Source organism: Streptomyces sp. NPDC040589 (assembly GCF_055594445.1).
Map to the genome: position 1 here is coordinate 1 of NZ_JBVIWP010000012.1, position 115,343 is coordinate 115,343.

A 115,343-nucleotide genomic window follows, 5' to 3' on the forward strand; every position below is an offset into this window, starting at 1 on the left:
CCACGGTCAGCTCCCCCTCGACGTACAGCGCCGCCAGGCTACAGAGGCCGCCGGAGGCGCCGCACTCGACGAGCGCCCTCACATGCCAAGGGTTCCGTGATCCAAACGAAACTGCCTAGCCGTCACCGGCCCCCCCTCGGCCACACCACCCGGTTCACCTACGACACGCGCGGCAGCCGCGACAGCAGCGCTTGCCCTGCCCATGGCTGCGACTCGGACCGCGGGCGACACGACGCTGTCCGGCGGGGCAACACGCTGCACGAGCGAGACCTTCGAGGCATCCAGCACGTGACCCCAGCAGCACAAACGCCAGGTCCGAGATTGTCGTGGCCCCCTGGCAGTCGCCCAATCTCGACGACCTCACTCGGGATTTGCTCCGCTTGATTCATGTTTGGTCCCGAGTCAGCGGACCAACCGCGCAGTGAACCGTCCGCCCTCAAAACCGCGCCCCTGCTTCGTTCAGGTGCTGGAGTCGCGATTCGATCCAGCCCGGACGTCGCAAGAGCTCGAACGTGTCTACGGCTACGACCGTTTGCTCCGGCGGATCGCCTGTTGGCCGAGTCTCCTGGAATTCCTCGAAGACAGTGAAGCCCTCCTGTTCCAGCGAGCGCAGGACTCCCTTGACACGGGAAGACGCGGATTTTCCCGTCCAGGACTCAAGCGGGTGAGTGATCACGACAGCTACGTCCTCATGCTTCTTCTCCGTCAGGACGGGGAGACCGTCGATGACGCGCAGCTTCCAGTGCGAGAAGCTGTCCGCGAACTGCTGAGCGCGGTTGAGCGCGTACTGGTCATCTGCGGCAAGGTCGAAACCGGTGCCGGTGAGCAGGTCCGACAGTTGCACGGCCAAGCGCCAGTCCAGGAGCGGGTGGTAGGAACTGTTGCCGTAATCGCGCATGCAGTCGTAGCAGGACGAGTCGCAGGGGCCCGCGAGACGTCCACCGGAATCGTGGGTGCGGAGATCGGCGGCAGTCAGGGCAGCGAAGTCCAGTAGGTCGGAGGGGTTTTGGCCCAGCCAGGTGGCGTATCCGGCGCCGTTCTCCAGCGTGTCGGCAAGAAAGACCTCTGCCTCGACGGAGTCCTCGGCTGAGGACCGTTTGGGGTACAAACCCGCGCTGAGTTCCCGTCCGTCGATGTCGAGCAGCCGGGAGGCAGCCTGGCGCAGCAGGGTCGCGAGCGAGAGCCAGGCTGCTCGCGCGGCCATCCGCCGGGGATCGAGGGCCAGACCGGCGGGCTGCTCCTGGAGCCCGACGAGCAGGACATCGGTGAGTTTGGCGGAGGCCATCGCGAGAGTGCGCTCGTCGGTGGCCGTCGGCCGTGCGGGGAGCTTCAGGTCACGGGCCCGGTCGGCGTCGGACAGTAGATTGAGGTCGAGCAAGCCGTCGTGGCCCCTGACACGGGCAAGGCGGAATCCGTCGCCACCACCGGTGTTGACCAGGACGACCTTGCCCACTCCACTACGCATGGCCGCTTGGGCGGCCGAACTGGAAGCCAGCTTGGACGCGCTGTCGAGCGTGAGACGAGCCATGCCGGCCCGTGGGGTGAACTCGAACGTACCGTCGTAGTCCTGCGCCGAGTAGCTGGTGCGGAAGCCCAGCGGTTGGCAGGCGTCGACCGCCCGGTAGCCGCCTGAATCGATCCGGCTGCCGCACACCTCGCACGCGTCGCCGGGCTCATCGAGAGTGAGGGACAGGCAGTCGGAGCACACCGCGATCAACAGCCGGACACGGTCCGCGCGATGGTCGGGCTTCCAGTCCTGACCGACCCGGTCGTAGGCGATGAGCCCCACGGCGGTGTGCAGGGCCTTGTCCTTGACGATCTCCCCACCCGGTGCCCATTCGGAGATGGCAATGTCGATGTCCCGGTCGATCGCGTCATTGACCGGGAACTGCTTGGGCCGGGGCGGTTTCTGATGCAGATTGCGGACCCGGGTCGGGAAACCGAACATGGGGAGGATTCCACTCTCGGCCAATGCCCTGCTCAACGCCATGGAGCCCGGGGAATACCCGGCGACGGCGTCGATCCTCTCGAAGAGTTCGTCCGCTGCCCAGCTGGTGAACTCCGCCGCATGCAGTGAGGGCTTCGCGGCACCCTGGAGCAGCACAGATGCGGCTCTGGCGATCTCGTCCCGCTGGGAGGTCAGCCACTCCTGGATACCGATGCGTACCAGCGGCCAGTTGCTGACGGTTCCGAACGGGCCGTGAACCTCACGCCCGGCGTCCCACTCGGGAGTCGATGCGACGGAGCGGAAGGCATCGCTCAGGACCGAGGATGCGAGGCACCGTCGGAGGATCTCGGGACGTCCCAGATCGACGTAAGGGCTGGGGGAAGGATCGCCGGTGATGCGTTCGGGGTGTTGGAAGTAGTGGTCGTCGTGGGTCCTGGTTCCGCGGCACAGGGTCAGTGCGATGGACAGGTGGTCGAGGCGGCGTCCGGCGCGGCCCACCCGTTGTTGGTAGTTGAACCGCTGGGGCGGCATGTTGGCCATCACCACTGCTCGAAGGGCCCCAACGTCCACCCCGGCTTCCATGGTCGTGGTGACGCTCAGCACGTCCACCGAGTCGACCTGCGCGATCTCCTGTTCGCTGAGGAACACGCCTTGAAACAGTGCCTGCCTGGCTTGGGCGTCGTCGGTGTCGGTCTGGCCGGTCAGTTCTTCGCAGTGCAGCCTGAACGGTTCGCCCGCCTCGCGGGCGAGGAAGGCGTAGTAGTCGGTCTCGACGCTACTCGGAAGGAAGGGAATCGGGCTGCCCAGCGGATGGTGACAGAAGGCGCACAATCCTGCGGACTCGTGGAAATGACGGCGGGTACAGCGTTCACACACCCACTGCTGGGCCGGTGCGGAGGCGAGCCGAATCCGGTCGCTGGACAGTCGGAACTCTCCGGCGCCGAGCCCGAGAGCGCGAACGACCTCGTCGCGCAGCCCGTCGTGGGAGACGCCGTGGTGTTCGGCGACCTTCTTGAGGTAGCGCTTCGCGGCCCCGTGGATGTCCGATGGAGCTTCTTTGCGCTGTTCCTGGAATTGCTTGCGCAGGCCCAAGAGCCTGACTGTGGACAATACAGTTTGGCGGAAGGCGTCAGGCCCCAGCAGGTTGCTGCCACCGGTGAGTTCGAAGTCGCCGTAGCCGATACCGAGGGATTCGAGATCGCGGCCACCGCCCGCGAAGACGGCGAGTTGTACCTGGGCTCTGACCTCCGTGCCGATTGCCCGCCTCAGCGTCACGAGGTCGTCGGAGAGCGCGATGTCGGGACGTGGTGAGGGGTCCGCTCCGGGCTGCACGTCCGTCCAGTCGTACAGCCTGGTCCACGACCGGTCTTCGTCCGAGCGGGTGAGTGACGGTGCGGAGCCTCCAGGGGGAACACCCAGGGCAACCGCTCGCTGTGATACCCGGTTCGCCAGCTCGACCAGCGTCGGCCCCTTGGCCTGTGCCCGCCACGCATCGATCCGATCGTGGTCGGCGACGCTTGCAGTGCCTGACACGACCGCATTGAGGGAGGGGCCGAGTCCCGCGCCGACTATCTCGATCAACGCCTGTTGTGCCTCTGGAGAGTTGACCTCGCCGCAGAGTAGTGCCATGGCAAGTGCGACGGCGTCCTGCGGGTTGTCGATCAGAGAGATCAGGAGCTGCCGCACAAGGTCCTGGTGATGCGAGCGTTCCAGGCCAGCCGAGATGCGGGCCGCGTCCTGCCTGCTGTCAGAGAACACGACGAAGTTGGAGGCGAGCAGGCGGTGGAGGGCATCTCCAAGCACCTGGTTGGATTTCTCGAAACCCGTACCCATCGTACGGATCGGAGAGCGGCAACGGGCGGGATCCTCGTAGGGGCGGGCCCCGATGAACATCTCCCGGTTCTCCCGGCAGCAGGGGCACACGGTCGGCAGTGCAGGGATCCGCGTGAGGGCATCCGGGATATTGGTTTTGGTGACCAGTAGATAGCCGTTGCTCTTCTGTACGTCGTCGCAGACTTGGACCCGCCCGCTGCCGGGCTCCAGCCGGGCGGGGCGGAAGACGAACTCGTACCAGGGGCGCGTGCCTTTGTCGGTCTTGCGGCCTCCGGTGTGCTTGTGCGACTCGGTCATGATGTCAGAGCGGGGGGTGCGCGTCGGGAGGAAGACGCTGTAGATGGCAGCCGTGCGGCTCACCTGTGCTTTGTCCGGAAGCATTTCCAGGTCCGTGGCGGTGGAGACCAAGTACCGTTCCGGCCCATCCTCGGCGACGGGTGAGTTGAAGCCGCCCAAATATGCCTCGCCGCAGGTATCGCAGTAGAGCAGTTCGAGAACCCTGGCCCCGCAGTCACAGCTGTAGCGCGGGCGGGTGTAGATCCGTCCGATGAGGCGCTCGGACGGACTCCGGCCCGCGGCGCGAGTGACTTCTGAGCAGTCCCGGTCACTACAGGCCCACATTCCAGTCACGTTGCGGAAGAACAAGTGCAGACGGAGACGAGATCCCCGGTCCTGTTCCCCATCGAGAAGGGCGACGAGCCGGTCTACGGCTTCATGGGCCTGCTCCGGAAACAGCCCGGGGAAGAGGTTGGCGGCCACCTCGGAGAGGGCCTTCGCCCTCGGGGCTCCGCTCACACCGTCCGTGTCGCCTGCAGTGTCCGAGGCGAAGGCGTGCTGGAGCGCCGCGTGCAGATCCTGCTGCGGAGGCAGCGTCGGCTCAGGGCCAGAGAGCTGGGGCGCGTACGGTGCGAGGTCGGAGGGTCCGGGCGTCTCGACTCGGTCGCCGGACAGTACGGAGAACCGGGACCAGCGGCGGCCGAAGAAGTCCGAGAGGAACTGCCGGTCTCTCTCGACGTCGGGGTCGATGGAAGCGGACGTCGCGATGACGGACAGCTGGTCCGAATCCGTCGACAGACCGATCCGGTCGAGCAGTTTGCGGAGCAGATAGGCGACTTCCGTCCCCTGGGTTCCCCGATAGGTGTGTAGTTCGTCGACGACGAGGCTGAACACGTGGCGGGGCGACTGCTGCAGCCAGTCACGTGTCCGGTCGAAGATCGGATCCTCGTCGCCTCGCATGAGCATGATGTTGAGCATGCTGTAGTTGGTGATGAGAAGGTCGGGCGGGGAAACCTGCATGTCCCACCGCGATCGCATCTCAGCTCCGAAGGGGCGTTGCAGGAAATAGCGTGCCTCGGAGTCGCGCAGTACGCCTGTAGATATCCGCTGTTCCAGGGCCGTGTAGCGCGCCTCCATGGCGGCCATGACCTCCCGCAGTTCCTTGCCCTTGGAGGAGGTGCGCTTGCGGGCCGAGTCCAGCGGACCCGGTACAGGCGTACGGCCGGTGTAGCGGCCGAAGTGGAACCGATTGCCTTTGCGTTGGGAGGCCAGCCAGTCCCGCACGGGTTCGGCGTCCAGCGTACGACGCAGCCTCATGAGCTGGTCCTCGACGAGGGCGTTGGTCGGGTAGAGGAAGAGACCACGGACGGCAGCCGCACGCCCACCGGCCGGGCGCTGGGGTGTCCAACTGCCCGACTCCCGCCACCACGGCGTCCCGTCCGCGTTCGCCGGTGCCTCGGGCCAGTGGTACGACTCGTCGACGAGACGAGCAACCACGGGGATAAGGAAGGACTCGGTCTTTCCGGAGCCGGTACCGGACGTGACGACGACGTCCCTTCCCTGCCTGCTGTGCTCCAGTGCCCGAGCCTGGTGCGTGTACAGATTGGGGATCCCCGCGAGCAGTCCCGCGTCGAGTGCGTCGGAGAGTTCGGGAATCTCCAATCGGGAGCACAGCGCCGACAGACTCTCATCAGCCAGCCGGTATTGCGGAAGCAACTCAAGGTAGGGTTCCTGGAACAGGACGCCGGGTGTTTTGAGGTGGGCGCGCAATTCATCCGAGATAGAGGCATCGCGGAGCGAGTACGCGGTGTCGTAGTAACGCTGGAAGTAGTCAGCGAGCTGGTGGTGTACTGCTCGTGGTGACAGACCTGGCATGGGGATCCTTGGCTCCGTGGCTTTCAGGGGGACGGGACGTACTGGAGCTGCTGGTACAGGGAATCGGCCAGGAGATGAGCGAAGCGCGGCGAGATGTTCGCGTACCTCACGTGGTGGGATCCGTGGCTCGTACCGGGAAGCGCACTGAGCTGCGGCAACAGTCCGGTACGCAGCACGGCGGCGCGGGCGTGGAGCAGCGGGAGCTGCATCGTGGCAGGCGCGTACAGGGCCTGGTGGACGCGGTCATAGCGCAGCACCCAACGCTCGGCTCGTGCCAACTCCGCGTAGACCACGGCTCGTTTGTCCGCCTCGAAGCCTCTGCGTCGCAGCCAGTAGACGTAGCGGTAGGTGCGGTACCGCTGGTATCGGTAGGCGCCATGTAGAGGTATGCCGAAACCGTCGCAGCCGTCCAGGCCGGCGTCGGTGTCGTCGACGTCGGTCCACTGAGGGGAGCCGCCGTCGGACATGCGCTGTGCGCTGAGGCCGGCGGGGCCGTGGTATTCGATGCCTCTTTCACGGATCATGTCCTGAAGTTTCGGCAACCGCAGCGCAAGTTGCTCCGCTGCGCGCTGCTCGAAGCGGATCTTGAGCGCGTCGCAGAACCGGCGGGTATCGGCTTCATCCACGACCGCGATCAGCTGGACGGACGGCCCGCCGCGCTGTGCGACGGGAAGATGCGGCACGACGGAATCGGCCAGTGCCGCTATGGCGGGGTCCTTGTCCTCCAACAGGCTGTCCAGCCTGTCCTGGAGCCACAGGGGGCGTTCGCCGACCAATAGGGCGTATCCGCCGGAGGCAGCGAGCGTGGTGAGCACGGGCGGTGTGGTGCTCCACCTCTCGCCCGTCCAGTCCACCTCGACGTGCCCGAGAACCGAGAGATTGTACAGGGCGATGCCCCATGGGGGTGCGCCCTGTCGCAGCCCGTGGCGGTCGGCAAGCCAGCTGTACGTTTCCTGGAAGGCAGCCAGTGAGCCGCTTCCGCGTTCGGAGCACCACATCAGGAGGTCGTCAAACACAATCTCGCTCCCGTCAGGTAGTCGGACCAGGCATCCACGGCTGTCGCTGGTACGGATAGCTCATGGGGGAGATTGATGATGAGCCGACGGAAGTCGGGGACCAACAACGTTCGGTACGTTCCGTACGCCGGATTGCCATCGCCGGTTAGCGGGGGGAGAACGGGGAGCGGAACGACCCTTCCGCTCCCGGATATCGGCAGTCGGACCAGCCAGCGAGCAGTGAACGGCAGTAAACGAAGCAGCGGTTCGAGGTCCGCCGTGTAGGCAGGCAGGCCCAGTTCCTGAAGCCACAGCGGTCGTTCCGGGAGCAGTTCAGCGCAGAGGTCCGGCGTTCCCAGAGCGAAAATCCTCCCGGTGACCCTCATCTGCGTCAACGGGGCCAGCTCGCCGCGCAGGTCCGTGCCGATCGCGGCGCCGCTGATGTCGGACGGGGCCAGGAACTCATCCGCCACTCGGGGCAGGGGAATCGCACGTAATGTCGGGTCTCGCGGGGCGGGCGCGAGTGAAACGACTCCGCCCCGGGACTTGAGTGTGAGCGTTGGCGCGGTTGGGACTTCACGGTACCGAGGGGCGAGGGTGAAGCTGAGAGTGCGCCCGCCGACAACGACGCTGTACGTGCCTGGAGTTCGCACGACGTCGGCCAGTCGTGCGGTGTACAGGTCGTCGTGTTCCCGCATCGTGAGGGGTATGCCGTTCACCGAGCATTCGGGAGGCTGCTCGTCGGGTTGAGCGGGTACCACCAGGTCGGGGGCGTATTCCGCGAGGTAGACCGGCTTGTGACTGTCCAGGCGCAGGCCGCCGGACAGGCTGGCGAGCTGTTGGTGGCGGGGCACGAGCATTCCCAGATGGGCCGGGGCCTTCGCCGATCCGGTCGGCTTGTAGCGAGAGATCAGTGTCCACCCCGTCGGGGTGTCGACCCTGCGTGGGCGTAGCAGCCCGGTGCCGCCGCACGCCTCCATGACGTCGGCGGCGTCCTTCGCGTACTTGGTCCTCACGAGCACCCGGTGGGCGAGGCCGGCCGCTGCCGTGCCCACGGACGTCCAGGCGCCGAGCAGATCCTCGGACTGGAGGACGTAACAGTCCCTGGCAGGCAGCAGGAGCCGGACCGGGCCCGCCTCGACCTCCAAGGCTTCGCCCGGGGGCGGGACGTGGATAGAGGAGTCCGGTAGCGCGACCCATCCCACGCCTTGGGGGAGTGGCACCTCGGTGTCGCCGATCCGAAGGGAGCCATGACGAAATCCGGACGGGACGTGGACCGCGAGTCTGTACGGGAGTCCGCCGTCCTCGCTGGTCAGCGACAGCGGGAGACATGGACGGCCGGTGGCGTCCCGGGCCATGCCGTCGAAAGTACGCAACTCCTGGGCGAGCACGGCGCCGAGCACGGGCCGCAGTACGGAGCTGGCCAGCGCACGTTGAATGCGCGTGCTGGGCCGGTGCAGTCGCGCCCATTCGCCAAAGCGCGCCAGGAGTTCGTCCTCAGTCAGATCGTCCTCGCGGCGGGCGCCGATCGAGGAGAGGAACAACGCGACCTGCGCGCGATCGGTACCGAGCAGCACCGCTTGTGACAAGGCCCAGCCGATGTACGTCTGTGTCGGGTGGCGGGCGGCCGTCGGCTGTCCACGCCGTCCTTGCTCCCGCTCCCTCAGCCACCAGGCCAAATGGTCATCCCAGAGCACGGGCATCGCAATGTCGTACCCGTCGGGCATTCCCTGCCCGTGCTGCATGCCTAACAGTTGACGCAAGGGACCGTAGTAGGAACCACGGCCGGCATTGCGCCTAGCGCCTCTCGCCATGCGGGAGGCTGCCAGCACCATGGCGGCAAGTACCGCGACGAACGGCGGATCACCCAAGGCGCCCGTGCGGCGCCATTCCCGGGCCCGTCGCAGGACTGGCCCGAAGGGGTCCCGTCCATATATCTGTGTCCGTACGGCCTCTTCGAACGAGGCGGGTCCCCCCGGTCCGCCGAGTTCCCGGAGCATGCTGTCATCCACCGACAGGTATACGGGCACGTCAGGTTCCGCGCCGCTGAAGAAGTGCTCGACAATCGCGTGGTTCCAGCCCTCGTAACGCACAGTCCACCCCCAGGTTTTTCTATTGAAAACGATAGGGGGTGGGTATGACAATCCGCGCAACTCGAACATGAGATCGAATTTACTCAATGCAGCGTAAGTTGGGCGCACGACTTGACATGCCTCACTCGTTTACGATGAGCTCCTGTCCCAACACCTTCGATACGCTGCGGAGTTCACCGTGCCTCCCTCTCCGAGTCACGACCACCGCCCAGTGCTGGGACAGGTTCTGTCCCTCTTCAGTGGCGCGGGCGGCTTGGACATCGGATTGGAGCGGGCGGGCCTCAACACCGTCGGCTGCCTGGAGATCGAGGCCGAGGCCCGGTCGGTACTCCGCGCCAATCGCCCAGGCTGGGGGGTGTTCGACGATGGAGACGTCAACGCGGCGGGGGCGTGGCTCACTCCGGACGTCCTTGGGTTGGACACGGGTGAACTCTCCCTGGTCGCAGGCGGTCCGCCCTGCCAGCCCTTCTCCAAGGCCGCTCAATGGGCACCGACTGCCCGGGGCGGGATGCGCGACGACCGAGCTCAGGGCGTGCACGGGATGCTCCAGGTGATCGATGTGTTCCTGCCCCGCGCGGTGCTCATCGAGAACGTCGAGGGGTTCCTCAACGGCCAGGACAGCGCGGCCGAGGTGATAGCCAAAGGTCTCAATAAGATCAACAGAGTCCACGGAACGCGCTACCGGATCGAGGCACGGGTCGTTGACGCGGCGGATTACGGGGTGCCGCAACGCCGCCGCCGAGCGATCGCCATCGCTTATCGCGACGGCCAGACCGTCGGCGTCCCCGACGCGACCCACACCGACCGGCCGCTGCGGACCTGGGATGCCCTCTGGGATCTCGAAGCCGAGGACAAGCCCGCTGTCACTGGGCGGTGGGCCGGACTCCTCCCGTCCATCCCAGAAGGCGGCAATTACCAGCACCTGACAGCAAGAGGCGAGGGTGAGGAACTCTTCGGCTGGCGGACGAGATACTGGTCATTCCTGCTGAAGCTCGCGAAGGATCAGCCTTCCTGGACTCTCCCAGCGTCCCCCGGACCGAGCACGGGGCCGTTTCACTGGGACAATCGCCCGCTCTCCGTACGTGAGCAGATGCGGTTGCAGAGTTTCCCCGATGACTGGATCATTGACCAGCCATACCGTGCTGCACGCAGGATGGTAGGGAATGCCACCCCACCGCTGCTCGCCGAAGTCCTGGGGCGCACTATCGTGCGTGACCTGAAACTGGGTGACGCGACCGTTCGAGAAGCGCTTCTCGCGTCGCCGCCGACCCTGCTCCGTGACCGTCAACAAGACGTGCCACCGGCCACCGCACCCGCCTGCGTTCCAGCGATCTACCATCAGCAGATCGGGGAGAGGGAAGCTCATCCAGGCGAGGGGCGAGGACCTGCGCCGCGAGTACGCGTCGTTTCGTAACAGCCGGGAGACCCATCCCTGAGAGGTCGTTCTCTTTCCGAACCTGGCGTGTGATTTCCGCTGGTCAGGCATGAGATGGCGGCTGGCGCGGAAGTCTTGGTCCGTTACTGACCGAGACTTCGTGGGGGTGGCGGATGCCGTCGATGCGGGCGGTGTTGGAAGCGCGGCAGAAGACCGCGGCAGTGCGAGTGGAGGAACTGGAAGCCGAGCGGGTGCGGGTGCGGGCGGCTCTGGCTGAGGCGGAAGAGGTGCTCGGGCGCCGAGTGATCGGCCTGGAGCAATATCTGGAGGCGCTGGCCGAGGAGGAGGCGCCCGTTGCGGCCGCCGTGTCGCAGAGGAAGCCGGTGGGTCCGCGGCGGGCGGTGCCTCACCGGGACGACGCGGCCGGGGCTGAGGTGTTGTCAGTGGACTACCAGGCGCTGATGGCCGCTGCTGCGGAGGCAGGAGGGGACGGGTTGGGTGCCCGGCGGGCGGCGGTGGTGCTGGGCTGGGACAGTGCCTCCGCCTCCCGTGTCGAGGGAGCGCGGGCCCGGCTGAAACGGCTGGTGGAGAGGGGCTGGCTGGTCGAGGAGAAGCCGGGCAGGTTCATGCCGCCCGCACCGGAGCAGGACGCTGCTGGTGCTGGGCGGCCAGGCGGCGGCTCATGAGCATGGTCATCGACCACAGGATGACGGTCTCGCTTGTGTCGGTGCGTCGTTCGTAGTCACGGGCCAGGCGCCGGCTGCGCAGGAGCCAGGCGAAGGATCTTTCGACGGCCCAACGGCGGGGCAGGACCTGAAAACCGCTGGCCTGGTCGCTGCGGCGGACGATGTCGAGGACGATTCCGAGATGCTGGGTGGTCCAGTCGGTGAGGTGGCCGGTGTAACCGCCGTCGGCCCAGACGCGCGCCAGCCGCCGGAAGTGATTCTTCGCTGCAGGTAGCAGGACGCGGGCAGCATCCCGGTCCGTCGTGGAAGCCGGCGTGACCAGCACGGTCAGCAGGAGCCCTAGCGAGTCGGTCAGCAAGTGCCGCTTGCGCCCGTTGATCCTCTTCCCTGCGTCGAACCCCCGCGAGTGGTGAGCAACAGTGGCGTCCGCCTTCACCGACTGCGAGTCCACGACCGCCGCACTCGGCTCCTGGTCACGGCCCTCAGCGTCACGGACGGCCCCGCGCAGTCGACCGTGCAGCTCGGTCACCAGCCCCGCGTCCCGCCAGCGGGCGAAGAAGGCATACACACGCGGCCACGGCGGGAAGTCGCGGGGCATCGCCCGCCATTTGATGCCGTTGTCGACGAGGTAGCGCACGGCGTCGATCATCTGCCGGTGGCAGTAGCCCTCCGGACGGCCGCCCCGGCCCGCAAGCCAGCCCGGAACCGGAAGCAGATCCCGCACCAGAGCCCACTCGGCATCGCTCATGTCCGAGCCATACCGGGTCCGGCGATCCGGCTGGTCAGCCGCGTTCCCGAACCTGTGGGCGAGACAGTCACACCCAGGAGTGGCCGGACTGGACCCGGCAACCACGACCACGCGACACTTCGACAACAGGGCCTCTTGCTTCTCGCTGGACTCGACAACCGCGAGCTACCAAGAGGCCCTTCCTTCATGCCCCTATGTCGCCCAACTCACCCGATTCAGCACGCTGTTCGAAGCAGACCGAGCACACGAACGGATAGAGAACGGCCAGTTACGCCCACGTCACCCCCGGCATGCGCAAGCGCCTCATGGTCGGGCTGACCGAGCAGTGGGAGGCAACGCTCAACGCCCGGCTGGCCCTATGCTCGACGTCGCCAGTGCGCGTGCTCAATGACCTCCTGCGCGCACACGCTGTCTCCCTCCGGTAGTTCCACGGTGCCCCGCAACGGTGTCGCGCGGCACTGCAGTCATGAGGAAGTGGCTGTGGCTGCGTGACGACCAAAACCACGGGGAACCAGCTGGGTCGGCCGTACTCCGGGGCGGTGCCGCCCCCGGAGATCGCGGAGGCCTAGCATTGCGGAACCCAATGGCAGTCTGGCGCCATATGAGATGGCTCTGATCGGTCCAATGTCGTTTTCAAGCTGGAACGGGGGCGCCGTCGGGTGTGCGGTCCGGGCTGGTCGGACACGTGCACTCGATTTTCCGTCGGGTACGTTGGGAAGCAAGGAGCCCCCTCCGCGTGAGATGTGGAGGGGGCTCTGGTATTGCTGATGGATCAGATGGCGGCCGGGGCCTTCTTGTACCAGTCCGTGATCACTTTGGTCAGGTGCACAACGTTCTGCTGACGCATGATCGGGGCGGAGGCGTTCGGCTCGAAGTCCTCGTTCGCGGTCGTAGTACGCCAGATGCTGTCCTCGGTGACAGGGGCGGTCATGTGCCGATCGAGCCGCTTGAAGAACTCCTGGATGTCACCGTCTTCGGCGCCGTCCTCCCGCAGGTTGCGGTAGACGCCGCCCAGGACGCGGAGCATGCCCACCGAGCCCAGGAGCGAGGACTCGCGCAGCCTCATGGCCTTGGTGGGGGGCGCCGGCGGCTCGTTCTTCTTCTTCTCGGAGAGCGAAGGGTCGTAGTTGTCCACGTCCTCCTCGGTGATCTCCGCGAGCGCGGTGAAAGCGATGGAGATGACATCCAAGAAGCTGCGGACGCTCTCGATGACCTCGTTGTCGGTCAGCGACTCGACCTTCTTGCTGACGCGGCCACCGGGACCGGCGATGACGGACCGCGTGATGTCGGCGACGTGCTTCGCGCCCATCAGGTTGCGGTTGGTCAGGGTCATCCGGTCCCGCTCGATGTCAACCTTGCCCAGGAAGAGGGGGTGGGTGACGATGTCGCTGAGCGTGCGGTTGGCGATGCGTGAGGTGTCGAAGCGGGCCCGGACGGCACCGGAGATGCCCTTGGCGTTGTCCGCGACGTCGACAAACATCTGCTGGCCCATGACACCGTCGCGCTCCACGTAGATGTCGATGCCGACGAACTCGTCCTTGAGTCGCTGCATTCGGCCGATCAGGGCTTCGCGGTCCTGCTCCAGCCTTGCCTTCTTAGCCTCGTTGGCGCGATGGATCTCCCGGTCGATGCGGGAGACCTCGTCCGTGATGCGCTTCTTTTCCAGGTGGACCCCGAGGATGCGGTGCTGGCCGTCGATCGTGATCAGGCGCCCGATGCCGCCGATGGACCACGGGACGGTGAGGTAGCCGACCGAACCGTCTTCGCTGATCGGCTCGAAGCGGCAGCCGCCGGTGTCGCGGATGAGGAGGGCCGGAGCCACCCAGCCGGGGTTGTCGGCGAGGTACTGGCCGAAGCCCTTGGCGTGGTTGATGTCCACCTTGCGGTTGTCCGGGTCCGGCTTGGCCGGGTCGGGGATGGTGAGGATGACCGAGAGGTCGGCGAGCGGGATGCGCGTCGTGTAGACGATCCGACCGCCCTGGCTGGTGCGGATCGCCAGATAGGTGGACTCCTCGCGCACGAGAGATAGGCGCGACGAGTCGACAGTGATACTCAAGGATAACTTCCTTCACAGGCGGGCGACTTGCTACACAACGCACTCAAGCACGGAAGGTGGCCATGCATCTAACTAATCATCAAATTTGCCTTCTAATCAGTGGTTTAGGGCACAAGGCGCGTACTCATCTGCTAATTGCAGACGCGAGGGCGCCCGGGGTGCCTGCATCCTGCGCGTCGGCCTCCGGCGTCATGACCTAATCAGGGGCACGCTGCGGTGCTCACTGGCAAGGTCTGTCCCTTGGCGGGGGGCGAGGAGTCGTCCTGGTCGTGATGGGGCGCGCGAGCACCGTCCTGCATAGGCCCCATTCCGTGGACTCGGTCGTGAGCGGTCCCATCGGACTCAATGAGGTAAACGCCGTCGCGCTGGGAAGGCAAGGCCCACTTGGCCGAGGTCCTGCTCGGCCGCCTGCGGGGAGAAGGCCCCCGAACTCGGAGGCCGGGGCGTCGGGGGCCGCCCGACACCGGCCGGCACGTGGGTGGAGCGCGCCGAACGCGGCGAGGGGGACAAGTAGAAGCGGCGGGGTGATCACGCGGCCGCTGGACGGGCTGATCCTGCCGTGAGGGGGCATTCGGGCGGCTTATCAGGCAAGGCCGCCGAGCTTTGCCCATGCACCGTCGTCGGTCGGCACGCCCCACCGATGCGAGATCCGCACGCCCATCGAGGCGGCATGGGGCTACGCGTCCTTGTCAGCCGCAGGGACTGCAGTTTGGACCCGGGGATGGTGGCAGGAGAGGAAGGCCCCTGCAGGGCCGTTCGTGTCAGCAGCCGCTTCGCGCTGTAGCACACCGCAGTCGCGCGGGTGATCGACAGCCTCCGCATGATGACCCGGTGCTGCCTGTGAGGATGTCTTGGGAGCCGGATTCCGAATCCGGCTCCCAATCGGCTCCCAAGGAAGCCGGGAAACCACTCAGGGGCCCGACCCGCTAAGCGGATCAGGCCCCTGACCTGGTACTTCACTGTCGGGGTGGCGGGATTTGAACCCACGACCTCTTCGTCCCGAACGAAGCGCGCTGCCAAGCTGCGCTACACCCCGATGTCGCTGCTGTCGCGGCGACGACGTTTACTTTAGCCCACCGGTGGCTAGAGACGAAATCCGGTTTTCCAGGGGTGCCGGAGGGGGTTCGGGCGGGCGTGGTCGAGGGCTACGAGGAGGACCGCCAGGGCGTAGAAGGAGAGGCCGAGGAGGAGGGCGTTGCCGAGGACCTTCTTGTAGCCGTCCTGGTCGACGTCCAGGAAGGGGTAGAGGTAGCGGCCGGACGAGCCCGGGAGGAGCAGTTCGCCTCGGAGGAGGGAGAAGGCCAGGTAGGCCAGGGGGTAGAGGAGCCAGGTGCTGGCCTGGCGCAGGTGCAGGCGGCCGGGGGGCGTGAGCAGGAGCCAGTCCAGTACGGCCGCGATCGGGGTCACCGTGTGGAGGGTGTAGTGGGTGAGGGCCTGCCAGCCGGCCGGGTGGGCCGCTTCGCCCGTGAGGGAGAAGGGGCTGGCCTCGTTCGCCAGGAGCAGGTGGTACGCGAGGGCCGCGACGACGACGTAGAGGGTCGTCGCGCCCAGCACGGCTCCCGGCAGGGGGCGGCCGGCCGTCCAGGCGCGGCGGGCCGAGAGGGCCATGACCAGCGCCAGCAGGATGTTGCTCTGGATCGCGAAGTACCCCAGGGTCCGGGACGGGTCGCCGAGGAGCAGTTCCAGCGTGACGCCGACGGCCGCGGCGAAGGCGACCAGCAGGCGGAAGGCCGCGGCCGCGGGGCGGCGGACCGGGGTGACGACGGCCGTGGCCGGGACGGGGGAGGGCTTCAGCGCGGGCCTGCCCGGTATCGCGGGCAGGTCCGGGATGTCCCTGGGTATCGGGGCTGTCATGCCCCCACGCTGACAGAAGCGGACATAGGGGGCGATGCGGGCGGGGCTGTGTGGGTTAGTTACCCGTTACCTCGCCGATCCGACCGCCAGCCCCCGCCGCTCCCGCCGCTCCCGCCGCTCCCATTACTCCCGCCGCTCCCGTTACTCCCTGCCCACCAGCGTCAGCAGTGTCGCCTCCGGCGGGCACGCGAACCGTACCGGCGTGTAGCGGCTCGTACCGCAGCCCGCCGACACGTGCAGATACGACGTACGGTCCTCCACCGTGTGCGTCGACAGGCCCTTCACCCGGTCCGTGTCCAGGTCGCAGTTGGTGACCAGGGCGCCGTAGAAGGGGATGCACAGCTGGCCGCCGTGGGTGTGGCCGGCCAGGATCAGGGGGTAGTCGTCGGCCGTGAAGGCGTCCAGGGTGCGCAGGTAGGGAGCGTGGACGACGCCCATCGAGAAGTCGGCGGCGTCGGACGGGCCGCCGGCCACCTGCGCGTAGCGGTCCCGCTTGATGTGCGGGTCGTCCAGGCCCGTCAGCTCCAGCGAGACGCCCTCGATCTTGAGCGTGCCGCGTGTGTTGGTCAGGTTGAGCCAGCCCGCGGCGTCGAAACCGTCCCGCAGGTCCTCCCACGGGTTGTGCACCACACCCACGGCCGGGGCATTGCCGTTGAGGCCGTGGCGGCCCTGGGCCCTCTCCAGCAGGTAGCGGGCGGGGTTGCGCAGCGTGGGCCCGTAGTAGTCGTTGGAGCCGAAGACGTACGCGCCCGGGAACTCCATCAGAGGGCCGAGCGAATCCAGGACCTCCGGGACGCCCTCCGGGTCGGAGAGGTTGTCGCCCGTGTTGATCACGAAGTCGGGGCGCAGGCCCGCCAGGGACCGCAGCCAGCGCTGCTTCTTGTGCTGGCCGCCGACCATGTGGATGTCGGAGACCTGCAGCACACGCAGAGGGCGCATTCCTGAGGGCAGGACCGGGACGGTGACCCGGCGGAGGCGGAAGGAGCGGGCTTCGAAGCCCGCGGCGTACAACAGACCGGCGGCACCAGCCGCCGCGATTCCCAGGGGGACTCCGTATCGCGCGCGCATACGACCATCGTCTCAGACCCCGGACGTCGACCCTGCCCGGGCGGTGCCCGAAATCCCCTCGCGGCACCGGCGCTTCGATCCACCGCCCCGCCACCGCCCTGTCACCACCCCGCCACCGCCCCGCAAAACAGGGGGCGCCTTTCCTTCCGCACCTGCGACAATCAGCCCCATGACCACGCTCAAGTCGAAGCTGCAGGATGACCTCAACGTTGCGATCAAGGAGCGCGACGAGCTCCGCTCCTCGACGCTCCGGCTGACGCTCGCCGCGATCACCAAGGAGGAGGTCGCGGGCAAGGAGAAGCGCGCGCTCTCCGACGACGAGGTGCAGAAGGTGATCACCCGTGAGGCCAAGAAGCGCCGCGAGGCCGCCGAGGCCTTCGCCCAGGGCGGTCGTGCCGAGAGCGCCGAGCGGGAGAAGGCGGAGGGCGAGGTGCTCGCCGAGTACCTGCCCAAGCAGCTGTCCGACGACGAGCTCCAGCAGATCGTGGCCCAGGCCGTCGAGGAGGCCAAGGCCGCCGGTGCCGAGGGGCCGCGGGCCATGGGCGCGGTCATGAAGATCGTGAACCCGAAGGTGGCCGGGCAGGCCGAGGGCGGCCGCGTCGCCGCCGTGGTGAAGAAGCTGCTCGCCGGCTGACCGGATCACCTCACAGGGGTGGCCCTCTACGTCCCGTCCAGGACGTAGAGGGCCACCCCTGTTCGCTCACACCGTCGGCTCAGCCGAACCGCCCGCCGTTTCCGTTGCCGCCCCCGTTGTCCTGACCCCGGAAGAAGCCCTCGGGGAGGGAGAACGAAGGCGTCGGAATGGGCTCGCCGCCCCCGCCGCCGTTGTTGTTGCCGCCGACCAGGCCGCCGATGAAGCCGCCGTTGCCGTTGCCGTCGTCGCGGTCGTCGTCGTCACGGTCCTCGTCGCCGCGGCCCTTGTTCCGGCCGTCGGGGATGTGGATGTCGTTGAACTGCTCGACGGGCTTGCCCTCCAGCGCGCCGGACATCATGTCGCGCCAGATCGGACCGGGGACCTCACCACCGAAGACCTTGCCGTACGGCCGGCCGCCGATGGTGATGTTGGACATCTTCCGCTTGTGCGTGGGGTCGCCGACCCACACCGCGCCGGCCATGTTCGGGGTGTAGCCCACGAACCAGGCCGCGTAGCGCTCGTCCGTCGTACCGGTCTTGCCCGCGCTGGGACGGCTGCCGAGGCCGGCCTTCGAACCCGTGCCGTCCTCGACGACGCCCTTCAGCAGCGCGTTGATCGTGTCGGCGGTCTTCTCCGACATCGCACGCGAGCAGGTCGACTTCGGGACCGGGAGCGACTTGGTCGTGTCGCCGACCCGCTGGCTGACCGACTCGATGGCGATCGGCGTGCAGTACATGCCGCGCGAGGCGAAGGTCGCGTACCCGTTCGCCATGGTCAGCGGGGACATCTCCTGGGTGCCGAGGGCGATGGACGGCGCCTGGTCCATCTTGCGGCCGTCGGCCCGCTCGACACCCATCTTCTTCGCCATCGTCGTCACCGGGCAGATGCCGATGTCGCTGATCATCTGGACGTAGTAGGTGTTGACCGACTTGGCGGTCGCTTCCTTCATGTCGTACGGCCCGACCTCGGAGCTGTTCTCGTTCTCCAGCTTGGCGGGATCGGTGCGGCTGTTCCGCCAGGTCTTGCCGTCGCAGGCGGAGACCGGGCTCGGGTAGGGCATCTGGTACGGCGCCGAGTACACCTTGTTCGCCGGCATGCCGTCCTCGATGGCCGCGGCGGCCACGATCGGCTTGAACGTCGAACCGGGCTGGTAGCCCATGCCGCCGCCCATGTCGTCGTTGACGGACAGGTTGAGGGTCGTCTCGCCCTCCTTGATGTCGACGCCGTACGGACGCGACTGCCCCATGGCGAGGATCTTGCCGGTGCCGGGCTGGACGATGCTGGCGGCGGTGGCCACCTCGTCGCTCTTGTAGACGTGGTCCTTGATGGACCGCTGTGCCGATTCCTGGGCCGCCGCGTCCATGGTGGTGCGGATGGTGAGGCCGCCCTGGTTCCAGACCTTCGCCCTGGCCTCCTTGGTCTTGCCGAAGACCTTGTCGTTCAGGAAGACCTCGCGCACGTAGTCACAGAAGAAGCCCGCGCCCTTGACCGCCGTGATGCAGCCGTTCCTGGGCTTGCTGACCTTGAGGCCGAGCGGTGCCTTCATCGCCTCGGAGGCCTGCGCCCGGGAGATGTCGCCGACGGCGGCCATGCGCTGGAGCACGATGTTGCGGCGCTTGGTGGCCTCCGCCTCGTCGTTGACCGGGTCGTACCGGCTGGGCGACTGGACGATGCCGGCGAGGAGGGCCGACTCCTGGACGTTGAGTTCCTTGGCGGACTTGGAGAAGTAGCGCTGGGCCGCGGCCTCGATGCCGTAGGCCTGCTGGCCGAAGAACGTGATGTTCAGGTAGTTCTCGAGGATCTTCTTCTTCCCGAGCTCTTCCTCGACCTGGATCGCGTACTTCAGCTCGCGGATCTTGCGGCCGATGGTCTGCTGGGTGGCCTGCGCGACCTTCGTCGGGTCGTCGCCCGCCTCCTCGACGAAGACGTTCTTCACGTACTGCTGCGTCAGGGTCGAGGCACCCTGGGAGACCTCACCGCTGCGCGCGTTCTTGTTGAGGGCGCGCAGGACGCCCTTCAGGTCGACCGCGCCGTGCTGGTAGAAGCGCGAGTCCTCGATCGCGACGATCGCCTTCTGCATGTACGGCGAGACGTCCTTGAGCGCGACCACCGTGCGGTCGCGCGAATAGACCGTGGCGATCTGGCCGCCGTCGGCGTCGAGGATCGTGGTGCGCTGACTCAGCGGTGGCGTCTTCATGTTGGCGGGGAGCTCGTCGAAGCTCTCGACCGAGCCCTTCGCCGCGAGCCCCAGCGCGCCCACCGCGGGCAGCGCGATACCGGCAAGCACGGCTCCCGCAAGGACACTGACACCGAGGAACTTGGCGGCCTGCTGCGCAGGAGACAGACCACCGCCCGAGCTCTTCTTTGGCATGAGGGCAGCCTACGTTCTCATTCGCCGGACAGGCGTATATGCCTTGGCCTAAGCTGCTCTCAACTGTCACAGCAGTGAGGCCACGTATCAATACGTCCGGCGACCCCGAATCGTTCCGGGTGTTCCCCAACTTTTTTGGTGGGGTCGTGTCCGAATCCGCCTTGTGTGTCATACGGCGTCCGTTGTGACGCAGCTGAACTGTCCTGGTTTGCCGGGAAAGTTACGTATGTCGCCAGCTCACTCCCCCGGGTGATCTGCCGCTTACCCATAGTCCGTTCGGGCCATTCAAGATTGGGCCCGAAGGGGGTGTTGCGCTGTGCCCACCTTCCGTAACGTCCTCAACTGGCGGCGGTGAATATGCCGCTGCCGCCGTGGGGGAGCCTCGATTCGGGAGAGGACGGCGCCGGTATGGGCTGGGTAGTCGACTGGAGTGCGCAGGCGGCCTGCCGCACTACCGATCCGGATGAACTGTTCGTTCAAGGAGCAGCGCAGAACAGGGCCAAGGCGGTGTGCACCGGATGTCCGGTGCGTACGGAGTGCCTGGCCGACGCGCTCGACAACCGCGTCGAGTTCGGCGTGTGGGGAGGCATGACGGAGCGGGAGCGCCGCGCACTGCTGCGCAGGCGGCCCACGGTGACGTCCTGGCGCCGGCTGCTGGAGACGGCGCGCAGCGAGTACGAGCGCGGCACGGGTGTCGTGTCCCTCGACGACGACGAGATCTACGAGAACTACGCCGCGGTGAGCTGAGGAGTTCCCTCCGGGGACGCTACGGGGGATCCTCGGCGCTGACGCTGATGTCCTGTCGGGGGCCCGTACGGGCCCTCAGGCATCACGGCCGGGCGACTCCGGCTCGGCCACGTCGGGAAGCTCGCGCTCGTTCGCCGCGAGCCGGTCGCCGATGTCGCGCAGTCCTGCGAGGTCGTGCACATCGCCGGGCAGCGCGGCCACTTCCGTCACGGCCACCTCGGGGTGGAGCGCGGCGAAGCGGTCACGCGTGCGCTGCTCACGGGAGAGCAGCTGCATGCGCTCGGCGTGCAGCCTCAGCAGGCCTGCCGTGAGCTGGTCGACGGACCGCTCGGCGTCTTCCGCGTTCTCGGCGTCATCCGCGTCCTCGGTGGGGGAGCCACCCTCGGGAGCCGATGTCGATGCCGGATCTGGGGTCTGAGCTGGGGTCTGAGCTGGAGGTTCGGACGTGGGAGAGGCTGAACTGCCGTATGTGTCGGGGGAGTTACGAAGTCCAGCTTTCCCGCCCTCCTGATCCACAATGCGGGGCTCTTCAAGATTTTCCGCGGCGGCGAGCGCCCGCTCGGCCGACAGCCGGTCGGCCCCGCTGCCGTGGACCCGGTTGAGCACAAGCCCGGCGAGCGGCATGTCCTCCGCGGCCAGGCGCTCCACGAAGTACGCGGCCTCGCGCAGCGCGTCCCGCTCCGGGGCCGCCACCACGAGGAACGCCGTCCCGGGCGCCTGGAGCAGCTTGTACGTAGCGTCCGCGCGCGTACGGAAGCCCCCGAACGTCGTGTCCATCGCGGACACGAACGTCTGGACGTCCTTGAGGAGCTGACCGCCGAGCAGCTTGCCGAGGGTGCCGGTCATCATCGACATCCCGACGTTCAGGAACTTCATCCCCGCGCGCCCGCCCAGCTTCGCCGGCGCCGTCAGCAGCCGGATCAGCCGCCCGTCCAGGAACGACCCGAGCCGCTTGGGCGCGTCCAGGAAGTCCAGGGCCGAGCGGGACGGCGGGGTGTCGACGATGATCAGGTCCCACTCGTCCCGGGCCCGCAGCTGCCCGAGCTTCTCCATCGCCATGTACTCCTGCGTGCCCGCGAAGCCCGCCGAGAGCGACTGGTAGAAGGGGTTGCCAAGGATCGCGGCCGCACGCTCGGCGTCCGCGTGCACCTCGACGATCTCGTCGAAGGTGCGCTTCATGTCGAGCATCATCGCGTGCAGCTCGCCGCCCGCGGAGTCGTCGATGCCCTTGACCCGGCGCGGGGTGTTGTCGAGGGAGTCGATGCCCATGGACTGGGCGAGCCGGCGGGCCGGGTCGATGGTGAGGACGACCACCTTGCGGCCCCGCTCGGCCGCGCGCAGGCCCAGGGCCGCCGCGGTCGTGGTCTTGCCGACCCCGCCCGAACCGCAGCACACCACGATCCGGGTCTTCGGATCCGCCAGCAGCGGATCGACGTCGAGCAGGCGTACGGGGGACAGAGGGGGGCGGGCCGGGTCGTGCGTGTGGGCCGGGTCCGGACGACTCATGACATCCCCTGCTTCCGACTCATGACCAGTTTCATGACGCCTTGTTCCACGACGGCCTTCATGAACATGCCCCGTCCGGCGGCGGCCCCGCTCATGACACGCCCTGCCCGCGCAGCTCGCGGGCCAGCGCGTACAGCCCCGCCAGGTCCATGCCCTCGGCGAACAGCGGCAGTTCGTGCAGCGGGAGGCCCAGCTCGGCCAGCACCGCGCGCTGCTCGTGCTCCAGCGCGTACCGCTCGGCGTACTCCTCGGCCTGGGTGAGCAGCGGGTCCACCAGCCGCTCGGCGCGCCCGCCGCGCCGTGCCCCGCCGAGCCCGGCGGCCGACAGCGACCGCGCGACCGTGGAACGCGTGGCCGTCCGGACGAGTTCCAGATCGGTCTCGTCCAACACCTCCGGCCGCACCATGTTCACGATGATCCGCCCCACCGGCAGCCGCGCCGACCGCAGCTCGGCGATGCCGTCCACGGTCTCCTGGACGGGCATCTCCTCCAGCAGCGTCACCAGGTGCACCGCCGTCTCCGGCGACTTCAGCACCCGCATCACGGCCTGTGCCTGATTGTGTATCGGGCCGATCTTGGCGAGGCCGGCGACCTCGTCGTTGACGTTGAGGAAACGCGTGATGCGCCCGGTGGGCGGCGCGTCCATGACGACGTAGTCGTAGGTGAAGCGCCCGCTGCGCTCCTTGCGCCGCACCGCCTCGCACGCCTTGCCGGTGAGGAGTACGTCCCTCAGGCCCGGCGCGATGGTGGTGGCGAAGTCGATCGCGCCGAGCTTCTTCAGTGCCCGTCCGGCGCTGCCCAGCTTGTAGAACATCTGGAGGTAGTCCAGAAGGGCCAGTTCGGGGTCGATGGCCAGCGCGTACACCTCCCCGCCCCCGGGAGCGACGGCGATCTTCCGCTCCTCATAAGGCAGCGCTTCCGTTTCGAAGAGCTGCGCGATGCCCTGGCGGCCTTCGACCTCGACGAGAAGCGTCCGCTTCCCCTCCGTGGCCAAGGCCAGCGCTAGGGCTGCGGCCACCGTGGTCTTGCCGGTACCGCCCTTGCCGCTGACGACCTGGAGCCTGCTCACGTATTCGAGCCTAACCAGTCCGCGCCCGGGCTACTCCGGAGGCTGTGGACAACCGCCTCCGTGGTCGGCCGCTGCCCCCTGTCCGTCAGGGGCTAGAGTCGGCCGCATGACCAAGTGGGAATACTCAACCGTGCCGCTGCTCGTCCACGCCACGAAGCAGATTCTGGACACCTGGGGCGAGGACGGCTGGGAGCTCGTCCAGGTCGTGCCCGGGCCGAACAACCCCGAGCAGCTTGTGGCCTACCTGAAGCGGGAGAAGCAGTAATGGGTGCCGTCGAGGCGAAGCTGGCAGAGCTGGGTCTGACCCTGCCCGACGTCGTCCCGCCGCTGGCCGCGTACCAGCCGGCCGTGCAGACCGGCCCGTACGTCTACACCGCCGGGCAGCTCCCGATGGTGGACGGCAAGCTTCCGGTCACCGGCAAGGTCGGCGCCGAGGTCACCCCGGAGGAGGCCAAGGAGCTGGCGCGTACGTGCGCGCTGAACGCCCTGGCCGCCGTCAAGTCCGTCGCCGGTGACCTGGACCGCATCGCGCGCGTGGTGAAGGTCGTCGGCTTCGTGGCCTCGGCCTCGGACTTCACGGGCCAGCCCGCGGTGCTGAACGGCGCGAGCGAGCTGCTCGGCGCGGTCCTCGGCGACAAGGGCGTGCACGCGCGCAGCGCGGTGGGCGTGGCGGTGCTGCCGCTGGACGCCCCGGTGGAGGTCGAGATCCAGGTGGAGCTGGCGTAGCTTCCCCGCGAGGGGAAACCGCCCCCTCAGGGGCCACTCGAACATCCGCCCGTCAACGGATAGCCTCGCGACCATGGCGAACGGTCAGTGGTACCCCCCGGAATGGCCGGACCGCATCCGCGCCCTGGCGGACGGCACGCTCACACCGGTCACCCCGAAGCGTGCGGCCACCGTCATGCTCCTGAAGGACACCGGCACCGGTCCCGCTGTCCACATGCTGCGCAGACGCGCCTCCATGGCCTTCGCCGGAGGCGCGTACGCGTATCCGGGCGGCGGCGTCGACCCCCGGGACGACGACCACCAGGTCCGCTGGGCGGGCCCCACGCGCGCGTGGTGGGCGGACCGGCTCGGCGTCGACGAGACCGCGGCCCAGGCGATCGTCTGCGCGGCCGTACGGGAGACGTACGAGGAGGCGGGCGTCCTGCTCGCCGGACCGGCGCCCGACTCGGTCGTCGGTGACACCACCGGGGCCGACTGGGAGGCGGACCGTGCCGCCCTGGTCGCCCGGGACCTGTCCTTCGCACAGTTCCTGGACCGCCGCGGCCTGGTCCTGCGCTCCGACCTGCTCGGCGCCTGGACCCGCTGGATCACCCCCGAGTTCGAGGCCCGCCGCTACGACACCTGGTTCTTCGTGGCCGCCCTCCCCGAGGGACAGCGCACCCGCAACGCCTCCACCGAGGCGGACCGTACGGTGTGGATCGCCCCGGGCGAGGCGGCGGCCGGCTACGACAAGGGCGAGCTGCTGATGATGCCGCCGACCATCGCGACCCTGCGCCAGCTGACGCCGTACGACACGGCCGCCCGGGCGCTCGCGGACGCCCCGGGGCGTGACCTCACGCCTGTGCTGGCCACCGCCCGCCTCGTGGACGGCGAGATCGTGCTCGCCTGGCCGGGCCACGACGAGTTCACCAAGCACATCCCGACCCGCCCGACCTTCCCGACCGGTGGAGCCAGCGCATGACGGACGCAGCAGCCCTTCCCGGCCAGCCTCGGGGCGGTGTCCTCACGGGCCCCGCCACCGCGCGGGCCGTCAACGTCCTGGCCCCCAACCCGTCGGCGATGACCCTGGACGGCACGAACACCTGGATCCTCTCCGAGCCCGGCTCGGACCTGGCCGTGGTGGTCGACCCGGGCCCGCTCGACGACGGACACCTGCGCCATGTCGTCGCCACGGCCGAGCAGGCCGGCAAGCGCGTCGCCCTGACGCTGCTGACCCATGGCCACCCCGACCACGCCGAGGGCGCCGGGCGGTTCGCCGAACTGACCGGCACGCGCGTGCGTGCGCTCGATCCGGCCCTCCGGCTGGGGGACGAGGGACTGGCCGCCGGGGACGTGGTCACCGTCGGCGGCCTCGAACTGAAGGTCGTACCGACCCCCGGCCACACCGCCGACTCCCTCTCCTTTCACCTCCCGGCGGACCAGGCCGTCCTGACCGGCGACACGATCCTCGGCCGCGGTACGACGGTCGTGGCCCACCCCGACGGCCGCCTGGGCGACTACCTGGACTCCCTGCGGCGCCTCAGGTCCCTCACGGTCGACGACGGCGTCCACACGGTGCTGCCGGGCCACGGACCGGTCCTGGAGGACGCCCAGGGCGCCGTCGAGTACTACCTCGCCCACCGGGCCAAGCGCCTCGCGCAGGTGGAAACGGCCGTCGAGGACGGCTATCGCACCCCCACCGAGGTCGTCGCCCACGTCTACGCGGACGTGGACCGCTCCCTGTGGCCGGCGGCGGAACTGTCGGTGCGGGCGCAGTTGGACTACCTGGAGGAGCACGGGCTCATCTGACCGCTGACGTGTCTTGGTACGACGTCGGGCCCTGTCTCGCGAGGAGACAGGGCCCGATGACGTACGGCACGCGCGTGTGCGCGTCAGCGCGAGCGCTTGGCGAGGCGTTCCACGTCGAGCAGGATCACCGCGCGGGCCTCCAGGCGCAGCCAGCCGCGCTGGGCGAAGTCCGCCAGCGCCTTGTTGACCGTCTCGCGGGACGCGCCGACCAGCTGGGCCAGCTCCTCCTGCGTGAGGTCGTGGACGACGTGGATGCCCTCCTCGGACTGCACGCCGAACCGGCGGGACAGGTCCAGCAGGGCGCGGGCGACCCGGCCCGGGACGTCCGAGAAGACGAGGTCGGACATCGCGTCGTTGGTCTTGCGCAGCCGGCGGGCGACAGCGCGCAGCAGCGCCGTGGCCACCTCGGGGCGGGCGTTCAGCCAGGGCTGGAGGTCGCCGTGGCCGAGACCGAGGAGCTTGACCTCGGTCAGCGCGGAGGCCGTCGCGGTACGCGGGCCCGGGTCGAAGAGCGACAGCTCGCCGATGAGCTCGCCGGGGCCGACCACGGCCAGCATGTTCTCGCGGCCGTCCGGGGACGTGCGGTGGAGCTTGACCTTGCCCTCCGTGACCACATACAGGCGGTCGCCGGGGTCCCCCTCGTGGAACAGCGAGTCGCCGCGCGCGAGGGTCACCTCACTCATGGAGGCGCGGAGCTCCGTGGCCTGCTCGTCATCGAGCGCCGCGAAGAGCGGGTTGCGCCGCAGAACGTCGTCCACGAGTTCTCTCCTTGTCGACCTGCTCAGGGGACCTGGATCCCCCTTGTATCAAGGCACCGTGGTGCCCGTTTTGCCGGACGGTCCAAACAGTGTGATCTGTCACAAGGATGCCGCACAGGTGTCCCGGGGTACGCGGCAGGGGTCCAATTGGACGCCGATCTTCAGGGCCCGGGGCGGATGTCGGTGCCACGCCTTAGGCTGGCCGGGTGTCCAAATCGCCGGTGAGAGCACAGGCCGAGGGGGCTGCGCGGGTGGTTGTACGTCGCGATTCCGCTGTGGGCGAACAGAGCCCTGATGGCGGTAGGAAAACGGCGAAAGCGACAGAGGGGGCGGCGTCTTCAGGCAAGGCGGCGCCGGCCAAGAGCGCTGCCGCCAAGAAGGCCGCCGCCACGAAGGCCCCTGCCGAGAAGGCCGCCGCCAAGAAGGCCGGGGCCGCAAGCACGAAGGCGTCTGCGGACAAGGCGTCTGCGAAGAAGGCGGCATCCGTGAAGAAGGCGCCTGCCGCCAAGAAGGTCACCGTCGCGCCCAAGAAGGCCACAGCCCGGATCAAGGGCACCGCCCCCGCGAAGGCCGTCGTCCACCCGCCGGGTGACGAGTCGCGCACCGCGCTGGTCCGCAGAGCCCGCCGTATCAACCGCGAGCTCGCCGAGGTCTACCCGTACGCCCACCCCGAGCTGGACTTCGACAACTCCTTCCAACTGGTCGTCGCCACGGTCCTGTCCGCCCAGACCACCGACCTGCGCGTCAACCAGACGACACCCGCCCTCTTCGCCAAGTACCCCACCCCCGAGGACCTGGCCGCCGCCAACCCGGAGGAGGTGGAGGAGATCCTCCGCCCGTGCGGCTTCTTCCGGGCCAAGACGAAGTCGGTCATAGGGCTCTCCAAGGCCCTGGTGGAGGACTTCGGCGGCGAGGTCCCGGGCCGGCTGGAGGACCTGGTCAAGCTGCCCGGCGTCGGCCGCAAGACCGCGTTCGTCGTGCTCGGCAACGCCTTCGGACGGCCCGGCATCACCGTGGACACGCACTTCCAGCGTCTGGTGCGCCGCTGGCAGTGGACCGGCGAGACCGACCCGGACAAGATCGAGGCCGCCATCGGCGCGCTCTTCCCGAAGAGCGACTGGACGGACCTCTCGCACCACGTGATCTGGCATGGCCGCCGTATCTGCCACGCCCGCAAGCCCGCCTGCGGTGCCTGCCCGATCGCCCCGCTCTGCCCGGCGTTCGGCGAGGGCGAGACGGACCCGGAGAAGGCGAAGAAGCTGCTCAAGTACGAGAAGGGCGGCTTCCCCGGTCAGCGTCTGCGGCCCCCGCAGGCGTATCTGGACGCGGGCGGCAAGCCGGCGCCGCCGCTGGGGGCCGGATGAGCTGCCCGGTCGGCGGACCGAGCTGCCCCAACGGGGGAGCGCGGCCGTTCGCGGAACGATCTCGGACCCGCCGCGCGTTGGAAGCGGCAGGACGACGGGGGTGGCGATGACGCGCGCGAGCGACACACAGGACGGGCCTTTGACGCCGAGCAAGGAGGGCCTGCCCGCCTGGCTGGACCCGGTGGTGCACGCCGTGGAGACGGTCAGGCCGCAGCAGCTCAGCCGCTTCCTGCCGCCGGAGGACGGCGCCGGGCGCCAGTCCGCCGTGCTGATCCTGTTCGGGGAGGGCGAGCGCGGCCCCGAGCTGCTGCTCATGGAGCGCGCGAGCTCCCTGCGCTCGCATGCCGGCCAGCCCTCGTTCCCCGGCGGCGCCCTCGACCCCGAGGACGGCGACCCGTGGGGCGACGGCCCGCTGCGGGCCGCCCTGCGCGAGGCGGAGGAGGAGACCGGCCTCGACCCCTCGGGCGTCCAGCTCTTCGGCGTCCTGCCCAGGCTGTACATCCCGGTCAGCGGCTTCGTCGTCACCCCGGTGCTGGGCTGGTGGCGCGAACCGAGCCCGGTCGGGGTCGTCGATCCGAACGAGACCGCCAGGGTCTTCACCGTCCCCGTGGTGGATCTCACGGATCCCGCCCACCGCGCCACCACCGTCCACCCCAGCGGCCACCGAGGTCCGGCATTTCTGGTCGAATCAGCCCTTGTCTGGGGTTTCACGGCCGGAATCATCGACCGGCTGCTGCATTTCGCGGGCTGGGAGCGGCCCTGGGACCGCGAGAAGCAGGTCCCGCTCGACTGGCGCGCATGACAGGGTGGCCTCCGTGAACGTGCTGGACATCTTGTTGCTGGTCGCTGCCGTGTGGTTCGCGGTCGTCGGGTACCGCCAGGGATTCGTCGTCGGCATCCTGTCGGTGATCGGCTTTCTCGGCGGCGGTCTCGTCGCGGTCTACGTACTGCCCGTCGTCTGGGACGCGCTCACGGACAACGCGGAGGTGAACACGACCGCCGCCGTCGTCGCGGTCGTCGTCGTCATCGTCTGCGCCTCCGTCGGCCAGGCCCTCACCACCCACCTCGGCAACAAGCTGCGCCGGCACATCACCTGGTCCCCGGCCCGGGCCCTCGACGCCACCGGCGGCGCCCTGGTCAACGTCGTGGCGATGCTCCTGGTCGCCTGGCTGATCGGCTCGGCCCTCGCGGGCACCACACTGCCGACGCTCGGCAAGGAGGTCCGCAACTCCAAGGTGCTGCTGGGCGTCTCGCAGGCGCTGCCGGACCAGGCCGCCACCTGGTTCGCCGACTTCTCCTCCGTTCTCGCGCAGAACGGCTTCCCGCAGGTCTTCAGCCCGTTCTCGAACGAGCCGATCACCGACGTCCAGCCGCCCGACCCGGCGCTGGCGAACAGTCCCGTGGCGAACCGCGCCCAGCGCTCCATCGTCAAGGTCATGGGCACGGCGCCGAGCTGCGGCAAGGTCCTGGAGGGCACCGGCTTCGTCTTCTCCGGCCGCCGTGTGATGACCAACGCGCACGTGGTGGGCGGTGTCGACGAGCCGACCGTGCAGATAGGCGGCGAGGGCAGGAAGTACGACGCCACGGTCGTCCTCTACGACTGGCGGCGCGACATCGCCGTACTCGACGTGCCGGACCTCAAGGCGCCCGCGCTGCGCTTCACCACCAAGGACGCGGCCAGCGGGGACGGCGCGATCGTCGCGGGCTTCCCGGAGAACGGGGCCTACGACGTGCGAGCCGCGCGCCTGCGGGGCCGCATCACGGCCAACGGCCCGGACATCTACCACCGCGACACGGTCCGGCGCGACGTCTACTCCCTCTACGCGACCGTCCGCCAGGGCAACTCCGGCGGCCCGCTGCTCACCCCCGAAGGCAAGGTCTACGGCGTGGTCTTCGCCAAGTCCCTCGACGACGCCGAGACGGGGTACGCGCTGACCGTGGACGAGATCCAGGAGGACATCACCAAGGGACGCAGCGCCAACCAGCAGGTGGACAGCGACAGCTGCGCCCTCTAGGAGCGGCCCTGCGGCGGGGTGGCCGGGGCGTCACTCGCGCGGGTGGCGCCTCAGTCGCGTGTGTGGCGCAGACGTACGGAGACCCAGCGGGCCCGGCGGCGGAGGATGCGCGGGATCCCGACCCGGGGATCCGCGGTCACCATCTGCGGTGCGCCGCTTCGCTGGTGGGGGTTCGCACCGCCCGCCGAGCGGCGATTGCGGCTTGCGTCACTGTAGTCGTGCGTCCAGCCCATACCCCGACCTGTGCCCCCGCCCCATGGTCGATAACCGCTCCCGGGGCGCCCAATTGGCCTATGCGCCAGGCAAGTGGCCGTTCGTGGGACAAGCGTTCACGTGCGGATACCGGGCGGGGTCGGCCGGTCACCGATCGGGTTCGGGATCCTTGAGCCAGTTGATGAGCTCCGAGGAGAACGCGACCGGGTCCTCCTCGTGCGGGAAGTGGCCCAGACCGTCGAACAGGCGCCAGCGGTAGGGGGCTTCGACGTACTCGCCGGATCCGGCCGCGCTGCGCGTGCGCATCACGGGGTCGAGCGAGCCGTGCAGATGGAGGGTGGGCACGCGCACGGGCCGCTTCATGCGGCGGTTGAACTGGATGCCGTCCGGGCGGGCCAGGGAGCGCACCATCCAGCGGTACGGCTCGACCGCGCAGTGCGCGGCGGAGGGAATGCACATGGCGCGCCGGTAGGTCTCAAGGGCCTCGTCCTCCGGCGGGCGCGGCCCGGACCACTCCTGGATCAGCTCGGCCACGAGCGCCCCGTCGTCGGCGGTGAGCTGCCGCTCCGGGATCCAGGGCCGCTGGAACCCCCAGATGTGTGAACCGGCGCGCGTCTGCTTGACGTCTCGCAGCATGGCCGAGCGCCAGCGCCGCGGATGCGGCATGGACTCGACCGCCAGCCGCCGCACCAGCTTGGGGCGCATCGCGGCCGCCGTCCACGCGAGGTATCCGCCCAGGTCGTGGCCGACCAGCGCGGCGTCCGGCTCGCCGAGGGAGCGGATGACGCCGGTGACGTCGAGCGCGAGGTTGGCGGGGTCGTAACCGCGCGGCGTGCGGTCGCTGCCCCCGACGCCCCGCAGGTCCATGGCGACGGCCCGGAAGCCCGCGTCCGCGAGCGCCACGAGCTGGTGCCGCCACGTCCACCAGAACTGCGGGAAGCCGTGCAGCAGCAGCACCAGCGGCCCGTCGCCCAGCTCGGCGATGTGGAAGCGGGCGCCGTTGGCGGCGACGTCCCGGTGGCTCACCTTCCTCCCGCCGGGGAGGTCGAGGAGAACGGCCGAGGCCGGTTGTGCCGAGGGTGTGGCGGGGTCCGTCATGACGACGAGCGTGCCACAGCCTCGATGGCCTCGGGGACCCGGTCCTGCGGGAGCTCCGGACGCGGGTGCGGCTTGGCCTTCTGCAGGACGCCCGCGGTCTCCTTCATCGAGGCGGCGACCTTCTGCGGGCCCTTGCTCTTCTTGGCCTTCTTCGCGAAGACCACGCCGATCAGCGCGAGCACGACGGCGACCAGCACGTTCGCCGCGAAGGACAGCAGGAAGCAGATCGCGAGGTTCCAGTCGCTCCAGGTGCGGATGCCGTACGCCAGGGCGAAGTTGAGCATCGGCAGGGAGAAGAGCAGCACCGCGCCGGCTGCCGAGAAGGCGCCGCCGCTGGTCGCGCCGCGCTTGACGTCCTGCCTGAGCTGGGCCTTCGCCAGCGCGATCTCGTCGTGCACCAGCGCCGACATTTCCGTCGTCGCCGAGGCGAACAGCTGGCCGATGCTGCGTTCGGCGCCGACCGGGCTGCCGTCGGGTGCGCTCATCGCGGTCTCTCCCTCTCCGTCTTTTTGTACCGTCTCGTCAGATCATGCCGGACCGTCGTGGTCCTCGCCTGCCCCGCCCGGTACTTCGGCAAGCTCGTGGCGCGCTGCTGCCTTCTCCTGGGCGATCCTGCGGTGTTCCGCGGCCTTGGCTTCGTAGCGGGCGGCCAGGCGCAGGTGGTACGCCGGGTCGTCCTCCTCGTAGACGTCCGGGATGCCGTCGAGGTCGTCGTCGCGCTCCTCGTCCTCCCACAGGCGGCGGTACTTGGCGTTCCGTATCTTCAGCAGGACGGTCGCCAGCGTGGCGGCGATGAGCGAGCCCAGCAGCACGGCGGCCTTGACCTCGTTCGTCATCGTCTCGTCGCCGGCGAAGGCGAGTTCGCCGATGAGCAGCGAGACCGTGAAGCCGATGCCGGCGAGGCTCGCCACCGCGAACACGTCCCCCCAGGCGAGATCGTCGCTGAGCGAGGCCCTGGTGAAACGGGCCGTCAGCCAGGTCCCGCCGAAGATGCCGAGCGTCTTGCCGACGACCAGCCCGAGGACGACCCCGAGGGTCTCCGGCGAGCCGAACACGTCCGCGAGCGCTCCGCCGGAGACGGAGACACCCGCGCTGAACAGCGCGAAGAGCGGTACGACCAAGCCCGCCGACAGGGGGCGTACGAGGTGCTCGATGTGCTCGCCGGGGGAGTGGGCCTCGCCCTCCTTGCGGTGGCAGCGCAGCATCAGGCCCATGGCAACGCCGGCGACGGTGGCGTGGACGCCGCTGTTGTACATCAGTGCCCAGATCACGAGCGCGAGCGGCACGTACACGTACCAGCCGCGTACGCCCTTGCGCAGCAGCAGCCAGAAGACGGCCAGGCCCACCACGGCGCCGCCGAGCGCGGCGAAGTTCAGGTCGGCGGTGAAGAAGACGGCGATGATCAGGATCGCGAAGAGGTCGTCGACGACGGCGAGCGTGAGCAGGAAGGCCCGCAGCGAGCTCGGCAGGGACGTGCCGATGACCGCGAGCACGGCGAGCGCGAAGGCGATGTCGGTGGCGGTGGGCACGGCCCACCCGGCCAGGGAGCCGCCACCGGTGACGCTGGTGACGGTGTAGACGAGCGCCGGTACGGCCATGCCGCACAGGGCGGCGACGACCGGGAGCGCGGCGGCCTTGGGGTCACGCAGGTCGCCCGCGACGAGCTCGCGCTTGAGTTCGATCCCGGCGACGAAGAAGAAGATCGCCAGCAGCCCGTCGGCGGCCCAGTGCGCGAGAGACAGGTCGAGGCCGAGCGCGGTGGGGCCCAGCTTGAAGTGGGCGACGCTCTCGTAGCTGTCCCGCAGCGCGGGGATGTTCGCCCAGAGCAGCGCGGTGACCGCGGCGGCGAGCAGCAGCACACCGCCGACGGTCTCGGTGCGCAGCGCGTCCGCCACATAAGTCCGCTCGGGCAGCGACAGCCGTCCGAGGACCTTGCGAGGGGTGCTGGAGCGGGGCGCGGTCACAGGGGAGACCTCCGGTTCTGGGCAAGACGCAATTACCTGCCGACCAGACTTCCCGGCACCCCTATGAGTTCGTTTTGTTTAGCTTACCTAAGTGTGCGGCGGGGTGCACGGAGTGACCTTCACCAACGCCGCGAGGGGCACCCGGAGCGCGTGGCTGCCGGGTGCCCCTCGTCCGTTCCGGTATGCCGTGCTCAGTCCTCGCTGGGCGCGGCGGGCAGCTTGGACTGGATGAGGTCCATGACCGTGGAGTCGGTCAGCGTGGTGACGTCACCGAGCTGGCGGTTCTCGGCGATGTCCCGCAGCAGACGGCGCATGATCTTGCCGGAGCGGGTCTTGGGCAGCTCGGCCACCGGCAGGACCCGCTTGGGCTTGGCGATCGGGCCGAGGGTGTTGCCGACGTGGTTGCGCAGCTCGGCGACCAGGTCCTCGGTCTCGGCGGCCGTACCGCGCAGGATCACGAACGCGACGATCGCCTGCCCGGTGGTCTCGTCCGCCGCGCCGACCACGGCCGCCTCGGCGACCGACGGGTGGGACACGAGCGCGGACTCGACCTCGGTGGTGGAGATGTTGTGCCCCGAGACGAGCATGACGTCGTCGACCCGGCCGAGCAGCCAGATGTCGCCGTCGTCGTCCTTCTTGGCACCGTCACCGGCGAAGTACTTGCCCTCGAAGCGCGACCAGTACGTGTCGATGAACCGCTGGTCGTCGCCCCAGATGGTGCGCAGCATCGACGGCCACGGCTCGGTGAGGACCAGGTAGCCGCCACCGCCGTCGGGCACCTCGCGCGCCTCGTCGTCGACGACCGTCGCGGCGATGCCGGGCAGCGGTGTCTGCGCGGAGCCGGGCTTCGTCGCGGTCACGCCCGGCAGCGGGGTGATCATCATCGAGCCGGTCTCGGTCTGCCACCAGGTGTCCACGATCGGGGTGCGGTCGCCGCCGATGTTCTTGCGGTACCAGATCCACGCCTCGGGGTTGATCGGCTCGCCCACCGATCCCAGCACCCGCAGGCTGGACAGGTCGAACTTGGCGGGGATGTCGTCGCCCCACTTCATGAACGTACGGATCGCGGTCGGCGCGGTGTAGAGGATCGTCACGCCGTACTTCTGCACGATCTCCCAGAAGCGGCCCTGGTGCGGGGTGTCGGGCGTGCCCTCGTACATGACCTGCGTGGCGCCGTTGGCGAGCGGGCCGTAGACGATGTACGAGTGACCGGTGACCCAGCCGACGTCGGCGGTGCACCAGTACACGTCGGTCTCCGGCTTGAGGTCGAAGACGGCGTGGTGGGTGTAGGCGGTCTGCGTGAGGTAGCCGCCTGAGGTGTGCAGGATGCCCTTCGGCTTACCCGTGGTGCCCGAGGTGTACAGGATGAACAGCGGGTGCTCGGCGTCGAACGCCTGCGGCGTGTGCTCGGCGCTCTGCCGCTCCACGGCGTCGTGCCACCACACGTCGCGGCCCTCGGTGAAGGCGACCTCCTGGCCCGTGCGGCGCACGACCAGGACGTGCTCGACGATGCCCGCCTTCTCGACCGCCTCGTCGACGGCCGGCTTGAGCGCGGACGGCTTGCCGCGCCGGTAGCCGCCGTCGGAGGTGATGACCACGCGCGCGTCGGCGTCCTGGATGCGGGTGGCGAGCGCGTCCGAGGAGAAGCCGCCGAAGACGACCGAGTGGGCGGCGCCGATCCGGGCGCACGCCAGCATCGCGATCGCGGTCTCGGGGATCATCGGCATGTAGACGGCGACCCGGTCGCCGGCCTGAACTCCCAGCTCCAGCAGGGCGTTGGCGGCCTTGGAGACCTCGTCCTTGAGCTCGGCGTAGGTGATCGCGCGGCTGTCGCCGGGCTCACCCTCGAAGTGGATGGCGACCCGGTCGCCGAGCCCGGCCTCCACATGCCGGTCGACGCAGTTGTAGGCGACATTGAGCTCGCCGTCCTTGAACCACTTGGCGAACGGCGGGTTCGACCAGTCGAGGGTCTCGGTGGGCTCCTTGGCCCAGGTCAGCCGACGGGCCTGCTCGGCCCAGAAGCCGAGCCTGTCAGCCTTGGCCTGTTCATACGCCTCCGCGGTGACGTTGGCGTTGGCGGCCAGGTCGGCGGGGGGTGCGAACCTGCGCTCTTCCTTCAGCAGGTTGGCCAGGCTTTCGTTGCTCACGGCATCTGCCTTTCCCGGGGTGTCCGTTGTGTCCCAGGCCACAGCTCATCAGACCCGGGGGTGCGATGACAAGGGCCGACCGCCGATTGGTTTAGACCTCTTGAGGGGTCGGTTTCGGCGGCCGGGGTCATCCGTACCCACGGACGCCGACCAGGCAGGGTTCATCCTCTGTAACGCCTCTCACAGTCCGACCCAACTACAAGTGCAGGCGCACCGAGAGAGAGGACAGCCGAGTGGACGGCATACGGGGCGGACCCGCGGCGGCGGCCCACGACCCTCAGCTCTTCGAAGAGTTCTACCGGCGCCATGTGGACGCCGTGATGTCTTTCGTGGCCCGGCGTGTCGCCGACGTCCACACAGTGGCGGACCTGACCGCCGAGGTCTTCCTCGCGGCGCTCGACTCCGCCCACACCTACCGCCCCGGCCGGGGCGACGAGCGGGCCTGGCTGTACGGCATCGCACGCAACATCGTCTCCTCCGAGCGCCGCCGGGTCGCTCGTGAGACGGCGCGCGACCGCCGCATCTCGGGGCGGCGGTTGCTGGATCCCGACGACATCGCGCGGCTCGAGGACAAGCTCGACGCCGAGAGTCCGGGGCGCCGGGCGCTGGCCGCGCTGGAGCGGCTGCCGGACGGTGAACGGGCCGTCGTCGAACTCGTCGCCGTGGACCAGCTCACGGTGACCGAGGCCGCCGCCGCGCTCGGCATCCGCCAGGTCACGGCTCGGGTGCGGCTGCACCGGGCCCGCAAGGCCCTGCGGGCGGAGGCGGATCCGGTGCCGGAGGCCCCGCCCGGCGCATCCCTGTCGTACGTCACCGGCGGAGCCGGAGAATCCGGAGGAGAGGCATGACGACGAAGACCACGTTCGAGGACCGGCTGCTGGCCGAGCTGCGGCGCGAGATCGAAGAGCGCGGGGCCACTGGTCCCGCCGAGGCGGTCGCCGCGCGACGCTCCCCGTTCGCGGCGGTGCTCACGGGGCGGCGGCTCGCCTTGGCTGCGGGCGCCTGCGCCGTGACCGGGCTGGTGCTGGTGCTCGTGCCGGGCTCACCGGGCGAATCCCCGGCGTACGCGGTGGAGCGGCACGGCGACGGCAGCGTCACACTCACCCTCACGAAGATCGCGATAGGCCAGGACGCCCAGCGCCGACTGGCCGAACGCCTGCGGGCCGAGGGCATTCACGTGACCATCGACAACCTCTCCTTCGGTCAGCACTGCAAGCAGCCGCGCGGCACGATGCTGGCGGGCGGCAACGTCGTGGCACGGGGCTTCATCGGCGACGAGCCGCCCGAGGAGGGCTCCGTCCCCGTCGGGGGTCCGACCGACCCGGCCTTCCACCGCAATTGGCAGGTCACCCTGCACCCCGGCGATTCCCTGGGCATGGAGAGCACCAGCCGCAAGGACGGCCGACCCGGGCTCAACTCCGAGTCCTTCTACGCGATCAAGGGCAAGATCGCGCCGTGCGAGCCGGAGTCTCAGGGCTGAGGGCGCCGGCAGGCGGCGGGCGGCGTACGGGGGTCGCCGCTCGCCTTCGCCCGGCCTGGCCCGGGCAGGGGCTGTTGGGCGGCGCGGACCGCAGCCTCGGCCGGCTGCCGTGGGGGTGGGGCCCGGGCTTACGCCGGCTGCCGTGGGGGTGGGGCCCGGGCTTACGCCGGCTGCCGTGGGGCGGGGCCCGGGCTCACGCCGGCTGCCATGGGGCGAGGCCCCGACTTACGCCGGCTGCCGTGGGGGCCCCGCGCTCAGGCCGGCAGGCCGGCCTCCCGTACGTGGTCGAACACCCGGTCCCCGTCCACCTCGGTGAGCAGATAGGCCTGGGCTTCGCCGACGTGGAAGTACATGCCGTGGAGCTCCAGCTCGCCCTCCTTCAGGGCGCGGACGACCGAGTCGTGGGCGCGTAGATGCTCCAACTGCTGGACCACGTTGGTCAGGCAGAGCTGCTCGACCGCGCCCTCGGGAGCCCGTCCGGCGAGCCTGCCCCACGGCGGGCTGTCGTCGGTCACGCGCTCCAGGCTGGGCCGGCCGTGCCGCAGCCATCGCTCGAGCGGGGTCCGGGTGCCTCCCGGTTCGGAGCTGAGCAGTGCCTGCATGGCTCCGCACCCGGAGTGCCCGCACACCGTGATGGACCGCACCTTCAGCACGTCCACCGCGTACTCGATCGCCGCGGCCACCGAGTCGTCCCCGCTCTCCTCGCCGGGCAACGGCACGAGGTTGCCCACGTTGCGCACCACGAAGAGGTCGCCGGGACCACTGGAGGTGATCATCGAGGTGACCAGCCGTGAGTCGGCGCAGGTCAGGAAGAGCTGCGAAGGCCGCTGTCCCTCGCGCGCCAGCCGGGCCAGCTCACTGCGCACCAGGGGCGCGGTGTTGCGCTGGAACGCGCTGATGCCACGCGCCAGTTCGTCTCCGCTGGCTCCGCCGGGCCCCCTCGGGTCCGGCTCGGGGCGGTCCGTCCCGTCCGGGGCGTGCTCGGAGCGGGGAGCGGACCGGGGGCGGTCGCACTGGTGGTTGCGCCAGGGTGTCCAGGGCCGGCAACGGCAGCCGGTGAAGGCCTGGGGCTCGGCGACGCGGGTGCCGGGGTGCCGGCCGGCGATCTCCACGGTGCCGCCCTGCGCGGTGTGCGTCTTCTGCCAGTCCTGCAGCGTCTCGTACGCCGCGTGGTCCATGAACGAACCGTCCATCTCGACGACGGCGTCGGCCCCATGGGGCACGAGATGCAGGGTCCGGCTGAGCCGTGGCACCGCGAGGAACGTCAACTGCCCTCTGATGTGTACGTGATGGACTCCTTCCGTCTCGTCGTGCGTGATGCGGGTGCGGGTGAGGCGGTGCAGGGCGACGCCGACGGCCATGGCGATGCCCAGCGCCACGCCCTCCAACACGCCGAGGAACACGACGCCCAGGGTGGTGACGGCGTAGACCCACACTTCCCGGTGGCGCGTCACCGTGCGGATGTGGTGCAGGGACACCATCTGGATGCCGACGGCCATCACCAGGGCGGCGAGCGAGGCGAGCGGGATGAGCTCCAGGAGCGGGACCATCAGCAGTGCGGCGATCACTACGAGAACGCCGTGCAGCATCGTGGAGTTCCGGCTCACCGCACCCGCGTGCACATTCGCCGAACTCCGCACGGCCACACCGGCGATGGGCAGTCCGCCGAGCGAGCCGGAGACGATGTTGGCGGCGCCCTGTCCGAGCAGTTCGCGGTCGAGGCGGGAACGCCCGACCTGGGCGGACAGGCCCGGGCGGCCCGCCACCAGCTTGTCCACGGCGACCGCGCCGAGCAGTGACTGCACGCTGCACACCAGCGTGGTGGTGAGCACCGCGGCGACAAGGCCGAGCACGGGGCCCTCGGGCAGCCCGGCCAGGGCGTGGTTGTTCCAGGACGGCAGGTCGACCTTGGGCAGGCGCAGACCCGCGAGGGCGGCGACGGCGGTGGCTCCTGCCACGGCGACGAGCGCGGCCGGGATCTTGCGCAGCAGGCGTCCGGCCCGGCCGGGCAGTCTCGGCCAGAGCAGCAGCAGCGCGAGGGTCAGCGCGCTCACCGAGAGGGCCGCAGGGTGCATGTGTGCCAACTGGGCGGGCAGCGCGCGGAGGTTGTCGGGGACGGAGCTCTGCGGTGTGCCGCCGAGCACGATGTGCAGCTGCGCGACGGCGATGGTGACGCCGATCCCGGCGAGCATGCCGTGCACGATGGCGGGGCTGACGGCGAGGGCGCCACGGGCCACGCGCAGGCAGCCCAGGCCGAGTTGGGCGAGGCCGGCGAGGACGGTGATGGCGCAGGTCGTCCGCCAGCCGTAGCGCAGGATGAGATCGGCGGTGACGACGGTGAGTCCGGCGGCCGGTCCGCTCACCTGGAGTGGAGAGCCGCCGAGCCGTCCGGCGACGACTCCGCCCACGGCGGCGGCGACGAGGCCGGCCTGCAGGGGGGCGCCGGTGGCGAGGGCGATGCCCAGGGACAGGGGCAGGGCGATCAGGAAGACCGCGATCGAGGCCGACACGTCGGCACCCGCGATCCGGAAGCGGCGGGGGCCGGTCGGCGGCGGGCTGTGGGGCGGGTGGGTGCGCTCGGTCCGGTTCGGGTCGGCGGCGCGTGTGGGGACGCAGGCAGACATTGTTTCCCGTCTCCTCCGGGGCTGCGCGGTCGCGTAACTGGGGCTCCCGCTCGGGGCGGGGTTCGGTCGCGGCCGTAGGTCACGGCGTAAATCGGCGGGATGAAATCAACGCTCGGTAAACGGATCGTAATGCAGAGTAAAGGACGGGCATAGACTTTACGGGCAAATGGGCGAATAAATCACCCCGACGAGTGAAGTGGCCATTTGATCGGCTTGTCGTACTAATTCCTTCTCGGTCCCGTGCGAATTTGGCGGCGCTGTCGGCACCCGAGAGAAGGAAGAAGGTGGGCGACACATGGCCGCCACCCACAGGATCGCCGCGTGCTCCGTGATCGCCGCGGTCTGCGCCGCATCGCTCGCCGGTTGCTCGACCGGCACTTCCCGGCACGAAGCCCCCGACCCGCAGACGGCGAAACCGGCCCAGGCGCCGAAGAGCGCGGTCCGGCTGATCGGAGACGGCTCCACCGCCTACACCGGCGCCCAGCCCCACCTGCCGAGGCCCGAACGGCTGCGGCCCGGTCAGAAGCCCCCGCAGTTCGTCGTCTTCTCCTGGGACGGCGCGGGCGAGGACAGCCAGAAGCTGTTCTCCCACTTCCGCGAGGTCGCCAAGGCCAACAACGCGACGATGACGTACTTCCTGAGCGGCGTGTACATGCTGCCGGACGAGAAACGCGACCTCTACCGGCCGCCGCAGCACTCCCCGGGCCGCTCCGACATCGGCTTCAACGACCGCCGCGGCATCGCCGCCACCGCGAAGCAACTGCGCCTGGCGTGGCTGGAGGGCAACGAGATCGGCACGCACTTCAACGGCCACTTCTGCGGCAGCGGCGGCGGGGTCGGCGAGTGGTCGGTGGAGGACTGGAAGGACGAGATCGCCCAGGCCAAGCACTTCGTGAGGACCTGGAAGACCAACACGGGCCTGCGGAACGCGTCCCCGCTGCCCTTCGACTACGACAAGGAGCTCATCGGCGCCCGCACACCCTGCCTCGAAGGCCAGCGGAACTTCATGAAGGCGGCCCGCGAGCTGGGCTTCCGCTACGACACCAGCGGCGTCAACGACCAGGTCTGGCCCGAGCGGAAGCAGGGCCTGTGGGACGTGTCCATGCAGCTCGTGCCCTTCCCCGGGCACTCCTACGAGCAGCTCACCATGGACTACAACTTCATGGTCAACCAGTCGGGCACCACCACCCAGGGCGACCCCGGCAAGTACGACCTCTGGGGCGACCAGATGCGCGACGGCCTGCTCAAGGGCTTCCACCGGGCGTACGACGGCAACCGCGCGCCCCTGATCATCGGCAACCACTTCGAGTCCTGGAACGGCGGCACCTACATGCGGGCCGTCGAGCAGGTCATCGAGGCGGTGTGCACCAAGCGGGAGGTGCGCTGTGTCTCGTTCCGCCGGCTCGTGGACTGGCTGGACGCCCAGGACCCGGAGACGCTGGAGAAGCTGCGCTCCCTGAAGGTCGGCGAGGCGCCGAAGCAGGGCTGGGCGTCCTTCCTCGAGGATGACCCCGCCCCGGCCCCGAAGGGCGTGCCCGGGGCGCCGGCGGCGAAGCGGTAGCGCAGTGAAGAAGGCCACTCCGCCGTGGGGAGGGCTCCCGGGGTGCGTAGGGTCGTACTCATGAGTACAGCAGGTGCGACCGCCGATCCCCTGGCGACCCTGGGAGCGCTGCCCGGTGTGGCCGAGTCCGTGGAGTCCGTGCGCAAGGCCGTGGACCGGGTCTACGGGCACCGGATCATGCGGCGGCGCAGCAACGCGGTCACTTCCGAGGCGGCCCTGCGCGGCGCCCGTGGCTCGGCGGCGCTGTCAGGCGCGGACTGGGCCTTGGAGGAGGTGCGCCGGCGTACGGACTTCAGCGGTGACGACGAGGCGCACACCGTGGGTGCCGCGCTGCGGCTCACCGCGGAGGCGGGCCAGTTGCTGTCGATCTGGCGGCAGTCACCCCTGAGGGTGCTGGCCCGGCTGCACCTTGTCGCGGCCGCCGACCAGGCCGACCAGGTGGGACGGCCCCGGCAGGAGGGCGAGCCGGTCGACGAGCCGCTCGTCGCGCTGCCGCTGCCGAGCGCGGCCGAGGCGCACGGCCGGCTGGAGGGGCTGGCCGGGCTGATCATCGCGGGCGGCACCGCACCGGCGCTGGTGACGGCCGCCGTCGTGCACGGCGAACTCCTCGCACTGCGCCCGTTCACGTCCCACAACGGCCTGGTCGCGCGCACGGCCGAGCGCATCGTCCTGGTCGGCAGCGGTCTGGACCCGAAGTCGGTCTGCCCGGCCGAGGTCGGCCACGCCGAGCTGGGCCGCGGTGCCTACCGGGAAGCCCTCGACGGGTACGTCTCCGGTACGCCGGAGGGTGTGGCCGCCTGGATCGCCCACTGCGGCAGGGCGGTCGAACTGGGGGCCCGCGAGTCGACGGCGGTGTGCGAGGCGCTGCAGCGCGGAGCGGCGTGACACTCATCCGCAGGGGCCGGAAAGTGATGCGGCGGTACGAGAAACTCGTACCGCCGCTGGCATGAGCATCGAGTTACCAAGCGTCCTCGATATATGCCCATCAGGTCGGGAACTTTGCCCGTCCCTGGTGCGGCTGGCCCGTATTCGACGGGTCGACGTCGCGTGGGTGCCCGGTGTTCATGCTCGGTCCGTGGGGCCAAATGCGTATTTAAGGTGATCCTCTCGGATGTCCTTGGTCTCGCGGGCCGTTGAGTCCTTTGTACTCCTGCCCCGCAGTAAGCGGAAGTCCAGGCTGCACTTCTTTACTTTTGGGTTCAAATAGGACTTCGGGTCGTCCCGGGTCAGGCGACCGACGCCCGGCGCCGGTTCGCGTACCAGACCAGTCCCGCGGTGGCCGCCGCGGCGCCTATCGCGGCGACCGCGACGAGCGCCGGACGCGGCGGTACGGAGAACGCGGGAATGCGCTGCTTGAGTCGGACCGGGCGGTGGAAGTCCAGAATCGGCCAGCCGCGCGCGAGGGCCTCGCGGCGCAGCGCGCGGTCGGGGTTCACGGCATGGGGGTTGCCGACGGACTCCAGCATCGGGACGTCGGTCGCCGAGTCGCTGTAGGCGAAGCAGCGGCTGAGGTCGTACCCCTCGGACGCGGCCAGCTCCCTGACGGCCTCGGCCTTGGTCGGGCCGTACGCGTAGTACTCCACCTCGCCCGTGAAGCAGCCGTCGTCGCCCACGACCATGCGGGTCGCCACCACGCGGTCCGCGCCGAGCAGTTCACCGATCGGCTCGACCACCTCCGCACCCGATGTGGACACGATCACGACGTCGCGGCCGGCGGTGTGGTGTTCCTCGATGAGGGAGGCGGCCTCGTCGTAGATGATCGGGTCGATCAGATCGTGCAGCGTCTCGGCGACGATCTCCTTCACCTGCCGCACGTTCCAACCGCGGCACAGCGCGGACAAGTAGGCGCGCATACGCTCCATCTGGTCGTGGTCGGCGCCGCCGGCCAGGAAGACGAACTGGGCATATGCGGTACGCAAGACAGCCCTGCGGTTGATCAGGCCGCCTTGGTAGAACGACTTGCTGAACGTGAGCGTGCTCGACTTCGCAATGACCGTCTTGTCCAGGTCAAAGAAGGCCGCTGTGCGGGGCGACGAGTGGTTTTCCACGCCCCTGAGCATAGGGGCAGCCCATTCGGCGTAAGGTGGGGCGTGTGGGTTTGCCTGAGAGGCCTCTCGGGTACACCATGGAAGTCACGGATCGTTCGCGACCGTGCTAACCCGGCCCGACTCCTCCCCCCCCGAGTCGGCCGTGGGGACGACCCCCGCTCTCCCCCCCGGCGGGGGTCGTCGCATGTCCGGGTGGGTTTTCTCCCTCTTCGCGCGGCCGGATCGCCGCTCTGATGTGGCGTCGGCGCAGCGTTGTCATGCCCATGGCTCCTCACGTTGTGTAGCCGTCGGGCTGCTCTGTGGAAGTCGCACAGAAGACCTGCGGCGGTCACCGGTATGGGTGACGGCGATATTCACAACTGTCGAGACGTCCACAGTTATCCACCAAGATCCACACGATTTCCGGGATCGCTGCACCGTGATTCCCAACGCACCCCGCTCGCGGCGAGTTCATGGCCGGTTCCGATGGGCGGGGGGCGTTTGGCCGGTTTCTGCCGGCCGTTCAAAGGGAGGCCGCCTTGCCGGTTCTTCCCACGTTCGGGAATCGCGGGGCCGCAGGGCCACGCGAGGCAAGCAGTGAAGGGGGATGACCGTGGCCGGAGCCGTCACACACGATCCGCCACCGGCCGCCGGAGGGCGGCAGGGCGGACCACTGATCGTCACCGAGGACACCGACCTCCTCGACGACCTGCTGCGCCTGTGCGCGGCGGCGGGCGCCACGCCCGAGGTGCACCACGGGGTGCCGGAGCGCAGAGGCGGCTGGGAGGCCGCGCCGCTCGTCCTCGTGGGGGACGACGCCGCGCGGCGCGTACGCGGGGCCGTGCACAGAAGGGGCGTCGTCCTCGTAGGCCGGGACCAGGACGACTCGGGGGTGTGGCGGCGGGCGGTCGAGATCGGCGCCGAGCACGTCCTGATGCTGCCCGACGGCGAGCAGTGGCTCGTCGACCGCATCGCCGACGTGGCCGAGGGCGTCGGCCGGCCCGCCCTCACCGTGGGCGTCATCGGCGGCCGGGGCGGGGCCGGAGCGTCCACGCTCGCGTGCGCGCTGGCCGTCACCTCCGCGCGGGAGGGGCTGCGCACGCTCCTCGTGGACGCCGATCCGCTGGGTGGCGGACTCGACGTACTCCTCGGCGGTGAGACGGCCGAAGGGCTGCGCTGGCCCGCGTTCGCCTCCTCCCGCGGGCGGGTCGGCGGGGGTGCCCTGGAGGAGTCGCTGCCCGAGCTGCACTCGCTGCGGGTGCTCAGCTGGGACCGCGGCGACCGGATCGCCGTCCCGCCCCAGGCGGTGCGCGCGGTGCTCGCGGCGGCCCGTCGCCGGGGCGGCACGGTCGTGGTCGACCTGCCACGCCGCATCGACGACGGAGTCGCCGAGGTGCTCACCCAACTGGACCTCGGTGTGCTGGTGGTACCCGCCGAACTGCGGGCCGTCGCGGCCGCCGGGCGCGTGGCGTCCGCCGTCGGCATGGTCCTGCGCGATCTGCGGGTGGCGGTCCGCGGGCCGTACCCGCCGGGGCTCGACGACCGGGAGGTGGCCCGGCTGCTCGGACTGCCCCTGGCCGGCGAGGTGCCGGTCGAGCCCGGTCTGCTGCGCCCGGACCAGGGCACGGCACCACCGGGTGGCGTCCCGCGCGGACCGCTCGCCCGGTTCTGCAAGGGGTTCTGGGAGCGGGCGCTCGTCGAGGCGGGTGCCCCATGAGCGCGGTGACCGAAGCGGTGTCCGGACCCGAGGGCGCCGGGCTGCTCGACGGGGTGCGGCGCTGGCTGGCCGAGAGCGGGGCCGAGCCGACCCCCGCGCGCGTGGCCCAGGCCCTGCGGGAGCAGGGGCGGGTGCTCGGAGACGCCGAAGTCCTGGGGGCCGCCGCACGGTTGCGGTCCGAACTGGTCGGCAGCGGGCCGTTGGAGCCGCTGCTCGCCGACCCCTCGGTGACGGACGTGCTGGTGTCGGCCCCGGACCGGGTCTGGGTGGACCGGGGCGGCGGACTGGAGCTGACGCCGGTGCGTTTCGCGGACGCGGCGGCCGTACGACGACTCGCCCAGCGCCTCGCCGCCGTGGCCGGGCGCCGCTTGGACGACGCCCGACCCTGGGCCGACGCCCGGCTGCCCGACGGGACCCGGCTGCACGCGGTGCTGCCACCGGTGGCCGTGGGCTGCGCCTGCCTGTCGCTGCGGGTCGTACGGCCGCGTGCCTTCACCCTCGGCGAGCTGGTCGCGGCGGGCACAGTGCCGCCGGGCGGGGACCGCGTGCTGCGCGCGCTGCTCGACGCACGGCTGTCCTTCCTGGTCAGCGGGGGCACGGGCTCGGGCAAGACGACGCTGTTGAGTGCCCTTCTGGGGCTGGTGGGACCGGACGAGCGGATCGTCCTCGCCGAGGACTCGGCGGAACTGCGGCCGGATCATCCGCATGTGGTGCGGCTGGAGACCAGACCCGCCAACCAGGAGGGCGCGGGCCTGGTCACCCTCGAGGACCTGGTGCGCCAGGCCCTGCGGATGCGGCCCGACCGGCTGGTCGTGGGCGAGGTGCGCGGGCCCGAAGTGGTGCATCTGCTGGCCGCGTTGAACACGGGCCATGAGGGCGGCTGCGGGACCGTCCACGCCAATGCCGCCGCCGATGTACCGGCCCGGCTGGAGGCGCTCGGCACGGCCGCCGGGCTCGACCGGGCCGCGCTGCACAGCCAGGTGGCGGCCGCCCTCTCCGTGGTGCTGCACCTCGTACGCGATCGGGCGGGGCGGCGGCGCATCGCCGAGGTGCACGTGCTGGAGCGGGATCCGTCGGGGCTGGTGCGGACGGTGCCGGCATTGCGGTGGGGAGCGGAGGCCTTCGTGCGCGAACGGGGGTGGGAGCGGCTGCGGGGGTTGATGCGGAGCGAGGACAGCGGGGGCAGTGAGGACGGCGAGGGCAGCGGCGGCGGGCCGGGTGAGGGCGGCCCTGTGCCGGTGACAGCGGGCGGGCGAGTGATGACGGGGGCTGTGAGGGCCGAGCGATGGCCGGGACTGGGAGGGCCGAGTAATGGCAGGGGCGGCTGAGATGTCGATGGGGGCGGCCGTGGCGTGTATGGGGGCGGCGGTCTGGCTGTTGGGCGAGCGGGAGTCGGTGGCGCGTCGGGCGCGCCTGCTGCTCGCGGGCGGCGGAGCCGTCGGGAGTGGGCCGCCCGGGTGGCGGCGGATGACCGGTGGGCTGCGGCGGGTCCGCGGGCGGTTGCGGGCCGAGTGGTGGTCACCGGTGGCCGGGCTGGTGCTGGCGGTGCTCGGGGCGTCGGTGCTGCCGGTCGTCCTGGGAGCGGCCGGGGTGCCGTTGCTGCGGCGGGTGCGGCTGGCCGGCCGGGCGGGGCGGGACCGGGAGCGTCGGGCGGGTGCGGTGATCGCGTTGTGCGGGGCGCTCGCCGGGGAGGTGCGGGCCGGACGCCAGCCGGGCGAGGCGCTGTTGCGGGCCGCGCGGGACTGCGGGGGACTTGTGGACGCGCAGGCGACGGTTCTGGCGGCGGCGCGCTTCGGCGGCGACGTGCCGGGCGCGCTCGAGGCGGCGGCCCGGCAGCCGGGGGGCGAGGGGCTGCGGGGGCTCGCGGCGTGCTGGCGGGTGGCCGTGGACCAGGGCGCGGGGCTCGCGGCCGGACTCGACCGGCTCGCCGCCGCCCTGCGGGCCGAGCGGGACCAACGCTCCGATGTGCGCGCCCAGTTGGCGGGCGCCCGGGCCACGGCGGTGATGCTCGCCGGCTTGCCGGCCCTGGGGCTTCTCATCGGCACCGCCCTCGGCGCCGAGCCCCTCCATGTCCTGCTCCACACCGCGGCGGGCCTGGGCTGTCTGGTGGTCGGCGGTGTGCTGGAGGGCCTGGGGCTGTGGTGGGTGCTGCGGATCGTGCGGGGCGCTGAGGAGGCGGCATGAGCGGTGAAGTTGTCCACAGGCTGGGGGTGGCGGTGGGGATCGTGCTGGCCCTCGGGTGGTCGGCGCGGTGGCTGACGGAGGCGCGACGCCGCCGGAGGATGCGGCGTCGGCTGGCCGAGCTGTCGTCCAGGGAGGAGACCGCTCCCCTCCCGCGCCTCGCCTTACGCCGGGCCGTTCGGACCTGGCTGCCTCCCGTGGGTGTGGCGTGTGCCGGATGGGCGCTGGTCGGCGGCCTCGTCGGCGCCGCCGTGGGACTGGCCGGTGCGGTCGGGATATGGCGGTGGCGGCTCCGGCAGGAGGAGGTGGGCAGGGATCCGCGGGCACCCGACCTCGCCGAGGCGGCGCGGCAACTGCCCCTCGCGGCCGACCTGCTGGCGGCCTGCATCGCGGCGGGTGCCGGGCCGGTGATCGCTGCGCAGGCGGTGGGCGAGGCCCTGGGCGGCCCTGTGGGCGACGCCCTGGCGCGTGGCGCGGCGGAGGTCCGGCTGGGCGGCGAACCGGGCGCGGCCTGGCGGAGGCTGGCCGCCGTCCCGGGCGCCGGAGGCCTGGCCCGGCTGCTCGAAGGGGCCGGAGTGTCCGGACTGCCCGCCGCCGCACCAGTCCAACGGCTCGCCGCCGAGGCCCGAGCCGACTGGGGCCGCGCCGCGACGGCCAGGGCCCGCCGTGCGGGCGTCATGGTCAGCGCGCCGGTCGGGCTGTGCTTCCTGCCCGCGTTCATCGCGGTCGGTGTGCTGCCCGTGGTGATCGGGCTCGCGGGCGGGGTGCTCGGAGGGGGTGGTGGATGACGCGGATACGGGCCCGGGACAAGGCGGCGACACCGACAGAAGTCAGCAAGACCCGAGGGAAGTTCGGACTTTTTCACGGAGGTTGAGATGTATCAGGCGGTATGGGCGCGGCTGCGCGTCCTGGTGTGCGGAATGCGTGCGGCGCGGAGGGACGCGGGGATGGTCACGTCCGAGTACGCGATGGGAATCGTCGCGGCGGTGGCGTTCGCGGTCGTGCTCTACAAGGTCGTCACCAGCGGCGCTGTCAGCGCGGAGCTGCAGAGCATGGTGACGGAAGCCCTCAATGCGCGGATGTGAGCAGGGCTCGGACCGGGGGTTCGTCACGGTGGAGTCGGCAGTGGTGCTGCCCGTCCTGGTGATGTTCGCGATGGCGCTGGTGGGCGGTCTGCTGGCCGTGGCCGCACAGATCCAGTGCGTGGACGCGGCACGGACGGGCGCTCGCGCTGCGGCCCGCCAGGACCCGCCCGACGCGGTCGTGCGGCTGACCCGCGAGGCGGCGCCGCCCGGAGCGAAGGTGACCGTCAGCCGGGAAGCGGAACACGTCCGGGTGATCGTCGTGGCCGAACCGCCGGTGCTGAGCGGGCTGTCTCTGGCCGTGCGTGAGGAGGCCGTGGCGTCGGTGGAGGAGGCGGTGGGCACATGAGACGCCTGGGCATGACGCGCGACGTCTCGGACCGGGGTTCCGCCACCCTTTGGAGCGTCGGGGCGATCGCCGTCCTGTGCGTGGTGTTCGGCGTAGTCCTCGCGCTCGGACAGGCCGTCGCGATCCGGCACCGGGCGGCGGGCGGCGCGGATCTCGCGGCGCTCGCCGCGGCGGACCACTGGGCCGAGGGCGGTACGGCGGCCTGTGCCCGGGCCGGCCGGGTGGCCCGGGCACAGGGCGTCCGGCTCGTGCGGTGCGAGGTCGTCGGCGAGATCTCGGACGTGACGGCGGCGTCGGGACGCGGGCCGCTCACGGCGGAGGTCAGGGCGCGGGCGGGGCCTGCGACGGCTCCCTCGGAGCTTCCGTCGGCGGCGGGGAGGACGCGGGCCGGTCCTCCAGCGGCTCCTCCGGACCTCCGGTCGGCTGTTCGGCCGCCCCGTTCTCCTCCGTCTCCTTCTCCTCGGGGGCGCCCTCCAGCAACACCGTGAGCAGCCGCACCGCGCCCCTCTTGTGCAGTGGGTCGTTGCCGTTGCCGCACTTGGGGGACTGGATGCAGGACGGGCAGCCGGCGTCGCACTCGCAGGAGGCGATGGCCTGGCGGGTGGCGGCCAGCCAGGTGCGGGCGGTGTGGAAGGCGCGCTCCGCGAAGCCCGCGCCGCCGGGGTGGCCGTCGTAGACGAAGACCGTGGGCAGCAGCGTGTCGGGATGGAGCGGGATGGACACGCCGCCGATGTCCCAGCGGTCGCAGGTCGCGAAGAGGGGCAGCAGGCCGATCGACGCGTGCTCGGCGGCGTGCAGGGAGCCTCCGAGGATCTCCGGGTTGATCCGGGCCCGGTCCAGTTGGTCCTCGGTGACGGTCCACCACACGGCCCGGGTGCGCAGCGTACGAGGAGGGAGGTCGAGTTTCGTCTCGCCCAGCACTTCACCGGTGATGAGCCGTCTGCGGAGGAAGGAGACGACCTGGTTGGTGACCTCGACCGAGCCGTAGCAGAGGCGGCCGTCGCCCCAGGGGATCTCGGTGTCCGTCTCCAGGACGGAGATCGACGTCGTGTCGCGGGCGACCGTGGAGTACGGCGGGGCGGCCTCCTCGACGAGGGCGACGGAGTCGTCCATGTCCAGGGAGCGCACCAGGTAGGTGCGGCCCTGGTGGAGGTGGACCGCGCCTTCGTGCACCGTCGAGTGCGCGGCACCGGCGTCGACCGTGCCCAGCAGCCGGCCCGTGCCGGTCTCGACGACCTGGACCGGGCGTCCGCCCTCACCGCGGATGTCGGTCAGGTCGGCGGCGCGCTCGCGGCGGGTCCAGTGCCAGGCCCTGGTGCGGCGGCGCAGCAGCTTCGCGGCCTCCAGCTGCGGCAGGAGGCCCTCGCAGGCCGGGCCGAACAGGTCGAGGTCCTCGTCCGTCAGGGGCAGTTCCGCCGCGGCCGCGCACAGGTGCGGGGCCAGCACATAGGGGTTGTCCGGGTCGAGGACCGTGGACTCGACGGGCTGGTCGAACAGGGCCTCCGGGTGGTGGACCAGGAAGGTGTCCAGCGGGTCGTCGCGGGCCACCAGGACGGCCAGCGCCCCCTGCCCGGACCGTCCGGCCCGGCCCGCCTGCTGCCACAGGGAGGCGCGGGTGCCCGGGTAGCCGGCGATGACGACCGCGTCCAGACCGGAGATGTCGATGCCGAGTTCGAGGGCGTTCGTCGCGGCGAGGCCCAGGAGTTCACCCGTATGGAGGGCGTGTTCGAGTGCGCGGCGCTCTTCCGGGAGATAGCCGCCCCGGTACGCCGCGACACGCCGGGCCAGCGACCGGTCCACCTCGGCCAGACGCTCCTGGGAGATGACCGAGATCAGCTCGGCACCGCGCCGGGAGCGCACGAAGGCGACGGAGCGCACGCCCTGCAGGGTGAGGTCGGTCAGCAGGTCGGCGGCCTCAGCGGTGGCCGTGCGGCGGACGGGGGCGCCCTTCTCGCCGTGCAGCTCGGTCAGCGGCGGCTCCCACAGGGCGAACACCAGTTCGCCGCGCGGGGAGGCGTCGTCGGCGACCTCCAGCACCGGCAGGCCGGTGAGGCGGCCGGCCGCCACCGAGGGCTCGGCGGCGGTGGCGGAGGCCAGCAGGAACACGGGCGAGGCCCCGTAGCGGGCGCACAGGCGGCGCAGCCGGCGCAGCACCTGGGCGACGTGCGAGCCGAACACGCCGCGGTAGGTGTGGCACTCGTCGATGACGACGTACTTCAGCGATTTCAGGAAGGAGGACCAGCGGGGGTGGGACGGAAGGATGCCGCGGTGCAGCATGTCCGGGTTGGTCAGGACGTAGTTGCCGTACTGGCGGATCCACTCGCGTTCCTCGAACGGAGTGTCGCCGTCGTAGACGGCCGCGCGCACCGAATGGCCCAGTGGATGTGAAAGTTCCTTCACCGAACGGCACTGGTCCGCCGCAAGAGCCTTGGTGGGAGCCAGGTACAGGGTGGTCGCGCCGCGGCCGTTCGGGGCCTCGGCGCCGTCCAGAAGGGTGGACAGGACCGGCACGAGGTACGCCAGGGACTTGCCGGAGGCCGTGCCCGTGGCGACGACGACCGAGTCGCCGTCCAGCGCGTGCTCGGCCGCACGCGCCTGATGGGCCCAGGGGTGTTCGATGCCCGCGGCGCGCACGGCGGCGACGACCTCCGCGCGGATCCGGTCCGGCCAGACGGCATGCCGACCCTCGCGCGGGGGCAAGTGCTCCGTATGAGTAATGCGCGAAGCCCTGCTCGGACCGGATGCGAGCCGGTCCAGGACCACGCCCGGCGCGGGTCGGGAGGCGGGGTCCGTCGGGGTTCGATCGGATCGGTGATTCTTGGCCATCGGCACCGAGTGTGTCACTGGCGTGACGGACAATGGAGCCAAGGCGTCGTGCACGCCTGCCGGTAAGTGATTGAATGCCATCGCGGCTGGCGAAGCGTCCAAGGGCTGAAGCCGAGTGCCCAAAGGGCGACCGCTCGATAGCAAGGTGCTGGAGGATCCGTGGACCTGTCCCTGTCGACCGAGACCATGGGCGATCGCACGATCGTCAGGGTCGGTGGCGAAATCGACGTATATACCGCGCCCAAGCTGCGCGAGCAGTTGGTCGAGCTGGTGAACGACGGCAGTTTCCACCTTGTCGTCGACATGGAGGGCGTGGACTTCCTCGACTCCACCGGGCTCGGCGTACTGGTCGGCGGCCTGAAGCGCGTACGAGCCCATGAGGGCTCCCTGCGCCTGGTCTGCAACCAGGAGCGCATTCTGAAGATCTTCCGTATCACCGGCCTCACCAAGGTGTTCCCGATTCACACCTCGGTCGAGGAAGCGGTTGCGGCCACTGACTGACACCGGACCCGGGCCTCGCGCCCGGGCCGGCCGAAGCACGGCAGAAGTTCGGAAGAAGTGAAGACCGAGGGGGCCCGGGCTTTCGGCGGCCCGGAGCCTCCCGACAGCACGCCCGTAGTTGCGAGGGGGATGCATGGCCACCGTTGAGCTCCGCTTCAGTGCGCTGCCCGAGCACGTCAGGACCGCCCGGCTGGTGGCGGCAGCGGTGGCGCGCAGGGCCGGAGTGGACGAGGCCGTCCTCGACGAGGTCAGGCTCGCCGTCGGCGAGGCGTGCACCCGTGCCGTCGGGCTGCACCAGACCGTGGGGATCTCGGCACCGGTGAAGGTGCTGCTGATCGAGGAGGAGAAGCAGTTCTCCATCGAGGTCGGCGACGAGGCCCCGCACGCGGTCCCGGGCGAGCACGCGCCCGGAGCCGGCCCCGGCGACCCCGACGGGGAAGCCGACGAGGACGAGATGGGCCTCGCGGTCATCAGTGGTCTCGTCGACGACGTCGAGGTCAGCGCGGGGGAGCACGGCGGATTGATCAAGATGACGTGGCCGACCACGCCGCCGCCGACGATTCTGGTCTGAACCGGCCACGCCACACACTGTTCCTGACGAAGGGCCCCACCCGTGGGGCCCTTCGTCATGTGCGGCTGTCAGTGCTCGCCTTTACAGTAGTTCCTGTGCCGTTCACCGCGTGAATTCGTTCACGATCATTCGCATGCTCCACGGATGCTTCAGAATGCTTTCAGGGCATTACCTCGGAAGTCCGATTCCGTTTATCGCGCTCTGTTTTGATCAGGTTCCGGTACCTACAATCCCGTCCACATCTTGAGCTCAGCCCAAGCGTCAAGGAGGACGAATGGCGGGGCTTTTCAACTCACCACAGTCGGGCCATCCCACAGACCTCGCAGCCGCCGTACTGACCGATGGCAACCGCGTCCTCATCGTGGTCATCGCGGTCGTCGCGCTGGCGGCACTTGCGGTCGCGGGGGTCCTGGTGCGCCAGGTACTCGCGGCCGGCGAGGGCACCGACAGCATGAAGAAGATCGCGGCGGCGGTCCAGGAAGGCGCGAACGCCTACCTGGCACGGCAGCTGCGCACGCTCGGCGTATTCGCCGTGGTCGTGTTCTTCCTGCTCATGCTGCTGCCCGCGGACGACTGGAATCAACGTGCCGGACGTTCGGTGTTCTTTCTGATCGGAGCGGCGTTCTCGGCGGCCACCGGCTATATCGGCATGTGGCTCGCCGTACGCAGCAATGTGCGTGTCGCCGCGGCGGCGCGTGAAGCCACACCGGCGGCAGGCGAGCCGGAAAAGGATCTGACCGCCGTCTCGCACAAAGCGATGAAGATCGCATTTCGCACGGGCGGCGTGGTCGGCATGTTCACGGTGGGCCTCGGCCTGCTGGGCGCCTCGTGCGTGGTGCTGGTGTACGCCGCCGACGCGCCGAAGGTGCTCGAGGGCTTCGGCCTCGGGGCCGCGCTGATCGCGATGTTCATGCGTGTCGGCGGCGGCATCTTCACCAAGGCCGCCGACGTCGGCGCCGACCTGGTCGGCAAGGTCGAACAGGGCATTCCGGAGGACGATCCGCGCAATGCCGCGACCATCGCCGACAATGTGGGCGACAACGTCGGCGACTGCGCGGGCATGGCGGCCGACCTCTTCGAGTCGTACGCCGTCACCCTGGTCGCCGCGCTGATCCTGGGCTCGGCGGCCTTCGGCGACGCCGGGCTCGGCTTCCCGCTGCTCGTGCCGGCGATCGGTGTGATCACCGCGATGATCGGCATCTTCGCGGTGGCGCCCAGGCGTGCCGACCGCAGCGGCATGAGCGCCATCAACCGCGGGTTCTTCATCTCCGCGGTGATCTCGCTCGTGCTGGTGGCGGTGGCCGTGTTCGTCTACCTGCCGGGGAAGTACTCGGAGCTCGACGGCGTCACCGATGCGGCCATCCTCGGCAAGGACGGCGACCCGCGGGTCCTCGCGCTCGTCGCGGTGGCCATCGGCATCGTGCTCGCCGCCCTGATCCAGCAACTGACCGGCTACTTCACCGAGACCACCCGCCGGCCCGTCAGGGACATCGGCAAGACCTCGCTCACGGGTCCGGCCACCGTCGTCCTCGCCGGTATCTCCGTCGGTCTCGAATCCGCCGTCTACACCGCCCTGTTGATCGGCCTCGGCGTGTACGGGGCGTTCCTGCTGGGCGGTACGTCGATCATGCTGGCGCTGTTCGCGGTGGCGCTGGCCGGTACCGGCCTGCTCACCACGGTCGGCGTGATCGTCGCGATGGACACCTTCGGGCCGGTCTCCGACAACGCGCAGGGCATCGCGGAGATGTCCGGTGACGTCGAGGGCGCGGGCGCGCAGGTGCTCACCAACCTGGACGCGGTCGGCAACACCACCAAGGCGATCACCAAGGGCATCGCGATCGCCACGGCCGTACTCGCGGCGGCGGCGCTGTTCGGGTCGTACCGCGACGCGATCATCACCGGGGCACGCGACGTGGGCGAGAAGCTCGGGGGCGAAGGCGCCCCGATGAGCCTGATGATGGACATCTCGCAGCCCAACAACCTCGTGGGTCTCATCGCGGGTGCGGCGGTCGTCTTCCTCTTCTCGGGGCTGGCGATCAACGCCGTGTCGCGGTCGGCGGGTTCCGTGGTCTACGAGGTGCGGCGGCAGTTCCGCGAGAAGCCCGGGATCATGGACTACAGCGAGCAGCCGGAGTACGGCAAGGTCGTCGACATCTGCACCAGGGACGCGTTGCGCGAGCTCGCCACCCCCGGTCTGCTGGCCGTACTGGCGCCGATCTTCATCGGGTTCACGCTCGGCGTCGGTCCGCTCGGCGCGTTCCTGGCGGGCGCGATCGGCGCGGGCACGCTGATGGCGGTGTTCCTGGCCAACTCCGGCGGCGCCTGGGACAACGCCAAGAAGCTCGTCGAGGACGGTCATCACGGAGGCAAGGGCAGCGAGGCCCACGCGGCGACCGTGATCGGCGACACCGTCGGCGACCCGTTCAAGGACACCGCCGGTCCCGCGATCAACCCGCTGCTCAAGGTCATGAACCTGGTGTCGCTGCTCATCGCGCCCGCAGTGATCAAGTTCTCCTACGGCCCGGACAAGAGCATCGGCGTGCGGATCCTGATCGCGGCGCTCGCGTTCGCCGTGATCGCAGGGGCGGTCTACGTGTCAAAGCGGCGCGGCATCGCCGTAGGTGACGAAGACAACGCTGAACCGGAACCCAAGTCACCGGATCCGGCGGTGGTTTCGTAGGGAGGTCCGTCGAGCCCCAGCTCAAGGTGCGGGCGGGCGGCGCGCGTTGGCGCGTCGTCCGCCCGCACCGTGTGTTCGCACGATCACGTCGTGAGCCTTGTCTCGCTTGGAGCAAAAAGTAACAAAAAGGTCTTAATAGGCGCTCGGCGTGCGGTTGCCGTGCCCCTGGCGTGTATGTTCCGGGGCCGAGAGCCATGGAAGGGACCAAACCGGTGAACAAGAAGCTCGCGGCCGCACTGTCCGGCGGTGCGGTACTGGTACTGGCGCTGTCGGGCTGCGGCGGCGACGACAACGAGAAGCTGGACTCCTGGGCCAAGGACGTCTGCGACGCCGTACAGCCGCAGGCCAAGAAGATCGAGTCGGCCAATGCCTCGATCCAGAAGGAGACCTCGGACAACAGCACGCCGGAGGACGTCCAGAAGACCGACGCACAGGCCTTCCAGGACATGTCCGACGCCTACAAGGCGATCGGGACCGCGGTGAACAAGGCCGGCGCGCCGGACGTCGAGAACGGCGAGAAGAAGCAGAAGGACGCGGTCACGGAGCTCAACACGATCTCCGCGTCGTACGCCTCGCTGAAGAAGCAGGTCGACGGGCTCGACACGAAGGACCAGGGCAAGTTCGCCGACGGTCTCAAGGACATCGCCACCGAGCTGGACAAGCTGAGCAAGAGCGGGAACGACGCGCTCAGGAACCTGGAGGAGGGCGAGGTCGGCCAGGCGATGGCCCGGCAGTCGAGCTGCAAGGCGGCGACCGGGCCGGCGTCGGCGACCTAGAGCCGGGCAGGGAACATGCGGCGCCGGGGACCGTTGGGCCGGGAGTGACCGCCGAGGCGGGCACTCAGGCGCACCCGATCCCCGGCACGGGCAGGTGCGCCGGCGGTGCCTGCGGCCACAATGGGGGCGTGAGTAACGCCAGCCAGTCACCCCTGTCCCCGCTGCCCGCCCCTGACCGCCCCGAGGTCGCCGCCCGGCTCCGGGACGCCCTGCTCGGGGCCTCCTTCACCGCCGACGGACTGCTCGAACTGCTCGGCGCCCCCGCGTACGCGGCGCTGGCCCGGAGCGAGACCGTGCCCGCGCTCCGGGCGACCCGCGGGGACACTCCGCTGGAGACGCTCGTCCGGCTGTTCCTGCTCCAGCAGCCCGTGCCGCACGCGCGCGTGGCGGACGTCCTGCCCGTCGACGCCTGCCTGGAGACCGGCTGGCTCAAGCGCGCCGGCGCGGACGAGCTCGCCGCCACGGTGGACGTGCGGCCCTACGGCGGGCCCGGCGGCGAGGACTGGTTCATCGTGTCGGACCTGGGCTGCGCGGTCGGCGGCGCCGGCGGGATCGGCAGCCGCGACGAGGGAGTCGTCCTGGGCGTCGGCGGCGCCTCCACGACCCTCGCCGGCATCACCGTCCGTACGCCCGTCGGCGCCGCCCTCGACCTCGGCACCGGCTCCGGTATCCAGGCGCTGCACGCGGCCCGGCACGCCACGCGCGTGACGGCCACCGACCTCAACCCGCGCGCGCTGCACATCACCGGTCTCACGCTGGCCCTGTCCGGCGCCCCGGCCGCCGATCTGCGCGAGGGCTCCCTCTTCACCCCGGTCCGGGACGACGAGACGTACGACCTGATCGTCTCGAACCCGCCGTTCGTGATCTCTCCCGGTGCCCGGCTCACCTACCGCGACGGCGGCATGGGCGGGGACGATCTGTGCCGCACGCTCGTTCAGGAGGCGGGGGAGCGGCTGAACGAGGGCGGGTTCGCGCAGTTCCTCGCCAACTGGCAGCACGTGGAAGGGGAGGACTGGCAGGACCGGCTCAGGTCATGGGTGCCCCGGGGCTGCGACGCGTGGATCGTGCAGCGTGAGGTGCAGGACGTCAACCAGTACGCCGAGCTGTGGCTGCGGGACGCGGGCGACCACGAGGGTGACGCGGCGCAGTACCAGGCGCGGTACGACGCCTGGCTCGACGAGTTCGAGGCGCGCAAGGTGAAGGCCGTCGGCTTCGGCTGGATCACGCTGCGCAGGACGGGCGCCGCCGTGCCCACCCTCACGGTGGAGGAATGGCCGCATCCGGTCGAGCAGCCGCTCGGGGACACCATCAAGGCCCACTTCGACCGGCTCGACCACCTCCGCGGCCACGACGACGCCGCCCTGCTCGAAGGACACTTCCGGCTCGCCGCCGAGGTCGTGCAGGAACAGGTAGGGCTGCCCGGCGCCGAGGACCCCGAGCATGTCGTGCTGCGCCAGCACCGCGGCATGTGCCGGGCGACCCGGGTGGACACGGTGGGCGCGGGCTTCGCGGGCGTCTGCGACGGCACGATGAGCGCCGGCCGCATCCTCGACGCCATCGCCCAGCTGATCGGCGAGGACCCGGTGCTGCTGCGGGACCGCACACCGGCCCAGATCCGGCTGCTCGTGGAGCAGGGGTTCCTGGAGCCGGTCCGCTGAGGAAACCCGGCGGGGCGGCGCGCTGAGGAAACCCGGCGGGGCGGCGCGCTGACGGAACCCGGCGGGGCGGCGCGCTGACGGAACCCGGCGCGCTCAGGGGGCCCGGGGAAGACGCCCGCCAATAAATTTCGAGTCGATTTGAACACCTCGTCCCGCACGGGTCCCGAGGCGCCGGTCGTCCTCGATCCACAGCCGCGTCGCCCCGGCGTTCACCTACGGTTCGCCTGCCCGCCGCCCACGCGTGTCAGCCTCCCGGGGCTGGAGAGTCGCGGACTGGGGAAAAGGGGCGCGGGGGCCATGGAGAGCGAACCGGCGATCTTCGCGGGAGCGGTGTTCTCCCTGTTCGGAGGCGGACTGCTGGCGTGGACCGTGACGCGCGTACGCCGGCACCGGCCCGTCGCCGAGGGTGTGAGGCCCGTCGCATCGGCGACCCTCGCTAGCGTCGTCGCGGTGCTCGCCCTGGTGGGCGGAACATGGTGCTTCACCCGCCTCTGAAGCCCGTACCGGCGTGGCGCCCGCCGGTAATCGAGAGGTTGCGCTCCGCATAGGGCCGGGCCTGGTCCGGGCACTCCGGGCGGCAGGAATGGTGGTAGTCGGGTTACCGTTCGAGTGGCCGTTGCGGGCTTTTCCCGTTTGACACGGGGGCGGGCTGTACCGTCACACTCCGCAGCGTCACCACGACCCAGCCCCGGGCAAGCGACTCCGGGGAGGCCCCAGCGTCGACCGGAGAGAAGAGCGAAGTTGTCCCCGACCAGCGAGACCGCAGAGGGCGGCCGCCGACTCGTCATCGTCGAGTCGCCTGCCAAGGCGAAGACGATCAAGGGCTATCTCGGCCCCGGATACATCGTCGAGGCGAGCGTCGGGCACATCCGCGACCTTCCCAACGGCGCCGCCGAGGTGCCCGAGAAGTACACCGGCGAGGTTCGCCGCCTCGGTGTGGACGTCGAACACGACTTCCAGCCGATCTATGTGGTCAACGCCGACAAGAAGGCACAGGTCAAGAAGCTCAAGGACCTGCTGAAGGAGTCGGACGAACTCTTCCTCGCCACCGATGAGGACCGCGAGGGCGAGGCCATCGCCTGGCACCTCCAGGAGGTGCTGAAGCCCAAGGTCCCGGTCAAGCGGATGGTCTTCCACGAGATCACCAAGGCCGCGATCCAGGCCGCCGTGGCCAACCCGCGCCAGCTCAACCAGAAGCTCGTCGACGCCCAGGAGACCCGCCGCATCCTCGACCGCCTCTACGGCTACGAGGTCTCGCCGGTCCTGTGGAAGAAGGTCATGCCGCGGCTGTCCGCGGGCCGTGTCCAGTCGGTCGCCACCCGGCTCGTCGTGGAGCGGGAACGCGAGCGCATCGCCTTCCGTTCTGCTGAGTACTGGGACCTGACGGGCACCTTCGCGACCGGCCGCGCCGGTGACTCGTCGGACCCGTCGTCGCTGGTCGCGCGCCTGCAGTCGGTCGACGGCAGGCGGGTCGCGCAGGGCCGCGACTTCGACTCCCTGGGACAGCTGAAGAGCGCGAACACCCTCCACCTCGACGAGGTGAACGCCCGCGCCCTGGCCGCCGCCCTGGAGCAGACGCGGTTCGCCGTCCGGTCCGTCGAGTCCAAGCCCTACCGCCGCTCGCCGTACGCCCCGTTCCGTACGACGACGCTGCAGCAGGAGGCCAGCCGCAAGCTCGGCTTCGGCGCGAAGGCGACCATGCAGGTCGCGCAGAAGCTGTACGAGAACGGCTACATCACGTACATGCGTACGGACTCCACGACGCTGAGCGACACGGCGGTCGCCGCCGCCCGCGCCCAGGTCACGCAGCTGTACGGCGGCGACTACCTGCCCCCGCAGCCGAGGACGTACGCCGGGAAGGTCAAGAACGCGCAGGAGGCCCACGAGGCGATCCGCCCCTCGGGTGATCGTTTCCGCACTCCCGCCGAGACCGGACTGACCGGTGACCAGTTCAAGCTCTACGAGCTGATCTGGAAGCGGACCGTCGCCTCCCAGATGAAGGACGCGACCGGCAACAGCGTCACGGTGAAGATCGGCGGCACGGCGGCCGACGGCCGGGACGTCGAGTTCAGCGCGTCCGGCAAGACGATCACCTTCCACGGCTTCCTGAAGGCCTATGTCGAAGGCGCCGACGACCCGAACGCCGAGCTCGACGACCGCGAGCGCCGGCTGCCCCAGGTCTCCGAGGGTGACGCCCTGAGTGCCGAGGAGATCACGGTCGACGGGCACGCCACCAAGCCCCCGGCCCGCTACACCGAGGCCTCCCTGGTCAAGGAGCTGGAAGAGCGAGAGATCGGCCGCCCGTCGACGTACGCGTCGATCATCGGCACGATCCTCGACCGCGGATACGTGTTCAAGAAGGGCACGGCACTCGTCCCGTCCTTCCTGTCCTTCGCCGTGGTCAACCTCCTGGAGAAGCACTTCGGGCGGCTCGTCGACTACAGCTTCACCGCCAAGATGGAGGACGACCTCGACCGCATCGCCCGCGGTGAGGCGCGAGCAGTGCCGTGGCTGAAGCGGTTCTACTTCGGTGAGGGCACAGGCGAGGGCGGTGCCGCCGACGCCGGCAACGGCGACGGGGACCACCTCGGCGGCCTCAAGGAGCTGGTGACCGACCTGGGCGCGATCGACGCGCGCGAGGTGTCGTCGTTCCCCGTGGGCAACGACATCGTGCTGCGGGTCGGCCGCTACGGGCCGTACATCGAGCGCGGCGAGAAGGACACCGAGCAGCACCAGCGCGCCGACATCCCGGACGACATGGCGCCGGACGAGCTCTCCGTCGACCTCGCCGAGGAACTGCTCGCCAAGCCGAGCGGCGACTACGAACTGGGCCCCGACCCGGCCACCGGCCACACGATCGTCGCCAAGGACGGCCGCTACGGCCCCTATGTGACGGAGATCCTCCCCGAGGGCACCCCGAAGACGGGCAAGAACGCGGTCAAGCCGCGTACGGCCTCCCTCTTCAAGACGATGTCCCTGGACACGGTGACGCTCGACGACGCCCTGAAGCTGATGTCGCTGCCGCGTGTCGTCGGCGCCGACGCCGAGGGCCAGGAGATCACCGCGCAGAACGGCCGCTACGGCCCGTATCTGAAGAAGGGCACGGACTCGCGCTCGCTCCAGGCCGAGGAGCAGCTCTTCACGATCACGCTGGAAGAGGCGCTGGCGATCTACGCCCAGCCGAAGCAGCGGGGCCGGGCGGCCGCCAAGCCGCCGCTGAAGGAACTGGGCGAGGACCCGGTCAGCGGCAAGCCGGTCGTCGTGAAGGACGGCCGCTTCGGGCCGTACGTCACCGACGGCGAGACCAACGCGACCCTGCGCTCCGGCGACAGCGTCGAGACGATCACCCAGGAGCGCGGCTTCGAGCTGCTCGCCGAGAAGCGCGCGAAGGGGCCGGCGAAGAAGACCGCCAAGAAGGCGGCCAAGAAGGCCCCTGCGAAGAAGACGACAGCCAAGAAGACCGCGGCGAAGAAGACCACGACCGCGAAGAAGACGACGGCCAAGAAGACCACCACGGCGAAGAAGACGACGGCCAAGACGGCCACCGCCTCGAAGCCGGCGGAGGACTGAGGCCCGATCAGGACTGTTCGGGATCCGGACCATCAAGGTCCGGGTCTTCGCCCAGGGTTCGGAAAGCGAACGCCCCGGCACACTTTTGTGCCGGGGCGTGCGCATGCCAGACCGGGCCCTCCAGGGTGTCGGTGGCTCCCGATAGGCTGAATGCATGACGCGAGCCGAGCACCCCACGGCCTCTCCGCCGGCCCCCGACGATGCCCTGGTCGCGGACTCCCGCGAGCGCGCCGTCCGCGCCCTGCTGCGCCGTCCGCAGTTGAAGCGGCTCTGGAGCGCACAGCTCGTGGGCGGTGTGGGCGACACCCTGGCCCTTCTCGTGCTGGTCCTGCTCACCCTCCAGGCGGCTGTCGCCGAAGCGGCGTTCGGGGGCGGCTACCGAGGCGTGGCGTTCGCAGTGGCGACCGTTTTCGGTGTACGCATCCTCGCGACGCTCCTCTTCGGCGCCGTGCTCCTCGGTCCGCTCACGGCGCTCACCTCGCAGGACGGCCCGCTCGACCGCCGCTGGACCATGGTCGGCGCGGACGGGCTGCGCGCCGCGCTGCTCATCGTCGCGCCGCTGTGGATCGACTGGATGCCCGAGGACGCGCTGGCCATGCTCCTCGTCACGGCCTTCGTGACCGGAGTCGCCGAGCGCTTCTGGACGGTGTGCCGCGAGAGCGCGGCTCCCGCGCTGCTGCCCGCACCGCCGCCGGAAGGCGCGACGGTCCGGCCGCTGCCCGACCACCTGGACGCCCTGCGCCGGCTCTCGCTGCGCACCGGTTTCGTCGCGATCCCGCTCGCGGCCGTCGTGCTCGTCGTCGCGGCCCTCTTCAACAATCTGCTGGGCGTCGGCATCGACTGGTTCGGCCAGCACCAGGCGGCCCTCGCCTCATACGTCGCGGCCGGGCTGTTCGCCGCGTCCCTGTCCGTGCTGACCTTCCTGGAGCTGCCCGCCACGCGCACCCCGCGCGCGCGGTCGCCGCTCGAGGGGCTGCGCCGTCCGAAGACCACCGCCGGCGCCGACAAGGGCCGCACCGGCGCGATGCCGCTGCTGGTGCTGGCCTGCGCGGCCGTCGCCGCCGCGGTGTCCGCCGCCGTAGCCGTGGCCGTGCTGCACGCCAAGGACCTGGGCGGCGGCCCGGTGCTGTACGGCCTGTTCGTGGGCGTGCTGACCGGCGGTGTCGTCGTCGGCATCCGTACGGCGCCGGCCCTGCTGCCCGCACTGTCGCGCCGCCGGCTGCTCGCGCTGGTGATCGCCTTCACCGGTGTCGCGCTGCTGGCCGCCGGGCTGGTCCCGGACGTCACCACCGTGCTGCTGATCCTCGCCCTGGCCGGTGTCGGCGCGGGCATCTCCGCCAACATCGGGCACACGCTGCTCGACCAGGAGACCGAGGAGTTCCGGCGCTCCCGTACGACCGAGCACCTGCACGCGGTCGTCCGGGTCTGCGTGGCGCTCGGCGCGGTGATCGCCCCGCTGGTGGCGGCGGGGATCGGGCCGCACCGGCTGGAGAGCGGCAAGTTCGTCTTCGCGCACGGCGGCGCGGCCTTCACACTGATGCTCGCCGGCGCCCTGCTGCTGCCGGTGGCCGCGCTGGTGCTGGCCAAGGTCGACGACCGTTCCGGAGTGCCGCTGCGGCAGGACCTGCGGGACGCGCTGCTCGGCGGTGACGACCCGGAGCAGGCGTCCGCGTCCTCCGGTTTCTTCATCGCCCTGGAGGGCGGTGACGGGGCCGGCAAGTCCACGCAGGCCGAGGCGCTCGCCGAGTGGATCCGCGGCAAGGGCCACGAGGTCGTGCTGACGCGCGAGCCGGGGGCGACGCCGGTGGGCAAGCGGCTGCGGTCGATCCTGCTGGACGTGTCCAGCGAGGGCCTGTCGCACCGCGCGGAGGCACTGCTGTACGCGGCCGACCGGGCCGAGCACGTCGACACCGTCGTACGGCCCGCCCTGGAGCGCGGCGCGGTCGTCATCTCCGACCGGTACATCGACTCGTCCGTGGCCTACCAGGGAGCGGGCCGCGATCTGTCGCCGACCGAGATCGCCCGGATCAACCGCTGGGCCACGAACGGGCTCGTGCCGCATCTGACCGTCCTGCTGGACGTCGCGCCGGAGACCGCGCGCGAGCGGTTCACCGAGGCGCCCGACCGGCTGGAGTCGGAGCCCGCCGAGTTCCACGCGCGCGTGCGGTCCGGTTTCCTGACCCTGGCCGCGGCCGACGCCGGGCGGTATCTGGTGGTGGACGCCGGCCAGGAGCCCGAGTCCGTCACGACCGTCATCCGGCACCGGCTCGACCAGGTGCTGCCGCTGTCCGAGGCCGAGATCAAGGCCCAGGAGGAGGCGCGGAAGAAGGCCGAGGAGGAGGCCCGCCGCAAGGCCGAGGAAGAGGCCGCCCGCAAGGCCGAGGAGGAGCGCCTGGAGCGCGAGCGCCAGGAGCAGCTGGCCAAGCTGCGCGCCGAGGAGGAGGAGCGCAAGCGGCGCGAGCTGGAGGAGGCGCAGCGGCGCGAGGCCGAACGGCAGGCGGAAGAGGCCCGGCGGCGGGCCGAGGAAGCGCAGAAGAAGGCCGAGGAGGAGCGGGCGCGGCTCCTCGCTGAGGAGAAGGCCCGGGCCGAGGAGGAGGCCCGCCGCAAGGCCGAGGAGGATCGGCGCCGCGAGCAGGCCGAGGAAGAGGCCCGGCTGCGTGCCGAGGCCGAGGCACTCCGTCTGGAGAAGCAGCGCAAGGCCGAGGACGCGCTGCTGCGGGCCGAGGAAGCGCGACGCCTGGCGGAGGCGGCGGCCGCGGCGGCGGAGGCGGGGCCGAAGAGCTCTCCCCAGAGGCCCGGCCAGGGTTCCGCTCCGCAGGGCGCTTCCCGTGCGTCGGCTGGTCAGGACGCGGCGACCGTGCCGACGCCCGTGGTGACACCGGAGAACGCCCCGGGCGGCTCGGGCTCTGGTTCTGGCTCGGGCTCCGGCTCGGTGGACGAGACGACCGTGCTGCGCCGGGTGCGGGACGACGCCGAGGTGACGGCCGAGCTGCCGAAGCCGCCGGTGCCGCCGAGGGCGGGCGAGGAGACCGAGGTGCTGCCTCCGGTTCGCCCCGGGGCCGAGGACACGCCTTCCTGGGCAGGGGACGAGACGGCCGTGCTGCCTCCGGTCCGGCCGGGGGACGCCGAGGAGACGGCCGTGCTGCCGCCCGTACGCGGCGACGGACCGGCGGACCGGGTACCGCCCGGGTACTTCCGCGACGACTCCCCGGCCGCCCGCCCCGACGGGACCGAGGACCGTACGCGCGAGATGCCCCAGGTCGACGCCGAGGGCGAACCGCGCCGCCGCCGGTCCGACTGGGCCGAGGAGACGCCGCTGGACGACCTGCCCTCACTGGCGGACGAGCTGCTCGGACCGCACGAGGACGAGCAGGACGAGGGCCGCGGGCGCCGTGGGAGGGGCCGGGGCCGCTGAGGTCCTGCCCGGCAGGCAGTCCCGGAAGATCACCCGGCCCCGGCCCGCAGAGGGCCGGGGCCGGATTGTCAGTGGTCGCCCCCACAATGGATCTCGCAGCGGCAGTACGGTCCGCACCCGCGGACGTGACGGAAGGGCGGCGTGACCCATGACCGTGTGGGACGACCTCGTCGGGCAGGAGAGGGTGAGCGCGCAGCTGGACGCTGCCGCCAGGGACGCCGACGCCCTGGTCACCGCTGCCGCGGCCGACACCCCTCCGCCCGAGGCGTCGAAGATGACCCACGCGTGGCTGTTCACCGGCCCGCCCGGAGCCGGGCGGAATCAGGCGGCGCGGGCCTTCGCGGCGGCGCTGCAGTGCGTCAGCCCCGACCGGGCCCTCGGCGGCTCCCCGGGCTGCGGCTTCTGCGACGGATGTCACACGGCACTGGTGGGCACCCACGCCGACGTCACCACCGTGGCCGCGGTCGGCTCGCAGATCCTCGCCGACGACATGCGCGACACCGTCCGCAAGTCGTTCACCTCGCCGGCGACCGGCCGCTGGCAGATCATCCTCGTCGAGGACGCCGAGCGGCTGAACGAGAAGTCGGCCAACGCCGTCCTCAAGGCCGTGGAGGAGCCCGCCCCCCGCACGGTCTGGCTGCTGTGCGCCCCCTCCATCGAGGACGTCCTGCCGACCATCCGCTCCCGCTGCCGCCACCTGAACCTGAGCACGCCGTCGGTCGACGCCGTCGCCGACATGCTCGTACGACGCGAGGGCATCGAGCCGAGCGCCGCCGCCGCTGCGGCCCGTGCGACCCAGGGCCACGTCGACCGGGCCCGCCGCCTGGCCACCGACCCGGCCGCACGCGAACGCCGTGCCGCCGTGCTGAGGATGCCGCTGCGTGTGGAGGAGGTCGGCGGCGCGCTCAAGGCCGCCCAGGAACTGGTCGACGCGGCCGCCGAGGACGCCAAGCAGCTCGCCGAGGAGATGGACACCAAGGAGACCGAGGAGCTGAAGGCCGCTCTCGGCGCGGCCCAGGGCGGCCGGATGCCGCGCGGCACGGCCGGTGTGATGAAGGACCTGGAGGACAAGCAGAAGCGCCGCAGAACGCGCACGCAGCGCGACAGCCTCGACCTCGCCCTGACCGACCTCACGGCCTTCTACCGCGACGTCCTCGCCCTCCAGCTCGGCTCCCGCGTGGCCATCGCCAACGCGGACGCCGAGGAGGCCCTGGAGCGCCTGGCCCGCGGCAGCTCCCCGGAGTCCACGCTCCGCCGCATCGAGGCGATCGCCGGCTGCCGCGACGCGCTCGACCGCAACGTGGCGCCGCTGCTCGCGGTCGAGGCGATGACGATGGCGCTCAGAGCGGGCTGACACCCGGTGCGGCCGGGGGACGCGAGGGACCGGACCTGGGATTGACGTTGTAACTCGTACGAGGCACGACACGCACGCACGGCACTCATTTCGTCGCGCAGAGTTACGCTCGCTGGATGCACACAAGGCGTACCCCCCGCTCCGCCTCCACCCCCGCTCCCCGCCGCGCGGGCTCCGGCGGGGCCCACCGCAAGGCCCGTGGCGGAGCCAGGACCGCTGTCGGCCTCCTCGCCACGGCCGCGCTGCTCGTCTCCGCCTGCTCCTCGGGGAGCCCGACGACGTCCGCGGCCTCGGCGGCGGCGGAGCCGGCGGCGCTGGCCGCGCTGCCGAAGTCCGTCCCCGCGGCGCTCACGTCGTACTACGCGCAGAAGCCGGCCTGGCGCGGCTGCGGCGTCCCCGGCTTCGAGTGCGCCACCATCAAGGCGCCGCTGGACTACGCCGAGCCGTCCGCTGGTGACGTCCGGCTCGCCGTCGCCCGCAAGAAGGCCACGGGCGAGCGGCTGGGCTCGCTGCTCGTGAACCCCGGTGGGCCGGGCGGTTCGGCGATCGGCTACATGGAGTCGTACGCCGCCATCGGCTATCCGGCCGAGGTCCGCGCCCGCTACGACATGGTGGCGGTCGACCCGCGCGGCGTCGCCCGCAGCGAGCCGGTCGAGTGCCTGGACGGGCCGGACATGGACACGTACACGCAGACGGACATCACACCCGACGACGGGAAGGAGGGGGACGGGCTGGTCGCGGCGTACCGGACGTTCGCCGAGGGCTGTGGCGCGGACGCGCCCAGGTTGCTGCGCCACGTGTCCACCGTGGAGGCGGCCCGGGACATGGACATCGTGCGGGCGGCGCTCGGCGACAAGAAGCTGAACTACGTCGGCGCCTCCTACGGGACGTTTCTCGGGGCGACGTACGCCGGGCTCTTCCCGGACCGGGCGGGCCGGCTGGTGCTGGACGGCGCGATGGACCCCTCCCTGCCCGCACGTCGGCTGAACCTGGAGCAGACGGCGGGCTTCGACACCGCGTTCCGGTCGTTCGCGCGGGACTGCGTGCGGCGGACCGACTGCCCGCTGGGCGGCGCGGGCACCTCGCCCGAGCGGGTGGGCAAGAACCTGAAGGCGTTCTTCGAGGAGCTGGACGACCAGCCCGTCCCCACCGGCGACCCCGACGGCCGCCGCCTCACCGAGTCGCTCGCCACGACCGGTGTGATCGCGGCCATGTACGACGAGGGCGCCTGGCCGCAGCTGCGTGAGGCCCTGACGTCCGCGATGAAGGAGGACGACGGCGCCGGACTCCTCGTCCTGTCCGACGGCTACTACGAGCGTGACGCCGACGGCGCCTACAGCAACCTGATGTTCGCCAACGCGGCTGTGAACTGCCTGGACCTGCCGCCCGCCTTCGACACCCCCGACCAGGTGCGCAGGGCGCTCCCGGACTTCGAGAAGGCGTCCCCCGTCTTCGGCGAGGGCCTCGCCTGGGCCTCGCTGAACTGCGCGTACTGGCCGGTGCACGCCACGGGCGAGCCGCGCCGCATCGAGGCGAAGGGTGCCGCCCCCATCGTGGTCGTCGGCACCACCCGCGACCCGGCGACCCCGTACCGGTGGGCGCAGGCCCTGGCCGGCCAGCTCTCCTCGGCCCGCCTCCTCACCTACGAGGGCGACGGCCACACGGCCTACGGCCGCGGCAGCGCCTGCATCGACCGCACGATCAACGCCTACCTCCTCCGCGGCACCCCTCCCGAGGACGGAAAGCGCTGCTCATAACCGCGGCCCCCGGCCCCGGAGGGCCCGCCTCCGGGGCCGGTACGGAGCACCCTTCGAAACTGTGTAGACTTACCGTCGTTGCTGATCGCACCATAGTGCGGACAGCGCGCCGCCTTAGCTCAGATGGCCAGAGCAACGCACTCGTAATGCGTAGGTCTCGGGTTCGAATCCCGAAGGCGGCTCCACTGGAACCCCAGGTCGCATTGCACGTGACCTGGGGTTTTCTGTTGTTCGGGCCGTGGTGTCGGGAGCTGTGGGAGAGGGCGCCTTGCCGCGAGGCGCGGCGCCCTCTCTTCGTGTCCGTGCTCTCGGGCTACGCGGCCGGCGGGCCGTCCAGGTGACGGCTCTCCATGAGGCCGTCCAGGTACTGCGCGCGCATCGCGGCGCGCTGGATCTTGCCGCTGGTGGTGCGCAGCACCGCCCCGCGCCTGACCAGGGCCACCGCCGCCGGCCGGACGCTGAAGTCACGGGCGATGCCGCCCCTGATCCGGGCGGCGAGGCGGGGGAGTTCGTCGGCGCCGACCGAGCCGCGCACCTCGTGCACGACGACGAGCTGCTCCTCGGTGACGCCGTCGGCGCCGGCCACCGGGACGGCGAACGCGGCACCGAACAGTCCCACCAGCTCAGGGTGCAGGTGCCGCAGGCCGTGCTCCACGTCCTGCGGGTAGATGTTGCGGCCGCGCAGGATCAGCATCTCCTTGAGACGGCCGGTGACGTAGATCTCGCCGTCGTGGAGCGTGCCCAGGTCGCCGGTGCGGACGTATCCGGTGTCGCCGTCGAGGGTGCTGACGCCGAACGCCTCGGCGGTGGCGTCCTCGCGGTCCCAGTAGCCCTGCGCGACGCTGGGCCCGCGCAGCCAGATCTCGCCGACCCGGCCCGCGGGCAGCACCTCGCGGGTGGCCGGGTCGACGATCCGTACCGTGTACTCCTCGGCCCTGCCGCAGCTGACGACGTCACGGCCGGGCCGGTCCTCGGCGACCGGACGGAACTCGTGCTGTTCCAGGAGGGCTTCGTCGACGCGGGTGACGGCCAGTTCGCGCGGCCCGGTGCCCGAGATGAACACGGTCGCCTCCGCCATGCCGTAGCAGGGCGCCATGGTGTCGCTGCGGAAGCCGGCCGGGGCGAAGCGCTTGGCGAACGCGGTGAGGGTGGAGGCCTGCACGGGCTCCGACCCGTTGGCCGCGAAGCGCCAGCAGGACAGGTCGAGTTCGGCGAGCTGCTCGTCGGTGATCTGGCGTGCGCACAGTTCGTACGCGAAGTTGGGCGCGGCCGACCAGTTGACCTGGTACTTGTCGATCATCCGCAGCCACCGGTGCGGTCGCTTCAGGAAGGTCGTCGGGCTCATCAGGACGCAGGAGCCGCCGAGCAGCAGCGGGGGCAGCAGGATCGCGAGCAGTCCCATGTCGTGGTACTGCGGGATCCACGAGCCGAAACGGGTGGTGCGGTCGAGTCCGAACGCGGAGCTGAGGGCCGCCGAGTTATGCAGCAGGTTGCCGTGGTGGACCATCACTCCCTTCGGGTCGGAGGTGGAGCCGGACGTGTACTGGAGCAGGGCCAGGGTGTTCTGGTCGATGTCGGGCACCTGCCAGGCCTCGGCGTGCGCGGCGGTGAAGCCGGGGCCGTCGGTGATGGCGCAGGTGATCTCCCGGCCCGGGTCGGACGCCGCCCAGTCCAGGACGTTCGCCGCGACGGCCTCGCTGGTGAGGACGACGGCGACGGCCGCGTTCTCGGCGATGGAGTCCACGCGGCGGCGCTGGTGGCTGTACTGGCCGGGCAGCGAGGACGGGACGGCGACCATGCCCGCGTAGAGGCAGCCGACGAACGCGGCGGCGAACTGCAGGCTCTCCGGATACAGGAGCAGCACCCGGTCGCCGGGCGCGTACCTCTCCTGGAGCCAGCAGGCTATCTTGCGGGCCTCGTGGTCGAGTCTGGCGTACGACCAGGTCTCGTCCCCGTCGGGCGAGTCGGGGTCACGGACGAAGATGACGGCCGGGTCGTCCGGGGTGACATGGGCGTTCGTACGGATGCGGGCCGTGGCACTGCGGGCCTGCGGAAGTGTGTGTTCGTCCGTGAGCATGGGATCCCCCGGGGGGTAGCAGGAAGCGGGTGTGGGTGGGCGGGTCCGGTCACCAGTCGGTGGCCTCGCCCAGGGCCAGCAGGTCGTCCAGGTCGTCCGCCTCGACCAGGGCCGCGCCGGCCACCGGGGCGTCCGGGTCGTCGATCGCCTCGGCGAGCAACCGCACATAGGAGTCGAGGAGCCGGCGGACGGTGGATTCGTCGAACAGGTCGGTGGCGTAGCGGAACACGGCGGTCAGCGAGGAGGTGGTCTGCCGCATCTCCACGTTGATGTCGAACTGGCCCTCCAGCTGCGGTACCTCGATCAGTTCGATGCGCAGGCCGGCGTACTCGGTGTCCGTGCCGCGGGCAGCGGCCTCGGTGACCTGCATCAGAAGGGGTTCGAGGCGGCCGGGCGCGACCATGGTGAACACCATCCGCACGGGCGGGTTCCGGCTGCTGTACGGCTCCTCGCCGGCGAGCAGGGCGTACGGGTGGCCGATGTGCTTCATGGCCCGCATCACCTGGCGCTGGGCCGTCTGCGCGGCCTGCCCGAACGTGGTCGTGTCGGTGAAGTGGGCGGGCAGGACGAGGGTGTTGACGAGGTAGCCGACGACCTCGCGCATGCCGGGGCCGCTGCGGGTGGTCGTCGGGCAGCCGACGAGGAAGTCGCGGTGTCCGCTGTAGCGGTGCACCAGGGCCTGGAACACGCCGAGGGTCAGCGCGAACGGGGTCACCCTCGCCCGCTTGGCCGCCTCGCGCAGGCGGGGCACGAGCTCGTCGGGGATCCGGGCCTCGCAGGTGGCGCCGTTGAAGACGGCCGGCGGGCGCGGGGACCGCGGCCGGTCGGCGGGGAGTTCGCCGGCGGTGGCGTTCGCGCAGAACTCCTGCCAGAAGGCGAGAAGTCGTTCGCGTCGCGGCCCCGCGAGCAGTTCCTGTTCGCCCTGTACGTAGTCGTCGTAGCCGCGGGCCAGGGGCGGCGGTGCGGTGTCCGTCGCGTAGGCGTCGAGCAGGTCCTGGAGCAGCAGCCACTGGGAGGTGGCGTCGGTGACGATGTGGTGGGTGCTGACGACGATCACGTGGTCGTCGGGTGCGACGCGCAGCAGGAGGGCACGGCACGTTCCTTCGCCGGTGAGGTCGAAGGGGGTGTCGCCGAACGCCTTGACGTGCTTTTCCAGCAGGCCGGTGTCGGTGACCCCGGGGGCCTCCCGGACCTGGAGCTGGACCAGGTCCGGGTGGCCGATCACGCGCCGCGGGCCTGCCGCGGTCTCGGTGAACGTGGAACGCAGCACGTCGTGCCGGTCCACGACCGCGCGCAGGGCGCGCCGCAGCCGCACCTCGTCGAGCGCGCCGCGGACCCGCAGGGCGGCCTGGACGTTGTAGGCGGGGCTGTCGGGCGCCATCCGGTACAGGAACCAGAGCGCTTCCTGCCCGATGGAGAGGGCTCGCTCCCGTTCCATCAGCGAGCGGCGAGTTCGGAGTGGATGTGGGCGGTGATCGCGTCGATCGTGGGGTGGTCCCACGCGAGGGTGGCCTCGACGAGGATGCCGAACTCGTCCTCCACGTCGCCGCACAGCGTCAGGGCGTACACGGAGTCGAGACCGATCTCGACGAGCAGGTCGTCGGCGGCGATGTCCTGCGGCCGGACGTCGAGGAAGTAGGCGACGCGCTCGGTCAGCCAGGTCCGGATCGCCTCGGCACCGGTGGTCTCGGCGCCGGTGGTTCCGGGGGTGGCGGCGGGTGTGGCCATGAGAAGGCTCCTGGTGATGTGAAGGGTGTGGAAATCGGTGGGGTAGGGCTTCTGGTCCGGATACGGACAGGGGTCGGGGTGAGCGGGACCGGGGCGTTCGGCGCGGCCGGGTGCGTGGTCAGGCGCGCGCGAGCCGCGAACGGTCGAGGTCGAAACCGGCACGGTCTTCCTCCCTTGCGGTCAGTTCGGCGAACAGGCGCCGCTCCACCGCGTCGGGCAGGGCGCCCACGTCGTGGCCGAGGCGGGCGGCGATCCGGGCGAGGGCGCCGGTCAGCCAGGCGTCGTCGCGCAGGAACGGGTCGACGCCGTTCTGGTTGTGCTGCCACACGCCGATGCACGCGGCGGCCATCGACAGCTGCGCGTACCGTTCGGCCAGGGCGAAGCCGGAGCGGCCCGCGACCACCGAGTGCTCGCTCGGCGGCAGCTGACGGCAGCGGCGGCCGAGGTCGTCGAGGTCGGCGCGCAGCAGGGCGGCGATCCGGGCGGCCGCGGGGGACGGCGCCGGGCCGCCGGAGTGGTCGTGGAGCAGCGCGGTGAGCTGGTCGGCGCCGCGCGAGGTGAGTTCCAGGGCCTGGTAGTCGATGTCGTCGAGCGGCGCCGACAGGTCGAAGAGCGCGGCGGGCGGCACCTCGGCGGTACCCCAGCTGGTGGCGGCGAGGCGGGGCAGCTGCGGCAGCGTCGTGGCCTGGCAGACGGCTGCGTTGGCGTGCGCGAAGGTGATGGCCGGCAGGTCGCGGAAGAACTTCTGGAAGATGCCGTAGCGGCCGTCGCGCCAGTACGAGTTGGCGCCGAGCAGGGTGCCCAGCGTCTGCGAGGACCGGTGCAGGACCTTGGGGACCACGTACTTGTTGACCGCGGTGATCACGCTGGTCTGGCCGGGCAGGACGTGCAGGGCGCGGCACGCCACGGTCGCCATGCAGTCACCGGCGAGCAGGTCGAGGAAGGCGCCGACGAGGGTGGCCCTGGCATGCGGCAGGTCGGCGACGCTGCGTCCGTACAGGGTGCGGTCGAGTGCGAAGCGGGTGACGGTGCGCAGCTGGGTGTCGGCGGTGCCGACCATCATGCCGGGGAGTACGGCACGGGTGGTCTGGAAGGCGCGCAGGACGGTCTCCATCGCGCTGCCGACCGGGCCGACGGGGGCGTCCGCTGGGACTTCGAGGCCGGTGAAGTCGGCGCCGCCGATGAGACAGCCCCGCAGCCCGACCGTGGGGAAGCGGTAGTCCCTGCGCAACCGGTCGGCCGGTGCTTGCGTGAGGTCCACCCACAGGTGGGAGTGGCTGCGGTTGCCGGGGCCCGCGCCCGTGCGGGCGAGCAGGACGACGGCGTCGGCCCGGCCCAGGTTGTTCACGATCCGCTTGCGGCCGTCGATCCTGTAGTGGCCGCCGTCGGCCGAGGATGTCGCGGTGAGGTCGGTGCGGGTGAAGTCGTTGCCGTGCGGCAACTCGTTGTAGCCCGCCGCGGTCTTGCCGCCGGACAGCAGGATGTCCGCCATCCGCTTCTGCTGGACGTCGCTTCCCGCGGTCCACATCGCCGACCCGGAGATGTAGTTGGTGAAGCCGTGGCCGAGTGCCAGGGTCGGGTCGCGGCGGGAGACGGTACGCATCATGCGCATCAGGCGGTCGATCCGGCCCAGGCGTCCGCCGAGCCGCCTGGGCACGTACTCCGCGTTGAACCCGTAGGCGTCCAGCGCGGCTTCGCCGGCGGGCAGGATCTCGGCGCGCTCGTCGGCGGCGAGGACGGCTTCGTAGCCCAGCGGGTTGTCCGGGTCGTGGGCGTCGCCGAGCGCCTTCTCCAGAACGTCGGGGCCGCCGGGGACGGAGTTCGGGTCGGTCATGACGCCTCCTCGGCGAGGGAGCCGGCCGCCTCGGCGAGCGGGAAGGGCAGCAGGGAGAACATCTCGCCGCTGTCGTACTGGTCGACGAGCATCGGCATCAGCCGGTCGAGCACCGCCGAGCCGTCGGCGCCGTCCTCGGGCATGCTTCCGGGCGTCAGGCGTTCGGCGAGGCGGCTGAGCGCGGCCTCGGCCCACAGCCCGTCCTGCCACAGGCCCGCGGTCGCGGTGGTGTCGGCGGCGACGCCGGTCCGGTTGCGCAGCCACACCTGGAGGCAGGCCGCGGCAGCGGAGCACAGGGTGTAGCGGTGCGCCAGGTCGAAGGCCGCGGCGGGCACGTCACGCGGGCTCGGCCGGTGGGCGGCCATCTGCTCGTGCGTGGTGTCACTGATGCGCAGCAGCTTCTCGGCGACGGTGAGCAGGGATTCGGGCGCCTCGCCGGACGCCACCAGCTCCCGCAGTTCCACGACGGCCCGGGGCAAGGACGCCGCGACGCTGTTGCCCGTGCGGGAGGTCAGCAGCAGCCGGGCCGGGTCGAAGTCGGGGATCCGCGCGTCGAACGTGGCCGCGGCGGCCAGGCCCTCGGCGTCGGTGCGCCCCGCGCGGTAGCCGCGGGCGAGGGCGGCGAACTGGTTGATCAGGGCGTTCAGGTTGACCAGCGTGTTGCCGTCGAAGATGCCGACGATCCGGTGGTCGCGCTCCAGTTTGGCGAACAGTCCGTGTGCGTAGTCCTCGCTGAGGAAGGAACGGGCGCCGAGGAACTGGCCCATGGCGGAGATCAGTTCGTCGGCCGTGGTGGGCACCAGGTACTTCACCGCGGCCGACGAGACGCTCATCTCCTCGGTCAGGGTGTGCACGCCCCGCGAGGCCAGCAGCGTGACGGCCTCCATGGCGAGCAGGTCGGCATAGGCCTCGGTGAGCGCGCGGTGTGCCTGCGGCAGGTCGATCAGCCGCTTGCCGTACAGCCGGTGCTCCAGGCCGAACCCGGTGGCGATGCGCAGCGCGTGGTCGCCGGCGCCGAGCGAGAGCGCGGCGCAGATCGTGCGGGTGATCTGCAGGCTGCGCAGGACGGTCTCGATGCCCTCGCCCTCCTCGCCGATCAGCGCGGAGGCGGGCACGACGGCGCCGTCGAAGGCGATGCCGCTGATGTCGGCGCCGCGGATTCCGTGCGTCTTCGCCGCCGGCAGACAGGTGTGACTGCCGTCCGCGAGCGAGGCCTTGTCGACCAGCAGCAGGCTGTAGCCACGGGTGCCGCCGGCCGGGGAGGTCCGGGCGAGGACACAGACCAGGTCGCTGCGGGTGGCGTTGTTGATCAGCCACTTCTCGCCGTCGAGCCGGTAACCGCCCGCCACGGGGGTGGCGGTCAGCTCGCCGGAGAGCAGATCGCTGCCGTGGGCGCGCTCGGTCAGGCCCCAGGAGACGACGGCGCCGGACGTGACGCGGGCGCCCAGCTCCCGTGCCTGCTCCGCTGTTCCGCCGACCCAGGTGCTCACCGCGCCCAGATACGTCTTGGTGTGCGCGATCGCCACGGTCAGATCGCGCCGGGCCACCACCCGTACCAGCTGGAGCAGGTCCTCGTAGCCGTGGAGGGCGCCGCCGTGCCGGGCGGGCACGTAGTGCGCGGGCAGGCCGAGCGCGTCGAGCCGGGCCACGGCCTCCGTGGGGAACGCCTCGGCGGCGTCGAGTTCACGCAGCCGGGCCGCGAAGAACGGCAGGTCCCGGCGGGCGGGATGGCCGAGGGAGCGGTCGAATCCGCCGGCCCGGTCGTACGGCGCGTACCGCCGCGGGGGTGCGAGTTGAGGTTCCGTCACGACTCCACCTGAATCTGAGAATGTGAGCACTCCGGGATTTCTGAATGACCCCAGTCTTGGCCACCAGAAGGAGCGCTGTCGCAGGATCCCGGTGTCAGGATCCTGCGCCTGCATCTGGCTGCCAGCGCTGAACCCGTTACCTCCCTCCAAAGGCGAACTAGTGTCTCCACTGCACGCCTAACAGGTGAGAGGGAATCCATGCCGAAAACACTTGATTCGGGGATTCTGGGGACGATCGGCGACACACCTCTGGTGAAACTGGAGAGAGTGTTCCCCGGAGAACGCTCGCAATTCTTCGCCAAGATCGAGCGGTTCAACCCAGGTGGCAGCATCAAGGACCGAAGCGGCCTCAACATGCTTCTTGAGGCGCTGCGCAACGGCGAGATCACGCCGGGGCGTTCCGTGGTCGTGGAATCGAGCTCGGGGAATCTGGCGGTCGGGCTCGCCCAGATCTGCCGGTACTTCGATCTGCGCTTCATCTGCGTGGTCGACGCCAAGACCACGGAGCAGAACCTGGCCATCATGCGGGCCTACGGGGCCGAGGTGGTGGTGATCGACGAGCGGGACCCCGCGACCGGCGAGTTCCTGCCGGTGCGGCTGCGCAGGGTGCGGGAGCTCGTGGCGAGCATCCCGCACGCCTACTCCCCGAACCAGTACGCGAACCTGTCCAACCCGCGGGCCCACGAGCGGACCATGCGGGAGATCGTGGAGGAGCTCGACGGGCGGCTCGACTACCTCTTCTGCTCCGTCAGCACCTTCGGCACGCTGCGCGGCTGCGCCGACCACCTCCGCAAGGAGGGGCTGCGCACCAAGATCGTGGCGGTCGACGCCCAGGGCAGCGCCATCTTCGGCCAACTGCCCACCCGGCGGCTGATCCCGGGGCACGGTGCCTCCGTCGTCCCGGCCCTGATGGACCCGGCCGCGGCCGACGAGGTCGTTCACGTCTCCGATCTCGACTGCGTGGCGGCCTGCCGCCGCCTCGTGGTCCGCGAGGCGATCCTGGCCGGCGGTTCCTCCGGGGCGACGCTCGCCGCGGCGGAGCGGATGCTGCCGCGCATTCCGCCCGGCTCGGTCAGCGCCCTGATATTCCCCGACGGAGGGGACCGCTATCTCGACACCATCTATTCCGACGACTGGGTGCGCGAACACTTCGGTGAAGTGTCGCACCTGTGGAAGGACTGAAACTCCCGATGCTCGTACTGCGCAAGGCAGACGTAGAGAAATTACTGGGTGGGAGGGAGAAGGAGCACATCGAGCTGGTCCGGCAGACCTACTCCCTGCATGACAAGGGTGCGACGGCCGTACCGCACTCGATATTCCTGCGCTTTCCCGACGAGCCCGCGAACCGCATCATCGGACTCCCGTCCTACCGCGGCGGCGAGAATCCGGCAGCGGGGCTGAAGTGGATTTCCTCGTTCCCCGCGAACATCCACTCCGGAATCGCCCGTGCCAGTGCGGTGATGGTGCTCAACTCGCTGCGCACCGGACACCCCGAGGCGTTGCTCGAAGCCTCACTGATCTCGGCCGCGCGGACCGCCGCGAGCGCCGCCCTCGCCGCCGACATCCTCACCGAGGGCCGGCGTCCGCGGGGCGTCTCCCTCATCGGCTGTGGCGTCATCAACCTGGAGATCCTGCGCTACCTCCGGGCCGCGATCGGCACGCTCGGCGAGATCACGCTCTTCGACACCTCGCGTGTGCGCGCCGAGGAGTTCGCCCGCCGCTGCCATGAGCTCCTGCCGGACGCCGAGGTCACCCTCGCCGACAGCATCGAGGACGCCCTGGAGGCGCAGCGCCTCGTCTCGTTCGCCACCAACGCGGGCGAGCCGCACGTGGACCTCACGCCCGCCGCACCCGGCACCGTGGTCCTGCACGTCTCGCTGCGCGACATCGACCCGCTCTCCATCAACGGCGCGCACAACATCGTCGACGACGCGGACCACGTGTGCCGCGAGCGCACCTCGCTGCACCTGACCGAGCAGGTCACCGGCGGCCGCGCCTTCATCGACGCCTCCATCGGCCAACTCATCAACGGGTCGGTCGCGTTCACGCCCGACCCGGACAAGGTCACCGTCTATTCGCCGTTCGGTCTCGGGGTCCTCGACCTGGCCCTCGCCGTCGACGTGCACGCCACCGCCCGTGAGCTCGGCATCGGTGTGGAGATCACGGACTTCCTGTCCTGACCCGGCCCGTGCCCGTACGCCGCCCTTTCCCAGCCCCTTCCGTACATCCACACGAGGAGAACCATGTCCCAGCAGTCCGCCGCCCCCGAGTACCGCGTCGTCCTGAACGCCGAGGAGCAGTACTCGATCTGGCCCGCCGGCCGTGAACTGCCCGCCGGGTGGAACGCCGAGGGCACCCAGGGCAGCCGCGAGGAGTGCCTCGCCCGCATCGACGAGGTGTGGACCGACATGCGCCCGCTGAGCCTGCGCCGCCGCATGGAGTCCCAGGCCACCGCTGCCTGAAATCCACCGCCTGAACGTCACTTCGGAGAACCGTCCAGTACGCCAGGTCATTGAAGGAGCACCTGTTGAACGCCGCACAGTTGCCGGGGAACACCCTGAGCGGAACCGTCCCGCCCACCCTGCCCGCGCTCTTCGCCGCGCAGGCGGGCCGTACGCCCGGCGCGGCTGCCGTGCTGGACGGCCCACGCACGACGACCTACCGGGACCTGGCCCACGCCGCCGGGCGCACCGCGCGTTTCCTGCGCTCGCAGGGCGTGGGCCCGGGCTCCCTGGTCGGGGTGTGCCTCCCCCGGGGCACCGAACTCATCGCCACGCTCCTCGGGGTGTGGCAGGCGGGCGCGGCCTATCTGCCGCTCGACGCCGGTCATCCGCACGGGCGCCTCAGATCCCTGGCCTCCCAGGCCGGTGCCGAACTCGTCGTCACCACAGCCGCACTGCGCGGGCCGCTCGGGGAGGACGGCCCGCGCGTCCTGAGCATCGAAGAGCTGACCACCGCCGCCGAGGACGGCCCGGCCGTCCCCGCCTCGGCGGACCCGGCCTCGCTCGCGTACACGATCTTCACGTCCGGCTCCACCGGCACCCCCAAGGGCGTACAGATCACCCACGAGGGCATCGCGAACCGGGTCGCCTGGGCCGTGCGCGCCCAGCGGCTCGGCGCCGGCGACCGGATCCTGTTCAAGACGTCCGTCGGATTCGACGCGGCGGGCTGGGAGATCTTCGCGCCGCTGGTCTGCGGAGCGAGCGTCGTCGTCGCGCCGGACGGCACCGAGAAGGACGCCGCCGCGCTGCTGAAGGCCGTCGCCGACGGCGGCGTGACCGTGCTGCAGCTGGTGCCGTCGGTGCTGCGCCTGCTGGTCGAGGAACCGTCCTGGGAGGGCTGCGGCGCGCTGCGGCTGCTCGCGTCGGCGGGCGAACCGCTGCACGCCGAACTGGTCGAGCGGGTCAGGGCGCTGGCAGGCCCCGGCATCGAGGTCTGGAACACCTACGGGCCCACGGAGTGCTCGATCGACATCACCGCCCACAAGGCCGACCCGGCGCAGAAGACCGGACCCGTCCCGATCGGCCGGCCGCTCACCGGGATGCGGGTCCTCGTTCTCGGGGCGGACGGCCGCCTCGCGCCCAAGGGCGTCACCGGCGAGCTGTACGCCGGCGGCGTCGGCCTCGCCCAGGGCTACGCGGGGCGCCCCGACCTGACGGCGGAGCGGTTCGTGCCCGACCCCTACGGTCCGCCCGGCGCCCGCCTGTACCGCACCGGCGACCTGGTGCGCTGGAACGCGGCCGGTCTCCTGGAGTACCAGGGCCGTGCCGACGGTCAGCTCAAGGTCAACGGCGTACGCATCGAGCCCGGCGAGATCGAGGCCCAGCTCGGCGCGCACCCCGAGGTCACGGGCGCGGCCGTCGTCGCGTTCCGCACGCAGGAGGACGCGGTACGCATCGGCGCCGCCGTCACCACGCGCGGCGAGCTCACCGGGAGCGACCTGCGCCGCTTCCTGCGCACCCGGCTGCCCGACAGCCATGTCCCCTCGCTGTTCCGCACGTTCGACGAGCTGCCCCTGACGCCGAACGGCAAGATCGACCGCGTGGCTCTGACCGCCGCCCTGGAGCAGGGCGACGACCTCACCGGGCAGGGCGCCTACATCGCCCCGCGCAACGCGGCCGAGGAGAAGGTCGCCGAGGTGTGGGCGGCGCTGCTGGGCCGCGAGAAGATCGGTGCCACCGACGACTTCTTCGCCCTGGGCGGCACGTCGCTGCAGCTCACCCGGCTCGCGGCCCGGCTGCGCGCCACCGGTGTCACCCTGTCGATGCGCGGCCTGTTCAGCGCCACCACGGTGGAGGCCCAGGCCCGGCTGATCGGCGCGCGGGACGCGGACAGCGCCCCGATCCCGGCGGTCGACCGCGCGGGCCGCCTGGCGCTCTCGTCCGGGCAGCGCAGGCTGTGGTTCCTGGACCGGATGGCCCCGGGCAGCCGCGAGTGGGTCGCCCCGCTGATCCTGCGCCTGCCGGCCGCGACCACGCCGGACGAGCTGCAGTCGGCGCTGACCGCGCTCGGCGGCCGTCACGAGGCGCTGCGTACGCGGTACGTCGACGAGGGCGGCGAACCCCGTCAGGTGATCGGCGCCGCGCACCCCGTGGAGCTGCGGGTCGTCGACACCGGGCGCGAGCGGCTCGCCGAGCACTTCGAGGAGCAGTTCGCGCGCGGCTTCGAGCTGGCGACCGGGCCGCTGTGGCGGGCGCTGCTGGCCCGCATTCCCGGCGAGGACCACGTGCTGCTCGTCACCCTGCACCACATCGCGTGCGACGGCTGGTCCACGGTCGTCCTGGAGCGCGAGCTTCAGGAGCTGTGCGCCGCCGCCCGGGAGGGCCGCGAGCCCGTCCTGCCCGCGGTCGGCGTGCAGTACGCGGACTACGCGGCCTGGCAGTCCGGACGGCAGACGGAGGAGTTCGTCGCGGGCGAGCTCGCCCACTGGCGCACCGCGCTCGACGGCATCGCCGCGCTCGACCTGCCCGCCGACCGCCCACGGCCCGCCGTGCGCGACCCGCGCGGTGCGGTCGTGCCGATCCGGATCGAGCCCGGGCTGGCGGCGGCCGTGGAGCAGCTGAGCCGTGAGAACGCGGCGACCCCGTTCATGACGCTGCTCACCGCGTTCGCCACGGTGCTGGCACGGCAGACCGGCCAGTGGGACGTGCCCGTCGGCACCCCGGTCGCCGGCCGCACCCGACCGGAGCTGTCCGGCACCGTCGGCTTCTTCCTCAACTCCCTGGTGGTGCGCTGCGGGCTCGGTCCCGAGCTGCGGTTCGACGAGGCCCTGGGCCGGGTGCGGGCCGCGGCGACGGCCGCCTTCGCCCACCAGGAGCTGCCCTTCGACCGCCTGGTCGACGAGATCCAGCCGGAGCGCGACCTGTCACGCACGCCGCTGTACCAGGTCGCCTTCGACATGCACAGCGAGGGCGTCACCAGCATCGCCACCGACGCCGCCGACCTGCGCGCCTTCGCCGAGTCGTGGACCGTCGCCAAGACGGACCTGTCGGTGTTCATCGGACGCTCGGCGGACGGCTCCCTGGAAGGCGTCCTGGAGTACGCGGTCTCGCTGTTCGACGCGGCGACCGTGGAGCGGGTACGGGAGCAGTTCGTGCGCCTCCTCGAAGAGGTGACCGCCGACCCGTCGGCGCGCCTGGCCGAGGTCGCGCTGCTGTCCGACGCACAGCGGCGCCTGATCGCCACGGAGTGGAACGCCTCCGCCGCGGACTTCGGTGACGCGAGCGTGTGCGCCCGCTTCGAGGAGCAGGCCACCCGTACGCCTGGTGCTCCCGCGGTCGGTTTCGCCGGTGAGGTGGTCACGTACGCGCAGCTCGATGTGCGGGCCAATCAGATCGCGCACCATCTGCGTGCGTCGGGCGTGAGCGGTCCGGGTGCCGTCGTGGGTGTGCTGCTCGACCGCGGCCCGAACCTGGTGGCGAGTCTGCTGGGGGTGTGGAAGGCGGGCGCGGCGTACGTGCCGATCGATCCGTCCTACCCGGCGGAGCGGATCGCCTCGATGCTGGAGAGCGCGGAGGCGGGCACCGTCCTGACGCATTCCGCGTACGCGGATCGTTTCGGTGGTGACCTGGACGTGATCCTGGTGGACCGGCATGCGTCCTTGATCGATGGGCGGCCGCGGTCCGCGCCGGAGCGCGTGGAGGATGCCGAGGCGCTGGCGTACGTCATCTTCACGTCGGGTTCGACGGGCCGGCCCAAGGGTGTCGCGGTCACGCACCGGGGTCTGGCCAATCACGTCGCCTGGGCGGCCCGGGATCTGGCCTCGCGGGGGACGACGGGTGCGCCGCTGTTCTCCTCGGTGGCCTTCGACCTGGTGGTTCCCAACCTGTGGGCGCCGCTGGTCACGGGCCAGCGGGTGCACACCATCGCGCAGGACACCGACACGGCCGACCTGGCACGGGAGTTGGTGGCGGCGGGCCCGTTCAGCTTCGTCAAGCTGACGCCCGGACATCTGGAGGTGCTGGCGGCGCAGCTGACCGCGCGGGAGGCTTCCGCTCTGGCGCCGGTGCTGGTGGTCGCCGGTGAGGCGTTGACGCGGGCGACGGTGGAGCGGTGGCGGGCGCTGGCGCCCGGGACCGAGCTCGTCAACGAGTACGGGCCGACCGAGGCCTCCGTCGGCACCTGCGTCTTCCCCGTCACCGAAGCCGAGACCGGCGAGGTCATGCCGATCGGCCGCCCGCTGCCCAACATGACGATGTACGTCCTCGACGAGCGGCTCGCTCTCGTGCCCGTCGGAGTGCCCGGCGAGCTGTACGTCGGCGGTACCGGCGTGGCGCGCGGCTACGCGGGCCGGCCCGGTCTGACGGCGGAGCGTTTCGTGCCGGACCCGTACGGCCCGGCGGGCGCTCGCCTGTACCGCACCGGCGACCTCGCCAGGACCCGCCCGGACGGCTCCGTGGAGTTCCTCGGCCGCCTCGACGACCAGGTGAAGATCCGTGGCTATCGCATCGAACCCGGCGAGATCCAGACCGTCGTCGCCGAGCACCCGGCGGTTCGTGAGGCGGTCGTGGTGGCGCGTCAAACGGCGGCTGGCGACCATCAGCTCGTCGCGTACCACGTCCCGTGGGACGACGCGGAGGTGAGCACGGCCGACGAGCTCGCGGCGCACTGTGCCGCGCGGCTGCCGGAGTACATGCTCCCCGGCCACTACGTCCCGCTGGCCGAGATCCCCCTCAACGCCAACGGCAAGACCGACAAGCGGGCCCTGCCCGCACCGGACGCCGCCGCCACGGACGCCCCGCAGGGCCGGATCGCTCCGCGCACCGCCACCGAGGAACGCCTCGCGGAGATCTGGACCGAGCTCCTCGCGGTCGAGCCCGGCATGACGGACAGCTTCTTCCACTCCGGCGGCAACTCGATCCTGGCGATCCGCCTGATCGCCCGCATCCAGGAGGAGTTCGACATCGACTTCACGGTCCGGGCGGTCTTCGAGGGCCCGACGGTGGCTCAGCTGGCCGTGGCCGTGGAACGGGAGATCTTCGCGGACCTCGACGGACAGGACGCGGCCGGCGGGCCACGCCTGTCGGATCCCGACGAGGCGGTGGACGCCGACGACCCGTCCGGCATCGCCGACCCGCCGGAGCCCGAGGGCCCCTCGGAGCCCGACGACCCGTCCGGCCTCTTCCGGCCCGCGGACCTCGACGACCCGTCCGGTCTCGCCGGCGCCTCCACCCACCACCCCGACCCCGCGATCAACGGCCACGCGCCGGTCAAGGAGACAGCATGAGCACCGGTGCCGACACGCCCCCGGGCATCGACACGGACGAGGCACGCGACATGATCGTGCGGCAGCGGCTCGCCGGGCGGCGGCGTGCGCGCAGAAGCGCGATACCCAAGGCGGACCGGAACGCCCCGCTGCGCCTGTCGTACGGGCAGGAGCAGATGTGGTTCCTCAACCGCCTCGACCCCGACAGCACCCAGTACCTCGTCCCGCTGCTCGTCCGGCTGACCGGGGCCCTGGACGCCGGCGTCCTGGCCGACGCCTGGCAGCGGCTCACCGACCGGCACGAGATCCTGCGCACCCGCTACGGGCTGCACGGCGAGGAGCCGGTGCAGATCGTCTCCGAGCGGGAGCGGGTCACGCTGCCCCTCGAAGACCTCACGCACCTGCCCGGGGACGAGCGCGAGGCACGCGTCCAGGCCGTCGTCACCGGCGAGGTCTTCGTGCCGTTCGACCTGGAGCGCGACCTGCCGGTGCGGGCCCGTCTGATCCGGCTCGGCGACGAGGAGCACGTGCTCGCCGTCGTCTTCCACCACATCGCCTGCGACGCCTGGTCCACCGAGATCGTCGGGCAGGAACTCAGCGCCCTGTACGCCGCCCTCGTGAAGGGGGAGCAGCCGAGGCTGCCCGACGTCGCCGTCCAGTACGCCGACTTCGCCGCCTGGCAGCGCGCCGAGATGTCCGGCGCCACCCTGGAGCGGCACCTCGACCACTGGAAGGGTGAGCTGGCGGGCATCACGCCGATCGAGCTGCCCACCGACCGGCCCCGCAAGGCCGTCAGGGACGCGAGGGGTGACACGGTCGCCTTCTCCGTCCCGGCCGTACTCGCCGCCCGCGTGCAGGAGTTCGCCCGGGAGCGGGCGGCCACCCCCTTCATGGTCGTGCTCGCCGCGTTCCAGAGCCTGCTGGCCCGGCACACCGGTTCCGCCGACGTCACCGTGGGCACGGTCGTGTCCGGGCGGGGGCGCCCCGAGCTGCAGGGCATGCTCGGGTACGGCATCAACACGCTGGCGCTGCGCGGGAGATGGGCCGACGGAACCTCCTTCCGCGATCTCGTCGACGCCACCAAGGGCACCGTCCTCGGCGCCTTCGACCACCAGGGCGTCCCGTTCGCCCGGCTGATCGACGCCGTGCAGCCCGAGCGCGACCTGTCCCGCAACCCGCTCTTCGACGTCGCCCTGACCATGCACGGCGAGCGCACCGGCGCCTTCGCCCTGCCGGGCATCGCCGCAGAGCCGTACCGGGCCGAGGGCGACGCCGCCAAGTACGACCTCGACCTTCAGCTGCGCCAGGACGCCGACGGCACGCTGCACGGGCACCTGGAGTACGCCGTCGAGCTGTTCGACCGGGCCACCGCCGAGCGCCTCACCGGGCAGCTCGTCCGCCTCCTCGACGCGGCGACCGCGGACCCGGACGCCGACCTGGCTCACCTGTCCTTCCTCGGCGCGGACGAGGTGCGCCTGCTCACGCAGGGCGCGGCCGTCACCGGCGAGGTCACCCGCACCGTCCACCGGGCCTTCGAGGAGCAGGCGGCCCGCACCCCGGACGCCGTCGCCGTGCACGCCGCCGGCGAGGAGCTGACGTACGCCGAGCTCAACGAGCGCGCCAACCGCATCGCCCACCACCTCGTCGGCCTGGGCGTCGGCCAGGAGACCCTGGTCGGTGTCTGCCTGGAGCGCGGCGCCGACCTGATGCCCGCCCTGCTCGGCGTCCTCAAGGCGGGCGGCGCCTATCTGCCGCTCGACCCCTCGCAGCCCGCCGACCGCATCGGTTACATGCTCCAGGACGCCGCGGCCCCGGTCGTGGTGACCGAACGCGCCCACGCGGAGCTCCTGAACGGTCTGCACGACGGGCCCGTCCTCGTCCTCGACGGGGAGGAGGGCCGCGCCGCGCTGGCCGCCCGGCCGGTCACGGACCCGGCCCCGCGGACCGACGCCGACAGCCTGGTCTATGTCATCTACACCTCGGGCTCCACCGGCCGCCCCAAGGGCGTCGGCCTCACCCACGCCAACGTGGAGCGCCTGTTCACGGTCTGCGCGGACCAGACCGGGTTCCGCACCGACGACGTGTGGACGCTGTTCCACTCCTACGCCTTCGACTTCTCCGTGTGGGAGATGTGGGGCGCGCTGCTGCACGGCGGCCGGCTCGTCGTCGTGCCGAAGGACGTCTCGCGCGACCCGTCCGCGTTCCTCGACCTGCTCGTCGAGCAGCGCGTGACGGTGCTCAACCAGACGCCGTCCGCGTTCCGCGCCCTGGTCGCCGCCGCCCGCGAGGGCGATCCGAGGGTCGGCGAACTGGCCCTGCGCACCGTGGTCTTCGGTGGCGAGAAGCTCGAAGTCGCCGACCTGCGGCCGTGGGCGGACCGACTCGGCCTGAACACCCCCACGCTCGTCAACATGTACGGCATCACGGAGACCACCGTGCATGTCACGCACCACCTCCTCGACGAGGACGACCTCGCCCGGGGCTCCGTCAGCCCGGTCGGCGTCCCCCTCGACGACCTCGCCGTCCGCATCCTCGACGCGCACGGCAACCTGGCACCGATCGGGGTGCCCGGAGAGATCCACGTCGCGGGCCGCGGCGTCGCCCGCGGCTATCGCGGCCGCCCCGCCCTGACCGCCGAGCGGTTCGTGCCCGACCCGTACGGGGCGCCGGGCGACCGTCTGTACCGCAGCGGCGACATCGCGCGCCGCCTGGCCGACGGCAGCCTGGAGTTCCTGGGCCGCAACGACGCCCAGGTGAAGATCCGCGGCTTCCGCATCGAGCTCGGTGAGATCAACGCCGCGCTCACGGCGCTGGACGGTGTGCGTGACGCCGTCGTCGTGGTCCGGGAGGACACCCCGGGCGACAAGCAGCTCGTCGCCTACGTCGTCCCCGCCGGCGGCGCCGCCCCCGACCCCGCCGGGCTGCGCGCCCTGCTCGCCCGCGAACTGCCCGAGTACATGGTCCCGGCGACGTTCGTCACCCTCGACGCGCTGCCACTGACCGACAACGGCAAGCTCGACACCAAGGCGCTTCCCGCGCCCGCCGCGCACGTGGCCGCATCCGAGTACGTCGCGCCGCGCTCCGGCCTGGAGGAGCGCACCGCCGCCGTCTGGGGCGAGGTCCTCGGTGTCGACCGGGTCGGCGTCCACGACAGCTTCTTCGACCTGGGCGGACACTCGCTGCGCGCCATCACCCTCGCGGGCCGGCTGCGCGAGGCGGGACTCGACGTCGGCGTCCGCGACCTGTTCGAGTACCGCACCGTGGCCCTGCTGTGCGAGCAGCTCGCCGACCGGGCGCCGGTCACCACCACCCACGGCGTACGCCCGTTCGCCCTCATCGGCGACGAGGACCGGGCCGGGCTGCCCGAAGGCGTCGTGGACGCCTACCCGATGTCGCAGGTGCAGATCGGCATGGTCGTCGAGATGCTCAGCGACAGCGGCCGGCACCCGTACCACAACGTCACGTCCTTCCGGGTCCCCGACGACCGCTCCTTCGACCTCGAGGCGCTGCGCGCGTCGGTCGCCTCGGCCGTCGCCCGGCACGATGTGCTGCGCACGTCCTTCGACCTCAACTCCTACGTCGTGCCGATGCAGTTGGTGCACGAGCAGGTCGAACTGCCGGTGGAGGGACGCGATCTGCGGGGCCTCGGCGACGAGGCGGTGCGGGACGCGCTGCGCGCCTTCACCGAGGAGGAGCGCTCCCGGCTGATCCCGCTGGACAGCGCGCCGCAGCTGCGCCTGTACGGCACGGCCTGCGACGACGGCAGCTGGTGGCTGACGATCACCGAGTGCCACGCGATCCTCGACGGCTGGAGCCACCACTCCCTCCTGATGGAGATCGTCGAGGGCTACCACCGGGCCCGCGACGGGCAGCCCGTGGACGCGCCGGACGCCCCCGCCGTGCGGTTCGCCGACTTCATCGCCGCCGAGGTCGCCTCCCGGGAGGCCGGCGACGACCGCGCGTACTGGACCGGCATCATCGAGGGCCACACGCCCTTCACGCTCCCCGAGGCCTGGGCGGGCGACGGGGTCGCGGGCGCCCCGCACCGGGTCAAGGTCCCCTTCCACGATCTGGAGCCGCGGCTGCGTGCCCTGGCGTCCACCGCCGGCGCCTCGCTCAAGAGCGTGCTGCACGCCGCCCATCTGAAGGTCCTCAGCACGGTCACCGGTGACGAACGCTTCTTCACCGGCCTGGTGTGCAACGCCCGCCCCGAGGCCCTCGGCGCCGACGGCCTGTACGGCATGCACCTCAACACGCTGCCGTTCGCCTTCGACGGCGCCTCCGGCACCTGGCGCGACCTGGTGCGCCGGGTCTTCGAGCGCGAGGTCGAACTGTGGCCGCACCGCGGCTACCCGATGCCCGACATCCAGCGGCAGGCCGAGGAGGGGCAGCGGCTCGTCTCGGTCCGCTTCAGCTACCACGACTTCGACCAGGTCGACCGCGACCGGGTCGACTACCTGGCGAGCATCGACGACAGCCCCACCGAGTTCCCGCTCGGTGTCTCGGCCCGCCTCGGCCACCTGTTCCTGACCGGCGGCCGCAAGCACGTGTCCGCCGAGGCCCTGGACCGCCTCGCGGGCACCCTGCGCGAGGTCCTCGTGGCGATGGCCGCGGACCCGGAGGGCGATGCGGCTGCCTCGTACCTCCCCTCCGCCACCAGGAAGACGCTCCTGGAACAGGGCACGGGCGAGCGTGCCGACTTCGGTGACGCGAGCGTGTGCGCCCGCTTCGAGGAGCAGGCCGCCCGCACTCCCGGGGCGCCCGCGGTCGGTTTCGCCGGTGAGGTGGTGACGTACGCGCAGCTCGATGTGCGGGCCAATCAGATCGCGCACCATCTGCGTGCGTCGGGCGTGAGCGGTCCGGGTGCCGTCGTGGGTGTGCTGCTCGACCGCGGCCCGGATCTCCTGGCGAGTCTGCTGGGGGTGTGGAAGGCGGGCGCGGCGTATGTGCCGATCGATCCGTCCTACCCGGCGGAGCGGATCGCCTCGATGCTGGAGAGCGCGGGCGCGGTCACCGTCCTGACGCACTCCGCGTACGCCGACCGCTTCGGCGGTGACCTGGGTCTGGTTCTCGTGGACCGGCATGCGTCCGTGATCGATGGGCGGCCGCGGTCCGCGCCGGAGCGTGCGGAGGATGCCGAGGCGCTGGCGTACGTCATCTTCACGTCGGGTTCGACGGGCCGGCCCAAGGGTGTGGCGGTCACGCACCGGGGTCTGGCCAACCATGTCGCCTGGGCGGCCCGGGACCTGGCCTCGCGGGGGACGACGGGTGCGCCGCTGTTCTCCTCGGTGGCCTTCGACCTGGTCGTCCCCAACCTGTGGGCGCCGCTGGTCACGGGCCAGCGGGTGCACACCATCGCGCAGGACACCGACACGGCCGACCTGGCACGGGAGTTGGTGGCGGCGGGCCCGTTCAGCTTCATCAAGCTGACCCCCGGGCACGTCGACGTCCTGGCCTCCCAGCTGACCGCTCAGGAGGCCTCTGCTCTGGCGCCGGTGCTGGTGGTCGCCGGTGAGGCGTTGACGCGGGCGACGGTGGAGCGGTGGCGGGCGCTGGCGCCCGGGACCGAGCTCGTCAACGAGTACGGGCCGACCGAGGCCTCCGTCGGCACCTGCGTCTTCCCCGTCACCGAAGCCGAGAACGGCGAGGTCATGCCGATCGGCCGCCCGCTGCCGAACATGACGATGTACGTCCTGGACGCGCAGCTCGACCAGGTCGCGGTCGGTGTCGCGGGCGAGCTGTATGTCGGCGGTACCGGCGTGGCGCGCGGCTATGCGGGCCGGCCCGGTCTGACGGCGGAGCGTTTCGTGCCGGACCCGTACGGGCCGGCGGGCGCTCGCCTGTACCGCACCGGTGACCTCGCCAGGACCCGCCCGGACGGCGCCGTGGAGTTCCTCGGCCGCCTCGACGACCAGGTGAAGATCCGCGGCTATCGCATCGAACCCGGCGAGATCCAGACCGTCGTCGCCGAGCACCCGGCGGTCCGCGAGGTGGTCGTCGTCCCGCACGAGACGGCGACGGGAGACATCCAGCTCGTCGCGTACTACGTCCCGTCCGGCTCCGGCACGAGTGCCGCCGAACTCGCCGAGCACAGCGGTGCCCGGCTGCCCGACTACATGCTCCCGGCGGCCTACGTCGCCCTCGACGAGATCCCTCTCAACGCCAACGGCAAGACCGACAGGCGGGCCCTGCCCGCGCCGGACGACACCGGCCCGGACGGCGGCACGTCCTATGTCGCGCCGCGCACCATCACCGAGGCACGGGTGGCGGCCATCTGGTCGCAGGTCCTCGGCCTGGAGCGGGTCGGCGTCCTGGACGGCTTCTTCGAGCTGGGGGGCCACTCCATCCGCGCGGTCGCCCTGGTCGGTGCCCTGCGTACGGCCGGCTTCGACGTCGGCGTGCGGGAGGTCTTCGAGTACCGCACGGTCGCCGAGCTGAGCGAGTTCCTCACCGGGCGCCCGGCGCCGCAGGAGAGCGCCGCGCCCGTCGAGCCGTTCGCACTGCTCGCCGACGAGGACCGGGCCGGGCTGCCCGAGGGTGTCGTGGACGCGTACCCGATGTCGCAGGTCCAGCTCGGCATGCTCGTCGAGATGCTCGCCGACGACGAACGGCGGGTCTATCTGAACGTCGCGTCGTTCCGCATCACCGACGGCACCCCGTTCGACGCGGACGCCCTGCGCGCCGCCCTCGACGTGGTCACCGGACGGCACGAGATGCTGCGGACCTCCTTCGACCTGGACGCCTTCACCCAGCCGCTGCAGATCGTGCACCCGAAGGCCCGGATCCCGCTGACCGTCGAGGACCTGCGGCAGCTGTCGGAGGGCGCTCGCGAGCTGCGCATACGGAACATCATGAGCGAGGAGCGGGCCCGCGGGCTCGATCTCGCGGCGGCACCGCTGCTGCGCATGACCGCCCAGGTCGAGGCCGACGACTCCTGGCGACTCGTCGTCACCGTCTCGCACGCCATCACCGAGGGCTGGAGCCACCGCGCCCTCCTGATGGAGCTCCTCGACGTCTACCGCGCCCTGCGCGAGGGCGGCGCCCCCGCTCCCGTCGAGGCCCCGCCGGTGCGTTACGCCGACTTCATCGCGGCCGAACTGGCCTCCCTGGACTCGGCGGAGGACCGGACGTACTGGCAGGACCTCATCGGCCGGTACGCACCGTTCGCGCTGCCCGCCGACTGGGCGGGGGACCCCGCCGAGCCGAGCGAGAAGTACCGGCTCGCCGTGCCCGTGCACGACCTGGAACCGCGCCTGCGCACCCTCGCCACCCAGGCACGGGCGTCGTTCAAGAGCGTGCTGCTCGCCGCCCACCTGAAGGTCATGAGCACCCTCACCGAGGAGGACGGCTTCTTCAGCGGCCTGGTGTGCAGTGCCCGCCCCGAGATGCCCGGCGCGGAACGCGTCTACGGCATGTACCTCAACACCCTGCCGTTCGCCTTCGACCGCACCGCGGGCAGCTGGACCGACCTGGTCCGCCAGGTCTTCGCCCGCGAGGCCGAGGTCTGGGACCGCCGGCGGTTCCCGATGCCGGTCATCCAGCGGGACGCGGGCGCCGGCCGTCTGCTCCACGTCCGGTTCAGCTACCAGGACTTCGACCACGTCGACGACAAGCTCGTCGACGCCGGGGCCAGTGGCGGCGAGGGCGGCACCGAGTTCGCGCTCGCGGTCTCGGCGGTCTCCGGGCACCTGCTGCTCACCACGCACACCCACGCCCTGGCCCGCGCGCGGGGCGAGCGTCTGACCACCCTGTACCGGCAGGTCCTGGAGGCCATGGCCGACGACCCGCAGGGCAGCGCCCAGGACACCTGCCTGCCCGCACAGGAGCGGGAGTGGCTGCTCGCGCAGAACGACACGGCCCGCGACTTCCCGGAAGCGACCGTCCTGCAGCGCTTCGAGGAACAGGTGGCCCGCACCCCCGACGCCGTCGCCCTACGGCACGCGGGCGGCGAGCTGTCGTACGCCGAACTCGACGCCCGGGCGACCCGGTTCGCCTACCGGCTGCGCGCGGCGGGCGTCGGCGCCGAGTCCACGGTGGGCGTGCTGCTCGACCGCGGACCGGACCTGCTCGCGACGCTGCTCGCGGTGTGGAAGGCGGGCGGCGCCTACGTGCCGATCGACCCGTCCTACCCGGCCGAGCGCATCGCCTCCATGTGCGAGAGCGCGGCCGCGCGGCTCGCCGTGACGCAGGAGGGCTACGCGGACCGCTTCCCCGGTGGGGTGCCGGTGCTGGACATCGCCCGGCTGGCCGACGGCACGGGCGAGTTCGGTGCGGTGGCCCGGGCCGACGATCCCGAGCGGCTCGCCTACGTCATCTTCACCTCCGGTTCCACCGGGCGCCCCAAGGGCGTCCAGGTCCCGCACCGGGGCCTGGCCAACCACGTCGCCTGGGCGGCGGACGAGCTCGCCGCGCGGGGCACGGGCGGTGCCCCGCTGTTCTCCTCGGTCGCCTTCGACCTGGTCGTCCCCAACCTGTGGGGGCCGCTGGTCACCGGCCAGGCGGTGCACGTCGTCCCGCAGGACACGCAGCCCGCCGACCTGGCGGCCGCGCTGCTCGACGGCGGCCCGTACAGCTTCGTCAAGCTGACCCCGGGCCACCTGGACATCCTCACCGAGCAGCTCACCACCGAGCAGGTCGACCGGCTCAGCCGGGTCTACGTCGTCGCGGGCGAGGCCCTGCCGGGCTCCACCGCCAACCGGTCCCTCGAAGTCCTCGGCTCCGGCCGCATGATCAACGAGTACGGGCCGACCGAGGCGTCCGTGGGCTCCACCATCCACCCCGTCACCGACCACGTCGCGCTCGACGTCGTCCCGATCGGCCGCCCGCTGCCGAACATGACGGCGTACGTCCTGGACGCGGCGATGCGCGAGGTGCCGGCCGGTGTGGTCGGCGAGCTGTACGTCGGCGGCACGGGCGTGGCGCGCGGGTACGCGGGCCGGCCCGACCTGACGGCCGAGCGGTTCGTGCCCGACCCGTACGGGCCGGCGGGCAGCCGCCTGTACCGCACGGGCGACCGGGTCCGGATGCGGGCCGACGGGAACATCGAGTTCCTCGGCCGCCTCGACGACCAGGTCAAGATCCGCGGCTACCGCGTCGAACTCGGCGAGGTCCAGGCCGTGCTGGCGGCCCACCCGGCCGTCCGGGACGCCGTGGTCGCCGTGCACGAACCGACGCCCGGCGACAGGCGACTCGTCGCCTACTGCGTGCCCGCGGAAGGACGGCCGCTGCCGGACGCCGCGGCTCTCGCCGAGGACTGCGGGGCGCTGCTGCCGGAGTACATGGTGCCCTCCGCGTTCGTCGCCCTGGACGCGATCCCGCTCAACGCCAACGGCAAGGTCGACCGCAAGGCGCTGGCCGCGCCCGACCGTTCGGCGATGCGCTCGGGCCGCGAGTTCGTGGCGCCGCGCACCGACACGGAACGCACGCTCGCCAAGATCTGGTCCGAGGTGCTCGGTGTCGACGAGATCGGTGTGCACGACGAGTTCTTCGAGCTCGGCGGACACTCGATCCTGATGATCCAGGTGCTCGCGGCGGCCCGCCGCGAGGGTCTCGCGGTCTCGGTCTGGCGCATGTACCAGCACGGCACGCTCGTCGACCTGGCCGCGGCCATCGACGAGGACAGGGCGGCCGCCGCCGCGGAGGAGGCCGCCCAGGCCGCCGAGGCGGAGCCCGCACCGGTCGAGGTCCCGGCCGAGCTGCTCGCCTCACTCCTGCGGCAGGCCGCCGGCGGCGACGCCACGCGCCTCACCGAGGGGCCGCTCGCCCAGGTCGCGGCCCTGCTCGGCGGAGCGCCGGCCACCGCCGAAGCCCAGGAGACGGTCGCTCTCGACGACCTGGACGCCCTCATGGCCGAGCACCGGGTGCCCGGCGTGAGCCTGGCCCTGCTCGGCGCGGACGGCTCGGTGCGCACCCACGCGGCCGGCGTCCTCGCGGTGGACGGCGACCGTCCGGTGACCCCGGACACGCTGTTCCAGGTCGGTTCGATCAGCAAGCACGTGGCGGCGTTCGCGACCCTGCGGCTCGTCGCCGAGGGGCGCATCGGCCTCGACGACTCCATCGACACGCACCTGACGTCCTGGCGCCTCGACGATTTGGACTCGGCACCCGGCGCGGTGACCGTCCGGCACCTGCTCGGGCACACCGCCGGGCTCGCCCGGCACCGCAGCGTCGGATTCCCGCCGGGCGGCGAGGTCCCCACCCTGCTGGACCTCCTGGAGGGCACGGGCGCGGTCTCGACCCCGCGCGTGCGCCGCCAGCTGGTGCCCGGCTCCACGTTCCGCAAGTCCAGCACCCACTACTGGGTCCTCCAGCAGCTCCTGGAGGACGTCACCGGTGAGGCGTTCCAGGACCTCGCGCACCGCCTGGTCCTCGCGCCGCTCGGCATGACGGGCAGCAGCTTCGACCAGGACTTCCCGCGCACGTCGGGGCGGCCGGTGGCACTCGGCCACCACGTCAAGGGCGTGGCCATGGAAGGGGGCTGGCGCGAACGCGCCCACCTCGCCGCCGCTGGACTGTGGACGACGGCCGAGGACATCGCCCGGCTCGCCCGGCAGGTGCGGGCCTCACTCCTGGGCCACGAGGGGGCGCTGCTGCCCCGCGCCGTCGCCCAGGAACTGCTCGCCACCCACCCGGGCAGCTTCTACGGCCTCGGCACCATCGTCGACGACACCGGCGGCGACGCCGAGTTCGGGCACGGCGGCGAACCCGCCGGCTACTGGAACCTCTCGCTCTCCCACCTCGGCAGCGGCGTCGGCCTGGTCGCCCTCACCAACTCCGACAGCGGCAAGGGCGTCGTCAAGCACCTGACCGCCCGGCTCGGCAAGGACGAAGAGTCCTTCGGCAAGGGCGAGTTGATGGCCGAGTGGGCGGCCGCCGGCACCGGCTCCGCCGCCCCCGCCGATCATCCGCTGCTCAGCCCCGTCGTCACCGACGAGGAGCGGGCATGACCACCCACGGCCCGCGTATGGCCACCACCCCCGGCCCGCGAACGGCCGCCACCACCCCCGGCCCGCGAACGGCCACCACCACCCAGGAGGACCCTGTGCACCACCCCCGCACACGCCACCTCATCTCCGTCGACGACCTCACCGACGACGACCTGCGCACCCTGGTGGCGGACGGTGTCGCCTTCCGCGCCGCCGACCGCAAGGGCGGCCCGAAGCCGCTGCGGGACGAGGTCGTGGGGATCTACTTCAGCAAGACGTCCACCCGCACCCGTACCGCCTTCTCCAGCGGCGCCCTGCGCCTGGGCGCCTCCGTGATCACCTACGGGCCCGGCGACCTCCAGCTCAACACCGGCGAGACCAGCGAGGACACCGGGGCCGTGCTCTCCCGCATGCTCGACGTCCTGGTGGCCCGCACCGCGGGTGACGAGGCGGAGATGCGGGCCTGGGCGAGCCAGCGGCGGATGTCCGTCGTCAACGCGATGAGCGCCGGGGAGCACCCCACCCAGGCCCTCACCGACCTCACCACGCTGTGCGCGCACTTCGGCCGGCTGGACGGGCTGCGCGTCCTGTACGTGGGGGAGGGCAACAACTCGGCCTCCGCGCTCGCCCTCGCCCTGAGCCGCTTCCCGGGCACCGAGCTGGAAATGCGCACCCCGCCCGGCTACGGCCTCGACCCGTCCTATCTCGCCCGGGCCGAGGCGCACGCCGCCCGCACCGGCGCGAGCGTGCGCGAACGCCACGACATGGACGACCTGCCCGCCGACGTCGACGCCGTCTACACCACGCGCTGGCAGACCACGGGCACCACCAAACCCGACCCGGACTGGCGGGACGTCTTCGCCCCGTTCCAGGTGGGCGCGCGGCTGTGGGAGACCAGCCCCAAGGCGGTGTTCCTGCACGACCTGCCCGCGCACCGCGGCGACGAGGTGACGGCCGAGGTCCTCGACGGGCCGCACAGCATCGCCTTCGAGCAGGCCGAGAACAAGATGCACAGCGCGATGGCCGTCCTGAAGTGGTGCCGGGCGGGCGGCCCGGCCGCACCGGGAGAGTGAGCGTCACCGACGGCCGGACGTCTCCCGCGCACCCGCAGGCGAAGGGGCCGGATCCGGTCCCGCTGCGACGCAACCGCGACTACCTCATGCTGTGGAGCGGCGCCGGGCTCACCCTGCTCGGCTCCCGCGCCACCTCGGTCGCCTACCCGCTGCTGCTGATCTGGTCCACCGGATCGGCGGCGGCGGGAGCGGTGGCCGCCTTCGCGGCTCAACTCCCTCATCTGCTGGTGCAGTTGCCCGCCGGCGCGCTCGTCGACCGGTGGAACCGGCGCCGCACGATGCTCGTGTGCAGCGCGGGCTGCGCCGTCTCCACGGCGAGCGTGGTCACGGCGGTCGCGGTGGGCCAGGTCCACTTGGCCCACCTGGCGGTGGCCGCGTTCGCCGAGGGATCGCTGATGGTCTGCCACCGCCTCGCCGAACGGGCCTGCGTCCGCCAGGTCGTGCCGGCGTCGCAGCTCACCGCGGCGCTCGCCGGGAACGAGGCGCGGGGGCGGGCCGCGGGCCTGCTCGGACAGCCGCTCGGCAGCGCCGCGTTCGCCGCCGCCAGGTGGTCGCCGTTCCTGCTCGGGAGCGTCGCGCACCTGCTGTCACTGCTCGCCGTCCTGTGCGTCAGGGCGCCGTTCGGCGGCAGACCGGCGGCCGCCCGGCGCAGGCTCGGGCCCGAGATCGCCGAAGGGCTGCGCTGGCTGTGGCGGCGCCGCTTCCTGCGCCGGATCACACTGCTGATCTCCGGCAGCAACGTGATCTTCCAGGCGCTGGCCCTGCTGCCCGCCTTCGTCCTGTACGAGGACGGGCTCTCGCCCGCGACGGTCGGCGTGATCGCGGCGATCAGCGGGGCGGGCGGCGCCGTCGGCGCCCTGTGCGGCGGCTGGGCCACGCGCCGCATCGGCATGGCCGGCCTGGTCCGCGGGGCGCTCGCGGTGTGGGCGCTGCTCGTGCCCGCCCTCGCCCTGACCCGGCAGCCGCTGCTCCTCGGAGCGCTGCTGGCCGGAATGAGCCTGGTGGGCGGCGCCGTCAACGTCGCCGGCGGCGTCCACCAGGTGCGCACCACACCCGATGCCCTCCAGGGCCGCGTCAACAGCGCGCTGCAGCTGGCGGGTTCGGGCGCCAACGCACTCGGCGCACTCGCCGGCGGAGTGCTCCTCGACTCCCTCGGCGCGGCCCGCACGGCCGCCCTGCTCGGTGCGGCGATGGGCGTCCTGGCGCTCGTCGCCGCGGCCTCCGCCCTGACCCGCCTCCTCGCCGCCGAGGAACAGCAGACCTCTCAGGAACAGCAGCAAGAACCCGTACGAGAACAAGAACAAGAAGGAGAACGCACCTCATGAACACGACCCCCAGTTGGAGTCCGCTGGTCATCACCCCGCAGAGCGCCGGGGTCGAGGCCTCGGCCGCCGGGCTGCTCAGGGTGATCGGCGACACCGCCGCCATCGACGACCAGCTCGTCAAGGAGAAGGCGCTGATCTTCCGCGGCTTCGGCGTCACGCAGGAGGAACTCGACCCGGTCATGGACGAGCTGCTGCCCAACCGGCTCGCCTACGTCCACGGCAACTCGCCGCGCACCAAGGTCGGCAAGAACGTCTACACCTCCACGGAGTACCCGCAGGAGTTCACCATCTCGATGCACAACGAGATGTCGTACGCCCACGCCTGGCCGGCCCGTCTGCTCTTCTTCTGCCAGAAGGCCGCCGAGACCGGCGGCGCCACGCCGGTGACCGACTCCGCCCTCTGGCTCGAGTCCCTGGACCCGGAGGTCAGGGAGGCGTTCAAGGGCGGCGTCTGCTACCAGCAGAACCTGCACGGCGGCCTCGGCCTCGGCAAGAGCTGGCAGGACACCTTCGAGACCACCGACCGCGCCGAGGTCGAGGCCTTTCTCGGACAGACCGGCGCCCAGTGGGAATGGAAGCCGGACGGCTCGCTGCGGGTGCGCCAGGTGCGGCCCGCGACCGCTGTGCACCCGGTGACCGGCACGGAGGTCTGGTTCAACCAGTCCGACCAGTGGCACCCGGCGGGACTCGGCGACGACACCGCCGCCGCGCTCGCCCAGATCATGCCCGCCGACGAACTGCCGCAGTCCGTCACATTCGCCGACGGCACGCCCATACCCGACGAGTACGTCCTCCAGATCCGTGACCGGGGCCTGGACGCCGCCGTGAACTGCGACTGGCGCACCGGTGACCTGATGCTCATCGACAACATGCTGGTCTCGCACGGCCGCCGGCCCTTCACCGGAACCCGCCGCGTGCTCGTCGCGATGTCCGACTGAGGTCCGATGAGCACCGCTGAGCGCGATGACCGCGCTCCGTGCGACAGCGGTGGCGTCCATCTGTTCCAGGGCGTACGCCGGGTGCCCGCCCGGTATCCGGCGGTGGCGCCCGCGGGCGTCCGGTTCGGGACGACGCCGTGCCCGTGGCGCGCGGGCCCCCGGCACGGCAGGCCCGTCGCCGGGGCGTCGCACACCGGACCGGAGCCCGAGTCGTCCCACGCGTGGCCGCACGGGGCCCTCGCGGTCACCTGCGCGGGGCAGGCCGTCGCCGCGTCGCCCGTCCTGACCCCGGCAGAACTCACCCATCCCGACGGCCTGCCGGACGGCGGCGCGCCAAGCCGCCGTCCGGCGGTGCCGGACCCGCAAGGAGGCAGTCGTGACAGCGATCGGCGTCGGCATCACCGGGGAGATCGAGTCCTTGCAGGTCCACCCGGAGGACCCAGGCTCCCTCGTCGGCCCCAGCGCCAAGGGCGACGGCGGCGGGCTCGTCGAGGACGTGCCGAGCCGCAATGACCTCTTCGTGGCGCTTGCCGGCCCTGTGGGCCGTGCGGGTCCCGTCGTCCCGCGCACCCGGGAATCCGCGCTGTCCCGTTCCCTGCTCGAACCCTTCGCCTCCTCCAGGAGCTGACCACCACCATGACCACCCATGCGATACCCACCCCGACCGGCGTGCCGGCCCAGGGAGTCGACCTCCCGGGCCATTTCCCCAAGGTCTTCCTCGCACCCGATCCCTCCGTGGAGATCGGCGCGTACCTCACACAGCACCGGGCGGCCGTCCGCGCCGCCCTCGTCGAGCGCGGCGCGGTCCTGCTGCGCGGCTTCGCGGTCGACGGCGTGGACGGTTTCAACGGCTCGGTGCACGCCCTGTCGGGCACCCCGCCGCTGACCTACGCGGAACGCTCCTCGCCGCGCTCCACCATCAAGGGGCAGGTGTACACCTCGACCGACTACCCGGCGGACGAGGAGATCTTCCTGCACAACGAGAACTCGTATCAGTCGGTCTGGCCGCAGACCCTGTACTTCTTCTGCATCGAGCCCGCCCACACGCTCGGCGCCACTCCGCTCGCCGACATCCGCGCCGTCCACGCGGCCATCGACCCCGACGTGCGGGAGGAGTTCACCCGGCGCCGCTGGCGTGTGGTGCGCAACTTCCACGAGGACTTCGGGGTGCCGTGGCAGCAGGCGTTCAACACCGACGACAAGGACCGGGTCGCCGCGTACTGCGCGGAGAAGGGCATCGGCGTGGAGTGGACCGCGGGCGGGCTGCGCACCACAGCGGTGCGCGACGCGGTGCACCGGCACCCGGTGACGGGGGAGAGCGTGTGGTTCAACCACATCACGTTCTTCCACGTCAGCACGGTCGCCCCCGATGTGCGCGACGGACTCCTGGAGATCTTCGCGCCCGAGGACCTGCCCACCAACTCCTACTACGGGGACGGGGCGCCGATCCCCGACGATGTCGTCGCACATCTGCGCCAGTGCTACCGGGACGCGAGCACCCGCTTCGACTGGCAGCGGCACGACGTGCTGGTCGTCGACAACATGCTGGCCGCGCACGCCCGTGAGCCCTTCACCGGCCCGCGCAAGATCGCCGTGGCGATGGCCGAGCCGTCCGACGCCTGACGCCACGGGGCGCCCCCCCCGACACGGATCCGCCGCCGTACCGTTGTCAGGTACGGCGGCGGACTCATGCGCTCCCCGGGGGATTCAGAAGCGCATGCCTGTGCTCGCCGCGGCACGCGCACCGACCTGCGCGACGAGGAGATCGAGGGTCGCGGGCGCCAGGCGGGGGCGTGGACGCCGCGCGTGATAGACGAACGCCGGCGGCAGATTGCCCCACACCGTGCGGCCCGGCACCACCTCTTCGAAGGACGAGCCGAGCATGCGCCGGAAGCGCCGGGCGGACGACAGGTACGTCGCGTGCACATAGCCGAAGGTCGTGAACGCCCCCTGCGGTGCGAGCGACCGGCGTACGGAGTCGAGCGTCGTGCGCTGCGTCGTGAGGTCCAGGCTGGCCCAGGGCAGCCCGCTGATGACGGCGCCCGCCGCACCCAGCCCGCACTCGGCGAGCAGCCGCGGCAGAGCGGCCGCCTCGTCGTTCAGGACCTGCACGCGCGGGAAGCGCTCGGCGAGCGACGACGCGAGCCGGGGGTTGATCTCCACGGCCAGGTGATGGCCGCGACCGCCGAGGAGCTCCTGGATCAGTCCGGTGAACGCCCCGGTGCCGGGCCCGAGTTCGACGACCACCGGGTCGCCGGACTCGGGCACGGGCAGGGTCACCTCGGTGGCCAGCCGGCGCGAACTGGGAGCCATGGCACCGACCTCCCGGGGACTGCGCAGGAACTCTCTGAACAACGACCCGGGTGCGGCGGTCTCACTCGTCAACTTCTGTGCCTCTCGGGCTCGTAGGGATCGGTGGATCGGCCGGTACGTCCGCGGCGGGACTACTCGCGCATGCCCGCCAGCTCCACCGGCCGGGTGCGCAGGGCGAACGACGCGGGCAGGGTGGCCGCGAGGACCGCGAGGAAGGCGCTCGCGGCGATCACCGCGCCCACCGTAGGCCATGGCACGACGATCGTGGAGCGCACGTCGAGCAGGCCGAGGGCGGTGCGGACGCCGAGCAGGTTCACCGCCGAGACGGCGGCGCCGAGCACCGCGCCGACCACCACGACCATCACCGACTCGACGGCGACCAGGCGCAGCACCTGGAGCTTCGTCGCGCCCGTCAGGCGCAGCGCGGCGAGGTCGCGGACCCGGTCCGTGGTCGCCATGACCAGCGTGTTGGCCAGCGCGATGCCCGTGTAGACCAGGGCGATGGCCAGGATCATCAGCAGGCCGAGCCGGGTGGACTCGCTGGAGCGCGGGTAGTGCGCGTCGATCCACTGCCCGGCGCCGAGCACCTCGACGCCACTCGCCGCGCCCGCCGCGCGCAGCCGCCGGTCGACGGCGGCCCGGTCCGCGTCGGCGGCGACCTTGATGTCGACGCGGTCGACGCCCGCGCCGGCGGCGTTGCGCTCGGTGAGGTACACGCCGTTGTTGCCGGTGCCGACCCCGAGGACCGCGGCGATCCTGAGGTTCGCCTTGCGGCCGTCGCCCAGCCAGACGGGCACCCGGTCGCCGACGCGCGTGGTCAGCCATTCCTCGTTGACGACGATGCTGTCGTCATCGAGGTCGGTCAGCTTTCCCGCCACGACGGGGAGCTGTGACACCGCGGACAGGTCCGTGCCGCTGCCGACGGCGCGGGCCTCGGAGCGCACGAGGGCGGTGCCCTCCTCCAGGACGGTCACCCCGGTCGAACGGGACGTGCTGACCGTGACGCCGGGGACGGCACGAGCCGCCCGGACGAAGTCGGCGGGCAGCGCCCGGCCCGCGTCGCCCGACGAGGCCACGTAGTCGGCCCGCGTCTGGGCGCGGGCCTCGGCGGCCTTGGCCTCGTTGATGGTGGCGGTCGTGCCCATCAGGGAGCAGGCGAGCGCCACGGTGATGATGACCGGCGCCGCCACGGCCGCCGTCCGGCGCACTCCCGCCGCCGCGTTCTCCCGCGCCAGCATGCCCACGGCGCCCGGCAGCCGGGCGGGCAGCCAGGTCAGCAGCCGGGTCAGCGGCCGTACCAGAAGCGGCGCGAGCAGGGCCATCGCCACGATGAGCAGCATCGGCTGGGTGATGTACGTCTTGCGCTTCAGCACGTCGCCGGGGTCGTCCACCAGCGCCGTCACCAGCAGGCCGAGGCCCGTGAGCAGCACGGCGGCGGCCACCAGGAGGCGGCTCCACGGCATCGTGCCGCTGTCGACGGCGGACTCCCGCAGCGCCGCCGTCGGGCCGGTGCGGCCCGCACGGAAGGACGCCACGACGACGCCGCACAGGGCCACCGTCAGGCCGGTCCAGAAGGCGACATGGAGCGGCCAGGCCTGCTCACCGATCCGGAACCAGGCCGGGGCGAGGCCCTGCCCCGACATCCACGAGGCGAGCCGCGGCGCGGCCCACCGGCCCAGCCAGCACCCCGCGCCCGATGCGAGCACCCCGATCACCAGGGCCTCCGCGTAGACCATGCGCCGCACCTGACCGGGTGTCGCGCCCGCCATCCGCAGGAGTCCGAACTCCCGCCTGCGCTGCGCCACCGCGAAGGTGAAGGTCGAGGCGACCACGAACACCGACACGAACGCGGTGATGCCGGCCGCGGTGCCGAGCAGGGCGTTCACGGAGACCAGGGCCTCCTTGTCGCGGTCCGGGTCGGGGTCGGCGCGCCGCCGGTCGTCGCCGGTGAGGACGGTCATGCCCGAGCCGGTACCGAGCGCCGCGCGGACGGCGGCCGGGTCGGCGTCCACCGTCACCCGGTCGATCCGCGGTGACAGGCGCGCGGCCTCGGCGGCGGTGAAGAACACCGCCGACTCGAAGCCGGCCGCCGGCACCGTGCCGACCACGGTGCGGGTGGCGGCGTCCTCGGGCGTGGTCACCTGGATCCGGTCCCCGGTGCGCACCTGCGCGGCGGGCCCGGTCGTGACGACGACTTCGCCGGGCGCTGAGGGGGCGCGTCCGGAGGTGAGACGGTACGGCGTGGCCGCGGCGACGGCCCACGAGTGGCCCACGAGCGCGGTGTCCGCACCGAACCGCCGGTCCGCGTCCGGCACCGAGACCGGGAACGTACGGTCCGCGGCGACGGGGCCCACCGTGGCCAGCCTGTCCGCCAGCTTCTCCGGCACCGCGGGGGGGTTGGACAGCGTCGACGTCCGCACCCCGATCGGGGTGTCGGCCTTCACCTCGTCGGTGCCCTGCACCACGACCCGCGCCTCGGCGAACCGTTCGGTGCCCCGCTCCGGCGCGTCGAACGTCGCCGCGAGCGCGAGGCCCGTGGTGGCGATGAGGCCGACGCCGAGCGCGAGCGCGATGAACGAACCGACGAACGTGACCCAGCGGGCGCGCATCCCGCGCAGCGCGAGACTCAGCACGACGCCACCGCCGAGGCCTTCGACGGGACGGCGCTCAGGGCGGTCATCCGCTGGGCGACCTGCTCCGCCGTCGGCGTGTGCAGCTCGCCCTGGACCGTGCCGTCGGCGAGGAAGAGCACCCGGTCCGCGTAGGAGGCGGCGACCGGGTCGTGCGTCACCATGATCACCGTCTGGCCGCGGTCGACCATCCCCCGCAGCAGCGTCAGCACCTCGCGGCTCGTGGTGGAGTCCAGGGCGCCCGTCGGCTCGTCGCCGAACAGCACCTCCGGCTTGGTGACCAGGGCGCGGGCGAGCGCCACACGCTGCTGCTGGCCGCCCGACATCTCACTGGGCCGGTGCCCGGCGCGCTCGCGCAGGCCGACCTTCTCCAGGACGCTCAGGACCTCGGACCGCCTGGGGCGGCGGCCGGCGAGCCGCAGCGGCAGTCCGACGTTCTGCTCGGCGGTCAGCGCGGGCAGCAGGTTGAAGGCCTGGAAGACGAATCCGATGCGCCGCCGGCGCAGCAATGTCAGCTTCTTCTCGCTCAGCCGGGTCAGATCGGTCTCCCCGAGGAAGACCTGGCCCCCGGTCGGCCGGTCGAGCCCCGCGGTGCACTGCAACAGGGTCGACTTGCCGGAGCCCGAGGGGCCCATGACGGCGGTGAAGGTACCCCGAGGGATGTCGAGACTGACCTGGTCGAGGGCGGTGACCGCGTTGTCGCCGGTCCCGTAGGACCGGGTCACGGAGCGGAGCCGGACGGCTGCTTGATTCATGGTGTCCACTCAATCGGGCCCGCTCGACGGTGACATCGCAGCGGGACGGAGTCTTGGGGGTGGAGGTAGCTCCACCCTCCTGTGCACGATGGCTGCACCCGGCACGGAAAGGGCAGAGCGCGGGGCTGCAGGAACCTGCACCGGCAGCGTCCTGCCCGCGCCGTCCCCGCCCGTGGGCCCGGGCGCGACGGATCATGGCGGGGCAGGGTCCCGTCAGGGGCCGACGACAGGGCGAGGGTGGATTCGTATGGGTGTCGCAGGAGCAGGGGGCGTTGTGGGGGCGGGGATCAGGAGCCGCTGGTTCCGGCGCTACCCGGCCACGGACGGGAGCGTCCGGCTGCGCCTCGTCGGCTTCCCGCACGCGGGCGGCACGGCGACCCTCTTCCACGGCTGGGCGGCCCGCCTCCCGCGCGGCGTGGAACTGCTCGCCACCCAGTACCCCGGCCGTCAGGAGCGCCTCGCCGAGCCCTGTGCCGAGTCCATGGAGGAGCTCGCCGACCGCATCACCGACGCCCTGGAGGACGTCCTCGGGCCCGGACTCGGCGCCCCTCTCGCCCTGTTCGGGCACAGCCTCGGCTCCGCCGTCGCCTACGAGGTGGCGCGCCGCCTCGACGAGCGGCACGGCATCGTGCCCGAGCGCGTCGTCGTCTCCGGGCGCGGCGCCCCGCACACCGAACGCGGCGGCGCTCTCCACCTCCTCGACGACGACAGCCTGATCGCCTCGGCCCGAGGCCTCGGGGACCTCGGCTCCGCCGTCTACGACGACCCCGACCTGCGCCCGCTGCTGCTGCCCTCGCTGCGCGGCGACTTCCGCCTCATCGAGTCCTACCGGCCCGCCGAGCCGGCGCCCCTGCGCGCCCCCATCACCGCGGTCGGCGGGGTGGACGACCCGGGCTGCTCCCTGGCCGACCTGCTGTCCTGGCGTCCCCTGACCACGTCCACGTACGAGCACCAGGTCTTTCCCGGCGACCACTTCTACCTCGTACCGAACGAGGCGCAACTCCTGACGTATCTCAACCAGCGGTGGTGAGCGCGGCGTTCGCCTGGGCCTTCCTGCTGCTGAGGTACGAGAGCAGCATCGGCAGGGAGCTGGTCAGCAGCAGCACGGCGCCGCCGGCGGCGAGCACCCCCGAGCCGCCCCACTTCTGCCAGGAGCCGCCCGCGAGCAGCCCGACCGCGACACAACCGGGCGCCCACAGCAGGCTGCCGAGCAGGGACAGGCCCAGGAAGCGGGTCCAGGGCACGCCGACGGCGCCGCACATCACCGGCACCAGCGTGCGCAGCACCGCGTTGAACCGGCCGAGCAGCACCGCCCGCGCGCTGTAGGCGCCGACGGTGTGCAGCGCCGCGCGGTAGCCGGGCGAGCCGGTCACCCGGGCCGGCAGGTTCGCGGCGAGCCTGAGGCCCCACCGGCGCCCCACCAGATGACCGATCACATTGCCCGCCAGCGCGCCGAGCACCGCCATCGCGATCGCGGCGGGCAGCGGCAGCGCGCCGTGGTGCGCGAGGACGCCGCTCGCCATCAAGGCGGTCTGCGAAGGGAACAGCATGCCGAGCAGAGGGAGCGCGGGCTCCGCCATGGGAAGCAGGAAGACGATCAGCAGCGTCAGCCACACGGGCACAGCCGCCAACTGTTCCTGGATCCAGCCCATTTCGGTCCTCTCGCAGTGCCGTCGCCCCGTCGTCCGGAGCCCTTACAGCAGACCGCGCGGGGGCACTCCGGCACATCGCAGCTGGGCCCAGTCCTGTCCGGTAGCCGGTGCCCACCCCGATGGTGGAGCTAGCTGGGTGGTCCGGGCCGGAAAGGTCTCATAACGTGCGGCGCATGCACCCCCCGACGATCTGGACCCGGCTCCATCTGCGCCACTACGTACGCAGCGGCTGGCCCTGGCGCGCGGCGCTGTACCTGCTCAGCAGCGCGGTCCTCGGCATCATCACCCTGCTCACGCTCGTGCTGCTCGCCGTCGCGGGCAGCGTGCTGATCGTGGTCGTCGTCGGCCTTCCGCTGCTGCTCGTGCTCGTCCTCACCGGGGTGCCGCTGGCCTCGGTCGAGCGCCGCCGGCTGCGTCTGATCGACAGCGAGCCGCTCGCCGATCCGCACCGCGAACCCGACCGCACCGGACTGACCGCCTGGCTGCGTACCCGGCTCCAGGAACGCGCCACCTGGCGCGAGCTGGGCTACGCGGTGCTCTTCGGCTTCCTGCTGTGGCCCCTCGAAGCGCTGGTCGTGGGCTCCGTCCTCCTGGTGTGCGGCGGGCTGCTCGCGGTGCCGGTGATGCTGGCGGTCGACGGCGAGGAGGCACGGGTCCTCAAGATGTGGATCGTGGACAGCTGGCCCGGGGCGTTCGGGGCGGCGCTGGCCGGGCTGTTGCTGCTGCCCGTCTTCGCCTACCCGCTCGGCGCGATCGCCGCGGGCCGGGCCGCCCTGACCCGCTTCCTGCTGGCCTCGCCGACCGGCGAACTGAATTCGAAGATCAAGGAGCTGGGCCGCTCCCGCGTCCGTCTCGTGGACGCCTTCGAGGCGGAGCGGCGCCGCATCGAGCGCGATCTGCACGACGGGGCGCAGCAGCGGCTCGTCGCCCTGTCCATGACCCTCGGCCTGGCCCGCCTCGACGCGTCGGACGGGCCGCTCGGCCCGCTGCTCGCCAAGGCGCAGGACGAGGCGGCCACCGCCCTCGTCGAGATCAGGGAGCTGATCCGCGGCATCCACCCCCAAGTCCTCACCGACAGAGGCCTGGTGGCGGCCGTGGAGGATCTCGCGGACCGCTCGACGATCCCCGTCGACGTGGATCTCGACCTGCCGGTCCGGCCCCCGGAGGCGATCGAGACGGCCGTGTACTTCGCGGTCAGCGAGGCCCTCGCCAACGTCGCCAAGCACAGCGGCGCGAGCAGGGCCGTGGTACGGGGTGGTCTGGACGGGGGGCAGCTGACCGTGGAGGTCGAGGACGACGGTCACGGGGGCGCGGACACCGGGCGGGGGACGGGCCTGCAGGGCGTCGCCGATCGCGTCTCGGTCCTCGACGGCCGCCTGCTGGTGTCCTCCCCGCCCGGCGGACCCACCGTGTTCCGCCTGCTGGTACCCTGCTCAACCGCCTGATCCGACCGCATGATTGAGGAACTGATGCTGCGCATCGTGCTGGCCGAGGACAGTGTCCTGCTCCGCGAAGGACTCGTCGGCCTCATGGAGCGCTTCGGGCACCAGGTGGTCGCAGCGGTGGGTGCCGCGGACGAGCTCACCGAGGCGGTCGCCGCGCACGAACCCGACATCGTGGTGACCGACGTACGGATGCCGCCCGGCTTCTCCGACGAGGGCCTGCGTGCCGCCATCGCCCTGCGCCGCCGCCGGCCCGGACTGCCGATCCTGGTCCTCAGCCAGTACATCCAGCGGTCCTACGCCGAGGACCTGCTCGACTCCTCCGACGGCACCGGCGTGGGCTATCTCCTCAAGGAACGGATCGGCCACGTCGAGGAGTTCGTCGACGCGGTGCACCGGGTCGCGGAGGGCGGCACCGTCGTCGACCCCGAGGTGGTGCGCCAGCTGATCAGGCACCGGCGCGACCCGCTGGCCCGGCTCACCGCGCGGGAGCAGGAGGTGCTGGCGCTGATGGCGGAGGGCAAGTCCAACGCGTCGATCGCCGCGGCCATGGTGGTGAGCGAGGGCACCGTCAGCAAGCACTTCGGCTCCATCCTCACCAAGCTCGACCTCTCCCTCGACGACACGACCAACCGCCGCGTCCTCGCTGTCCTCGCGTATCTGCGCGGCCGGCCCGGGGACACCGCTTAGGCCCGCTTGGGCCGCTTGGACGGCGCCCCCTGGGCCGCCCAGGCCCGCTGGGCCGCCTAGGCCGGCTGGGCTGCTTGGGCTGCTGGGCTCCCTGGGTCGCTTGGGCCGCCCAGGCCCGCTGGGCCGCTTCGGCGGCCTGGGCCCGCAGGGTCGCCTAGGCCGGCTGGGTCGCTTGGGCTGTTTGGGCTGCGGGGCTCCCTGGGGCGCTTGGGCCGCCCAGGCCCGCTGGGCCGCTTTGGCGGCCTGGGCCCGCTGGGCCGCTTGGGCTGCTGGGCTCCCTGGGCTGCTTGAGCTGCTGGGCTCCCTGGGTCGCTTGGGCCGCCTAGGTCCCCTGGGCCCTTGGGACGCCTGGGCCCCCTGGGTCGCCTAGGCCCGCTGGCTCCTTGGGGCGGCCCCAGGCGCCCCAGGCGCCCCAGGCGCCCGCCCCAGGCGCCCCAGGCGCCCCGGGCCGCGTGGGGCCGGCCCGGGCCGCCGGGACCGTCTAGACCGTCAGCAGGCCGCGCTGCGCCGCGACGGCCCCGAGCTGGAAGCGGCTGCGAGCGCCCAGCTTGGTCATCAGCTCGGCGGTGATCCGCCGGCTCGTGCGAACGGAGACCCCGAGCTTGCGGGCGATCACCTCGTCGGTGAGCCCGCCCGCCATGAGGCCGAGCACCGCGCTCTCCTCGTCGCTCAGCTCCCGCGCCCGGCCCTGCGGCCGTTCCTGGCCGAACTGGGACGCCTGCCGCCACACTTGCTCGAACAGGGCGCGCAGCGCGGCCACCGGCCCAGGGCTCGACAGCAGCAACACACCCCGGTCGGGCTGGTCCGGGTCGAGCGGCACCAGGGCCTTGCTCCGGTCCCAGATCACCATCCTGAGCGGGAGCTGCGGCGCGGTCCTGACCTGCCCGCCCTGGTCGCTCAGCCACTGCGCGTACTCGGTGGTCGGCCGGTCGTTGCGGATGCTGTGCGCGTAGACGCACCGCACCTGCACGGACCGCTCCAGAAGCATCCGGTCGAGCGGCCTCGCCGCGTGCAGCCGGTCGGCCGGCTGCGCACCGCCTGGCAGCAGCGCCTCGGCCTCCTCGCGGCACTCCTGGCTCACCTTTTCGATGCACGCCTGGATCGCATCGGGACCCTGGGCGAGTTGAACCGAGTCAATTTCTTCGGTACGGGCTCCGCGCCGGTATTCGGAGATGAGTTTTTCAGCCGCCAATTTACTCTCGGAGAGAGACAGCTGGAGTTTGAGCAATTCCCGCTCCTGGGACTGCACGAGCGACCTCAGGCCCAGTTCCGGATCGACCGCCCGCGCGCCTCCGCGGTGTTCCTGCGACGACTGCACCAGAGCCAGTTCGGCGAGCTCGCCGAGGGCCCCGGTGGCCCGGTCGAGCGGCCATCCGAGCTGCTCCGCCATGTCCTGCGGGCTCGCGCCCGGCTGTCTCAGCAGAGCGCGGTAGGCGCGTTCCGCATCCATCCCGACGCCGATCTCCTTGAGCACGCTGGTCCCCCTCCGCTGTCGACTTCGGAGCCGACCCTAGCCCGCGGTCATGTCGGCTCATTTTCTCCGGCCGGAGGCGGGAGAAATCGAGGAGAAATAGCGGCGATGATTCGCTGGGGTACGGTCTGTTCCAGCTGAAGAGTTCAGCGACGGAGGGGATTCCAGGACATGCAGAAGAAGACGGGTTTCGTCGTGTCGGTGCTCGGTGCGGTCGCGGTCAACATCGCGCTGATGAGCGGTACGGCCGGCGCTGACGACCTGCCCTGGACGGGCCCCGGCCCCAGCCCCAGCCCCGGCACCGCCGTGACGGACGTGACCTCCCTGGTGGACGGTGCGCTGGACGGGGCTCTGGGCGACGGCGACCTGCCCTGGACCAAGTAGTCGGGACAGGCCGGTGTCACCGGGTGGCCAGGAGGCGCTCGAGCGGCACCGGCCGGCCCTCGGCGGAGGCCTCGGCGACGACGTCGACGAGCCGGGCGGTGCGCTCCTGCCACGAGGACGCCGACAGCACGGTGAAGTCCTGATGGGCCCGCCGCAGCCGGTCCACCGCCGCGGTGTCGCCCCGCAGGGCCTCGGAGCAGGCCCGGTCGGTCTCGATGCGTGCCTGAAGGAACCGGTCCCCGACGTCCTCGGCGGCCGTGAACGCCTCGCCCAGGGTCGATTCAGCAGCGTCGTACAGCTCCTGGCGCCACTGGGCCTCGCCCAGCGCGCGCAACGCGTACGCCTCGCCGAGCCGGTCGCCCTGGGCCCGGGTGAGCTCGATGACCTCCTGGCAGGTCCCGATCACCTCGCGCAGAGCGCCGATGCGCAGATACGCCTCGGCGAGCCGGTAGACGTTCTGGGCCCGGCCGCGCACCGACCCGCTCTCGGCACTGGCCGTGATGGCCTGCCGGGTCAGCGCGATCCCGGTGTCGTTGTCACCGCGCTCCAGTTCGATCTGCGCCAGCAGGCCGAGGGCGTGCGCGGCGCTGACCGGGTCGTCGGTCTCCCGGAAGCGGGTGAGCGCGGCCCGGCAGTGTTCTGCCGCGCCGTCGAGGTCACCGCGGAAGCGGGCGCACAGGGCGAGATTGCGCAGCACCACCGCCCGCTCGTGCGGGTCGTCGGCCCGGTCGAGCAGTTCCATCGCGGAGGTCAGCAGGCCGTCGGCGTCCTGGTAGCGGCGCTGGTAGATGGCGAGCGAGCCGAGCGAGCGCAGCATGACGGTGGCGCCGAAGGCGTCGTCGGTCCGCCGGGCGCTCTCCAGGGCGCTCTGGGCGGCCTGCTGCCAGTCCTCCTGGTAGTTGCGCATCTCGAACAGCGGCATGGCGCGCGCGGTGAGTTCCCAGGCGTGGGCGGCGGCGTCGTGCCGTGCCGCCGCGCCCACCATGGCGAGGATGGTGCCCCGCTCCGACTCGAACCACTCCAGTGGGTCGGCGAGCAGCTCCGTGACCGCGTCCGCCGGCAGCTCGTGGGTGAGCCGGGCCGAATGACGTGGCAGGTGGCCGGCCCCGTAGAGGAGCTGGTGTGCGGAGCCGGCGAGCGTGAGCAGGGTGCCGTAGGCGCGCTCCAGGGCGTCCGCGCGATCCTGGGCGGAGTCCTCGTCGTGGGCGCGCTCCCAAGCGAAAAGACGAAGCAGCTCATGGAAGCGGAACCGGGCCGACGGTCCGCTCCGGGTCAGGCACAGTTCGAGGAGCTGGGCGTCCACGAGCTCTTCGAGCAGGTCCTCGGCCTTCATCAGGTTCACGTCGAGCACCGCGGCGCCCGCCCACGCGGCGAACCCCTCCACGGGGAGCAGCGCGAGGCGCCTGAACAGCACGGCCGCCTCGGGCGACAACTCCCGGTAGCTGAGCCAGAATCCGGCCCGCACCCCGCCGTCGGAGGGGCTGAGCACGTCGAGCCGGCCCGCTCCGTCCTCCAGGCGTGCGGCGAGCCGCTGCAGCGACCGGTAGGGGCGCGGGGTGAGCCGGCCGGCGGCGATGCGCAGGGCCAGCGGCAGATGCCCGCACAGCTCGGCGAGCCGCGCCGCGGCTTCGGGCTCGGCGGCGACCCGGTCCTGCCCGATCACGGTGGCGAGCATCCGGTCGGCCTCGTGCGCCGTCATCACGTTCAGCTGGATCTGGACCGCCCCGTAGTCGCTGGCCAGTTCGTCCAGCGGATCCCGGCTGGTGATCAGCACGATGCACCGGCCGCGCCCCGGCAACAGCGGCTGGATCTGCCGGAACGAGCGCACGTCGTCCAGGATGACGAGCAGTCTGCGATGGTTCAGCAGGGAGCGGTACAGCGCGGAGCGTTCCTGGAGCCCGGCCGGTATCTGCGCGCTGGACACGCCGAGCCCGCGGAGCGCCTGGTCGAGGACGGACAGGGACGACAGCGGCCGGTTGGACTTGTCATAGCCGTGTACGTCGATGAAGAGCTGCCCGTCGGGAAAGCGGTCGGCGACCCGGTTCGCCCAGTGCACGATCAGTGCGCTCTTGCCGATGCCGCTCACCCCGGTGACGACGGCCACCGCCGGCGCGGTCCCGTCCGCACTGCGGTGCAGCAGCGTTTCCAGCACCTCGATCTCCGGCTCGCGTCCGGTGAACGTGGACAGCGCGAGCGGAAGCTGGGCGGGAACGTGCGGGGCGGGGTCGGACGAGGCCGCGGACGGGGCGGTGGTGGCGGCGGCCTTGGCGGGCGCCGGCGCCTCGGAGCGCGGCTCGGAGTCGTCGGCGTCCTGCAGGACCCGGCGGTGCATCTCCTGCAGCACGGGCCCGGGTTCGATGCCGAGCTCGTCGACGAGGGCCCGGCGTCCTTCGCGGTAGACCTGCAGCGCCTCGGCCCGCCGGCCGGCCACGTGGTGGGCCTGCATGAGATGCGCCCGGGCCTGCTCGCGCAGCGGGTTCTCCTTGACCAGCGCCGCCAGTTGCGCGCTGACCTTCTGGTGGTGGCCGAGCCTCAGCTGGAGGGCCGCGTACTCCTCGCACAGATCGAGCCGGAACTCGGCCAGCTGACCGGAGACGTCGTCGATGTGCGCTCCGGAGAGGCCGTCGAGTGCGGGGCCCCGCCACAGGGCGAGAGCGTGCTCGAACAACTTGGCCGCTTCCTCGGCCTGTTCATTGTGAGCGGCCACCATTCGGGCTCTCGCCGCCGACTGGTTCAGGTCTTTCAGATCGATATAGCAGTGTGTGGAGTGAAGTATGTAGCCGGGGTGGCTCGTTTCGATCATTTCCGCGGGCACGGATGCCTCGCGGAAGATTCTTCGGAGCGCGGTAATGCAGATGGCGATTTGGTTCCGGGCGGTGGCCGGAGGGTCTCCCTGCCACACCGCCTCGGTGAGGCTGTCGACCGAGACGACCCGGTCGCAGGAAAGCAGCAAAGTGGCCAGAACTGATCGTTGACGTGCACTGCTGATCCGGATCGGTTCGTCCGCGACGGCTGCCTCGAGCGGTCCGAGCAGCTTGAACGACACCCTTTCGCGCACAGCGAATTCACACCCCCGTCGGCCATGCGACACCTTCTCGCCCCGTTGCCCCCATGCCTCACGCAGGGGGGAATTGGAAGGGCCGCACGTGCAATGATCGCGAAAAGGAAGGCGAAGTCAACTGCGTTCCGGACATGCCGGTTCGGCCCTTGTCCCGCTCAATTCACGGCATTGGTCCGCTTTGCGGTAGGCCCGCAACTGAAGGAAAGGGCACTGCGGTTGCCGCGGCCGTCTCACAGGTGTGGCTGCTCGGCCGAACCCCGGGCCGGACGGCAGCCGGCCCGGGGTTCTCGCGTGTCTCAGCGAGTGGTCTCACGCTCCACCGGGAGCCACAGTTCGGCGTCCGCCTCCTGGCCGTCGGGGGACAGGTGGGTGCGGAGGATCTCCGGGCCGGGGCGGGTGCGGTAGGGGTTGGACGGGAACCACTCGGTGAACACGTCCCGCCAGAGTTCCTGGATGGCCCGCGGGGCGGGCCCCGAAGTGGTGAAGACCGCCCAGGTGCCGGGCGCGACCGGCAGGGTGGTGGTGCCTTCGGGGGCCGCGGACGAGGCCGGGGCCGAAGTGATCACGCCGTGGTAGTAATCGAGTTCCGTGCCCTCCGCGCGGCTCGGGTCCAGATCGTCGCAGACCGCGACCGGGCCACGCGGTTCCTGGTCGGACAGCTTCTCCAACTGGTCCACCGCGGACTTGTCGAGGCCGCGGACGAAGTCGATGATCGCCTGGTTCGGGCCGGAGTGGATCAGGGGGATCCGGGTCTTGAAGCCCATGACGCTGAAGGCGGGGCGGTCGACGACGCGGTAATGCATGCTGCTGTTCCCTTCGACGGTGAGGCGGAAGGCCAACCGGGGCTGGGAGACGAGCGCGGCGCCGGTACGCCGGGCCTCGCCCGGGCCCACGCCGTGCATCGTGCGGAACGCCCGCGCGAACGCCTCGCCGGAGCCGTAGCCGTAGCGGATCGCGATCTCCAGGAGCGTCGCGTCCCCCGACAGCACCTCCGCGCCCGCGACCGTCAGCCGGCGGCGGCGGATGTACTCCGACAGCGGCATGCCGGCCAGCGCGGAGAACATCCGGCGCAGGTGGTACTCCGAGGTGCACGCCGTACGGGCCAGTCCCGTCACGTCGACACTGTCGCCGAGGTTCCGTTCGATCTGGTCCATCGCCTGGTTGAGCCGGTCCAGCACGTCCGGTCTCCTTCCTTTTCGTGCTCTCACGCTAGGCAGCGCGGGTCCTGCCGCACCCGACATCCTGTGCCCGCTCCGGTCGGGTGCCGCCCGGGTGCGGCCTGCGCTGAACGGCGTAGGCGAACCGCCGTCCGGCAGGCGTCTTTAAGGGGGCCCTACCGTGAACGGTTAGCATCGCCGGTCAGTCCGTCCGCTGCCGACCGGGACGAGGTGAGGACATGGGGGCGCCCCGGATCGCCGTCGCCGTGGTGACGATGGGCAACCGGCCCGACGAGGTCGACGCCCTGCTGGAGTCCGTGGCCAAGCAGGACGTTCCGCCCGAGCGGATCGTCGTCGTCGGCAACGGCTGTCCGCTGCCCGACTTCGCCCGGCGGCTGTCGCTGCCCGGCGAGGTCACCGCCGTCGAGCTCGACGAGAACCTCGGCTGCCCCGGCGGGCGCAACGCGGCCCTTGCCCGGCTGCGGGAGTTCGGGGACATCGACGTCGTGGTGGATCTGGACGACGACGGCCTGCTCGTCGACCCCGACGTGCTGCGCCGGGTACGGGATCTGTACGCCGCCGACGAGCGGCTCGGCATCGTCGGCTTCCGCATCGCCGACGAGCTCGGTGAGACGCAGCAGCGGCACGTGCCCCGGGTCGGCAACTCGGACCCCCTCCGGGGCGGTTACGTCACCGGCTTCCTCGGGGGCGGGCACGCCCTGCGGATGGCGATGCTCGACGAGGTCGGCGACTGGCCCGCCGAGTTCTTCTTCGCGCACGAGGAGACCGACCTCGCATGGCGCGCGGTGGATGCCGGCTGGCGGATCCTGTACGCACCTCAGCTGCTGCTCCGGCATCCGAAGACCTCGCCCGCCCGGCACGCCATCTACTACCGGGTGAACGCACGCAACCGGGTCTGGCTGGCCCGCCGCCGGCTGCCGCTCGCGCTCGTCCCCGTCCACCTGGGTGTGTGGGTGCTGCTCACCCTCGCCCGTAACCGGTCGGGCGCCGGGCTGCGTGCGTGGTTCGGCGGATTCGTGGAAGGCGTACGAGAGCCGGCGGGGGAGCGGCGGCCCATGCGGTGGCGGACGGTGTGGCGGCTCACCCGGCTGGGACGGCCGCCCGTCATCTGACGCCGACCGGCCGAGAAGGCGGTCAGGGCGCCGGAGAGGTTGAGTGGGCCCCGGCCGTTCACCTCCGCCGACCGGGACCCGGACCCGGCCGCGGCGGCGACACTCCCCCGAGTTGCGCGTCCAGACGCGCGCACCGCCGGGCCGGATCCGATGTAGTGATCACATCAGGCTTTGCCAACGGATCGCTGACATATGGCCAACGGTGCCCGCGCCGACCGCTACACCGGCGGTCTCGCCCGCCACCAGCGCGGGCTGCTGCTGCGGGAGCGGGGGCGGACCGAGACGGCGTACGAGGAGTGGCGCTCGGCGCTCGCGGCACTGGACGGAACGGACGAGCAGACGGTGGTCACGGAACTCCGCGAACCGCCGGCCCCGGCCGACTGACCAACCGGCCGGTGTCGGGGCGTCACTTGGCGTCCGCATAGCACTCCACCACCGCCGTAGTGAACGGAAACCTCACCGGCGTCTGGCCGAAGGTCAGTCGGCCGGCCAGGGACGCGGCCTCCTGGATCGCCGCGACGACTGTTGCCGCTTCCTCCTCGGGGCAGTGCACGATCACCTCGTCGTGCTGGAAGAAGACCAGCTCGGCCGCCAGCTCCGCGCAGGCCCTGCGCAGCGCGGCGAGCAGCAGCAACGCCCAGTCGGCGGCGCTGCCCTGGACGACGAAGTTGCGGGCGAAGCGGCCGCGGGCGCGGGCGTTGGTGGAGGCGTAGCCGGGCACCCAGGGGGCGGCGGTGTCGGAGTGGTCGTCGTCGGCGACGGGGATGCCGGCTTCTTCCGTCCCGTCGTCCGTCGCCCGGGCCGCGGGCGGGCAGGTCCGGCCGAGCCAGGTCCGCACGAGCCGGCCCTCCTGGCCGGCGCGGGCCGCGTCGTCGACGTACGCCACCGCCCTGGGGAAGCGGCGTCTGAGCGCGGCGAGGTTCTTCAGGCCGTCGCCGGAGGTCTGGCCGTAGACCGCGCCGAGCACGGCGAGTTTGGCCTGGTCGCGGTCGCCGGAGAAGGCGCGGTCGGAGACGGACTGGTACAGGTCGGTCTCCCGGCCGGCCACCTCCATCAGGCCCGGGTCGCGGGAGATCGCCGCGAGGACGCGCGGCTCCATCTGGTCGGCGTCGGCGACGACGAGCCGCCAGCCGGGGTCGGCGACCACGGCCCGCCGGATCACCTTGGGGATCTGGAGCCCGCCCCCGCCGTTGGTCACCCAGCGCCCGGTCACCGTCCCGCCGGCGAGGAACTCGGGTCTGAACCGCCCGTCGCGCACCCAGTCCTGGAGCCAGGACCAGCCGTGGGCGACCCAGATGCGGTACAGCTTCTTGTACTCGATCAGGGGCTTCACGGCCGGGTGGTCGATCGTCTCGATCTCCCAGCGGCGGGTCGAGGAGACCTTGATCCCGGCTTGGGCGAAGGCCTTGATCACGTCGGCCGGCAGGTCGGGCCGCACCCGGCGGCCGAAGGCGGTGGACACCTCGTCGGCCAGTTCGGCCAGACGGCGGGGCTCGCCGCGGCCCGCGTACCGTTCGCCCAGCAGGTCGTGCAGCAGCGCGCGGTGCGTGTCGGCGCGCCAGGGCAGCCCGGCGCGGTTCATCTCGGCGGCCACCAGCATGCCCGCCGACTCGGCCGCGGTGAGCAGCCGCATGCGGTCGGGGTGCTCGGCGCTCGCGTGCCGCCGCTGCTGTTCGGCGTAGACCGCGAGGAGGTCAGGCAGGGGGAGCGGGACGCCCCGCGGATCGAACAGGGAGGACTGCGAGCCCGGTTCGGCGGAGCGCTGGGGCGGATCGGGCGGTACGGGGCCGCCGCGCAGCCGGGCCAGGGCGGCCGCGGCCGAGCGTGGTTCCCCGTACCGCCCCTCGTGGCCGAGGAGGAGCGTCTCGGCGGCCTCGATGTCGTAGCACCGCTCGACTCGCACCCC

General features: G+C 71.4%; 78 protein-coding genes, 2 tRNA genes and 3 pseudogenes (1 of these 83 running past the window's edge). 50 read left to right on the top strand and 33 right to left on the bottom strand.

The window, feature by feature from the left end; all coding sequences use genetic code 11:
- Window positions 1–436 precede the first annotated feature (436 nt).
- Genes ACZ58V_RS36295 through ACZ58V_RS36305 form a run of 3 tightly spaced genes read right to left on the bottom strand, consistent with a single transcriptional unit; the run spans window position 437 to window position 9,089 of the window.
- A complete protein-coding gene (locus ACZ58V_RS36295) occupies window positions 437–5,932 on the bottom strand; it encodes a DEAD/DEAH box helicase (RefSeq protein WP_471295427.1) in 5,496 nt (1,831 codons plus the stop codon).
- 23 nt (window positions 5,933–5,955) lie between these two features.
- Window positions 5,956–6,948: a hypothetical protein gene (locus tag ACZ58V_RS36300; RefSeq protein WP_471295429.1), complete on the bottom strand. Its 993-nt coding sequence runs from the start codon at window positions 6,946–6,948 to the stop codon at window positions 5,956–5,958.
- Window positions 6,930–9,089, bottom strand: coding sequence for a hypothetical protein (locus tag ACZ58V_RS36305; RefSeq protein ID WP_471295432.1), 2,160 nt, complete (start codon window positions 9,087–9,089; stop codon window positions 6,930–6,932). The genes ACZ58V_RS36300 and ACZ58V_RS36305 overlap by 19 nt, the downstream gene beginning before the upstream one ends.
- A gap of 142 nt (window positions 9,090–9,231) precedes the next feature.
- Here ACZ58V_RS36305 and ACZ58V_RS36310 point away from each other — a divergent pair, with 142 nt between their 5' ends.
- Window positions 9,232–10,434 carry a DNA cytosine methyltransferase gene (locus ACZ58V_RS36310; protein WP_471295434.1) on the top strand — a complete coding sequence of 401 codons (1,203 nt, stop codon included), beginning with the start codon at window positions 9,232–9,234 and terminating at the stop codon, window positions 10,432–10,434.
- A 143-nt stretch (window positions 10,435–10,577) separates the two neighbouring features.
- Window positions 10,578–11,081 carry a hypothetical protein gene (locus ACZ58V_RS36315; RefSeq protein ID WP_471295435.1) on the top strand — a complete coding sequence of 168 codons (504 nt, stop codon included), beginning with the start codon at window positions 10,578–10,580 and terminating at the stop codon, window positions 11,079–11,081.
- Here the strand turns inward: ACZ58V_RS36315 and ACZ58V_RS36320 are convergent.
- Window positions 11,020–11,829: an IS5 family transposase gene (locus ACZ58V_RS36320; RefSeq protein WP_471295438.1), complete on the bottom strand. Its 810-nt coding sequence runs from the start codon at window positions 11,827–11,829 to the stop codon at window positions 11,020–11,022. The two genes, ACZ58V_RS36315 and ACZ58V_RS36320, sit on opposite strands and share 62 nt — an antisense overlap.
- A gap of 260 nt (window positions 11,830–12,089) precedes the next feature.
- On the opposite strand from ACZ58V_RS36320, the pseudogene ACZ58V_RS36325 reads away from it, so the two are divergent.
- Window positions 12,090–12,254, top strand: a pseudogene (locus ACZ58V_RS36325) (LacI family transcriptional regulator); the annotation flags it as partial.
- A 347-nt stretch (window positions 12,255–12,601) separates the two neighbouring features.
- On the opposite strand, the gene ACZ58V_RS36330 reads toward ACZ58V_RS36325, so the two are convergent.
- From ACZ58V_RS36330 to ACZ58V_RS36345, 4 genes are all read right to left on the bottom strand, one after another.
- Window positions 12,602–13,885, bottom strand: coding sequence for a DNA sulfur modification protein DndB (locus ACZ58V_RS36330; protein WP_471295440.1), 1,284 nt, complete (start codon window positions 13,883–13,885; stop codon window positions 12,602–12,604).
- A gap of 962 nt (window positions 13,886–14,847) precedes the next feature.
- A tRNA-Pro gene (locus ACZ58V_RS36335) sits at window positions 14,848–14,921 on the bottom strand.
- Window positions 14,922–14,968: 47 nt separating this feature from the next.
- Window positions 14,969–15,739: a Pr6Pr family membrane protein gene (locus ACZ58V_RS36340; RefSeq protein ID WP_471295442.1), complete on the bottom strand. Its 771-nt coding sequence runs from the start codon at window positions 15,737–15,739 to the stop codon at window positions 14,969–14,971.
- Between the two features lie 141 nt (window positions 15,740–15,880).
- On the bottom strand, window positions 15,881–16,807 hold the full coding sequence (locus ACZ58V_RS36345; RefSeq protein ID WP_468192705.1) for a metallophosphoesterase: 927 nt from the start codon (window positions 16,805–16,807) through the stop codon (window positions 15,881–15,883).
- 169 nt (window positions 16,808–16,976) lie between these two features.
- Between ACZ58V_RS36345 and ACZ58V_RS36350 the strand changes: the two genes are divergently transcribed.
- A complete protein-coding gene (locus ACZ58V_RS36350; protein WP_468192704.1) occupies window positions 16,977–17,441 on the top strand; it encodes a GatB/YqeY domain-containing protein in 465 nt (154 codons plus the stop codon).
- A gap of 79 nt (window positions 17,442–17,520) precedes the next feature.
- Here the strand turns inward: ACZ58V_RS36350 and ACZ58V_RS36355 are convergent, their stop codons facing one another.
- Entirely contained in the window at window positions 17,521–19,812 is a 2,292-nt protein-coding gene (locus ACZ58V_RS36355) for a transglycosylase domain-containing protein (protein ID WP_471295444.1), read from the bottom strand.
- A gap of 408 nt (window positions 19,813–20,220) precedes the next feature.
- On the opposite strand from ACZ58V_RS36355, the gene wblA reads away from it, so the two are divergent.
- A complete protein-coding gene (wblA, locus tag ACZ58V_RS36360) occupies window positions 20,221–20,559 on the top strand; it encodes a transcriptional regulator WblA (protein WP_184594573.1) in 339 nt (112 codons plus the stop codon).
- 75 nt (window positions 20,560–20,634) lie between these two features.
- Here the strand turns inward: wblA and bagB are convergent, their stop codons facing one another.
- Window positions 20,635–22,065: an ATPase BagB gene (gene bagB / locus ACZ58V_RS36365; protein ID WP_468192700.1), complete on the bottom strand. Its 1,431-nt coding sequence runs from the start codon at window positions 22,063–22,065 to the stop codon at window positions 20,635–20,637.
- Window positions 22,066–22,156: 91 nt separating this feature from the next.
- Window positions 22,157–23,134, bottom strand: a complete 978-nt coding sequence (gene bagA / locus ACZ58V_RS36370; protein ID WP_189725765.1) for an ATPase BagA — start codon at window positions 23,132–23,134, stop codon at window positions 22,157–22,159.
- Window positions 23,135–23,240: 106 nt separating this feature from the next.
- Between bagA and ACZ58V_RS36375 the strand changes: the two genes are divergently transcribed.
- From ACZ58V_RS36375 to ACZ58V_RS36390, 4 genes are all read left to right on the top strand, one after another.
- A complete protein-coding gene (locus ACZ58V_RS36375; RefSeq protein ID WP_097218487.1) occupies window positions 23,241–23,399 on the top strand; it encodes a DUF4177 domain-containing protein in 159 nt (52 codons plus the stop codon).
- Window positions 23,399–23,860, top strand: coding sequence for a RidA family protein (locus ACZ58V_RS36380; RefSeq protein WP_189725766.1), 462 nt, complete (start codon window positions 23,399–23,401; stop codon window positions 23,858–23,860). Before ACZ58V_RS36375 ends, ACZ58V_RS36380 begins: the two co-directional genes overlap by 1 nt.
- Before the next feature lie 73 nt (window positions 23,861–23,933).
- A complete protein-coding gene (locus ACZ58V_RS36385; protein WP_468192698.1) occupies window positions 23,934–24,821 on the top strand; it encodes an NUDIX hydrolase in 888 nt (295 codons plus the stop codon).
- The gene (locus ACZ58V_RS36390; RefSeq protein ID WP_468192696.1) at window positions 24,818–25,648 is read left to right on the top strand and encodes an MBL fold metallo-hydrolase; all 831 of its coding nucleotides are present in this window, start codon (window positions 24,818–24,820) and stop codon (window positions 25,646–25,648) included. The genes ACZ58V_RS36385 and ACZ58V_RS36390 overlap by 4 nt, the downstream gene beginning before the upstream one ends.
- A gap of 83 nt (window positions 25,649–25,731) precedes the next feature.
- On the opposite strand, the gene ACZ58V_RS36395 is transcribed toward ACZ58V_RS36390, so the two are convergent.
- On the bottom strand, window positions 25,732–26,406 hold the full coding sequence (locus tag ACZ58V_RS36395) for a Crp/Fnr family transcriptional regulator (protein ID WP_184594584.1): 675 nt from the start codon (window positions 26,404–26,406) through the stop codon (window positions 25,732–25,734).
- A 485-nt stretch (window positions 26,407–26,891) separates the two neighbouring features.
- Between ACZ58V_RS36395 and nth the strand changes: the two genes are divergently transcribed.
- The 3 genes from nth (at window position 26,892) to ACZ58V_RS36410 (ending at window position 29,785) form a co-directional block, all read left to right on the top strand.
- Entirely contained in the window at window positions 26,892–27,770 is an 879-nt protein-coding gene (gene nth, locus ACZ58V_RS36400; RefSeq protein ID WP_471295449.1) for an endonuclease III, read from the top strand.
- 106 nt (window positions 27,771–27,876) lie between these two features.
- Window positions 27,877–28,572, top strand: a complete 696-nt coding sequence (locus tag ACZ58V_RS36405; RefSeq protein WP_471295452.1) for an NUDIX hydrolase — start codon at window positions 27,877–27,879, stop codon at window positions 28,570–28,572.
- Window positions 28,573–28,585: 13 nt separating this feature from the next.
- A complete protein-coding gene (locus ACZ58V_RS36410; protein ID WP_471295454.1) occupies window positions 28,586–29,785 on the top strand; it encodes a MarP family serine protease in 1,200 nt (399 codons plus the stop codon).
- 50 nt (window positions 29,786–29,835) lie between these two features.
- Here the strand turns inward: ACZ58V_RS36410 and ACZ58V_RS36415 are convergent, their stop codons facing one another.
- The 5 genes from ACZ58V_RS36415 to acs all read right to left on the bottom strand — a co-directional run bounded on the left by ACZ58V_RS36415 (window position 29,836) and on the right by acs (window position 35,207).
- Complete coding sequence (locus ACZ58V_RS36415) at window positions 29,836–30,018, bottom strand: hypothetical protein (protein ID WP_078506886.1); 183 nt, start codon at window positions 30,016–30,018, stop codon at window positions 29,836–29,838.
- A 127-nt stretch (window positions 30,019–30,145) separates the two neighbouring features.
- Complete coding sequence (locus tag ACZ58V_RS36420) at window positions 30,146–31,096, bottom strand: alpha/beta fold hydrolase (RefSeq protein ID WP_468192691.1); 951 nt, start codon at window positions 31,094–31,096, stop codon at window positions 30,146–30,148.
- On the bottom strand, window positions 31,093–31,581 hold the full coding sequence (locus ACZ58V_RS36425; RefSeq protein ID WP_468192689.1) for a phage holin family protein: 489 nt from the start codon (window positions 31,579–31,581) through the stop codon (window positions 31,093–31,095). Before ACZ58V_RS36425 ends, ACZ58V_RS36420 begins: the two co-directional genes overlap by 4 nt.
- A 42-nt stretch (window positions 31,582–31,623) precedes the next feature.
- Entirely contained in the window at window positions 31,624–33,060 is a 1,437-nt protein-coding gene (gene nhaA / locus ACZ58V_RS36430) for a Na+/H+ antiporter NhaA (RefSeq protein ID WP_471295459.1), read from the bottom strand.
- A gap of 191 nt (window positions 33,061–33,251) precedes the next feature.
- Window positions 33,252–35,207 (bottom strand): acetate--CoA ligase, encoded by a 1,956-nt coding sequence (gene acs, locus ACZ58V_RS36435; RefSeq protein ID WP_468192686.1) that lies wholly within the window; start codon window positions 35,205–35,207, stop codon window positions 33,252–33,254.
- 233 nt (window positions 35,208–35,440) lie between these two features.
- Between acs and ACZ58V_RS36440 the strand changes: the two genes are divergently transcribed.
- Together ACZ58V_RS36440 and ACZ58V_RS36445 are read left to right on the top strand one after the other, a co-directional pair.
- A complete protein-coding gene (locus ACZ58V_RS36440; RefSeq protein WP_468192684.1) occupies window positions 35,441–36,055 on the top strand; it encodes an RNA polymerase sigma factor in 615 nt (204 codons plus the stop codon).
- Entirely contained in the window at window positions 36,052–36,687 is a 636-nt protein-coding gene (locus ACZ58V_RS36445) for a hypothetical protein (protein ID WP_471295461.1), read from the top strand. The genes ACZ58V_RS36440 and ACZ58V_RS36445 overlap by 4 nt, the downstream gene beginning before the upstream one ends.
- 254 nt (window positions 36,688–36,941) lie before the next feature.
- Here the strand turns inward: ACZ58V_RS36445 and ACZ58V_RS36450 are convergent, their stop codons facing one another.
- A complete protein-coding gene (locus ACZ58V_RS36450) occupies window positions 36,942–39,311 on the bottom strand; it encodes a bifunctional SulP family inorganic anion transporter/carbonic anhydrase (RefSeq protein WP_468192681.1) in 2,370 nt (789 codons plus the stop codon).
- A gap of 295 nt (window positions 39,312–39,606) precedes the next feature.
- On the opposite strand from ACZ58V_RS36450, the gene ACZ58V_RS36455 reads away from it, so the two are divergent.
- Window positions 39,607–40,872, top strand: coding sequence for a polysaccharide deacetylase family protein (locus ACZ58V_RS36455; protein WP_471295464.1), 1,266 nt, complete (start codon window positions 39,607–39,609; stop codon window positions 40,870–40,872).
- Between the two features lie 60 nt (window positions 40,873–40,932).
- A complete protein-coding gene (locus ACZ58V_RS36460) occupies window positions 40,933–41,757 on the top strand; it encodes a Fic family protein (protein WP_468192679.1) in 825 nt (274 codons plus the stop codon).
- Between the two features lie 341 nt (window positions 41,758–42,098).
- Here the strand turns inward: ACZ58V_RS36460 and ACZ58V_RS36465 are convergent, their stop codons facing one another.
- A complete protein-coding gene (locus tag ACZ58V_RS36465) occupies window positions 42,099–42,932 on the bottom strand; it encodes an HAD family hydrolase (RefSeq protein ID WP_468192677.1) in 834 nt (277 codons plus the stop codon).
- A gap of 580 nt (window positions 42,933–43,512) precedes the next feature.
- Between ACZ58V_RS36465 and ssd the strand changes: the two genes are divergently transcribed.
- From ssd to ACZ58V_RS36500, 7 genes and pseudogenes are all read left to right on the top strand, one after another.
- Window positions 43,513–44,616 (top strand): septum site-determining protein Ssd, encoded by a 1,104-nt coding sequence (ssd, locus tag ACZ58V_RS36470; protein WP_471295468.1) that lies wholly within the window; start codon window positions 43,513–43,515, stop codon window positions 44,614–44,616.
- The gene (locus ACZ58V_RS36475; RefSeq protein ID WP_468192674.1) at window positions 44,613–45,944 is read left to right on the top strand and encodes a TadA family conjugal transfer-associated ATPase; all 1,332 of its coding nucleotides are present in this window, start codon (window positions 44,613–44,615) and stop codon (window positions 45,942–45,944) included. Before ssd ends, ACZ58V_RS36475 begins: the two co-directional genes overlap by 4 nt.
- Window positions 45,928–46,800, top strand: coding sequence for a type II secretion system F family protein (locus ACZ58V_RS36480; protein ID WP_471295470.1), 873 nt, complete (start codon window positions 45,928–45,930; stop codon window positions 46,798–46,800). Before ACZ58V_RS36475 ends, ACZ58V_RS36480 begins: the two co-directional genes overlap by 17 nt.
- Window positions 46,797–47,585 carry a type II secretion system F family protein gene (locus ACZ58V_RS36485; RefSeq protein WP_471295473.1) on the top strand — a complete coding sequence of 263 codons (789 nt, stop codon included), beginning with the start codon at window positions 46,797–46,799 and terminating at the stop codon, window positions 47,583–47,585. The genes ACZ58V_RS36480 and ACZ58V_RS36485 overlap by 4 nt, the downstream gene beginning before the upstream one ends.
- Window positions 47,586–47,672: 87 nt before the next feature.
- Window positions 47,673–47,882 (top strand): DUF4244 domain-containing protein, encoded by a 210-nt coding sequence (locus tag ACZ58V_RS36490; protein WP_471295474.1) that lies wholly within the window; start codon window positions 47,673–47,675, stop codon window positions 47,880–47,882.
- The gene (locus tag ACZ58V_RS36495; protein ID WP_471295477.1) at window positions 47,869–48,228 is read left to right on the top strand and encodes a TadE family type IV pilus minor pilin; all 360 of its coding nucleotides are present in this window, start codon (window positions 47,869–47,871) and stop codon (window positions 48,226–48,228) included. The genes ACZ58V_RS36490 and ACZ58V_RS36495 overlap by 14 nt, the downstream gene beginning before the upstream one ends.
- An 11-nt stretch (window positions 48,229–48,239) precedes the next feature.
- Window positions 48,240–48,638 (top strand): annotated as a pseudogene (locus ACZ58V_RS36500) (Rv3654c family TadE-like protein); the annotation flags it as partial.
- On the opposite strand, the gene ACZ58V_RS36505 reads toward ACZ58V_RS36500, so the two are convergent.
- Entirely contained in the window at window positions 48,550–51,135 is a 2,586-nt protein-coding gene (locus tag ACZ58V_RS36505) for a DEAD/DEAH box helicase (RefSeq protein WP_471295478.1), read from the bottom strand. The pseudogene ACZ58V_RS36500 and the gene ACZ58V_RS36505 overlap by 89 nt on opposite strands.
- Window positions 51,136–51,213: 78 nt before the next feature.
- Here ACZ58V_RS36505 and bldG point away from each other — a divergent pair, with 78 nt between their 5' ends.
- The 11 genes from bldG (at window position 51,214) to ACZ58V_RS36560 (ending at window position 67,521) form a co-directional block, all read left to right on the top strand.
- On the top strand, window positions 51,214–51,555 hold the full coding sequence (gene bldG, locus ACZ58V_RS36510) for an anti-sigma factor antagonist BldG (RefSeq protein WP_003991900.1): 342 nt from the start codon (window positions 51,214–51,216) through the stop codon (window positions 51,553–51,555).
- A 133-nt stretch (window positions 51,556–51,688) separates the two neighbouring features.
- Window positions 51,689–52,126, top strand: a complete 438-nt coding sequence (locus ACZ58V_RS36515; RefSeq protein ID WP_184594622.1) for an ATP-binding protein — start codon at window positions 51,689–51,691, stop codon at window positions 52,124–52,126.
- Between the two features lie 274 nt (window positions 52,127–52,400).
- Window positions 52,401–54,806 (top strand): sodium-translocating pyrophosphatase, encoded by a 2,406-nt coding sequence (locus ACZ58V_RS36520; protein WP_468192664.1) that lies wholly within the window; start codon window positions 52,401–52,403, stop codon window positions 54,804–54,806.
- Between the two features lie 194 nt (window positions 54,807–55,000).
- Window positions 55,001–55,582, top strand: coding sequence for a small secreted protein (locus ACZ58V_RS36525; protein ID WP_261680345.1), 582 nt, complete (start codon window positions 55,001–55,003; stop codon window positions 55,580–55,582).
- A gap of 128 nt (window positions 55,583–55,710) precedes the next feature.
- Entirely contained in the window at window positions 55,711–57,240 is a 1,530-nt protein-coding gene (locus ACZ58V_RS36530) for a DUF7059 domain-containing protein (RefSeq protein ID WP_471295482.1), read from the top strand.
- Between the two features lie 297 nt (window positions 57,241–57,537).
- On the top strand, window positions 57,538–57,735 hold the full coding sequence (locus tag ACZ58V_RS36535) for a hypothetical protein (RefSeq protein WP_468192661.1): 198 nt from the start codon (window positions 57,538–57,540) through the stop codon (window positions 57,733–57,735).
- Between the two features lie 246 nt (window positions 57,736–57,981).
- On the top strand, window positions 57,982–60,810 hold the full coding sequence (gene topA / locus ACZ58V_RS36540; RefSeq protein WP_468192660.1) for a type I DNA topoisomerase: 2,829 nt from the start codon (window positions 57,982–57,984) through the stop codon (window positions 60,808–60,810).
- Window positions 60,811–60,964: 154 nt separating this feature from the next.
- Complete coding sequence (gene tmk, locus ACZ58V_RS36545; protein ID WP_468192658.1) at window positions 60,965–64,225, top strand: dTMP kinase; 3,261 nt, start codon at window positions 60,965–60,967, stop codon at window positions 64,223–64,225.
- A gap of 148 nt (window positions 64,226–64,373) precedes the next feature.
- Window positions 64,374–65,579 carry a DNA polymerase III subunit delta' gene (locus tag ACZ58V_RS36550; protein WP_471295485.1) on the top strand — a complete coding sequence of 402 codons (1,206 nt, stop codon included), beginning with the start codon at window positions 64,374–64,376 and terminating at the stop codon, window positions 65,577–65,579.
- Window positions 65,580–65,695: 116 nt separating this feature from the next.
- On the top strand, window positions 65,696–67,336 hold the full coding sequence (locus ACZ58V_RS36555) for an alpha/beta hydrolase (protein ID WP_471295487.1): 1,641 nt from the start codon (window positions 65,696–65,698) through the stop codon (window positions 67,334–67,336).
- 108 nt (window positions 67,337–67,444) lie between these two features.
- Window positions 67,445–67,521 (top strand) — tRNA-Thr (locus ACZ58V_RS36560).
- Window positions 67,522–67,649: 128 nt separating this feature from the next.
- On the opposite strand, the gene ACZ58V_RS36565 is transcribed toward ACZ58V_RS36560, so the two are convergent.
- The 5 genes from ACZ58V_RS36565 to ACZ58V_RS36585 form a co-directional block, all read right to left on the bottom strand.
- Window positions 67,650–69,413 carry a fatty acyl-AMP ligase gene (locus ACZ58V_RS36565; protein WP_471295489.1) on the bottom strand — a complete coding sequence of 588 codons (1,764 nt, stop codon included), beginning with the start codon at window positions 69,411–69,413 and terminating at the stop codon, window positions 67,650–67,652.
- A gap of 49 nt (window positions 69,414–69,462) precedes the next feature.
- Window positions 69,463–70,851: a condensation domain-containing protein gene (locus ACZ58V_RS36570; RefSeq protein WP_471295491.1), complete on the bottom strand. Its 1,389-nt coding sequence runs from the start codon at window positions 70,849–70,851 to the stop codon at window positions 69,463–69,465.
- Window positions 70,851–71,141: an acyl carrier protein gene (locus tag ACZ58V_RS36575; RefSeq protein ID WP_468192651.1), complete on the bottom strand. Its 291-nt coding sequence runs from the start codon at window positions 71,139–71,141 to the stop codon at window positions 70,851–70,853. The genes ACZ58V_RS36570 and ACZ58V_RS36575 overlap by 1 nt, the downstream gene beginning before the upstream one ends.
- A gap of 118 nt (window positions 71,142–71,259) precedes the next feature.
- Entirely contained in the window at window positions 71,260–72,975 is a 1,716-nt protein-coding gene (locus ACZ58V_RS36580) for an acyl-CoA dehydrogenase (RefSeq protein WP_471295494.1), read from the bottom strand.
- Complete coding sequence (locus ACZ58V_RS36585; RefSeq protein ID WP_471295496.1) at window positions 72,972–74,783, bottom strand: acyl-CoA dehydrogenase family protein; 1,812 nt, start codon at window positions 74,781–74,783, stop codon at window positions 72,972–72,974. Before ACZ58V_RS36585 ends, ACZ58V_RS36580 begins: the two co-directional genes overlap by 4 nt.
- A 198-nt stretch (window positions 74,784–74,981) precedes the next feature.
- On the opposite strand from ACZ58V_RS36585, the gene sbnA reads away from it, so the two are divergent.
- The 10 genes from sbnA to ACZ58V_RS36635 all read left to right on the top strand — a co-directional run bounded on the left by sbnA (window position 74,982) and on the right by ACZ58V_RS36635 (window position 98,372).
- Entirely contained in the window at window positions 74,982–75,965 is a 984-nt protein-coding gene (sbnA, locus tag ACZ58V_RS36590) for a 2,3-diaminopropionate biosynthesis protein SbnA (RefSeq protein WP_468192646.1), read from the top strand.
- An 8-nt stretch (window positions 75,966–75,973) separates the two neighbouring features.
- The gene (sbnB, locus tag ACZ58V_RS36595; RefSeq protein ID WP_468192645.1) at window positions 75,974–76,963 is read left to right on the top strand and encodes a 2,3-diaminopropionate biosynthesis protein SbnB; all 990 of its coding nucleotides are present in this window, start codon (window positions 75,974–75,976) and stop codon (window positions 76,961–76,963) included.
- A gap of 63 nt (window positions 76,964–77,026) precedes the next feature.
- The gene (locus ACZ58V_RS36600) at window positions 77,027–77,245 is read left to right on the top strand and encodes an MbtH family protein (protein WP_468192643.1); all 219 of its coding nucleotides are present in this window, start codon (window positions 77,027–77,029) and stop codon (window positions 77,243–77,245) included.
- A gap of 65 nt (window positions 77,246–77,310) precedes the next feature.
- Complete coding sequence (locus ACZ58V_RS36605) at window positions 77,311–82,509, top strand: amino acid adenylation domain-containing protein (RefSeq protein WP_471295498.1); 5,199 nt, start codon at window positions 77,311–77,313, stop codon at window positions 82,507–82,509.
- On the top strand, window positions 82,506–93,434 hold the full coding sequence (locus tag ACZ58V_RS36610) for a non-ribosomal peptide synthetase (protein WP_471295500.1): 10,929 nt from the start codon (window positions 82,506–82,508) through the stop codon (window positions 93,432–93,434). Before ACZ58V_RS36605 ends, ACZ58V_RS36610 begins: the two co-directional genes overlap by 4 nt.
- Window positions 93,431–94,486: an ornithine carbamoyltransferase gene (locus ACZ58V_RS36615; RefSeq protein ID WP_471295502.1), complete on the top strand. Its 1,056-nt coding sequence runs from the start codon at window positions 93,431–93,433 to the stop codon at window positions 94,484–94,486. Before ACZ58V_RS36610 ends, ACZ58V_RS36615 begins: the two co-directional genes overlap by 4 nt.
- A complete protein-coding gene (locus ACZ58V_RS36620) occupies window positions 94,483–95,811 on the top strand; it encodes an MFS transporter (protein WP_468192640.1) in 1,329 nt (442 codons plus the stop codon). Before ACZ58V_RS36615 ends, ACZ58V_RS36620 begins: the two co-directional genes overlap by 4 nt.
- A complete protein-coding gene (locus ACZ58V_RS36625) occupies window positions 95,808–96,749 on the top strand; it encodes a TauD/TfdA family dioxygenase (protein ID WP_468192638.1) in 942 nt (313 codons plus the stop codon). Before ACZ58V_RS36620 ends, ACZ58V_RS36625 begins: the two co-directional genes overlap by 4 nt.
- Before the next feature lie 376 nt (window positions 96,750–97,125).
- The gene (locus ACZ58V_RS36630; protein ID WP_468192637.1) at window positions 97,126–97,377 is read left to right on the top strand and encodes a hypothetical protein; all 252 of its coding nucleotides are present in this window, start codon (window positions 97,126–97,128) and stop codon (window positions 97,375–97,377) included.
- Between the two features lie 8 nt (window positions 97,378–97,385).
- Entirely contained in the window at window positions 97,386–98,372 is a 987-nt protein-coding gene (locus tag ACZ58V_RS36635) for a TauD/TfdA family dioxygenase (protein ID WP_471295505.1), read from the top strand.
- Between the two features lie 84 nt (window positions 98,373–98,456).
- Here ACZ58V_RS36635 and ACZ58V_RS36640 read toward each other — a convergent pair whose 3' ends face one another.
- The 3 genes from ACZ58V_RS36640 to ACZ58V_RS36650 form a co-directional block, all read right to left on the bottom strand.
- Entirely contained in the window at window positions 98,457–99,062 is a 606-nt protein-coding gene (locus ACZ58V_RS36640) for a class I SAM-dependent methyltransferase (RefSeq protein ID WP_468192634.1), read from the bottom strand.
- Window positions 99,063–99,193: 131 nt separating this feature from the next.
- The gene (locus ACZ58V_RS36645; protein ID WP_471295507.1) at window positions 99,194–101,695 is read right to left on the bottom strand and encodes an ABC transporter permease; all 2,502 of its coding nucleotides are present in this window, start codon (window positions 101,693–101,695) and stop codon (window positions 99,194–99,196) included.
- Window positions 101,689–102,447: an ABC transporter ATP-binding protein gene (locus ACZ58V_RS36650; protein ID WP_468192632.1), complete on the bottom strand. Its 759-nt coding sequence runs from the start codon at window positions 102,445–102,447 to the stop codon at window positions 101,689–101,691. The genes ACZ58V_RS36645 and ACZ58V_RS36650 overlap by 7 nt, the downstream gene beginning before the upstream one ends.
- A 247-nt stretch (window positions 102,448–102,694) precedes the next feature.
- On the opposite strand from ACZ58V_RS36650, the gene ACZ58V_RS36655 reads away from it, so the two are divergent.
- The gene (locus tag ACZ58V_RS36655) at window positions 102,695–103,477 is read left to right on the top strand and encodes a thioesterase II family protein (RefSeq protein WP_468192630.1); all 783 of its coding nucleotides are present in this window, start codon (window positions 102,695–102,697) and stop codon (window positions 103,475–103,477) included.
- Here ACZ58V_RS36655 and ACZ58V_RS36660 read toward each other — a convergent pair.
- Window positions 103,461–104,099, bottom strand: a complete 639-nt coding sequence (locus ACZ58V_RS36660; protein WP_468192628.1) for a DedA family protein — start codon at window positions 104,097–104,099, stop codon at window positions 103,461–103,463. The two genes, ACZ58V_RS36655 and ACZ58V_RS36660, sit on opposite strands and share 17 nt — an antisense overlap.
- A 173-nt stretch (window positions 104,100–104,272) precedes the next feature.
- On the opposite strand from ACZ58V_RS36660, the gene ACZ58V_RS36665 reads away from it, so the two are divergent.
- The gene (locus tag ACZ58V_RS36665; RefSeq protein WP_468192627.1) at window positions 104,273–105,544 is read left to right on the top strand and encodes a sensor histidine kinase; all 1,272 of its coding nucleotides are present in this window, start codon (window positions 104,273–104,275) and stop codon (window positions 105,542–105,544) included.
- 24 nt (window positions 105,545–105,568) lie between these two features.
- The gene (locus ACZ58V_RS36670; protein ID WP_468193020.1) at window positions 105,569–106,231 is read left to right on the top strand and encodes a response regulator transcription factor; all 663 of its coding nucleotides are present in this window, start codon (window positions 105,569–105,571) and stop codon (window positions 106,229–106,231) included.
- Window positions 106,232–106,712: 481 nt separating this feature from the next.
- Here ACZ58V_RS36670 and ACZ58V_RS36675 read toward each other — a convergent pair whose 3' ends face one another.
- Window positions 106,713–107,705 carry a LuxR C-terminal-related transcriptional regulator gene (locus ACZ58V_RS36675; protein ID WP_468192626.1) on the bottom strand — a complete coding sequence of 331 codons (993 nt, stop codon included), beginning with the start codon at window positions 107,703–107,705 and terminating at the stop codon, window positions 106,713–106,715.
- A gap of 168 nt (window positions 107,706–107,873) precedes the next feature.
- On the opposite strand from ACZ58V_RS36675, the gene ACZ58V_RS36680 reads away from it, so the two are divergent.
- Window positions 107,874–108,086 carry a hypothetical protein gene (locus ACZ58V_RS36680; protein ID WP_468192624.1) on the top strand — a complete coding sequence of 71 codons (213 nt, stop codon included), beginning with the start codon at window positions 107,874–107,876 and terminating at the stop codon, window positions 108,084–108,086.
- A 16-nt stretch (window positions 108,087–108,102) separates the two neighbouring features.
- Here the strand turns inward: ACZ58V_RS36680 and ACZ58V_RS36685 are convergent, their stop codons facing one another.
- A complete protein-coding gene (locus ACZ58V_RS36685) occupies window positions 108,103–111,177 on the bottom strand; it encodes an AfsR/SARP family transcriptional regulator (protein WP_471295514.1) in 3,075 nt (1,024 codons plus the stop codon).
- 266 nt (window positions 111,178–111,443) lie between these two features.
- On the bottom strand, window positions 111,444–112,325 hold the full coding sequence (locus tag ACZ58V_RS36690) for an AraC family transcriptional regulator (protein WP_468192623.1): 882 nt from the start codon (window positions 112,323–112,325) through the stop codon (window positions 111,444–111,446).
- Between the two features lie 218 nt (window positions 112,326–112,543).
- Here ACZ58V_RS36690 and ACZ58V_RS36695 point away from each other — a divergent pair, with 218 nt between their 5' ends.
- Together ACZ58V_RS36695 and ACZ58V_RS36700 are read left to right on the top strand one after the other, a co-directional pair.
- The gene (locus tag ACZ58V_RS36695) at window positions 112,544–113,437 is read left to right on the top strand and encodes a glycosyltransferase family 2 protein (RefSeq protein WP_471295517.1); all 894 of its coding nucleotides are present in this window, start codon (window positions 112,544–112,546) and stop codon (window positions 113,435–113,437) included.
- A gap of 204 nt (window positions 113,438–113,641) precedes the next feature.
- A pseudogene (locus tag ACZ58V_RS36700) lies at window positions 113,642–113,821 on the top strand (hypothetical protein); the annotation flags it as partial.
- Window positions 113,822–113,843: 22 nt separating this feature from the next.
- On the opposite strand, the gene ACZ58V_RS36705 reads toward ACZ58V_RS36700, so the two are convergent.
- Window positions 113,844–115,343 carry the 3' portion of a bifunctional 3'-5' exonuclease/DNA polymerase gene (locus ACZ58V_RS36705; protein WP_471295519.1) on the bottom strand. It continues 192 nt past the right edge of the window, so the window shows 1,500 of its 1,692 coding nt (coding positions 193–1,692); its start codon lies off the right edge, out of view; the stop codon is at window positions 113,844–113,846.

Coding starts and splice junctions, on each gene's coding strand:
- ACZ58V_RS36415 (WP_078506886.1), bottom strand. CDS start 30,018: ATGGGCTGGACGCACGACTACAGTGACGCAAGCCGCAATCGCCGCTCG.
- ACZ58V_RS36670 (WP_468193020.1), top strand. CDS start 105,569: ATGCTGCGCATCGTGCTGGCCGAGGACAGTGTCCTGCTCCGCGAAGGA.
- ACZ58V_RS36520 (WP_468192664.1), top strand. CDS start 52,401: ATGGCGGGGCTTTTCAACTCACCACAGTCGGGCCATCCCACAGACCTC.
- ACZ58V_RS36350 (WP_468192704.1), top strand. CDS start 16,977: ATGACCACGCTCAAGTCGAAGCTGCAGGATGACCTCAACGTTGCGATC.
- ACZ58V_RS36575 (WP_468192651.1), bottom strand. CDS start 71,141: ATGGCCACACCCGCCGCCACCCCCGGAACCACCGGCGCCGAGACCACC.
- ACZ58V_RS36695 (WP_471295517.1), top strand. CDS start 112,544: ATGGGGGCGCCCCGGATCGCCGTCGCCGTGGTGACGATGGGCAACCGG.
- ACZ58V_RS36390 (WP_468192696.1), top strand. CDS start 24,818: ATGACGGACGCAGCAGCCCTTCCCGGCCAGCCTCGGGGCGGTGTCCTC.
- ACZ58V_RS36680 (WP_468192624.1), top strand. CDS start 107,874: ATGCAGAAGAAGACGGGTTTCGTCGTGTCGGTGCTCGGTGCGGTCGCG.
- wblA (WP_184594573.1), top strand. CDS start 20,221: ATGGGCTGGGTAGTCGACTGGAGTGCGCAGGCGGCCTGCCGCACTACC.
- sbnB (WP_468192645.1), top strand. CDS start 75,974: ATGCTCGTACTGCGCAAGGCAGACGTAGAGAAATTACTGGGTGGGAGG.
- ACZ58V_RS36475 (WP_468192674.1), top strand. CDS start 44,613: ATGAGCGCGGTGACCGAAGCGGTGTCCGGACCCGAGGGCGCCGGGCTG.
- ACZ58V_RS36450 (WP_468192681.1), bottom strand. CDS start 39,311: ATGTCTGCCTGCGTCCCCACACGCGCCGCCGACCCGAACCGGACCGAG.
- ACZ58V_RS36315 (WP_471295435.1), top strand. CDS start 10,578: ATGCGGGCGGTGTTGGAAGCGCGGCAGAAGACCGCGGCAGTGCGAGTG.
- ACZ58V_RS36650 (WP_468192632.1), bottom strand. CDS start 102,447: ATGAATCAAGCAGCCGTCCGGCTCCGCTCCGTGACCCGGTCCTACGGG.
- tmk (WP_468192658.1), top strand. CDS start 60,965: ATGACGCGAGCCGAGCACCCCACGGCCTCTCCGCCGGCCCCCGACGAT.
- ACZ58V_RS36465 (WP_468192677.1), bottom strand. CDS start 42,932: ATGCTCAGGGGCGTGGAAAACCACTCGTCGCCCCGCACAGCGGCCTTC.
- ACZ58V_RS36490 (WP_471295474.1), top strand. CDS start 47,673: ATGTATCAGGCGGTATGGGCGCGGCTGCGCGTCCTGGTGTGCGGAATG.
- ACZ58V_RS36615 (WP_471295502.1), top strand. CDS start 93,431: ATGACCACCCACGGCCCGCGTATGGCCACCACCCCCGGCCCGCGAACG.
- ACZ58V_RS36405 (WP_471295452.1), top strand. CDS start 27,877: ATGACGCGCGCGAGCGACACACAGGACGGGCCTTTGACGCCGAGCAAG.
- ACZ58V_RS36635 (WP_471295505.1), top strand. CDS start 97,386: ATGACCACCCATGCGATACCCACCCCGACCGGCGTGCCGGCCCAGGGA.
- ACZ58V_RS36305 (WP_471295432.1), bottom strand. CDS start 9,089: ATGTTCGAGTTGCGCGGATTGTCATACCCACCCCCTATCGTTTTCAAT.
- ACZ58V_RS36380 (WP_189725766.1), top strand. CDS start 23,399: ATGGGTGCCGTCGAGGCGAAGCTGGCAGAGCTGGGTCTGACCCTGCCC.
- ACZ58V_RS36610 (WP_471295500.1), top strand. CDS start 82,506: ATGAGCACCGGTGCCGACACGCCCCCGGGCATCGACACGGACGAGGCA.
- ACZ58V_RS36625 (WP_468192638.1), top strand. CDS start 95,808: ATGAACACGACCCCCAGTTGGAGTCCGCTGGTCATCACCCCGCAGAGC.
- ACZ58V_RS36460 (WP_468192679.1), top strand. CDS start 40,933: ATGAGTACAGCAGGTGCGACCGCCGATCCCCTGGCGACCCTGGGAGCG.
- ACZ58V_RS36565 (WP_471295489.1), bottom strand. CDS start 69,413: ATGCTCACGGACGAACACACACTTCCGCAGGCCCGCAGTGCCACGGCC.
- ACZ58V_RS36600 (WP_468192643.1), top strand. CDS start 77,027: ATGTCCCAGCAGTCCGCCGCCCCCGAGTACCGCGTCGTCCTGAACGCC.
- ACZ58V_RS36295 (WP_471295427.1), bottom strand. CDS start 5,932: ATGCCAGGTCTGTCACCACGAGCAGTACACCACCAGCTCGCTGACTAC.
- ACZ58V_RS36455 (WP_471295464.1), top strand. CDS start 39,607: ATGGCCGCCACCCACAGGATCGCCGCGTGCTCCGTGATCGCCGCGGTC.
- ACZ58V_RS36660 (WP_468192628.1), bottom strand. CDS start 104,099: ATGGGCTGGATCCAGGAACAGTTGGCGGCTGTGCCCGTGTGGCTGACG.
- ACZ58V_RS36525 (WP_261680345.1), top strand. CDS start 55,001: ATGGAAGGGACCAAACCGGTGAACAAGAAGCTCGCGGCCGCACTGTCC.
- ACZ58V_RS36425 (WP_468192689.1), bottom strand. CDS start 31,581: ATGAGCGCACCCGACGGCAGCCCGGTCGGCGCCGAACGCAGCATCGGC.
- ACZ58V_RS36535 (WP_468192661.1), top strand. CDS start 57,538: ATGGAGAGCGAACCGGCGATCTTCGCGGGAGCGGTGTTCTCCCTGTTC.
- sbnA (WP_468192646.1), top strand. CDS start 74,982: ATGCCGAAAACACTTGATTCGGGGATTCTGGGGACGATCGGCGACACA.
- ACZ58V_RS36445 (WP_471295461.1), top strand. CDS start 36,052: ATGACGACGAAGACCACGTTCGAGGACCGGCTGCTGGCCGAGCTGCGG.
- ACZ58V_RS36385 (WP_468192698.1), top strand. CDS start 23,934: ATGGCGAACGGTCAGTGGTACCCCCCGGAATGGCCGGACCGCATCCGC.
- ACZ58V_RS36555 (WP_471295487.1), top strand. CDS start 65,696: ATGCACACAAGGCGTACCCCCCGCTCCGCCTCCACCCCCGCTCCCCGC.
- ACZ58V_RS36480 (WP_471295470.1), top strand. CDS start 45,928: ATGGCAGGGGCGGCTGAGATGTCGATGGGGGCGGCCGTGGCGTGTATG.
- ACZ58V_RS36665 (WP_468192627.1), top strand. CDS start 104,273: ATGCACCCCCCGACGATCTGGACCCGGCTCCATCTGCGCCACTACGTA.
- ACZ58V_RS36420 (WP_468192691.1), bottom strand. CDS start 31,096: ATGACGGACCCCGCCACACCCTCGGCACAACCGGCCTCGGCCGTTCTC.
- ACZ58V_RS36580 (WP_471295494.1), bottom strand. CDS start 72,975: ATGACCGACCCGAACTCCGTCCCCGGCGGCCCCGACGTTCTGGAGAAG.
- ACZ58V_RS36355 (WP_471295444.1), bottom strand. CDS start 19,812: ATGCCAAAGAAGAGCTCGGGCGGTGGTCTGTCTCCTGCGCAGCAGGCC.
- ACZ58V_RS36345 (WP_468192705.1), bottom strand. CDS start 16,807: ATGCGCGCGCGATACGGAGTCCCCCTGGGAATCGCGGCGGCTGGTGCC.
- ACZ58V_RS36550 (WP_471295485.1), top strand. CDS start 64,374: ATGACCGTGTGGGACGACCTCGTCGGGCAGGAGAGGGTGAGCGCGCAG.
- ACZ58V_RS36515 (WP_184594622.1), top strand. CDS start 51,689: ATGGCCACCGTTGAGCTCCGCTTCAGTGCGCTGCCCGAGCACGTCAGG.
- ACZ58V_RS36570 (WP_471295491.1), bottom strand. CDS start 70,851: ATGGAACGGGAGCGAGCCCTCTCCATCGGGCAGGAAGCGCTCTGGTTC.
- ACZ58V_RS36495 (WP_471295477.1), top strand. CDS start 47,869: ATGCGCGGATGTGAGCAGGGCTCGGACCGGGGGTTCGTCACGGTGGAG.
- ACZ58V_RS36655 (WP_468192630.1), top strand. CDS start 102,695: ATGGGTGTCGCAGGAGCAGGGGGCGTTGTGGGGGCGGGGATCAGGAGC.
- ACZ58V_RS36505 (WP_471295478.1), bottom strand. CDS start 51,135: ATGGCATTCAATCACTTACCGGCAGGCGTGCACGACGCCTTGGCTCCA.
- ACZ58V_RS36320 (WP_471295438.1), bottom strand. CDS start 11,829: ATGAGCGATGCCGAGTGGGCTCTGGTGCGGGATCTGCTTCCGGTTCCG.
- ACZ58V_RS36485 (WP_471295473.1), top strand. CDS start 46,797: ATGAGCGGTGAAGTTGTCCACAGGCTGGGGGTGGCGGTGGGGATCGTG.
- bagB (WP_468192700.1), bottom strand. CDS start 22,065: ATGAGTCGTCCGGACCCGGCCCACACGCACGACCCGGCCCGCCCCCCT.
- ACZ58V_RS36640 (WP_468192634.1), bottom strand. CDS start 99,062: ATGGCTCCCAGTTCGCGCCGGCTGGCCACCGAGGTGACCCTGCCCGTG.
- ACZ58V_RS36340 (WP_471295442.1), bottom strand. CDS start 15,739: ATGACAGCCCCGATACCCAGGGACATCCCGGACCTGCCCGCGATACCG.
- ACZ58V_RS36375 (WP_097218487.1), top strand. CDS start 23,241: ATGACCAAGTGGGAATACTCAACCGTGCCGCTGCTCGTCCACGCCACG.